This is a genomic window from Methanosarcina baltica, from assembly GCF_055394095.1.
Genome location: NZ_AP042463.1, coordinates 2,708,312 through 2,823,654 on the forward strand (window position 1 = coordinate 2,708,312; position 115,343 = coordinate 2,823,654).

The following is a 115,343-nucleotide window of genomic DNA, read 5'->3' on the forward strand; positions in this document are numbered from 1 at the left end:
ATTGGCATTCACAGAAGGATACTCAATTTATGAGAATCCAGCTTCAATGAGTATCAAGAAGCTCCGTTTGTGAGCTGCTCCTGAGTTTTTTACCAGACCATGGTTTCCGGTTATTCACTCAGGGGCTACAGGATGTTACTTGCTACTTTAGGAGGAAGTATATGGCCGAAGAACACAATGAAGAACTGAGGCATCTTGTTCGTATCATGAATACCGACCTGCAAGGTGCAAAGCCTGTGCAATATGCCCTTACCGGACTTCCCGGTGTAGGGAGACGCACAGCAAGGATAGTTGCAAAGAGCGCAGAAGTAAACCCCAATGCAGTACTTGGGTATCTGCCTGATGAGGACGTGTCAAAACTTGACGCTGCAATCGGGAACTTTGAAAACATCATGCCAATCTGGATGCTGAACAGGCAGAAAGATCCCGTCACAGGGAATAACATTCATCTGCTGGGCACAGATATCATCCTGACTTTCAGGGAAGATATCAACAACCTCAAGAAGGTCCGTGCTTACAGAGGTCTCAGGCACGAACGTGGCCTGAAGGTCAGAGGACAGAGGACTAAATCCACAGGTCGCCGCGGATCAACCGTTGGTGTGAGCAGGAAGAAATAATTCCCGGTTGAGGTGACATAATATGGCATATCCAGGTAAAAAGAAGAAAAGTTACGAAACTCCAAGGCACCCCTGGCAGGAAACCAGGATGGCTAATGAAGTTGTTCTTATCAAAGCATACGGGCTCAGGAACAAAAGAGAAGTATGGAAAGCCGCCAGTATGCTGAGGGTGTACAGGTCCGAAGCCAGGAATCTGCTCGCAAAGGTTGCAGAAGGCCAGCTTGAAGGGCACCTGAGTACCCAGGCTGATGAGATCCTTACAAAGCTCATTCGCTACGGGATTCTCAAATCAGACGCGGGAATTGATGGTATCCTTTCATTAAAGACCGAAAACATCCTGGAAAGGAGACTTCAGACCCAGGTCATGAGGCTCGGTCTTTCAAGAACCGTTCTCCAGGCCCGGCAGTTCATCACTCACGGGCACATTGCGGTGAGCGGAAGAAAAGCAACCATCCCCGGAATGCTTATCACAAAAGAAGATGAGATGAACATCGAGTATTACGGTCCGTCTCCCCTATCCACCGAATCTCACCCTGAGAGACCTGCTCAGATAGCAACTGTGCTTGCGGACAGTGGCACCACATTGAAGGCCGTTTCCGAAGCAAAGGCTAAAGCTGCAGACAGTCGCAGGCCCGACAGAGGTAGAGGAAGAGGAAAAGGTAAAGGCAAAGGTAAAGGGAGGAGATAAGCATGGCTGAAATGAAATGGGCTGTCGCTCACATCAAGTCCTCGTTTAACAATACGCATATCACAGTAACGGACATCACCGGGGCTGAAACAATCGCGAAGTCTTCCGGTGGAATGGTCGTCAAGGCTGCAAGGGACGAGAATTCTCCCTACACCGCCATGCAGATGGCTTCCCAGCTCGCAGACCAGCTCCAGGACAAGGGCATTAATGGAATCCACATAAGGGTAAGAGCCCCTGGTGGAAACAAGCAGAGAAGTCCTGGCCCCGGAGCTCAGGCTGCTATCAGGGCGTTTGCAAGGGCCGGCATCAGGATTGGCCGAATTGAAGACGTAACCCCTGTGCCCCACGATGGGACCCGTCCTAAGGGCGGAAGGCGTGTATAAGGACTAAGTCTAATTACAGTAGTACAGAAGAATGTAAAGCCCCGATTCATCGGGGCTTTTAAAACTAATCAAGGGAAATTAAGGTATATGACGATGGAAGTAGACATTCTGGAGTTATCGGATAGGTCTGCAAAGTTCGTGCTGTCCAATGTCCGCACGGCATTTGCAAACAGCATTCGGCGGGCAATGATCGCCGACGTTCCTACTCTTGCTATCGAATACGCGAACATTTACGACAACACATCCGTAATCTATGACGAACAGCTGGCTCTCCGTCTCTCCTTAATCCCACTTATTACGGATATTGAGTCGTACGTGCCGCAGGCCGAGTGCACCATCTGTGGAGGGGAAGGCTGTCCCGTTTGTGAGGTTTCCCTCACCCTTAGTGCGGAAGGCCCGAGGATGGTTCTTTCCGGAGACATGGTCTCTTCGGACCCGCAGATCCGGCCCGCAGATGTCAACATCCCTATAGTTGATCTGAAAAAGGGACAGAAGCTCGTCCTTGAAGCCATTGCCCACATGGGCTACGGCCGAGACAGCGTCAAATGGCAGGCCGGGGTTGCATGTGGTTACAAAAACATGCCGATCGTCACCATCGATAAATGTGATGCCTGTGGAAAGTGTGCGGCCGAGTGTCCCAAAGGTATTATCCATATTGAAGAAAATGGGGCCGTGGTCTCGGAAGAGGACATTATCAAGTGCACCATCTGCAGACTCTGTGAGAGGGCATGTGAAATCAACGCAATCAAAGTAAGTCACAACGAAAGCGCTTTTGTCTTCACCATGGAGTCCGATGGCTCCTACTCAGCCAGGGATCTCGTCTTCAATGCCGCAGAAGTGTTAAAAGGAAAAGCCGAAGAACTGGTTGGAATTCTCGACCAGCTCTGAAGCCCTTCTTTCGTTTTTTGTTTACGTAGAGGCCCAGAGTGGGAGGGTCTTCCTCTTTCATCTAAAGGAAGACCTGGGGCCAATTCCTTAACCTATTTTTGCAGCTCTTTTATTTTGATTCTGGAACATTTCTCCAGGAGAAAAACTGTGATTTTTCGGAACTCGTGCAAAATTATTGATGCGGGCCGATGGGTTTTGATTTTTCCCTATTAACATCTAAATAAAATCCATGTGGTTAAATCTGTTCACTCGAAATGTTTATATATATCTGATGCTATTCAAGGGAGTACAGCGCGCCACTGCAATGAGATAAAATCGATACGCGAGGGTTGCCCAGCCAGGTCAAAGGCGCTAGGTTGAGGGCCTAGTCTTGTAGGAGTCCGTGGGTTCGAATCCCACCTCTCGCACTAAATTTTTCTCTTAAAGTATCAATCTTTCAATTATGCAGACCTTTTAAAGTATTTCCAGTATTATCAATTAAGTTATATCGGTATTTATCTCGGTAAGCGAGGGTTGCCCAGCCAGGTCAAAGGCGCTAGGTTGAGGGCCTAGTCTTGTAGGAGTCCGTGGGTTCGAATCCCACCTCTCGCACTAAACTTTTTTGTTAATGTATCAATCTTTCAATTATGCAGATCTTTTAAAATATTTGTAGTGTTATTAATTCAGTTGTATCGGTATTTATTTCGATGAGCGAGGGTTGCCCAGCCAGGTCAAAGGCGCTAGGTTGAGGGCCTAGTCTTGTAGGAGTCCGTGGGTTCGAATCCCACCTCTCGCACTAAACTTTTCTCTTAAAGTATCAATCTTTCAATAATGTAGATCTTTTAATCTTTTTTTCCGTATTATTAATTGAGTTGTATCGGTATTTATCTATGTGAGCAAGGGTTGGGCAGTGTCCCGGATTTGCTGTAAATATTCCCCCTAATTTTTATGTACTGTCTGTGTTTTGGGTATCCTGATGTGGAATTCTTTTTTCAACTATTTTTTAAGATTTGTGATTTCACAGAAAATTCGGGACACTACCTTCTATGAAGTTCTCGAAAAATTGAATAAACTTTATATCAAAAGACGGGAATTTTTAACCGTCCGAAGTGGGGGAAAATAAACCGTCGTTGACAGTCGAAAAATTTGGTTAAAAACTAAATAGTTGCTCAGCGTATAAACCTTAACTTTTACTAATTTAAAATATTATTATCTATATATAATGGCATTTTTCCCCTTAAAGCAAGGAGCTTCCTGCCTGATGGGTCGTGAATTAGATGGTACCGAACAGTAGCAAAATTGACAAATCTTCCAAAATTTATGGCGCTTCCGTGATTGGTGAAAATTCAGTAGTTCTGGAAAACGTAATACTTGGCTATCCTGAACACGGGATCCTGATGAAAATAATAGAACAAAACATGGAAATCGAGGATTTTGAGTTTCCGGGGTGTAGCATAGGGGCCGGTTCTATCATAAGGCCAAATACCACAATTTTTTCTAATGTAATAACTGGAAAAAAATTTAAAACCGGACATAATGTAATGATCCGGGAAAATACAACTATCGGAAACAATGTGCTAATCGGGACCAACGTAATTATCGACGGAAACGTCACGATAGGGAACAACGTCAGCATCCAGGGCAATGTTTACATCCCGACAAATGTTGTGATTGAAGACAACGTCTTCATCGGGCCCTGCGCCGTTTTAACCAATGACAAATACCCGATCAGAAAAGGGTACGAGCTCAAAGGCCCGGTTTTAAGGAAAGGTGCATCCATCGGAGCAAACGCGACCATCCTGCCGGCTGTTGAGATCGGGGAAGGGGCGATGGTTGCGGGAGGAGCTCTTGTTACCAGAGACGTGCCCGCCTGGAAACTGGCTCTTGGAACGCCTGCCAGAATTCAGGATCTGCCTGAAGCCCTGAAACGGTTAAATACTATCTAAAATAATGTGGGTGCGGGTATTTTTCGGATATTTAGTGAACCAGATCTTTTAAACAATATGATTCAGCGCTTATCATTAGCAAAAAAGAGGCTTTGAGATCATAATGATTCCTATAGCAAAACCACAGCTTAATCAGGAAGAAATTGATGCCGTTACGGAAGTCCTGCGCTCAGGCATGATCGCCCAGGGTCCCGGAGTGGAAGAGTTCGAACGCGCTTTTGCGGAATATACGGGTTCGGAATACGCAGTTGCCGTAAACTCGGGCACCGCTGCTCTCCACACCGCCCTTCTAGCTCATGGAATCGGAAAGGGAGACGAGGTTATCACAAGCCCTTTCAGTTTCATCGCAACCGGGAACAGCATCCTCTACACCGGGGCAAAACCGGTTTTTGCGGATATTGAAGCGGACACGTACAACATAGACCCTGCGGATATTCAGGAAAAAATCAGTCCGAAGACCAGGGCAATCCTGCCGGTCCATCTCTACGGCCACCCCGCTGAAATGAAGGCTATCCTGGAACTTGCCGAAGACCACGGGCTTGCCCTGATAGAAGATGCCTGTCAGGCTCACGGGGCTTCTTATTTTGGAACGAAAGTGGGGGCTTTTGGGACAGGAACCTTCAGTTTTTACCCGACGAAAAACATGACGACCGGAGAAGGCGGAATGCTTACAACAGGGGACAAAGAGGTCGCGGAAAGAGCAAGGATGATCCGGGCCCACGGCTCAAAAGAGCGCTACCTGCACGAGATGGTCGGGTACAACCTGCGCATGACTGATATAGCTGCGGCAATCGGGCTTGTGCAGCTTAAAAAACTGTACGGCTTTAACGCGGCCAGGCAAAAGAATGCAAAGATTCTTTTCGAAGGCCTGAAAGACGTTGATGGCATAATACTTCCGATCGAGCGGGAAGGGTGTTCCCATGTCTTCCACCAGTACACGATCCGGGCTGAAAAACGAGATGAACTGGCAGCTTTCCTGAGGGAGCGCGAAATAGGGTCCGGGATACACTATCCCATACCAATCCATACCCAGCCCCTCTACAGGGAACTCGGGTATAAAGATAGTCTGCCCGTCTCCGAAACGGCGGCAGAAGAAGTCATCTCCCTGCCTGTACATCCGGGAGTATCCGAAGCCGATCTGGATAAGATTATAGCTGCCATCAAAGATTTTTACGCTAACGACTGACAATAGTCAGTAACCAAAAATCTTAAACTAATTTCAAACGAAAATTTAAACCACAGAAGTTTAGTCCGCTTGAGCGAGCAAAGCGAGCGAAACGGACCCCGTGCTCCCGAAACGGAACTCGGGAAGTGAAACTCGGGTAGTTGATAAATTTGATAAGGGTAGGAGTAGTAGGGACCGGGGCCATGGGCAAAAACCATGTCCGAATTTACAGTGAAATGGAAGGAGTGGAACTTGCAGGGATCTCGGACGTTGACCGGGAAAGGGTGGAGGCAATGGCTGCCGAATACGGTACAAATCCCTTTACGGACTATAAGGCAATGTTTGCCGAAGGGCTCGATGCGGTCAGTATTGTAGTGCCCACCAAACTGCATAAACAGGTGGTGCTCGATGCTCTCGAAGCAGGCCTGCACGTGCTCGTGGAAAAACCAATCGCCGATACGATTGAAAATGCGGAACTGATGATCGAAGCCGCGAAAAAGGCAGGAAAGGTCCTGATGGTCGGGCATATCGAGCGCTTTAACCCGGCGGTTATAAAACTCAAGGAAATTATTGACGAGGGCCTTTTAGGGAAAATTGTTTCCATATCAACGCGCAGGGTCGGCCCTTACAACCCGAGAATCAGGGATGTTGGTGTGATCCTGGACATCGGGGTTCATGACATTGATATCATATCCTACCTCTACGGCAGGAAGGTAAACAGCGTTTATGCAATCGCAGGGGCTGACATTCATTCCTTCGAGGACCATGCCTCAATCATCCTCCGCCTGGACCACGAGTTCGCAGGGGTTGTGGAGACGAACTGGCTGACTCCCCACAAGGTTAGAAAACTCACTGCAATAGGAGTAAAGGGCGTGGCTTACCTGGACTACATCGACCAGACTGTGGAACTCCACGACAGTGACTGGGTCCGGAAAGCCAAGGTGGAAAAGAGCGAACCTCTTATGAATGAACTGAAACATTTCATAAACTGCGCGGCTGAAGGAAAAGAACCGGGCACCACCGGGGAAGAAGGCAAACATGCCCTTGAGGCTGCAATGGCTGCAATCCGCTCTTATGAAGAAGAAAGGTTAATTGAAATCTAAATTTCATAATTAACTTTTAATGTCAGCAGGGTTTTATTACAATCTAATAAAACCCCTTAAGTAACATCCTGAAAAATTGTTTCAAAAAAGTGTGGTATGTATGAGCAAATTAGAAACACTCCTTGAAGAATGGGGCCCGATAAAAAAAATAGGAGTCCTGGGCATGGGATACGTGGGAATCCCGGCGGCGGTCCTGTTTGCGGACGCTGACTGTTTTGAGAAGGTACTGGGGTTCCAGCGCGACTCAAAGACTTCCGGCTACAAAATAGATATGTTGAACCGCGGGGAAAGCCCGCTTAAAGGGGAAGAGCCGGATCTTGAAGAACTGATTGGAAAGGTTGTGAAGGCAGGCAGGTTTGAGTGCACTTCCGATTTCTCAAGGATCTCGGAACTTGATGCCGTAACTCTTGCAATCCAGACCCCCTTTGCGGACCCGAAGGACCTGATCCCTGACTTCAGTGCCCTTATCGCCGGCATCCGAAACGTCGGGAAGTATCTAAAACCCGGAATGCTTGTGGTCCTTGAGTCAACCATTACCCCCGGCACAACGACAGGCATGGCAAAACAGATCCTTGAGGAAGAGTCCGGCCTGAAGGCGGGAGAGGACTTTGCCCTGGCCCACGCGCCTGAGCGGGTCATGGTGGGCAGGCTCCTCCGAAACATAAGAGAACACGACCGGATCGTTGGAGGAATTGACGAGACCAGCACGAAGCGGGCGCTTGAACTTTATTCTCCTGTACTCACGAAGGGAAAGCCTATCCCCATGTCCGCAACTGCGGCCGAGGTTACGAAGACTGCGGAAAACACTTTCAGAGATTTGCAGATTGCTGCGATCAACCAGCTTGCCCTTTACTGCGAGGCCATGGGCATTAATGTGTATGATGTCAGGGACGGGGTGGCCAGTTTAAAGGGTGAAGGGATTACGAGAGCCATCCTCTGGCCCGGGGCCGGCGTTGGTGGGCACTGCCTGACAAAGGATACCTACCACCTGGAAAGAGGTGTGAAAATTGGTGAGGGTGAACTGGATTATCCCGAAGGTGCGGATTCGATCTATGTGCTTGCGCGGAAGGTCAATGATTTTATGCCGGTGCATATGTACAATTTGACTGTTGCTGCGCTTGAAAGAGCTGGAAAGAAAATGGAAGGGTCGAAAATTGCGATGCTCGGCTGGGCTTTTATAAATGACTCGGATGATGCGAGGAACACGCCTTCTGAACCATTCAGGGATCTCTGTCTTGAGGCCGGGGCCGAGGTTTCCGTGCATGACCCTTATGTTGTGAATTATCCGGGTGTTGAGATTTCGGAGGATCTGGAAGAGGTTGTCCGGGGTGCGGATGCTGTTGTGATCTTTGCGGGGCATACGGTTTACTTTGATTTGAAGGCTGAACGGTTGAAGGAGCTTTGTGGGAAGGATAAGCCGGTTATTGTGGACGGGAGAAACGTTGTTGTGCCTGATGAATTTATAGAGGAAGGTTTTGTGTATAAGGGAATTGGAAGAGGGGATCAAAATGGGCATGAGGTAAAAGAGGATTAAAATACTCTTCTGTTCTCTTTTTTTATTTGATTTGATTTTTGGAATGTAAAATATTTTTTACCCTACAAATTTAGGCCACGAGACTCCAATTTGTTCTAATATGGTTTTAATTTCTTTCTGGATTTCATAATCCAGTTTTAGGAGAAGTAGCATGTACACAGTCCCCCCTATTACTACAGGTATAAGGGCTTGCCATATACTGGATATAGAAAGCACTGATCGATAAACCCCCACAAAGAGTCCCATAAAAAGAGAAGAAATTACTATGTTCCTGATGGATTGAGTTTGGATTCTCACATCAATGATTCGGTGCAGTACTCTGTAGGCAAGCACAGAATTCAGAATCATGGTAAAGAGTGTTGCAAGAGCTGCCCCAAGTATTCCCATAAGCGGGATTAAAAATACATCCAGTACGATATTTGCAGACGCTGCAACTGCAGTAACTTTAAAAGATTCCTTTGGATGATTCATGCCGTTGAGGTACATGGTTTGTAAGAACATGAATACATTTACAAGCTGTACTGCAAGCAACACATAGAGAGTTACTGCTCCTTTTGCGAATTCTTGACCATAAAATACATAGAGGAGTTTATCTCCAAATATAAGCCCTCCTACCAGAACCGGGATTGCCAAAAGTAAAGAATATGTAAAAGCTTTTGTAAGGGCATTTTCTGCCAGGTTCAATTTTTGATTTGCACTCCAGTTGCTTACTTTTGGATAAAGAACTGTTTTAATTGCAATTGTTGAAAAGCCAGCTATGGAAGTGAACTGGAAAGCAACTCGGTAGATTCCTACATCGGCAGTTTCAAGAAAATGTCCAATTATTAAAGTGTCTGCATACCTGTATACCAGGCTCCCACTTGAAGCCAAAAAGGTCCAGAATGAGAACGAGAATAAACTTTTTAAATGGGCCTTTTTGAATCCTACGATTCGCAGATCCAGAAAGTGGAACCCTACAAGAGTCCCTGCGATCATTCCAAAAACAAATCCTCCTGCAAGACCTGCTGCTCCGAATCCAAGAAAAACCGCAGCCACCTGAATAATTATTTTTCCTATACTGTTTAAAAATCCGCAGGTTTGATTAATTCCTACTTTTCCTGATCCATAGTTTCCATTTGAGACATTGCTCCAGAAAATCCCGATTATAAGAGCTGCGATCAGCCAGTTGAACATACCAGAAATATCGATCTCCTCAAGATAGGGCTTTAAGAGCAACAGGATCCCTACAGAAACAAAAAGCATTAGAAAACGGAGGGCGATCAGAGCAGAAAAATATTCATTTTTCTCGTTACCTTCACTGATGCGTTTGATTGCTGCTCCCCCAAAGCCCCCATCTATCACAAGGTTAAAGATATTAAAATATGCCAGAAACAGGAAATAGACTCCCAATACAGAAGCTCCAATAGAATGAGCGAAGTACATGGTGCTTGCAAAGCCAATTAAAGTTAGAGCTATTGTTGTGGACAGCGTTACGATGCTCTGGCGTCTTAGAGTTTCGATTTGCATAATCCTGGTGAAGAATGAACCAATGCTAATCATTTTCACGCCTTCGATGGTTTACATGGCATTAGCGGTTTTCCGTATTGGTTTTTTACGTAAACTAACATGGAGTTAACCTCCTTTTTTTGGAGTTATGCTTATTCGGACTTGTTGGAGTCAATTCCGGAATTTGGCTTCCTCTCGATCTGATACTGAAAGGTTTGTATGATGCAAGCACTGTCCCTACCTCTCAGGACTATTATAAACTGCATCCTTAGAGCCTGAAACTGAGGCGGCATTCCAGGGTAACTAAATTCTTTCGTATCGGCCGATCTTGTAAAACTCCTCAATTGGGGGTCTGGTCAACCAGGGCACATTACATTCCTGTCATTTTAGTGGCGGGTAGTTGATTTATTAATATTTTTTAGACTAACACCTTTTTTAATATTTTAGCTGGATTGCCTGCTATAATTAGATTACCTTCTGGGAAGGATTTTGTTACCACAGACCCAGCACCGACTATAGTATTGTCTCCAAGTTCAACTTTAGGGAGGATCATTGCATTCATCCCAATCCAGCAATTTTTTCCTATTGTTACGGGCCCGAATTTTCCATTTTTTGATAAATCATAAAAATCATGATTTGCAGTAATAATCCCTACATTATTAGAAATTAAGGTTCCTTTTCCAATTTTTATTGGATAATATGCCTGAAAGTAGGAACCATTCATTTGAAAGTTATTTAAGCCATCTATATGAAAATCGATGTTTTTTGGAATCGCAACTCTTGTTGTAGGGCTGCTGACAGGGAATGGAACCTTTGGGTTAATTTGTAGTATTTTCTGAAAAAATATCCCTCGTAGTATCCAATCAGCACGTAATTTTTTAGAGTTCAAATATTTCTTGTCATAAAACAATGGGAATACTAAATATAATATTTTTTTGATCATTTTAGCAATCATTTTTGTCACCAATTATGAGTTACGCAGTTGGCTCTCTACATACTATTTTTTAACAACACCATAAACCCTATATTCGGCAGGTTAACATTAAAATTTGATAATCTTTATTGATGGCGTTTTTAATACAATCCTCCTAATCAAAAATATTAATAATGGTTTACATATGTCCCAAATTACGATTCATATTTAAATAGGAGCACATGTATAGGATTGTATATGTTGGACTTTATTTTAGAAATATGGCAAAAAATGGTATCATGAGAAAGGATGTAGAATCTGCAAAGTACCTGCCGAAAGCAGGTTGCATCAAAATACAAGGGCAATAACCCAATATAATTCTGGGTTCTTCATCGTTCTCTGTGGGTAAGATGGAGTAATTAAAGACCGTGTTGGTTTTTGTAAGATATAGCCACTCAAAAAAGCGAGGAGTTTAATTCTAAAAACCAAACCTGTGTGAGTATAATTATGATACAGCTCATTGGCAAATTATAAGCGTTCATAAACGTTTAACAATTTTTTTTCCATATTTCCCCAATTATATTTAGTTTCAACAGCTATTTTTCCTTTAGAACCCATTTCTTCTGATTTCCTTGGATTTTCTAATAAATAGAGAATATTTTCAGAAATTTTTTCTATATCTTCAGGATCTATCAGCAACCCACATCCTGATTCTCTGACTATTTTTCCCATTGCAGGTAAATCACTTGCAAGCACCGGTTTTCCACATGCCATATATTCAAATAGTTTTAAGGGATAAGCTGTTTTTTTGAACCTTTTTGTTGGATACAAAAGTATTGAACCTATTTTTGAGATTTTAACATATTTCGGGATTTCTTTATGGGGGATGAATCCAAGATATTCAACGTTTTTGTCCATATTATTTTTTTGGATGTATTCAAAGCATTTGTTTTTGAATTGATTTGTTTCAAAATTGCCAATAAGGAGTAATTTTGTTGAAGGACGTTTTTTTGAAACTTTATTGATTGCCTCAATAAGGTTCATAATTCCTCTTTCTTCAGCCAACCCCCCTACATATATAATTATATCATCCTCTTTATATTTCCTTTCAATAGAATAATCCTCATTTTTTTTAAATACTTGTAATGATGGCAGGTTGATTATTGGGTGGACATTTTCATTAAAATGACTATATCTTTTTGCGATTCCTTCATCTGCTGTGATAATTGCATCAAAAGAGTGGCAGAATAAAGGTTCTATGAAATACAGAAGAAACATAAAAAATACTTTTCTCTGAAAACTCATGTCGGGCAATTTGTCAACATAATATTCATGAACATCATAAATAACTTTTCTCCTTTTCAAGAATTTTAGATATACAGCTGCAGGTAAAGATTCAGGTTCATGAAAGTGGTATACATCTGCATTTATGTCTATTGCATTATTCAGTAATTCACTTAATAATTGTAAGTATTGTTTTGGGTTTACTTTTTTATCAATTCCTATGATTTTTATGCCGTCTACTTCATCGATGATTTTTTCATCTGTGTGACCCAAAACACTCACATCATACCCTGCTTTTTTAAGACTGACTGCTTCCTTATAGAATATGCGGGCATCAAGAGGTTGATGATTTGTAGACATCATACAAATTTTATTCATTTTTCTCCCTGACCTTGATCTTCAACTTAAAAATTAATTTTTGGCATTTTGTGTTTCTATTACTTCTGGAGCCCAAGTTTGACAGATCTCTTTAATTAATAGAGTATTTTGTCACAAAAAACGCATTGTATAGGCACAATGTTCATTTAAATCTGCAATATTTCTCAATAAATCTAAATTACAATAAATAAATATGGTTGTATGGCAAAAACAGAAGCATGAAGCCCATCTATACATTTAAAAATGTATGCTTCTGTCAAATTAGGGCTGAAGTGCGGATGGTCAAGAATACCCCGCCCTTCAGAAGCTGCCCGATAATTACTACCAATAATAACGGAATTCTTTTCTTTTCGATTTAAAGGCTTTAAATGCCTTATTTTATACATGTTTTTGCCCTGAAATTGAATTATCGGACAGTCTGTTTAGGGTGGGGTGGCCGCATTTAATTTGATTTTGATAAACATATAATGCTCATATATCCTCGTATAATTTAAATAATCTTTTTTCCATATTTTCCCAGTTGTATTCTGTTTCAACTGCCTGTCTTCCGTTTTCTCCCATTTGTTTTGCATCTTCCGGGTGTTCTAAAAGCCAGATAATCGAATCGGCAATTTCCTGGATATTGTTTGGATCTACTGACAAACCACATTTTATTTCCGATATCAGTTTCGAATTATACTTGAAATTGCTCATTACGACTGCTTTTCCGGAGGCCATATACTCAAATAATTTCACGGGTATGGCCAGTTCATACCTTGGGTTTGGTTGAAGTAACCCGATGGCAACGGAAGCGTTTTTCATGTATTCTCCAACTTTGTCGTGAGAAACATGACCTGTAAAGGTTATATTCTCTTCCAGGTTATGACTGTGGTAATAATCCATCACTTCTTTTTTATATTCAGGATGAATAAAACCGCCCACAAAGGTCATTTTAGCACCTGGAATTTTTTCAAGTACTTTTTCAAAAGCCATTATTGTTTCAAGTGTGCCCCTGATTTTTGTCAGGCCGCCAACATAGATTACGTTATTTCTTGAATTTTCAATACTGGAGTCATTTTTTTCAAAAAATTCAAGTTTTGGATAATTGGAAAGAACACAGACATTTCTATTGATTTTTTTAAATATTTCTTTGAGAACTTCATCAACCGTTACGATGTAGTCTGCAAGAAACTTTGAAAGCGATTTTTCCCCAGTATCACATATAAAAAAAACTGGCACCCTCAGGAAATCAGGAAATATTCTATCTTCAGCTATCAAACTCGGATAATGTTCATGGGCATCATAAATCAGTTTTTTTCGCCTGATTACTTTTAACAAAGAACAGATAAAAAGAGATCCGGGTTCATGACAGTGGTAGACATCACAGTCCTGCTTCATCCCCTCGATAAAAACACGCAGCATGGTTAAGGGGTGCAAAACTTTTGATTCCGGCCGTTTTACAGTGACGATGTTTATCCCATCAACCTTTTGATTACTTTTTGAATCAAAGGGGGCCACCACTGTCACGGAGTGCCCTGCCTTTGCAAGGGATTTTGATTCTTTATGGAATATCCGTGAATCGAATGGAGGATGTACTGTGGTAAGCATACATATTTTCATGATTATTCCCGGAATTCTGTGCACTCTCAGGCAGATTCTATTTTATTTTCTCACAAAATAAAAGAGCATTCTTTATATTAGGAATTCCTATTTCAAAACTAGTCCATAATATTAATATTGATTGGTGTTTATTCACTCAATAAACAGGAAAAATTCAGCATGAACCAGTTATTTCTCTTAACCTGTATTGTTACAGCATTACCGGTCTTTGTATATCTGATATACATAAGCGTAGCTTTTACCTCCAGGCCAGAAAATATAAAACACCTGAAGTCTCTCCCAAAAGTCAGTATTGTAATCCCTGCCTACAACGAGGAGCTGGTACTCCCAACCCACATCGATAACCTGGCCGAAATATATCCGAAAGACAAACTGGAAATCATCATCTCCAACGATGGCTCCTCGGATAATACCGAAAAAGTAACCAGAGAAGCCCTCGAAAGAAACTCCGTAAACGGCAGGGTCATAACAAATCCCAGGAGCGGCGCAAATAAGGCCATAAACCGGGGAATCGCAGAGGCCTCCTCCGACATAATAGTAATCACAGGCGCTGATGGCCGCTTTGACAAAGATACCATACCCGACCTTGTAAGTGTCCTTTTGAGCAGGGATGACATCGGAGCGGTCTCCGGAGATATCGTGCCTCTTTCAAAAGGAGATACCCTATTTTCAAAATCCGAATCTGCATACCGTTCAATCTACGGGAAGATCTGTGTCTGGGAAAGCAATGTCCATTCGACCTACTGCTTAAACGGAGCCGTAGTAGCCTTTAAAAGAGATGCATCTCCCTCCCTCCATGCCCGAAAAGGGGCAGATGACGCAAGCAGGGGCCTTTCAATTATACGAAGCGGATACAAATGCAAGTACGTACCCTCGGCCAAATTTTACGAATACGTCCCCTTTGAGTTTAAGGAACAGAGAAAACAGAAGGTCAGGAGAGCCACAAGGCTCATGGAAGCGACCTTTATGAACTTGGATCTCATTTCTCCGAAGTACGGAAAATTTGGCCTGCTCGTTCTTCCCCTGAGATTTTTGATGTTCTTTGTCGTGCCTTCCGCATTTTTCCTGGCAGTTATACTCTGGACCCTGTACCTCGCATCAATTGACCTACTTTATGCGGCAGGCCTTCTCGGGCTTATTATCCTGGCAGTGCTCTCGGGAAGTCTCAAAACAAACATGGTCTCCTCCTTCATAATATACCAGGGCTATCTTTTTTTCGGACTATTAAATATGGGCAAGGATGTACACACCTGGGAACCAAACAAAAGGGAAAACAGTTAAGCTTAGAGGGAATGGATCTCAGATAAATTTTCAATAAGTATTATATGAGAGAATAGTAATTTATAATCAAGTTAACTTTATTCTCGATATGTTTTCAATTTTTATGAAATTAAATGATTATAACTAAAAGTAAAGCAAAGATATTATATATCGTTCATTATATTAATATTGTTATGACATTGAACTCAAAGAGTGTATCCCATGAGTGAAGAGAGCAAAAAACCAAACAATCTCCTCGGGAGTCTCCCCTACTTTGCAGGAGTCCTTATTTCCTTCTTTGTAGCTTTCTACATCCGGACTCTTCCTAAAGCGGGGGTTTTCCTTTCAAATGGCTTTGTAAGGTTCGGAGGAAACGACCCCTGGTATCATCTGAGAAACGTGGAATCGATCCTGCACAACTTCCCTCATATGCTCTGGTTTGACGCATACACCCATTATCCATACGGGACCAATCAGGTTTTTGCTCCCCTCTATGATATGTTTCTTGCAGCAGTCATCTGGGTGCTTGGAGCAGGAAACCCGGGCCAGGACCTGATCTATAAAGTCTGCGCCTACTGGCCGTCTTTTCTCGGGGCCCTTGTGTTAATCCCCACCTACTTTGTTGCAAAATGGATATTTGATGACAGGCGTATCGGACTGCTGGCCGTAATTATCCTCGCGGTCCAGCCGGGACAGTTTTTTTCAAGGGCAATAATCGGGTTCAATGACCACCACATTGCCGAAACCCTGCTCAGTACGGTTACCGCAATGTTTTTTGTGATGGCCCTAAAAAAGGCAAGCAGTTCCGGAATTTCATTTGAAAAAATAAAAAACAAGGATTTTGGAGTTTTAAAACCGGCCCTGCCTTACCTATTGCTTACGGGAATTTCCCTCGGAGCCTATGCCCTTGCCTGGAAAGGGGCACTCTTTTTCGCCTTCATCCTCGGAGTATACCTCACAGTCCAGCACATGTTTGACCATCTGAAAGGAAAATCAACCGAATACCTGGCAATATCCGGGATGATAGTCTTTGCAGTCGCCCTTTTGATGATAATGTTTACCCCTTACCTTGGGGGTACAAAGGGAATGTACATAAAAGGGCTTTTTGCAGGAATCCTCGCCTTCCCAGCCCTTACCGGAATCTCTTTCTACATGAATGAGAAGAAACTTCCTAAATTCTACTATCCCATCGTACTGCTGGTGCTCTTTGGGGCAGGGGTATTTCTCGCAAAACTTTTCTCTGCATCCGTGTACGGTCTTATATTAAGCGTGTTCAGCTATTTCATGCGTACGGGAGGAGCCCTCACAGTTGCCGAAGCGTCCCCCTTCTTTGGAAGAGTAGGAGACCCGCTCTGGGACAATTTTGCCCTTGGAGGATATGTGGTATTCCTGGGCCTGGCCGTCCTGGCATATGAAGCTTTCAAAAAGAACAGTCAGGAGAAGAACTTTCTCTTTATATGGACTTTGATGATCTTCTGGGCAATGCTCCAGCAGAACCGTTTTGCCTATTATTTTTCGGTAAACGTAGCTATCCTCTCGGCATACGTAGGGATGATGATCGCAGACTGGACAGGCCTTAAAACCCTTGGAGCTGACTTCAGGGCAAAGGTCAAAACCGCGGCAGAGATTCCGGATTTCATCCAGAAAAACATCAACACAAAAAAGATCCTTTCAATCCCGATCTTATTGATTATCGTACTGGCCCTTGTAATCCCAAGCTACGGCCTTGCTATGGGGTACACTCAGGGAACAGGTGGCCCCAACGGTCAGTGGATAGAGTCCCTGACCTGGATGCGCTACAACACTCCGGATCCTGGCCTTGATTTCTATGAAAGTTATGAAGCCCCTGCCGACGGTGAACTTTATCAGTATCCGGACACGGCCTATGGCGTCATGTCCTGGTGGGACTACGGCCACTGGATTGAAGTAATTGGTAGAAGAATTCCGAACGCAAATCCCTTCCAGCAGGGAGTAGGAGGGCGCAGAAACAGCCTTGAGGAAGAAAACCAGCCGGGTGCGGCCACTTTCTTCACGGCCCAGTCCGAAGAAGAGGCAACAGCCGTCCTCGAAGCAGTCCACCCTGATCCCGACAAGGCAGGCGCTCGTTATGTAATTTCCAACGGGAGAATGGCAACGGAAATATACATGGCAATGGCCGCCTGGACTCTGGATGAGGAGGGGTACGTACAGCAGGTATGGGTCGGAGACCACTACGAAACTATCTGGCCCCAGACCATGCGCTACTACAATTCCATGGAATCAAGGCTGCATATTCTGGACGGAAACGGGCTGAAACAGTATCGTATGGTCCATGAGTCCTGGGGAGCAGCCCGAAATGAAATATATTACAAGCAAATCTATAATGTTGTACACGGAGGGAACATCCCCGAGGTGGAGACCGGATTTGTCAAGATCTTCGAGTATGTGGAGGGAGCCAGAATAAAAGGCGTGGCATCTCCAGATGAAAAGGTTACGATAAGCACAACCATACTGACCAGTCAGGCCCGGACTTTCGAGTATTCCCAGTCAACAGGCGCTGACGCTTCAGGGAATTACGAATTTACCGTACCCTATTCAACCGAAGGCCCTATCTCCGGAGAAACCCAGTTTGATATAGCTCCCACAGGCCCTTACGTTGTGAGTTACGGGAACACGACAAAAGAAGTGAGAGTCAATGAAGAAGCCGTACTGAACGGCGAGGAGATAAAAATTTGAGCGCAACCCTATGCGTTCATTTTTTTATTTACTCTTCTTTTTTCCTTCTTCTAATCTCTTTTTCGTATTTCTCCTTTCGTTGTTTTTCTTTCCTGCCTCTCCTGTTCGTATCTGTTCTGCCTCTACGGTTTCGGTTTTGTCTTTGGCTTCGGATCTTATTCCGGTCCCTGTATCAGCTCCGATTTCGAGTCAGGGTGCCTGCTGCATCCGCTAGCTACAAATACCATTAAAAAAACTTAAATTTCAGGTGAAACAATGAAAAACCTGATAAAAGGCCGAATCTGGATTTTTGGGGATGACATCGACACCGATGTGATCATCCCTGGCAAGTATCTGAGGACCAAGGACATGCAGGTCTTCGCGGCTCATGCTCTGGAAGGAATCGACCCAGAGTTCTCGAAAAAAGTAAAGGAAGGGGACATCATAGTCGCAGGCAACAATTTCGGCTGCGGCTCCTCAAGAGAACAGGCCCCACTTGCCCTTAAATACGCAGGCGTGAGCTGTGTTGTTGCAAAGTCCTTTGCCCGGATCTTTTTCAGAAACGCAATCAATGTGGGGCTCCCTCTCATGGAAGCCAGTGTTGAGTGCGCGGAAGGGGACGAAATCGAAATCGACCTTATCGAAGGAAAGGTCAGGGCCGCCGATGGGAAAAACTTTAAGGGAAACAAACTCCCGGACTTCCTGCTTGAAATCCTGCAGGACGGGGGACTTGTGGCCCACAGGAAAAAGTTACAGGAGCAGCAGAAAGAGGCTTTAAGCAGCTAAGGGATGGGAAAAATAATACAAGTATTTTTGTTTACCATTCCTTAACCACGGAAAAGCACGGAAGGACATGGAAACCGGCCTGATGGCCGGTGAGTATTTTGGATCCCCGAGTTTCGCTTCGGGAGCACGAGGTCCTTTTCGGGAACTACGCCCCCTCAAGAGGACAAAAAAATGCCCGAGAAACCGTAATTATCGTCTTCCTGCATTCTTTTTCCGTGCTTTTCCGTGTCTTCCGTGGTTTGAATGCACACACACCAAACATCCCCTCACACAAAAACACAACATGTATGAGTATGAAGCAATTCCCAAAATAAAACTTGAAATTATATTTTCACCATTCCTAAACAACACCAGAACAACCTTAAATATCGTCTTCCGGCCTTTCTTTTTCCGTGTATTCCGTGTCTTCCGTGGTTTGAATGCACACACACCAAACACCCCCTCACACAAAAACACAACATGTATGAGTATGAAACAACTCCCAAAATAAAACCTGAAGTTATATTTTCATCATTCCTAAAGCGGTTAAAGCAAAAAGCAATTAAAGAAATTAAAGCAGTTAAAGCAGTTTTTGCTTCAACTCCAGAGCCAAAAAACGAATTGTCTCTGTGATAAACAACCCTAAAAATGGACGATCCTTATGATTTTTCCGGACGAATACAAATGTGTGGGGGTTTCAAAAGCCCTCCCTGAAGGTACAGAAGAACCCATATATTTTTTGACAGAGTACCTTGTCATCGAAAAAAATAGGCCTGATACAGGCAACACGGAATACTCCGTCTACCATGTGAAGAAAAGCGGGGATGGTCTTCTCCGCAAAGTCGAAGCTCTCGAACCGATAGCCACAGGAGAAGAGGTAGTAAAATACGATAAAGAGCTGAATATAAAAGACCGGGTCCTTCTTATCGAAACCGCCACAAAACTCTGCACCGGCAGGGTGAACACCGTCATCTTCACAGGCACGGACAAACACGTAACAATCGTCCACGAGCCGGACCCCTCAGGCATCCTTGAAATCGAGATCCTGGACATTGCACCCCCGGAACCCTCCTGGCTCACCCAGGTGGTGCGCAGGCTTGAAGTCAGTGGGATTTTTGGGGACCTCCAGGTAAGATTTACGGAAAATACTGTCAACCTGAGGCAGTTTGAGGGAGAAAACACAGTCTTTCCCTGCAGCTCCTCGGGACTTGAAGGAAAATGCCTGGACTCGGACGTGCTGACCGAAAACGGGCACCTCCTTGTGGGCTGTGAGATTTCGAAGTCCCTCTTCGAGATGCGCTTTCCTGACCTCGAATACACCTTTATGAACATCTGCCCCTTCAAGTCTGAAATCGTCGTGCCCACCGGCCCCTTTATCACCCGCTGTTGCAGGTCGGAGAAGTCGGGCTTTGTAAAGATCAACGGTTTTGAGGGAGTGATCGTGCACTGGGGAGCGTCTGAGTACCAGGTCTCGGAGGCTGTCCGGAAACTTGCGTTAAAGCTCAGGGAAGCGCAGTCCGAGTAATTCGGCAGGAGCAGTTCTCAGAATGCTTTTCCTGACAGACTTTCTGCTGGCGCTCGGCCTGGCCATGGACGCTTTTGCGGTCTCCATCTCAGGCGGGTCCACGGTAAAGCCGTTCCGCTTGAGCGACGCTTTTAAGATGGCAGTCTTTTTCGGGGGCTTTCAAGCCCTTATGCCGCTTATTGGCTGGCTTGCGGGAAACACGGTAAGCGACTTTGTCTCGGACTGGGCCCCCTGGATTGCTTTTGGGCTACTGGCCTTTATCGGAGGCAAGATGATCTACGAGGCCTTTTTCGGGGATGAGGAGGGAATTACTTCCCTAAGTTACTCCGTGCTTTTCCTGTTAGCCATCGCGACAAGCATAGACGCCCTGGCAGTCGGCGTCAGCTTTGCTTTTTTAAACACCCCTGTCCTTGTGCCGGTAATTATCATAGGCTGCGTGACCTTTATACTGTCTTTTTGCGGGGCATTTTTGGGTTACAGGCTGGGCCACTTCTTTGAACATGAGGTGGAAGTTCTCGGAGGGCTCATACTGATAGGGCTTGGAGGTAAAATCCTGGCCGAACATCTGCTCTGGTTTTGAGCTTCCGGGCCCAAAAAAGATACGTCAGTTTCATATACTCTCCCGTATTCACTTCCCGAAGAGGAGATAAAAATGAAGCTTGCTGTAATCGAAGGCGACGGAATAGGAAAGGAAGTGATCCCTGTGGCTGTGGAAGTCCTGGACGCTTTAGGGCTTGATATTGAAAAAGTGCCCCTTGAACTCGGTTACGCCCGCTGGGAGAGGACCGGAGACGCCATGACCGACGAGGATATGGACCTTATAAAAGAATGTGACGTGGTTCTTTTCGGAGCGATTACCACGGTCCCGGACCCGAACTATAAAAGTATTTTACTTACGATAAGGAAGGGGCTTGACCTCTATGCCAATGTGCGGCCCATAAAACCTCTGCCCGGGATCACCGGGGTGACAGGCCGGAGTGATTTTGATTTCGTGATCGTGCGGGAAAACACGGAAGGGCTTTACTCGGGGATCGAGGAACTGCACGAGGATGTAGCTTATACCCGGAGGGTTATTACCCGGAGAGGGTCCGAGAGAATCGCACATTATGCCTGTGAGCTTGCAAAAAAGCGGGATAACAGGCTGACCATTGTCCACAAGTCCAACGTCATAAAGGCCGATAAACTCTTCCTGGACGTTTGCAGGGAGACTGCTGAGGACTACGGGGTTGAGCACTCCGACATGCTCGTGGACGCGATGGCCTACAGCCTCATGAAACAGCCGGAAAAGTACGATGTGGTGGTCACAACAAATCTTTACGGAGACATCTTAAGTGACATGTCGGGAGCCCTTGTGGGAAGCATAGGGCTTTTGCCAAGCGCCAACATCGGAGAAAAGTACGCTTTCTTTGAGCCCGTACACGGGAGTGCACCGGATATTGCAGGGCAGGGCATTGCAAACCCGCTTGCTGCAATTCTTTGCGTAAAAATGCTGCTTGAATGGATGGGAGATTCCCGGGCTTCTCTGGTTGACGAGGCTGTGGGGCATGTGCTTCAAAATAAAATCATAACCCCGGACCTCGGAGGAAATGCCAGGACCACGGATGTGGGACATGCCGTGGCAGAATACATCCATTCTCGATGACTCTATTTTGAACCGTTTTAATGGAAGGGGTGTTATTCCCTTCCTGTTGATCTTTCTGTTATTCTGCTTAACCAGGAAGTAGAGAGTTGCTCTTCAAAGAGCTGAGTATTTAGATGATGATCTTTTGTAAGGAAGACCGACTTCCCCAGGTTTCTAGGTAAGGGATTCAGGGTTGTGTAGTTAACTTTTCAGTGTTTTTCGTGTTTAATAAAGCATTTTCAGAGCAGGTATTTTGATAGTTTCTAACAATTTCAAACTGTTCATAATACCGACTTCTTTTTACAAGTTCTTTAAAATAGTTATTCAAAATATTATCCCCTTTATATTTTTGGTTGTCTTTGTCTATCTGTATTCGATTGGCATTATTTTATTCAGTAGCCTGCCGGTTCACATCCTTAAATAGTACAGGGAATAATATAAGCATACTTTCAGCATTAAAGTCACAAAAAGAGTTATCAAAGGTAAATAAGCTTTAATATAGCTTCAATTACTTTATTAAGCATTAAAAATGCATTTAATACTTAATAAACCGATATAATCATTTTTTTCAAACAGGACAGGGGAAAGGCAGAATGGGATCTTTAAGCCTCTTTTTCCTTTTTTTGCTAAATTTTAAAATTGACCTGAAAATTAGCATAAAGAACCACGGATGGACACTGATTAAGGTCATCCGTGTTCATAAGAACGCAGCAGGAAACCCCTGAGGGTTTAACTCAGGGGTAGTTAGCAACAAGAGGTTTTAATTTTAGGTCAGGATTCCGGCCGGTCCGGACTTTTCCGGAAATTTGCATATCCCTGAAGCTTTCAAACTGTTCGTAGTAACGGGCCCTTTCGATCAATCCTTTAAAGAACTCTTCCATTGTTTACACCTCAATAGAATAAAGAATTTCAGGGTATATTAGGGCCCGCCAAGCTGAGTGAAAGTATTATTTTGTGAGAATGTTGAGAAATATTTGTGGAAATATTTGTGGAAATGTTGAAAATAAAGTAAAAAAAAGAAATTAGTGAAGGTCTGTAAAAATTTTTTTGGCAGGCCGGGTTTATTTCGGGGCCTGCTCCCCGCTTTTTGCCTTAGCCTTTGCGATTTCCGCAAGTTTTGCCCCGAGTTCCCTGCACTCTTTTAACTCGGCCTCATCCGGCCTGTGTTTGACCTGGAGGCCCGGTTCAAGGACTTCAACCCCCGCGTTTTTAAGTTCGGTTTCTATCGCTTTTACGGCCCCTCCGCCCCAACCATAGGAACCGAAGGCTGTGGCTGTCTTGTTTGTGGGGTGCAGCCCTTTTAAATAAGTAAGAAAGTCCCCCAGGGTTGGGAAGGGATTGTTATTCAGGGTGGGAGAGCCCACGGCAAAGGTTGCGGCCTCAAGCAGCTCTTTCATAATGTGGCTCCTGGTATTTTTTCTGAGGTGCAGGAGTTTAACCTCCACCCCCTCCTGGCGGCCCCCTTCCAGAACCTCCTTTGCCATGATTTCGGTGCTTTGCCACATGGTATCGTAGATTACCAGCACCTTTTCCTGAACCTCCCCCTTTGCCCAGGAGGCGTAGGCTGCAAGGACTTTTTCAATATCCCGTTTCCAGATTATCCCGTGGGAGGGCGCAATCTGCCGGAGGGGCAGGCCCATCTTCTCAAGCCTATCCAGGTGGCGCTGCACGGGGGCCCCGAAGGGCATGAGGATATTTGCGTAGTATTCGGTGGTTTCGGGCATAAGATCCCTAACCTCATAGTCATAGCGGGCTGAAGTTGCAATGTGCTGTCCGAAGGCGTCATTTGAAAAGAGGATTTCGTCTTCTTTTAAGTAAGTCTCCATGCTGTCGGGCCAGTGAAGCATGGTGGCTTCAAGGAAGAGCAGGGTCTTTCCTCCCAGCTTTAACTCGTCCCCCGTCCGCACGATTTCAAAGTCCCACGACTCACAGGAAGAACCATAGTAGCCTTCAGCTATGTCCCGACCCCTTTTCGTGATGAAGAGCTTTGGCTTTGCCCGGGTTCTGTGCAGAAACTCGACCAGGGCCCCGGAATGGTCCTTCTCCATATGGTTTATCACAAGGTAGTCCAGTTTTGAAGGGTCCATAATTTTTCGGATACGTGCGAGCATCTCCTCCGCATGTGAGGCTTTCACGGTGTCTATAAGAGCGGTCTTTTCGCCCACGACAAGATAGGAATTGTAGGTGGTCCCTTCCGGGGTAGCGTAGCCGTGAAAGTCCCGCCCGTTCCAGTCGATGGCCCCTACCCAGTAAACTCCTTCAGCAAGCGTTGTTTTACCTTTTATTTTTTCCTCGGGCTCTTCCTTCAGTACGGTTTTATTTTTTGTTTTTCCCCTTGCCTCATTTTCTGTTTCCCTACTCTCTGTTTTCCCACTCTCTGTTTTCCCATTATCCATTTCCCCACTCTTCATTTCCCCACCTTCTTCGACACCCGAGTTCCGCTTCGGGATCACAGGAAATCAAAGATTTCCTGGGAGTTGCGATGAAATCGCAACAGCACGGGGTCCGTTTCACTCGCTACGCTCGCTCAAGCAGACAAAAAAACGCCAGAGCAACCGTACTTGTCGTCTTCCTGCATTCTTTTTTCCGTGTGTTCCATGCCCGAGTTCCGCTTCGGGAGCACGGGGTCTGTTTCGCTCGTTTCACTCGCTCAAGCAGACTAAAATATTTTCGGTGTGTTCCGTGGTTTAAATGCACGCACCAAACATCTCCACCAGCGAAAAATCCTAAAAGTTCCGGAATTCTCAGGTCTGCATCCGGAATTCGGTCATACTTTCAAGGTAGTTATCGATCAGTTCATAGTGTTCCCTTTCGTACCCTGCCAGCATCTCAAAGAATTTTCTCCGGGATTCGTTCCCGGCCTGTTTTGCGAGTTCCGCGTAAAAATATTCACTTTTTCTTTCATGCCGCATGGCCGCGATGAGAACGCCGATGGTCCCTAGCTGGGTATCAGCCTGTTTAAACTCCGGAGTAAAAGACTGGGTCCCGGGAACTTTAGCTTCTTCATCCGGCAATTCCAGTTTTTCCCTGTAGGCTTTGAGGTAACCCAGGTGTTTGCTTTCTTCCTCTCCAAGGTAAGTATAAAGCTCCTTTAACTGGACATCATCTGTGGCCCCGGCTTTTTCCAGGTAAAAAGCCTTAGCATCCTTTTCCCGTTTACTCGCAAGGGCAATAGCTGCTTCAATTGTATCAAGTTTACTCACTTCTTCAATCACTTCTTTGAAAGTGTCTTCCATGCTCCAACCCTCCAATATAGTCTCTATCCAGGTGGACATTTTTCATATTTTTTAGGCATGTAGTGCGGCTTCCGGCCTTTCAAGCCCGACAATATCGTAGATCTCTAATGGATTTTGTAGCACCGTAATGTTTTCCATCTGTCCGAGTTTTTCGGAATTTGAAACGTCTACCTCCCTCATCCGGAGCTCAAAGGTTCTTCCGGTAGGAGATGCCGTTTTCACCGTTCCCCTCTTCTGGTCCACCGGCAGGATAAAGATCGGAGTCGAACCCTTGGCCGTCTGGGAAATCGCGTTTGTGACCAGGGTATCAGCAATCCCGGAAACGACCTTGGCGACAGAATTGGCTGTTGCCGGGGCGACCAGCAGAAAGTCGTAATACCCCATCTGAAGCGGGCCCGCGATAAACGGGGAATTGGGGCCGGCGTCCGTTTTGAAGTTGGGAAAGTCCTTCTGGATCCTGTCCCAGAGATGGTACCATTTCATCACGGTCTCTCCTTCCTTTGAGAGGAAGACCATGGTTTCAATGTTTGTCCTTTTCTTTATATCCGCCATGACCCCGTAGGTCTCAAGCATCTGGTCCCCGGAACCTGTGATGCCCCAGGCGATTCTTTTGATTTCCCTGCGCAATTTTTCAACCACAATTTACAACTCCTTGAATAAGTGTCAGATAAGCTTATTTTGACTTTCCGGACTCTGTTTCCTCGGGAAGGCCCGCGCGTTTTACGAGCAGGGTGGTTTCGATAAGTTTCCTGAGTGTTTTCCGAAGAGTCCTCATGCCCTCGGAGTCTTCGGAAACTCCCTCTGCTTTAAGATCCTTTGACCAGAAGGTAGCTCCGAAATTCGCCCCGAAGGACCCGCCTCCCACGGGGATCATTTCGTTGATTATGTAAAAATTCAGGATGGTCTGGATGGCGGGCTCCTGACCCCCTACCCGGTCCCCTCCGTTGGCAAGCCCCATCCCCACTTTGTTCAGGAAAACTTTTGGGTCCCGGGCGACCACGGCTCTACACCTGTCCAGCATCGTCTTGGTCTGGGCACTGACGTTTCCCTGGTAAACAGGGGTCCCGATGACCCAGGCATCGGCCCATATCATTTTTTCATAAAGTTCCGCCGCGATATCGTCTTTATGGACGCAGCCCTTTTTTTCCCGGACGCAGAAGTCACAGTGGATGCAAAACTCCAGTTTTTTTCCATTTGCGGAAAAATAATCGGTTTCTGCTCCGTATTTTTCCCTGGCAAGCTTTAAAGCCTCCCTGACCAGAAAATCGGTTGCTCCTTTCCTGGGGCTCCCTGAGATGCCCAAAATTTTCAAGCTATTGCTAGCAGATCCTTCCATAAAAACCTCAACCGGATACCCCGAAGTCTTTAGCTCAGGGTAGTTAACTTTCTTTTTTCCAGCTTTATCTAAAAATAAATGTAAAGTTAATTTCCCGTACCCCTCAAATTATCTTACGTGCCCCTTGATTATCTTACTTACTTCTACAATTATCTCCCGTACCCCTACATTATCTTACATGCCCCTTAATTTTTCTCAAAAGCATAAACACGCAGAGCACGCTCAGTATTTCAAAAGCCTCGAAGCCGGGAGTTGAAGCCTTTTTCTCCTCAGGATAGGTGGCCATATCGATCACGGGTACTTTATAGGTCCCCTCTTCGAAAAGGGCGTTTATGTGTTCCTGAGAGGCCGATCGGTAGTGGAGGGTTGCCGTTACACTTATCGGGTTTACGGCCCCCCCGGGCATAAGAAAGGAATGCTGCTCGAGCACGGAACTTTTAGGAGGAATCCTGTTGTCGGAAAGGATGCTTTCGGCTTCCCAGGCTTTAACTGTGGGCTGGCCTTCGGAATTGGCAAAGACTGTGTGGTACAGCGTCGTCCCGGAAGCAAGCTTTCCTTTTTCGTCCAGGCCTCCGGAATGGTAGAGTTCTTTGCCTCCTGCGTCCCGGACCGTCAGCTCAAGCCAGATTTCCCGGTCTTCCGTAACTCCTGTTGGGAGCATGTGTCCGGCCCCGGAGTTTGTGATCTCGACTTCCACGTCCACGGTCTCCCCGGCTTCCGCAGTTTCGGGAGCCAAAACGGCAAGGGTTGCGGCTTGCTCCAGGTACTCGATAGCTCTTTTCTCATGCCGGTTTTCCCCGAGCTCGTCCGTCACAAAGGCATTGGCGCCCACAAAGTAGTGGGTATAGACGTGTTCCCTGCCGGGACCGTTGGAGGCGACTTTTCCCGGGTTTGCCTCAAAGCCCACGATTCCCGGGGTCATGTGGCAGTCCTGGCACGACACTCCTTCTTCCGCATAGGGACTTTTCTCCCATTCCGTGTACGTGGCCGCAAGAGTCAGGTTATTGATCGGATGGTAGATGTTGTGGCACATCCCGCAGTAAGCGGATTCATCATAAAATTCATGACCCTCGATCCCGTGTGGCGGTGACACGTCCTCGCCAGCTCCCTTAAGAGGTGGTCCCCATTTTGTATTTCCGGGTTCCAGGACATAAGGGGCATTTCCGATACCCCCACTCTCGACCACAACGTGGCAGAAATCACACTGTACCCCTTCCATAGCGACCTCGCTCAGTCCCGAGCCGTCCATAGGAGGGATTTCTTCCGAAACTACTCCTATGGGTGTATGGCAGCGGGAGCAGAAAGTCCGGGGGAGTTCCTCAGTTTCCGCGGCTTCCCCGTATTCCTGCAGCATGGCCTGGTAAAAGAAATCCTCGTTTGAGTTCGAGTGCATGGACCCGTCCCATTGCCCGAAAATGTTTCCATGACAGGTCGAACAGAGGTTGGACTTTGAAAACTGGCCCGACCCAAAGTCTCCGGGCTCACTTTTCTCTGCTGTTACAAGGCCTCCCGTTAGCAAAAGCAGGACCGAAACAAGAGCTGTCAGGCAGGCCATCCCTTTCCGTATACCTTTATCTTTCGTCAAAATCCCCCCGGCGAAAAATTATAGTCCGAGCAATCGGTTTTTTCCGGACCGTACTTACCCTATATCCCCTGTAGAGTTGGCCGGCTTGGGATCTGGTCTATCTGCAATCTGGTGTATCGATTCCAAAATCAGAGAATAAACCACGGATAAACACAGATGGACACTGATGCTGCCTTCAATCCGTGTTTATTCGTGTCCATCCGTGGTTCTTTGCGTTGACCTACAGGCCTATTTTAAAGTCCACATTTATGGCAATAATTTGGAATCTCAGTACTGGAGTCAACCGGCCTGCAGTCCTACCAATCAGCAATTAGCTCAACTGTATTTCCATGAACTCTTCCCAGGCCCCATGGACATTGCAGTTTTCCAGAGCCTGCAGTTTGGCTTTTTTTCCTGCCAGGCTTTTATCGGTCTGCACCGTAAACGTGGCTTCAGCTTTTTTATTTCTCTTAGTTAGTTCGACTCTCTCAATTTTCTGACCGTTGAGGTAAAGTTCAATCCACTCAATGTAATGTTTTTCATCCATAACGTGGGGGATAAGTCCCACCTCAACAATCACATCAAAAGCTTCCCCTGCAGCGATAGATTTTGGAACATAGATTGCCGGAATATGCTTTTTCTCGCCTTCGGTCAGGTTTTTTGAGTCAACAGGTTTGTTAATTTTTTCTTTTATAGCAACTTCAGCCATTATCTGCCCACTCCCTTTTTACTGAAATCGTTTTCAAATCTCTGTTCAAGTAATATTTTTCGAAATTAATCCGGGTTCTTTTTTATAAGAACGCAGTAAAAAACCCCTGAATCTTTAGGAATGGCTGAAAAATAACTTCATATTTTCAGTCAGGAAATCATTTTATACCCATACAGGTTGTATTTTTGTTGATTGAGACATTTGGTGTGTGCATCCAAACCATGGAAAGTCACGGAAAAGCACGGGAAAATAATGCAGAAAGACGATATTTAAGGTTGTTCCGGCTTTTTTTAGTCTGCTTGAGCTCGCGAAGCGAGCGAAACGGACCCCGTGCTGTTGCACTTGCAGTGCAACTCCCAGTAAATCTTCGATTTACTGCGATCCCGAAGCGGAACTCGGGTGGTTAAGAAATGGTAAACAAAAATACTTGATATTATATTTGACCCATTCCTTAGTTCAGGGGTAGTTGACTTTCAACAAACTTTAGTTATTTTTACTTCAAAAGTTTCAGGGCATCCCTGCAAGCCGAAACTGCCGGAGCTCCCGAGGTTATGAAAATCACGTCCATTGTCTCCATGATTTCCTCTTTCGTGGCCCCGTTTTTAATGGCGCTTTTCATCTGGGATATGGCACAGGCCTCACATTGCTTGGACGCCACCACCGCAAGTGCAATCAGGATTTTCATCTTTGCCGGGAGGGCTCCATCAGTCAGGATCTTATGGTCACATCTCCTGTACTTCTGAAGGAATTCCGGGTCAAGTTCTCCCAGTGTTTCCAGGACGTGAGGGGTAAACCCCAATTTTTCACCTATACTGTCCACTATCTCTTTGTGTTCTTCCATTCTCTTTCCTCCACTCAACTCATTAAAAATCGATAATTAATAATTATTATAATATTATCCTATTTTTATATATAAATTATCCAGACCTCAAATTCTCCTGATCCGGAGGCCGGCCTGAAACAAGCATGCAGACCCCCCGGGCTTTTTGTCTCTGTATTAAACAGAAACCGTACTGAGCCTTTATTTTCCGGGCCCTCCATCAGTTAAAACATAGTGTATCAGTATGGATGGGGGTGTGGGTGTACCTGGCAAGAGCGGCTCAAGTACAGAAACCTGGGCCCAGGATCGTATCAACGCATTCCCGGCAGAGCATTCGGGAAAGCCCCTTTTTGAGCATTTTATGGGGCATCGGGTAACTCCCTTTCATGGGCATTTCCATGACCTTTACATGGTCCATGCAGAGTCCTTTCCCACAAACAATGCAGATGCTAACGGCTTCACTGTCCTTTCCTTCCTGCACACAATCATAGCATTTCAACATCCTGACCACCTCAACAGACCTCATCAAACATGCAGTTCTCCTTCAGGGCATCATGACACGATTTGCAGACGATTCGCTTGATGTGGTCGACGTCCGCTTTGAGCTCAATGGGATAGTCTCCCTCCCAGGCCGGAGTCTCCTCATGGATCAGGTGTTCCTGGCAGACCCCCATTCCGCATACGATACAGATCGCAAGCGCATCCGTATCCTTTCCTTCTTTGGCGCACATATAACATTTCATGTCCATTCCCCATGGTTTCCGGCCCGGGTTTTTCCAGCCCGGGCCCCCCAGTTTCAAAACAGTCCCTTCTACATTTTTAAAAAATTTTGTTTGTCTGCCTCACTTATTTTTCTTCAATGGGGACCATATCTTCCCCGCAACAGACAAGAGTCCCGCCTCCAACTTTTGTAACGGTCACTTCATTGCCGCAGATTTCACAGAGATATTTTTCTCCAACAGCCGATACTGCCATAAATTTCACCTCCTCTAAAATTATTATATAAATATATTTCCTGCAGCCTTCCGGAAACAGCTTCAAAGCATAGTTTTCCGGGCGGCTTTAGGCCATTCAATCTGTATTTTTCTGATTTCAATGGAAAATACACAAATTGCACATTCTATTTGGCAGAAGTACATATTATATATTATCAAGGACAATTTTTCAAAAAAGTACGTGGGCGGCATAACTTTTTGAAAATGTGGGCAGAGAATTAAGCTGAATTTTAAGCCATTTTATATTCCGGTCAAAACCGAAACCGCATGTATTATAAACAGAATTTATATATAATCAATTCAATCAAAACAATAATATATTACATGTTTAATGCAGTTAAATATATATAGATTATTAAATACAGTTATGTCAATTCCATACTCCAAATTATAATTAATGTCTTATTTGAAAAACGATATTGATTATAATCAGACAGTTATTCAACATAACTCTTTATTAAAATAAATTATTAGAATACAAATACTAAAGGAGCAATCAAAGATGAAGTTCGGAATCGAATTTGTACCTAGCGACCCGGTATTAAAGATCGCACACTATGCAAAACTCGCAGAACAGCAGGGATTTGACAACGTCTGGATCACTGACCACTACAACAACCGTGACGTGTACACCACCCTCACCGTGCTCGCTCTGAACACGAACAGCATCAAGATCGGGTCCGGAGTCACAAATTCCTACACAAGGAACGCTGCAATCACCGCATCAAGCATTGGTTCCGTTAACGAAATCTCCGGCGGAAGGGCCATTTTAGGTCTTGGGCCCGGGGACAAAGCAACCTTCGATGCCATGGGTGTCGAATGGGTCAAGCCCCTCGCAACCACCAGGGAAACCATCCAGGCAGTCAAAGGCTTCTTCGCAGGCGAAAAAGTTTCCATGGACGGCGACCAGGTCAAATTCGGCGGCGCAAAACTCGCTTTCAAGACCGGAGACATCCCAATCTACATGGGTGCCCAGGGCTCCAAGATGCTCGAACTTGCAGGTGAAGTCGCAGACGGTGTACTGATAAACGCTTCCCACCCCAAGGACTTCGAAGTCGCTGTAGAGCAGATCAAGAAGGGTGCAGCAAAGGCAGGTCGCGACCCCAAGGAAGTTGACGTTACAGCCTATGCATGTTTCTCAATTGACAAGGACCCCGCAAAAGCTGTCAACGCTGCAAAGGTAGTAGTTGCTTTCATTGTTGCAGGATCTCCTGACCTCGTCCTCGAACGCCACGGCATCGACGTAGCAGCCAAGGCCCAGATCGGAGAGGCAATCGCCAAGGGAGACTTCGGCGCTCTCATGGGCGGTCTTGTCACCGAACAGATGGTCGAAGCTTTCTCCATCTGCGGAACCCCCGATGACTGCGTAAAGAGAATCAAGGAACTTGAAGCCATCGGCGTAACCCAGGTCGTTGCAGGCTCCCCAATCGGACCTAACAAGGAAAAAGCAATAAAGCTTATAGGAAAAGAAATTATTGCCAAGCTCTAAGTTTTCCAAATTATTTTATTTGATAAAATAATTTGAAAATCTTTTAGCAACCATAACGGATTGCAATAATTCTTTAAAAAAATCATTTAAAAAATCATTTGAAGAGCGTTCTGGAAACATGTTTGAAAGTTTAAAAGCTCGAAAGTTTAAAAGCTCGAAAGTTTAAAAGCTCGAAAGTTTAAAAAAGCTTAAAAAACATGTTTCCGGAAACGTTTGAATATATTTTAAAAAACAGTTGCCTGTCAAGGCAGGATGTCAAGGCAGGAAATTCAAGGCACTGGAGGTTATTAATTGCCACCAAAAATTGCAGATATCATTGAGTACGACGTGTGCGCGGCCTGCGGTGCATGCGAGGCCGTATGTCCGATTGGAGCCGTAATCGTTAAGAGGGCGGCGGAAATCAGGGACCCGAATAACCCGGACCTTTACGAAAAAGGGGCCGCATTCCAGGCCTGTGAAGGTTGTCTTACCTGCAGCAGGGTCTGTCCGGTAGTTGATGGCTTCAAGGAAGACGAACTCGCAAATGTCCGGAAATTCTTTGCCGCAAAAGATGCAGCGTCAGTCGGCAGCCAGGACGGTGGAGTAACTTCCGCAATCGTAAAGGCTCTCTTTAAGAAGGGTGAAATCGACTGCGCCATCGGAATTTCCAGAAACGATGACTGGGAAACCGATCTTGTCATCATGACCAGCGCGGAAGATGTTGATAAGACCAGAGGGACCAAGTACACCTCGGACCCCTTACTCAGAGTCCTCAGGGAAGCCTTTGAAAAATACGAGCGGATCGCAGTTGTGGGCGTGCCCTGCCAGGTCCATGGGGCTCGTTTAATCCAGGAAAACTTCAACGAAAAGATCGTGATTATTATCGGGCTGCTCTGTATGGAGAGTTTCCATCATGATACCATGCTTGAGAAGGTCATCTCCGAGGTCCTGCAGGTCAATGCCAGTGATATCGTAAAGATGGAGTTTACCAAGGGCAAGTTCTGGGTCTACACCAGAGAAGGCGAAGTCCATAATGTCCCGATCAAGGACATTGCCCATTACGCCAGGAATCCCTGCCACAATTGCTGTGACTACACCTCGGCCTTTGCCGACATCTCGGTAGGATCCGTCGGAGCCCCGGACGGCTGGAACTCGGTCTTTATCAGGACGGATGCAGGCGAGAAATATTTCGATATGGTTAAAGAAGGGCTGGAGCTCATGGATGATCCCAAACCGGGTATGGACCTTGTCCAGAAACTCATCGGCCTGAAGCGCAAAGGCAACGTCGAGCATTATCTGGAAGTCTGTGAAAAGTTCTCCTTCCCCGGCGCGGGAATCCGTTGAATAAGAACTATTAAATAAGATCAGAGAGGTCAGGAGCCGGGATGACGCGCGCCTTTTACATCGGACGTTTTCAGCCGTACCATTTCGGACACCATAATGTGATCACGAGGATCGCAGAGGAAGTTGACGAACTGGTAATCGGGATTGGAAGTGCCCAGAAGAGCCACGAGCCCGGTGATCCGTTCACGGCCGGAGAACGGGTGCTGATGCTTAACAATGCTCTTGAGGAGCTCAGCATCCGCTGCTACGTAATCCCGATAGAAGATGTCAGGTACAACTCTATCTGGGTCCCCCACGTCGCCGCCCGGACTCCTCGCTTTGACGTCGTGTACTCTAACAATCCCCTTGTTCTCCAGCTCTTCAGAGAAGCCGGGTTTTGTGTGAAAGAGTCCCCCCTTTACATCAGGGACAAATATTCAGGGACCGAGATCCGGAAACGGATGGTCGAGGGAAAAAAGTGGAAACATCTGACCCCCCAGCCTGTGGTCGAGGTAATTGAGGAAATTGATGGGGTAACCCGCCTCAAAAACGTCACCGCAAACGACAACCTTTTTCTGTAACTTTTTTTCCTGTAATTTTTTTCCTGTGTTTTTCCCGTGGCCATTCCCAGGAGCAGGTCACAGGCGATTACGGAAATTTTTGTTTTTTCGGAAACACAATTCTCAGGAAACCGAATCGATCCAGTCTAAAGAACCGGGTTTATAGGCCTCCAGCTCCTGCTCTGACCCGCTCAGGAGATGGTCTATAATAATTTCCACATCTGTCGCGCTCTCTTCAGAAGTCCTGTCGGTGGTGTTGACTTCAAAGACCTTTTCGCACCACTCGAAAGCTTCCACAAGGATCACGTCCAGGGCTTCAGCCTCCGCGTTTTCATCAAGTTTCGCTTCAGAGTAGCCGCGTGTCGCAAGTCTTTTTTTCAGTTCCGGAGGGTAGGCCCGGAGCACGATAACAAGGTCAGCTATGTAATGGGCCATGTGGCTTTCAAGGATTATTACCCTGGAACCTGTGGTCCCACCGGTTTCTCCACCAGTGCCGCTTTTCTTACTTATGTTGTCTTCGCCTTCCCTGCCTTTTTCGCCTTCTTCGCCTTCCCCGCATTCGGCAAGAATTTTATCCAGATGGGCCCGGACAAGGTCCATGTCCGCAACAACAGCGTCCCGTTTTTCGTCAACTTCCGAATAAAGGTGTTCTTCCCGGATCATTTCATTGAGGTGAATGACCTTCCAGCCCCTCCTGTCGGAAAGTATTTTGCTGATCGAGGTTTTCCCGGTCCCGGGAGTGCCTGTAAGTCCTATTAGCATGGGCAGGAAAATAGAGTTTATGGCAGTTATAATTAATGCCGGGTATTTTTTCCTGTTTTTCACTGAAAAACGAGTCCTCAACGGCCGACGGAGGATGCCGGGCATTCCATAAATTAATTAAAAAAGAAGCTGCTGTAAAACTGCACATATATAATTAAAAAAGAAGCTGTTGCAATACCCCACAAAAGGTACTGATTTCTAACTAACAGGAATCCCTGTCAATTACCCGGCGCCTGAAAAGGCTTTCTGACAATTTCCTGAAATTTAATTTTTGGCCAGATCGGGTAATTGACAGATAGGGAATAAAGAATCAGGGAATTATTTTTTCTTATTTTGCTTTGCCAGTTTCTTTTTTGCGTCCTTGCTACCAGCAGCAGCCAGTTTTTCAAGTCCTGCGACTTTATCTTTGCGGGCTTGATCTTTTCTTCCTTTATCTTTTTTAGTCATTGCCATAACAAAATACCTTCGTAGAGTGTGCTTATTAAATATTTGATTAGAGGCCGGAGCAATGCAGGATTTCAACATCCACTGCCACAACGCACTCTTTTCTATTTTTGAAACTACTTATCAGTTTCCACTGTACCTAAAATTATTCAGCAGGTCTGCAAGGTTTTGCGGGCACATCTCACTAAAAATATTAACTCCTATTTCGCTTCGGAATGGCCCCTGATAAAATATGCAGAATTTATCTATCAGGGTGAGGTGGACTCCTCTGGCTCTTTGAGCATCTCATAGACCCGATTAATGTGCTCGGCCCGGGTTATTATGAGCAGTTCGTCTTCTTCTTCCAGGCGAGCTCCTCCATCTTTTTCCCCGCAGGTCAAAGTGAAGTCTTTTTTCCGGTAGAACCCGATGATTTCGGTGTTTTCCGGAAGCTGGAGCTCTAAAACCTTTTTTCCGGCCAGGTGTTCCCCCAGAATCACGCTTGTAAAACGGACGTCCGAGCGCATGAGGTTGCTCAGTTCAACGGTGTTTACCCCTCGCAGGGCATCTGCAATGACCGTGGAAGCGAGGTGAGGGGGGTTGATAAGGTAGTGGAAGCCGAGTTTTCTGCCGACAGCCGTGAACTTTTCGTCGTCGGTCTTGATGATTATCTTTTCAACGTTCGCCTCTCTGGCAATCAGCCCTATCAGGATATTGTCCTGGTCGTGCCCTGTACAGGCGACAACCGTATAGGCGTCTCCGATACCGGCTTTTTCCAGGATGTCGGGATGAGTGCCCTCGGCATGGATGACGGTGCAGTCCAGCTCCTCCGCAAGCTCCCTTGCAAGCCCTTCGTCCTTTTCTATCAGGATAACCTCATTTCCCTGCATGATCATACTTCGGGCGAGATGCAGCCCGAGTGGACTTGCTCCGACAATGATTATTCTCATGACTCAAACCCCCAAATCAAATCTCAAACTCCCAATCAAACTTCGCTCTGAATCCATTATTTCCGAATCCAGGTCTGTGGTAGTAGCAATATACATAACGGTATGATCTCGATCCTCCCGAGCAGCATGTCCGCACAGAGCACAAGCTTCAAAAACAGAGGCATGGCAGGATTCGTAACCCCAACCGAAAGCCCGGTTGTTGCCAGGGCGCTTGAGACCTCGAAAAGGGCGTCTGCGGCTCCGGTTCCGGCAAGCATGAAGATGAAGGCGGAGGAGATCAGCAGCCCGAAGTAAAGCAGCACGAAGGTTGTGAGGTTGTAAACCTCATTCGCTTCGATCACGTTTCCGTTAACCTTCAGGGGAGTGATGGCTTCTCTAGGCAGGAAAAAGCGGAAAAAAACCATTTTAATCAGGCTTATGACCACAATCAGACGAAAGATCTTGATCCCGCCCGCGGTTGAGCCCATGCTGCCTCCTATGCACATGAACACGCTCAGGAATACCTTGGAAGCGTCCGAAACCGGCCCGAGGTCCATGGTCGAAAAGCCCGTGGTCGTAAGGGCCGAGATCACCTGAAAAGCCGCAGCAGGAAGATACCCAAGCATCTCAGGGCCCGGGGCAAGGGTGAAGGCGAATAAAACTGTCCCTGCCACTACAAGCTTCAGAAGATACCTGATCTGCAGGTCTCCTCTCAGACCTCCGGGAGATTTCAAAAGCCCCGGGTAGAGGGAAAAACTGATCGCTCCCATAAGGCTGGAAAGTCCTATCATAAACGCGGGCAAAACCCCCGGATAGGCCGCGATGCTTTCGGATCTCGTCGAAAAGCCTCCCGTGGAAATTGTGGAAAGCGCATGGGAAAGAGCGTCAAACCCGTTCATCCCGCCCGCGAGCAGGAGCAGAAACGAAGCCAGAGTCAGCCCCAGGTAGACCCGGCCGAGCAGTCTGGCAGTTGCAATAACACCCGGCCTGACCCGGGCCTCGCCCAGGTTTACCCTGTAGAGCCGGAAAGCCGTAGTCCCTGGCCGTATGAGGACACCCAGCACAAGTACGATTATTCCTATCCCCCCAATCCACTGTAACCAGGAACGGGTAAAGAGAAAAAGAGGGCTCATTCCTGCCGGGGCCACGCTCAGGCCCGTGGTGGTAAGTCCCGAGACGCATTCGAAAAAGGCATCCGGATAGGGCATGTCCGTGGAAAGGGCCATGGGGACCGCGCTTATAAATGAGCAGAGGGGAAAGATCAGGGCCGCAAGGATTACGGCTTCCTTCAGCTCAAGCTCGTAATCCGGAAGAGACCTGTGAAGGAGAACTCCCACAACCGCCGTCAGGAGAACTGTCACCCCGTAAATGGAAACCGCAGCCGGTTCACCCAGGAGGAGGGCCGCCCCCATGGGCACCAGCAGGACCGCCGCAAAGGCCACGAGGATGTGCCCTGTGTACTTCAGGACGGCCAGGGGGTCCACGGGAGAGACAAGTTCGTACATAGGAGTTAATTGTAGTTTTTTCCTTAAAGGCTTATTTCAATTACAAATTTTTATACGAATGCTTATATTTTTTAAGATAGGAGACGATTGTTAAAGGGGATTATGATTGGGGTAATTACCGAAGTTGATATCAGAAAAACTAAGAACAGAATTACGATCAAAACCACGAAGCCTGTGATGGTTAGAACCTTACCCAGGGCAATCATCATGCAGGAGGGGAAAAAGCCTGGATTACTTTCCCAGCCTTACGCCTGAAATCCTGCTCACGCTCCTGGTCCTCGCAGGCACCATCCTCCTTTTTGTGGGCGAGGTCTTCAGGGTGGACATAATTGCGGGGCTTGTCATGCTGAGCCTGGCCTGGTTGGGACTTGTGACCCCGCTCCAGGCTTTTTCCGGTTTCGGGAGCAATGCAGTTATTTCAATTATCGGGGTCATGGTGCTCGGCAGGGGGATAGGAAAGACCGGGCTTATGAACAGGCTGGGCCGGAAATTTGTGGCCCTGGCAGGGTCCAGTGAAAAAAAGTTGCTCGGGGTGCTCTGCACCGCTGTGGGTTCACTTTCGGCTTTTATGCAGAATATAGGTTCGGTAGCCATCTTTTTGCCCGCCGTGCTCAGGATTTCTAAAAATACGGGGATTCCGGCCTCCCGCTTAATCATGCCCATGGGGTTTGCGGGAATTTTGGGGGGCACTCTTACTATGGTCGGGTCCGGGCCCCTGATTATCCTCAACGACCTCCTCAAGCAGGGAGGATTCGAACCTTTCGGGCTTTTCAGTGTGACCCCGGTAGGAGTCGCCCTGCTCCTGGCCGGAACCGGATATTTTCTGATTTTTGGAAAGTACGTGCTGCCTGAAAATACGGGGACTGAGAGTGGAGGAGGTGGGGGCAGTGGCAGTGGCATTGCTGGTTCGGGGGCCGGGGTCGAGGGAGACCCCTCCACTCCATCCGCTCATCCTCCCGCTCTTCCACCTCAGAAGCAGCTTGTTGAGACCTGGCAGCTCCCTTCCCGCATTGTTTGCTGCAATATTCCGGAGGGCAGCCCCCTTGCGGGCAAAACCCGGGAAGAGGCCGGGTTCTGGAAGGAGTACGGACTGCACCTGCTGGCCTTTGCCGAAGGAAAAGAAATCTCTCATGCCCCCTGGCGCTATACCCGGCTTTTTCCGGGGCAGGATCTTGCTCTGCTGGGCTGGCCTGAGGAGGTTGAGCGTTTTATTTCAGACAACAAACTCATTCCGATAAAGGCCTCTTCCATATGTACCGAACTTTCGGAAGGGGATGTGGCCGGGTTTGCCGAAATTATCATCCGCCCCAAAGCCTCCATTGTGGGAAAGGCTCTCCGGGAAATTGCCCTGCGCAAGACCTACGGGGTGGACCCTCTCCTTCTCCTGAGCGGGCCCGAGGAGGTTCGGGGTGACTTTTCCGACCGGCCACTACAGACCGGGGACACGGTGGTCGTGTACGGGCCCTGGGGTTCGATCAGGGCCCTGGGGGATGATCCGGATTTCGTGCTCCTGACTCCTGTTGAGGAGGAAAATAAGGAAGAGTCAAAGCTTCTTCAGGCTTCATTTTGCTTTATCGGGGCAATCCTTCTGGCTTTTTCGGGTTTTCCCCTCGCTGTGAGTCTGCTTTCCGGGGCTATGGGCATGGTCCTTTCCCGGGTGCTTTCTATTGAGGAGGCTTACAGGGCTGTTGACTGGAGGACGGTCCTCCTGCTCGGGGGCCTGATCCCTCTGGGGCTTGCCATGGAATCAAGCGGGGCGGCGGCATTTCTCGCAGGAAAGGTGATGGCGGTGGTCGGGGGGAGCCATCCCCTGGTAATCATGTTTGCGATTGCGGGCCTGACAACCCTCTTTTCCCTCTCCATGTCCAATGTTGCGGCAACAGTCCTGCTTGTGCCCCTGGTCCTGCTCATAGGAGAGTCCACAGGCCTCTCTCCCAGGGGGCTTGCCCTCCTTGTGGGAGTTTCGGCGTCCAACTCCTTCGTGCTGCCCACGCACCAGGTAAACGCCCTTCTGATGGGGCCCGGAGGGTACAGGAACGTGGACTATATGAGGGCCGGAGGGGGCATGACTCTGATCTTCCTTGTCATTGCGGTGGGGCTGATTTACCTTTATATGTAATTTTCATCTGTAATCTTCGTCTGTAAATCATTATCAGTAACTCTTCATCTGTAATCTTCATCTGTAAATCATTTTTATCCTAACAAAATGAATACAATCAAAGAAATTATCTGAAAACCGGGGGGTATTTTGTGATAATACAGCAATTTTTTGTGAGAGGCATAGCGCACAGTTCCTACATCCTGGCAGGAAAGGAAAGCTGTGCGGTCATTGACCCGCGCAGGGATACCGAAATCTACGTCGAGGCCGCCGGGGCCATGGGGGTAAAGATCACGCACATCCTTGAGACGCACCTGCACGCTGACTTTGTTTCCGGACATCTGGACCTTGCTAAAGAGACCGGGGCAAAAATCTACGTCCCGAAAGCCGGGAACTGCAAGTTTGAGCATGTGGGGCTTGTTGAGGGAGACAGCTTCGAAATCGAGGACATGGTAATAAGGATACTTGAAACTCCGGGCCATACGCCTGAACACATCTCCTATGTGGTCTCGGACACCTCCAGGGGTCCGGATCCTGTTGCTCTTTTCTGTGGAGACACCCTTTTTGTGGGAGACGTGGGAAGACCCGACCTGTTCCCGGGCCGGGCCGAAGAACTTGCGGCCAAACTCCATGACAGCCTTTACAATAAACTGCTTACCCTTCCCGATTCCTGCGAGGTCTACCCGGCCCATGGGGCAGGTTCGCTTTGCGGAAGAGCCATGGGGGCCAAACGGACAAGCACCATAGGCTACGAAAGAAAGTACAATTACGCCCTTCAAATCCCTGACCGGGCGGATTTCATAAAGGCCCTTACGACCTATATGCCCCCGGCCCCGGACCATTTCAGCCGTTGCAGTGCCGTGAACGGGGAAGGCCCGGCTTTCCTGAAGGAACTTTCTTCTCTCAGAGCAGTCCCGCCCCTGGAGTTTCTCGAACTTTCCGGAAGAGACGACACTCTTGTCCTGGATACCCGCTGCTATGAAGGCTTCGGGGGAGAACATGTGCCGGGCTCCTATAGCATCGATATAGCGGGTAACTTCGGGACCTTTGCGGGCTGGCTCCTGTCCCCTGATAAAAAGATCCTGCTTGTGAGCTATGACGAGGCCCATGCCCGGGAGGCCGCAGTCTGGCTGCACAGGGTCGGGCTTGATAAGATTATCGGCTATCTGAATGGAGAAACGTTTGCCTGGGTGACCGCAGGTCTTCCTGCAGAGCATGTCCCGCAGCTTTCCACTCCGGAACTTTATGCAAGGATCCGGGAAGAGAAACCTCTCGTGGTCGTGGATGTCCGGGCTCCTTCCGAGTACGAGAACTTCCATATTGAAAATGCCCTGAACATCCCGGTCCCGGACCTGCGGACCCGCTACTCCGAACTTGACCCTGAAGCCGATACTATTCTTATCTGTAGTACGGGGCACAGGTCAAGCATGGGAAGCAGCATCCTGAAACAGCATGGTTTTAAAAAGGTCTGTAATGCCGCGGGCGGGATGACGGGCTTTAACGCCGCAGGGTTTGGGCCTGAGTGCCAGATGTGCTCCCTTTCCTGGGCGGGTGACCTCAAAAAACGGACCTGAGCTGTTCTAGGAAGGGAAATTCAGACGGAAAAAAGCCGAAAAAGTAGAGAAAGTAGAGAAAGCAGAAAAAAATAGAAAATAAGATAAGAAAATCAGGAAACGGAGGTCAAAACCCTGGGAATCTTCACTATGGAAACGTGGTCGCCCCATGTGGTCGGGATCGGCATAGGTATTTTAAGCTGGCTTACCTTCCTGCTTTCCGATAAGGCTATAGGGACTTCAACCGCCTACGCCCGGACCGCAGGAATGATTGAGAAATTGTTTCGGGGGAAGAAGGTGGAGCAGATGGCCTACTTTAAAAAATTCCCCCCTGTTGTGGACTGGGAATGGATGCTCGTACTCGGGATTATTTTCGGTTCCTTCATCTCCGCTCGGCTTTCGAGTATTTTCCGCTTTGAGTGGGTCCCTTCCGTCTGGGGTGCGGCTTTTGGGCCTGACCCCTTCATCAGGGTGTTCGCGGCCCTTGTAGGGGGCTTTTTTATAGGTTTCGGGGCCAGGTGGGCCGGAGGCTGCACGAGCGGGCACGGGATTTCCGGGACTCTCCAGCTTACTCTGGGGAGCTGGATTTCGGTAATCTGTTTTTTCATAGGAGGAGTGGGAGCCGCTTTTTTGCTCTATTTCTCCGGGACCTGAAGGTTCGGTAAATTAGGAAATAAATTAGCAGGGAGGACCGGATGTTAGAAGGACTTCATTCAAGGAAAAAACTTCAACTGGGCCTGGGCTTTCTTTTCGGAATTATTTTCGGGTTCCTGCTCCAGAAAGGAGGAGTTTCTCATTACAATGTTATTATAGGGCAGCTCCTCCTTACCGATTTCACGGTGGTAAAGATCATGCTTTCGGCAACTGTCACCGGGATGCTGGGGGTATATTTCCTCAAAACCCTGGGGCTTGCAAAACTTCATCCTAAGGCCGGGGCTCTTGGCACGAACGTGATCGGAGGTCTCCTTTTCGGAATCGGCTTTGGAATTTTAGGCTACTGTCCGGGGACGATGGCAGGAGCAGTGGGAAACGGTTCTCTGGACGTGCTGGTGGGAGGGATTGCGGGCACCCTCCTCGGGGCAGGGGTCTTTGCCGAGCTGTATCCGAAACTGGAAGGTGGAATCCTCAACAGAGGATATTACGGGGACGCAACCCTGCCTGAAATCCTGGGGGTCAGCCAGTGGATAGTCGTGCTGCTCGCTGCGGCCCTGCTGACAGGAGTTCTGTGGGGGCTTGAAAGGGCCGGGTTGTGAAGATTATTTTGGAAAATCTACGTTTCTTACTATGCCCTTTTCCGGATATATTCTTTCTTTTTTATTGATTTTTTCAGATTTTTCATTTTTTTAAATTCTTACCCTTATTTTTTTCTTTTTCCCGTTTTTCTCTTATTTTTTTCAGTATCTGGCCTTTATTTTTTTATTAACCTTATATTTCTCAGGGAATTAGCGATATTGGCTTATTTTGCAGGGGAATTCCTCTTTTTAGCCTTCAATTGCCCTTTTTTCGCATTAAAAAACCCTTATGTTCCTTATTTTTACTTCTAATCTTTTCCCCTCATTTTTTGGAAATTCCTTACTTTTAATTTCATATCTTTTACATAGGCCTTCTAGCAGAGGGGTTTTTCCTCAGGATGCCTACATACAATGAAAAATTACCTTTTTTTTGAAAAAATAAAGCCAGAAATCGGGACATAAATGGAAAAAATGAATTATGAGGTGTAAACAAATAATAATGATTTTTAAAGCGATCCTGATTATGATTCCTCCTTTCCGGAGTTTTCATCTCTCGCACAGTGTCAAAAAACCTTTCACGGGGAGATAAATATTTATAATGAGTGTGTATTATTATAAACTAAAACGAAAATAGCAAAAAAGTGGGGGGAAATCGTATGAAAATAAGGGTCGTAAGTTCCAGAAAAGAAATTTTCACGCTGAATCCTAACGAGAGAATCGTACACCTTGCTTTCAGACCTTCGAACAAAGACATTTTTGCACTTGTTGAGACCTGTCCGAAGATCGAAGTAATCCAGCTTCCGAAATCATACAGGCGCACGGTTTCAAAGTCTATAGAGATGTTCCTGGAGATGCAGAGAATCCAGCTTATTGAAGGGGACGTATGGGGACACAGGAAAGACATCAACGAATATTATAGTATTCCTTCTTCGGTGATCGAAAAGATCAAGGAAATGAGATTAGAAGGTACACCGGCTGAGAGGATCGAAGAAAAGATCTCAAGGGAGAGCAAACTCAACCCTGCAATGATAGCCTATATCCTTTCCAAGGAAGGGGCAAGGGAAATCATTGCCTGAGGGCCGTGGACCTCAGACTTCCCTTTTTGACTTCGGGGAGCCCGTGATTCCGATAGATTGCAGAACGAGGGGCTGCAACTCGAGCTGGATGAGCGGGTTCTATAAATCATACATATCCAAATTTTTCTTTTACATCGGTCCTTTTTATTTTTCCGAAACTTTGTACTTTTTCCTGTACGTACAAAGGAGAAAAAAACGCTATGTTTTCCCCCTTCTAAAATCGGAATCAAAAGTGAGTTCCCTTCTGAAACACAGTTAGGACTTACGCAGTTGAATGAAAAAACATTAGCATGGGACATGGAACTATCTAAAGAGTAATTTTGTTGATATGGCCTCATGCACTTGGTTTTACAGCTCAAGTGCGTAACTACTAACAGTAATCTTTATAAAGGCTGAACCCAATTTTACTAGGTGCTAGTAAAAATTTTATAAAGATAGGGGTAAAGATGGATCCGTTTCTGCTCAATTTAATATTTCTTTCTGAAAAAAGGAAAGACCTGCTGCTTTTCCTCAAAAACAGCCCCAAAGGTATGGAGGAAATAAAAGAAGCCCTTTCCGTGACCCCCACTTCAATCCTTCCCCAGATTAAGAAACTGAAAGAAGAGCAGCTTGTATTCCAGAAAGACAAAAATTATGAACTTTCCGTTATCGGCAAGGTAATCGTTGAAAAGATGGAACCTCTTCTAAATACCTTTAAACTGTTCGAGGGGAATTTTGAGTACTGGTCGGAACGGGACCTCCAGGGAATCCCCATTTCTCTCCGAATGAGGCTGGGGGAACTCGGGAAATGTACCCTGATAAGACCTGACCTTAACTACATGTTTGAGCTTAACCGGGAATTTGTGGACCAGGTCTTCAAATCCGGCTATGTCTATGGTTTTTCCGCCTATTTCCATCCGGCGTTCACATCGTTATATGCGGAATTTGCGGAAAAAGGCCTTAAAATTTCTATCCTCCTGACCGAACCGGTGTTCCAGAGGTTCAAAACGGACTATAGGGAAGCCCTGGAAAATATGCTGAATCTTAAAAACATAAAAATGTTTGTCCTCCCCGAGGACATGAAAATTGCAGCCCTTACCGTAACGGATAGGTTCATGCTTATTTCCCTTTTCCCGAAAGCCAGGCTCTTTGACAGGGAGAGTCTGATGTGCTCCGAACCAAAAAGCCTTCAGTGGGGAAAAGAACTCTTCGACCACCTGCTTGAAGGTGCGGCCCAGGTCACAGAGGTCTGAAAGGCCAGCCAACCCTGTGCCTCTGCCCGCAGTCCGGACAGATCAATATTATTTCAAAAATGTCATTTTTTTTGGCAAAGGAGATGTGAAATCCTCTCCTGTATCCACAGTTCTCGCAGATGTGAAACTCTTCTTCAAGCTGCTTTTCAATGACACTTTCTGATATGTCGTTCATTTCCATGCCCTCTCCTCTTTGTTTTCAGAAACTACAGCTTACTGGTTTCCAGAACCCCTATTAGTTTTCTTTCGCAAAATATATTGTAACTATTCAGCCATACTTTGAACAAAGGCAATTTTTCCTCGTTTCGAGGAAAAATTGCATATAAAATAACTCTATCTCTTCAGTATCATGCTTACACGTGAAGAGATTCTTGAAATCTATGAAGAAGGCCCTGAAGCAGTCGTTGCTGTAATTCAGAGACTTGAGACTATCATAGAGAAACAGGCTTCTCAAATTGCTGAACTTGAGGAACGTGTAAGGGTTTTAGAGGCTCGTCTAAATCAAAACAGCCAAAACAGCAGTAAACCTCCTTCTACTGACGTTTTTGTGAATGAAAAACCTAAACCTAAGAGTAGCCGCACAAGAAGTGGGAAAAAACCTGGTGGTCAAAAAGGTCATTCTGGAAGTACTTTCGAAATGGTTGGGGATCCTGACCATATAATATTTCATTCCCCTCACTGCTGTGAAAATTGTGGTCATGATCTTGAAGATACTGAAGTTCGGGACTGTGAACGCAGGCAAGAAGCTGATATTCCTCCTGTGAACATCATATTTACCGAACATCGTGCTGAGTCCAAGAAATGCCCTCACTGTGGGAAAATAAACAAAGGTACTTTTCCAGACTCTATAAAATTCCCTATTCAATATGGACCTCGCCTTTTATCCTCTCTTGTATATTTAAGGAACTTTCAATTGATTCCTTATAAACGGATTTGTGATTTGTCAGAGGACTTTTATGGAATACGTATCAGCCCTGCTACCATAAAAAGAGCTGAAAAGGAATTATTCCAGAAATTGGAACCTTTCGAAAAAGCTGTTTTCGAACATCTACGGGTAGCCTATTCTGTACATTGTGATGAAACAGGAATGAGGGTTTTAGGGACAAAATGGTGGCTCCATGTTGTTTCAAACAGTCTGTGGACATACTATTTTGTACATCCAAAAAGAGGATCAGAGGCAATGAATGCTTTGGGTTTTCTTCCAGAATACAAGGGGGTAGTAGTTCATGATGGTTGGGCATCATACAACAAATATGGATGTGAACATGCTCTCTGCAATGCTCATCTTAAGAGGGACCTCACTGGAGTTGAAGAGAATTTTGAGCAGCAATGGGCTAAAAAAGTAAATGAACTTCTGAGTGAAGTAAAAAAATATACCGACGAATGCAGAGAAATGGAAATTCCAATAGATCCAATAAAAGTCAGGGCATTCGAGGAAATATACGATAAAATAATTAAAGAGGGAATTGAAGAAAATCCACCTCCTGACCTCTCAAAACAGGTTAAAAAAAGAGGAAGACCAGCACAAACAAAAGCAAAGAATCTCCTTGATAGGTTCATAAAATACAAGGATAGGATTCTGAAATTCCTCAATGACCTGAGAGTTCCATTTGATAATAATCAAGCAGAGCGAGACATCAGAATGATGAAGCTACAACAGAAGATTTCGGGAACTTTCCGAAGCATCGAAGGAGCGGTAGCTTTCTGCAGAATTCGGGGATACATATCCACTATTAGAAAGAATAGCTTGAATGTCATGGATGCTATTCGAGCGGCGCTCAATGGAGCGCCGCTATTATCCGATAGTTGCAACATTAGCTGAAACTATGCTTTTTTTATCAGTAGGCTGAATAGTTACAATATATTTATCAATTCATCCTTAAATAATACAGACTCTTTTATTCCTGCAGACTTTATTAATCGGTTCAGGAGGAAAAGCAATAACAATCTTGCACGAGCAGAAAGCCCCTTACGGCAGTCCGGTAAAAGTCCTGACTACTCTGGGTTTTTTGCTGATTCTGGCCATTTACATGTTTTCGATTTTCGGGCTTTATGGGTTTGGCCTGGAAAACGGGGAACAGCATATTATCGCGTTCGTAGTTCTGCTCTACGGCTTTTCTATGTGGGGCTTTTACGGCATGAAGTTTCAGCTTACCCGGCAGAAGGTTCTGGTTTATTTTCCGCCTTTCAGGTACGTAATCGAATATTCCGGGATAAGTTCCGTTGAAATCCTTGAAGGGATTCCCTGGTACACGGGCTGGGGGCTCAGGATTCACGGCAGAAAAATCCTTTTTGTGGGAAAACATGCCAGAGCGGTCCTTATCAAAAAAGAAGAAGGGTTTTTCCGGCAGGTCGTCCTGGTTCCGGAAAACCCCGAGGAGTTCGCAAGACAGCTCCGGAATGTAATGGGCTGATAACCTTGTTGCTAATCCTGGCTGCTGATCCTGGCCGACGATCTGTCAACTACCCGCGAATTCCAAAAATTTAAGTTTTGTGCTGTTTCAACCACCCCGCGATATCGACCCCCAGCCGCTTGCATTCCTTCAGGTCTTTATCCGTGGGTTTGTGGAGGATGCGGAGCACAGGGTCTATTACCTGCATTTCCAGGTCTCTCATTTTTTCCGCAATCATTATGGGTGCTTCTCCGCTCCAGCCGTAGGACCCGAAAGCTGCCCCCAGTTTTCCCTGCGGTTCTGCGGCTGATAGGGTTTCTTCCATGAACTTTTCCATGGGTGGCAGCATTTTGTAGTAGAAGGTCGAAGAGCCCACGGCTATCGCATCAGCTTCCTTCAGTTCTTCTGGTTTCACATCATAAAAACTCAGAGACTTTACATCAACATTTTTCGAATCAATCCCTTCGGCAATTGCATCAGCCATAGCTTTTGTGTTTCCCGAAGTACTCAGATAGACAACTATCGCTTTCAAAAAATTCCCCCTCTATTTCCCGGTAATTTCAAACAAATATTCAATGAGTTTTATATGTCTACTAATTTTTATGAATGTTCTGGACAACTCCTTTATCTCAAATAGCAGAAGATCCCTTCCTCGACAGTTCCGGCTTTGCCGGAACTGGCAGGGAGGGGTAGTTGACCAATTCTTTAGTTCCCCGGACCGTCAGGCCAGATCAGCTTCTATGCGAATAGGAGCGATATAATTCACCGCCTGAAGGGCAATGGTTTCCAGAAAGGTGCGGATATTCGGGGCGAATTCCTCCATGTTGTGGGAAGCCAGGTTCAGGCTGCCTATGATCTCTCCCTTATACTTGAGCGGGATTACCGCAACTCCCCGCAGGCCTTCTTCCCCAAGGGCTTCCCCCAGCAGTTTCTCAGAAAAAAAACTGAGTTTATAGCTGGGTTTTTCTCTCGTGATCTGTCTTGCTTCGGAAGATCCTGCCTCAAAGGTGGAAACCTTTTCTACGAATTCGGTGGAAAACCCCCTGTGAGCCACCAGGTTTATCTTGTCCACAAGTTCGTCAACCAGATAGATCCCTCCTGAATCTATTCCCTCTACCTGGAAACAGGCATTCAGGACCTCTTCAAGCATTGTCTGCAAACTCCAGGTCGAGCTCAGGGACGTGCCCAGGGCCCGCTCGATTTCAAGGAGCTGTTCGGCTTCCTTTCGGGCTGTAACGTCCACAACAATCCCCTGAAGGTGAGTGGCCTCGCCTTTCGGGTCTCGCTGGATAAAGGTCCTTTCATCGACCCAGCGCAGTTTTCCGTCCTTTGTAAAGAGCCGGTACTCCATCATGAAATCGTTATATCCTTCCTTTATGCAACGGGAAAGCTCTTTGATTACTCTTTCGAAGTCATCAGGGTGGAGAATCTCCCCATAAAGGACATTTTCTGAGAGAAAGTCCTGGCTCGTGTACCCGAACTGCACAATGTTTTCCGATACAAAGACCGCAGGCCACTTTTTTTCATTTTTCCACAAAAAGACCACTGCGGGACTGTTATTGATGACAGTGTTGAGCACTTCCACCTCTTCAAGGGCCTTTTTGAGAGCTTCTTCGTTTTCCTTTTTAGCTGTAACGTCCAGGATAATGCCCTGGTAGTGTGTGATTTCCCCCGTTGCATCTCGCTGAATAAAGGTCCGCTCACTAACCCAACGTGTGTTCCCGGCCTTTGCCAGGATCCTGTACTCAATATTGAAATCCACGGCCCCTTCTCGGGTCTGCCGGTCGAGCTCCTCTTCAACCCTTTTAAGGTCCTCGGGATGGATGATGTCCCCATAAAGCAGTCCCCCGCTCACAAAATCTTCTGCCGTGTACCCGAACTGGATCACGTTTTCGGACACGTACTCCACAGGCCACTTTTCTTCATATTTCCATAAAAAAACAATTACAGGGCTGTTATTGATGACGGTCTTCAGAGTTTTTTCTCTCTTCAGGGCATCTTCGAGAGCCCTTTCCTCCCTTTTACAGGTATCCAGAAGCTCTTCCTTTGAAAGTCCTTTATTTATCCGGCTGTTTTTTTCCAAATTACGGGAGTCCATATTTTTCACTCCTGGTAATAAACCGGCTCCTGAATGGGATGCCGATCAGCAGGCTTTTGTTTTCTGAATCTGTTCGCGGCGTATGTCCGTATATGGGACCTGCTCATTTCCCCGTGTAAATTTATCCCTTATGGAATATCTAATTTCTCAAATACAAATCAAAAAAAACTGATTGCGGGGAAAACCTGATAGCTTCTGCAATTTCCTTTAAGATTTCCGGGGCCGGGCCTCGATTTCCAGTCTCATCATCCTGATATGGATAGTCCCCCCTGCATCCGCAGGAAAGTCGGCAAGATACCTTTCGACAGCTTCCAGGATAAAGGTTTTACGCAGCTCTCTCTGTACTTTTTCAGTGAAGGGAAAACAGGTAGAGGCAATCCAGGAAAAAAACGCTTCTTCATTTTGAAAAACCATGTCTTTTGGGATATAAACTGAAACCAAAATAACCACTAATTTTTATAATATTTAACATAATGTATACTATTGATGGTTAAAAGGGCATTCAATATAAAAGAAGCAGCCGAATATTTAGGCGTTAACCCCGAAACACTAAGAAGGTGGGAAAGGGATGGGAAAATCAACCCCGAAAGAACCGAAGGCGGGCATAGGAGATATACTGAAGAATTATTAATAAAATATAAATTTAAACCAAGAAATGATAAATTAACAATTGGATATTGCAGAGTTTCGACATCAGGGCAGAAAGAGGATTTGGAAACCCAGGTCGATGCTGTTTCTAAATATTGTGTTGCAAACGGGTATCAATTTAGGGTAATAAATGATGTCGGTTCTGCTTTAAATTATAATAAAAAAGGCATCGAAGAACTAATTAAATTAATAGAACACAAAGACATTGAAAGGGTTGTTATACATTATAAGGATCGGTTAATAAGATTCGGATTTGAACTTTTTGAAGAATTATGCAAATCGAATGGAGTTAAAATCGAAATAATAAATCAAACTGAGGATAAAACGTATGAAGAGGAATTAATTGAGGACGTTCTTACAATAATCACAGTATTCTCAGCTAAATTATACGGAAGCCATAGCCATAAAAATAAACAGATAATGGAATCAAACACAAAAATGTTTAAATGACTGGTTATTATGTCAAACCGAGCTAAAGGAATGAGTCAAATATAATTTCAAGTATTTTTGTTTACCATTTCTTAACCACGGAACACACGGAAGGACACAGAAACCGGCCTGATGGCCGGTGAATACGCCGGGACTTTAAATACCCGAAGTTTCACTTCCCGAGTTTCGCTTCGGGAGCACGAGGTCCGTTTCGCTCGCTGTGCGAGCTCAAGCGGACTGAAAAACGCCAGAGCAACCTTAAATATCGTCTTCCTGCATTCTTTTTCCGTGTGTTCCGTGGTTTGGATGCACACACCAAATGTCTCAATCAACAAAAATACAACCTGTGTGGGTATAAAGTGATTTCCTGACTGAAAATATAAAGTTGTTTTTCAGCCATTCCTAAATATAAATATAATCATACTGTCACATATCTGAAATAGAAGAGAAATTGTTAAAATGAGTGAACGGGTTATACTGCTGGGATATGAAAATTGCTGGTATTCAATTGCTGGGAATGTGTGATCTTGTAAAATTGGCCCGTTCACCATTCACTTGCACATTTCTCCCTCATTTGAAGGTATATATAAATATTGAGTTTTTTTAATCATTTGTATCCTTTTTGTGCCAGATGATGCTAAGAAATTATCCTTAAAAGGTCTCTCTATGGCCGGGTTTATGAAAACCCCGGGTGGGAAAGGAGGAGGGTGGTCCCCGGAGGGCCTTCCGCGAGACCTTTACATGAGACCTGTTTTATACCATGAAGTTTTTTCCTAATCTATACATTTCAGATCATCAGGAGATTTATAATGAGAAGTGACATAGTCAAGAAAGGACTTGAGCGGGCCCCCAACCGTTCTCTTTTGAAAGCGACGGGGATTACGGATGCTGAGATGAAAAGGCCGTTTATTGCGGTTGTAAACTCCTGGAACGACATCATTCCCGGGCACATCCATCTGGATAAACTTGCCGAGGCTGTGAAGGCCGGGATCAGGAGCGCTGGAGGAGTGCCTTTCGAGTTCCACACCATTGGGGTCTGTGATGGGATTGCGATGGGACACGAGGGTATGAAATATTCCCTTCCCAGCAGGGAAGTTATCGAGGACACCATCGAGCTGATGGTCAGAGCCCACCAGTTTGACGGGATCGTACTGATGCCCGCCTGTGACAAGATCGTACCGGCCCATGTCATGGCGGCCGGAAGGCTTGATATCCCCGCAATTGTTGTTACCGGCGGCCCCATGCTTCCGGGCTACGTGAACGATGAGTACACGGACCTTATCTCTGTTTTCGAAGGGGTCGGAGCCCGACAGGCAGGCAAGATTTCCGAGGACGAACTCGCAAGGCTCGAAAACCTCTCCTGTGCGGGAGCAGGTTCCTGTGCCGGCATGTTTACGGCAAACACCATGGCCTGCATGACCGAGGCCCTGGGCCTGAGTCTGCCGGGTTGTGCAACAGCCCATGCGGTGGACGCAAAGAAGACCAGGATTGCCAAAGAGTCCGGAGAACGAATCGTCAGAATGGTCGAGGAAGACCTGACCCCTCGGAAAATCGTTACCAGAAAATCCTTTGATAACGCAATCATGGTTGACATGGCAGTCGGAGGCAGCACGAACACGACCCTGCACCTGCCGGCCCTTGCCCACGAGTTCGGGCTTGAACTACCCCTGGAGGCCTTTGACAAACTGAGCAGGACGACCCCCCACCTCATATCCCTCCGCCCCGGCGGCCCGAATTTCATGATAGACTTTGACCGGGCAGGTGGGGTCCAGGCCATTCTCCAGAGGCTTGCCTCAAAACTCCATGGGGAAGAGCTTACCGTTACCGGAAAGACTATCGAGGGAAACCTGGAAGAATTTGTAGTTATTAACCCGAAACTCAATGAGAAGATCATAGGCACCCTTGAAAACCCCAGGCACGTCGAAGGCGGAATCGCGGTCCTTAAAGGCAGCCTGGCTCCGGATGGCTCCGTTGTCAAGCAGGCGGCCGTGGATCCGAAAATGCTCGTCCACACCGGCCCTGCCCGCATCTTTGAAAGTGAAGAAGCTGCGATGGAAGGCATTATGGCAGGCCAGATCAAGCCCGGCGATGTGCTTGTTATCCGCTACGAAGGCCCGAAAGGAGGACCAGGCATGAGGGAAATGCTCTCCCCGACCGCTGCCCTTGCCGGCATGGGTATGATTGATTCCGTGGCCCTGATTACCGACGGCCGTTTCTCGGGCGGGACCCGTGGCCCCTGCATAGGGCACGTTTCCCCCGAAGCCATCGAAGGAGGCCCCATCGGGCTTGTCGAGGAAGGGGATCTGATAGAAATCGATATTCCCAACAGGATTCTGAACCTGAAGGTTTCGGAGTCGGAACTCGAAAAGAGAAAGGCCGCATTCGTTCCCCCGAAAAAGGAAGTTAGCGGCTACCTCGCCCGTTACCAGCGCGGGGTCCATTCCGCAAATACCGGCGGGATCGTGGACTGAAGAGTCTTTGCAGGGAAACAAAATACCTTAGAAAAGAGGGCTGGTTTTCGGTCCGGCCCTTTCCTACTCTTTTTTGAACCCGGTTGTTTGAAGCTGGAAACCAGGATTATCTGTTTTTTATAATCCTGTTTTTCTGAAATACAGGAAATATTTATAGGCCCCTGCGGCCATTTTTCATTGCAGCTTATTGTTATTCGTGGGAGGCCGGTTTATGGAAGTTATGGGAATATGCGCAATTTGTGGCAGGGCAGCCAAACTCTATACCTGTTCCTTATGCGGAATACTTGTATGTGAGCAGTGCATGGACCATAGAAAAGGCGTTTGTCTGCACTGCGCCCATGGAAAACGGGGAAGTGGAAGGGCCTTTTCTCCGGAAGAAGGAAAGTCAGATGAAACGGGGACTTTCAGGTAAGGAAAATTATGAAGAAAAAATACGAGGGGGCGGCTTTTTTTGAGAGGTAAGATCTAGAAAGAGATGGTCCTTTTTTTGAATCGATTTTAAGTCCCGGCGCTCTCAACGGCCGACAGAGGAGGCCGGGCGGTTCGAAATGAAAATGAAGACAGAGAACACACTAAAAAAGAGTGGGAAGCGAACGAAAACACATCACCATACCGCCTTTGTCAACTACCCCACGCTGAAGCAGTGGGGCTTGTATAAGCCCTGGTTGACCAGCCTAAGTCTTAATTGACTACGTTGAAAATGTCAGTGCGACAAGAAAGCTATAATATGAATTGCGGTAACGCTATCCCTTCCATTTGGGATAATCCTACTATGACATGCGTTGATGGTAACGTCAAGGTGTGAAGCTCATATGACAATATGGAGAAGTTTAGAAATCTAATCTAAACCATCTGTTAGGATAAGAATTCTAAGAAGAACGTAATGTGAACCATTGTAAGAATCGTGACCAACAACAAGCGAAATTAGATTGATACGCTTGAACCAAAATGGTAATGAAATCAGACCAATAAGGCTTGACATACTTATTGGGAAATGGACATATGATTTTCGGTTTAAAGATGGCTTCTAAGGTATTCACAATTATTCATTTTATAGAACTTGGTAAGCCCTATATGTTCCCCTCGGGGTAGGAATCCTGCAAAGGATGACAATGACATAGAGGGTAAAGGAAAGGAGTAGAAAGCGAATGACAATTTGTAATGAACTGTATAGGGGTTCAAAATTTGCCCTAATCCAAAAGGATGCAGACTTACTCCGTGGTATCAAAACGTAAGAATGAAGGTATGACCTATGAATGTAAGTCATTCAAATACGCTGATCGAGAAATCAATCCGCGAGAAGCTTACAAACAAAACACATGTTAATAGGCTGCAAGTCATGACTTACGAAAGCAGTTATTAACCAAATAACTGCTGCCCTAACGGGTTAAGAGATGCTTGAGCTGTATGAGGTGAAAGTCTCACGTACAGTTCTTAGGCGAGAAAGAGGGAGTAATCCCTCCGACTTAGCCGACTGATACCTGCAAATGCTTCCTCAGTTTACAGCTCTATCGTGTAGTATTAAAAGTCCTGGGAGGTAGGGACGGTGTACTACGCCTGACAAGCATTTCCAACATTGGCGAGGGGAGACAATTTAAATATTGCGTTACCTGCCACGGAAATTCGTTTCCAAAGCAGAGCGGAGAAATCCAAATATGGCATTTGTACTAAACAAGAACAAAGAGCCTTTAACTCCCTGCCATGAAGCAGTTGCAAGAAAACTGCTTAAAGCGGGAAAAGCGGTTATTCACAAAAAATATCCCTTTACAATCCGACTTAAAGAGCTGAAAGAGTCTAAGGACAATTCCGAATTTAGGCTCAAAATAGATTACGGAAGCCGTCATACTGGCCTTGCTATCCTGAACGGTTCAACGGTAGTCTGGACGGCCCAAATACATCACAGGACAGGAATTAAAACGAAACTTGATGACAGAAGAGCAATGAGGAGAACCCGAAGAAAGCGCAAAACCAGATACAGAAAACCGAGGTTCATGAACCGGAAAAGAAGGGAAGGCTGGCTGCCTCCATCCCTGCAAAGTCGTGTAGATAACATAGGAAATTGGGCCGATAGGCTCAGGAAACTATGCCCACTGACACATATTTCCTATGAAAACTGTAAGTTTGATACTCAACTCATGCAAAACCCTGAGATAAGTGGAATTGAGTATCAGCAGGGAGAGCTGCAAGGTTATGAGGTCCGGGAATACCTGCTTGAAAAATTCGGTAGAAAATGTGTGTACTGCGGAGCTGAAAACGTTCCTTTAGAAATTGAGCATATTATTCCTAAAAGTAGAGAAGGTTCAAACAGAGTTTCTAACCTGACCTTAGCTTGCAGAGAATGCAACCAGAAGAAAGGAAACAGAACGGCGGAAGAATTCGGACATCCGGAAGTACACGAACTGGTCAAAAAACCACTTAAAGATGCCGCGATTGTAACTGCTACCAGATGGAAGGTTTTTGAAGTGTTGAATAGAACGGGCCTTCCTGTAGAATGCGGTACAGGCGCAAGAACGAAAATGAACAGGATCAAAGCAGGAATTCAAAAGGATCACCATTTTGATGCTGTTTTTGTAGGCGAATCCACACCAGAAAAAATCAAGTTTGCAACAAAGAGCGTACTGCACATCAAAGCAAAGGGAAGAGGGCAGTACAAAAGAACAAATCTCGATAAGTACGGTTTTCCACGGTCATACTTGCCCCGGCAAAAAACCTTTTTCGGATTTCAAACTGGCGATACAATCAAAGCTGTTGTAACTGGAGGGAAGTACAAAGGGATCTGGTTTGGCTCCGTTGCTTGTAGGAAATCAGGCAGTTTTGACATTAAAAACAAGGAAGGAAAAAGAATTGCACAAGGAATTAATAAAAAATACTTCAAAGTGGTACAGAGAGGAGATGGCTACGAATATTCGGCAGAGGAGTACGGCATTCCTCCCGGCGCTAAAGCAACCGGGCTTCCTGCCTGTTGATCCGTGATCATCCTTTACCCAACTCAAAAAAACCGGACTGGACTTTTGAGATCTGTTTTTTTCAATGTCAGTTACGAAAAGGCCGGCCTGTGGCCGGTGAATATGCCGGAATTTGAAAAATAATATGATTTAAACCCCGGCCCGGTATCATGCAAACTGAATAACATTGTAAAAAATGTATATTGTAGCCATTACCAGCCGTGGATCTCGCCTTCGGGCTCATTTTCGGCCTGATAAAAGCTGAACCCCTTCTTTTCAGTATCTTCAACACCCGAGTTCCGCTTCGGGAGCACGGTATCCGTTTCACTCGCTTCGCTCGCTCAAGCGGATTAAAAATAATCTCAGCGGCCGGTGAGTACGCTGGAATTTGAAAAATAATCGAATTCAAACCCCGGTCCGGTATCATATCATTTGAACAATATTATAAATAATGTATTTTGTAGCCATTACCAACCGTGGATCTCGCCTTCAGGCTCATTTTCGGCCTGATAAAAGCTGAACCCCTTCTTTTCAGTATCTTCCACAAACACGAATTTTTCCTCTATTCCCACTTTTGCAAAAGCGAGGGCATCGTCTCCGTCCCTTACGGCTGGCAGGATGTCCACATCAACGTGGTCCCGGATCTCGCTCGCGGGCAGGAAAGCCGTTATTATGAACCAGTCAATGTCCCCTACATAGTCCTTGCCAACGTAACGACTCTGGTCAGGAGGGATTTTGGTCGCTTTCTGATGCATCTCGGTCCCGTCAGCCCGGTAAGCCACGAAACGGATTATGTGATGGGTCTTATTCTTAATTATCGCCACTATGCTATGAAAAGTCCTAATTAGTATCACAAACTATTATGAATTTGTGATATAAACTGTTCTTTGTATAGTGGATTAACACTAACAGGGTGAAGCACAACACCCTCTATCCCCTCTGCAAAGGCATTAGGGATTGCTTTTCTAATCATATTATATGCTGCATTGACATCAGCGTTAAGAAGAACTCCCGTGGCACTTCGGAAAAGCCCTCTTTTGACCCGTTTTCCGAGATATTCTTCATGGTGTTCCATTAGCTCATTATCAAGGAAAGAGCATTTGCTTGTATAGGATTCTTCGATCCGTTCAACCGAAATTCCAACCTCTCCAGCCTTGTACTCGACCATTGAAATAAGGGTACTGTGGGGAATCTGAGCAAAATTCTGATTATTTTTCTTGCCCATGTTGGTTTTCTGTTTCCAGAAAGGGTTGCTTCCGATAATGATATTCTCCACGTTCATTTCCAGAGCATAGTTGATTATTGCCCTGCTCAGTTTGTGGAGTACGTCTTTAATCCGTGAGTTTCGTTTATGGGTAAGTACTTCTACACCCTTTCCGGTCTTTATCCCATGTTTCTCATAAGTGCTCTGGAGCTTTGCTTTCTGCTTGTTGTAAAACTGGTTTACTGACTTGGCAACCCCGCCCTTAACAATAATTGGGTTTCCACCAAAATTGTTTGCAATAGTTGCAAGGTTGACAACTCCAAGATCAATTCCCAGGACTCGACCGGAAGTAAGAGGTATGGGATCTTCGATTTCCTTTTCAAAAACAATTTCACAGGTGTATCCTGCGTGTTTTGGAATGATCCTGACTTCTCTCAAATTAGTATCATCAGGAAGTCTTGTCTGGATGGATAACGGAACTACTTTGGGAAACTTGAGCACCCCGTCTTTGATACTGACCTGCTGATTTGTAAAAATTAACAGGTATTCCCCGTTTTTTTCCAGGTACTTTGGAGGCTTTGGTTTGCCTGTGAAAAGTTCAGGATTCTTTTTGTAAGATTTTAAAGCTTCGAAAAAAGATTTCCAGTTACGGTCAAGTACTTTCAGAGTCTGTTGAGCAGATTTAGCAGGAAGCTCTTTGTAAGGCTCAGAGGCCTTCACAAGCCCATAAAGTTTATTGTACCTGATCCATTTTCCGTTATTGAAGAACTCCTGTCTGATAATATAATCAGAGAAATTGTACAGGTTTTTGGACTTATGGCACAAATCCCCTATTTCCCTGGAATGAAACTGGATTTGCTCAACACGTTTAATTATCAATTTGGCTCGACCTCGATTTCTAACCTTTTTTCTTTTCTTTTGCTATAATGTTTCACAGAATAATAATGAAGCATTGAAATTATTTCGTCAAATATTTCTGATGCTTAATGTATTTCTTGATACCTTTAGCAGATTGAGCACTTTTTTTGCATTTATGGTGGATATTATATAATATAATCTGGATACTTATTAGATCTATCTCACATTTCGAACCCTAACACTCTTGTACCAATATATTGCACAAAAAGGTCATTTTGTTGATATGGAGTCAATAAAATGACCTGATATCGTGTAGTATTTACCCATATTGGCAGGGGTTCGAAATGTCCATCTATTGGGTGCTTTTACGTACTATACCACTCCCACAATTTAGAAAATTTGCCTATTTAGGAATAATTCTGATTTTAAGATGAACTGTAATGATATTTTTATTCAAATGAGTAAATACTTATGGAAGCAAAGTTTCTGAGAATTTTTTCTTACAAATATTTCGGGAAAATCCCGGCAATTTCAGGAAAATACTGGGAAAACTCAATATTTCAAAAAAAGAGCAGGGACAAAGCCCCGTAAAAAGTTGAAACCTATATTAGTTTAAGTCGCTTCAGACCAGGAAATTAATGGGATGCTCGTCCGCAGGCTCGATCCCCAGGTCTGCGACAGCTTCCGCGATCATGATGTCGCTCATGGCGGCCATGGGGAAGATGTAGGGCGCGTTTTCTATGGGGCCGTAGAGAATGAAGTCCCCGGCTGCTGCCTGCTGCAGGCATGTGGAGCCTATGTCGCAGATTTTGTAGAGAAGGGGGTCTTTTTCTTTTTTCTTCTGAAGCCAGCTCCAGGCCGAAGGGGCGTTGTGGATGCCGGAACCTGTTGGGTGTCCCCATTTAGCTTTTGCCGTGATGGTCATCCGGAGGGCAACACCCGCCCCGTTTCCCATGGGGGTGATGCTCGGGTCAATCAGTTTATTGACAATCCCGCATTCCTCTGCAATCGACAGGAGGCCCCGGTCAAGCAGGCTGCCTCCGTCTTCAAGCATTGACATCCTTCCCTGAAGGGAAGAGTCCATGGCGTTAAAACCGAGGATAATGGAACTGTCAATGTCGGACTCGGCCAGGGCCTCAATCTCGCTTTCGCTAATGCTCATGTTGATTGAGTTATAGACCGCCCTGTCTGCAAGTCCTATTTCACTCACGTAGCGGGCCGCATGTGCGCGCACCGGGCCTTCGGAAGAATCGATCAGGAAAGGCGCGTCCGACAGCTCTGAAACAAAATCGATGTAGCGGCAGATGCTTTCGGGGGTAGTCCCGTAGATATGGACCATATGGGGGTTCTTTGTCTCCTCAGATGCGCTTTCCTGCATGTTGAGGATCCTTTCGGCCGCCTGTCTGTCAAAGAGGCCTTTTGCCGCATCCTCTACAATGCCGTGTCTGTTATAGAAGATGGTCCCCGCAAGCACGGTTGGAAGCTCTCCCGGCTGGCCGCCGACCTTTACCCCCGCAATGTTTACGATTTCCTGCTCATTCTGGAACCTGAACATTTTTATACCTCGATTGGACCGTAATTATTTTCATAATTATTTCAATATTTATTAATATAATTATTATCTTTACAATGATTTTAAATATTTCCTGAAAAGCACAGGCCCGGTTCAGAGGTCACATGCAGAGCATATAAGCCCTGAGGCCGCATCCATCACAAACTCTTCGGAAATCAGGATATCCCCATTTACGGGGCCTTCAACTGAGAACTGGCTCTGTCTCTTTCTGGGGGCACAGATCACCACCGGCTCCTCCGGATACGGGGCTCCGATTGCTCTGTACTCTTCCACGATCTTTTTGATTTCCTCAAGCTCGATAAGCCCTATCCGGTCAAGCATGGTGACCTGGCGCTGGAAACGCTCCACACCCTCCCCTGAAACATTTTCGATAAAGGGGATTGCGCCTTCGGAAGCAATGATTCGGCCCTGCGCGTCGATTCCGTTTGCGTGGATTGCAAGGAGGGAGTGACCTGCCAGGTGGCCCCGTGACTCGTTTCCGCAGACCAGGACATACCTGATATTTGAGTTTGAAATAACGTTTACGATTAGCTTTTCCACGCCGAGGTTTTCGGTCTTTGAACTGCCCCAGATAGCGGCTTCGGGGTAGGCATCAAAGTTGCTCGCGAGAGTTACAACCGCGATTCGGGAGGCCGGGTTTCCCACGGTATAATCGCCTTTTACAACCGGCCAGTTTTCTGAAACTGTATTCAATCTATCGCCTCCAATCTATCGCCTCTCATCAATCCTGCCCCTCATCAATCTATCGCCCTTCATCAATCCTGCCCCTTATCAATTTATTAACCCTTTTCTTTCCTTTTTCATGTGGGAAAGTGCACTTGCAAGCATAATGGCTTTCGTGAAATGCCCGCCTACCCTTGAGGTGTCCACAAAAACGTGATCTTCCATAAGGACCGGGGCCCCGAGCCCGTCCCCGCCTCCGAGGAAGGCAATGGTCCGAAAAATGAGGTTTCCTGAAATTCCGTCCGGGGCCATGATGAAGTTAGCCTCCTTTATGGCATCTTCTATAAGGATGGTATGGTGCTTTGCCCGGATGCCCTGCTCCGTGAGCCTCCTGCTAATAAACTCCCCGTCGGCCAGGGTCCGGTCAACCCTTTCGTCCCGGCCCACATCTCCGAACCTGCCCCCGGAGAGCACCCCTACAATGGGTTCGACCCCGAACCTCCGGATATGCTCGGCCCCGAGGGTTACAAGTTTGAGCTTGTCCCCGAGAGAGTTGCCTTCATCGATTCCCACGGGCGCAAGGAAAAAGGGAGTGCCGTCCGCAGTAAGCAGCAGGGTGAGCCTGTAGATCTTTTCCAGGCCAAGGGCCTCTTTCAGGTTAGAAAGTGTCCCCGACGCTTTTGCCGTGCCCCGGATTGCCGCATCGACCTCGCCTGACACAAGGAGCTCTATAAGGGTTTTTTCGGGTTCTCTGCTGTCCACTACCTCAAGCTCGGTCCCGATTTTCTTAATTTCCTCAAGGTCGCCTACAAGGACGACTCTCGCAAAGCCTTCGTCCTGAGCTTTTTTTGCGCTTTCAAGTAACTTGGGGGTAGGGGAACGAATTCCCATAGCTACCTTTGCCCGGTTTGCCAGGGCCCGTTCTTCGATTGCTTTGAGCAGTCCGTACATGGCGTTGTCATTCATGTCGATCAGAAATTTTGGAAATATTTCCGGTAGTTCTAAGGAAAAGCAACGCAAACATTAATTAATTTTCCCTTTTTTATTGGTATGGTTGTAAATGACGGAATCTATTGAATGGGCTGAAAAATACCGCCCCCGGACCCTCAAAAACATTGTGGGGAATAAAAAGGCATTGCAGGATTTCAGGATGTGGGCCGAGGCCTGGCGTTCGGGAGATATACCTGAAAAAAGAGCTGTAATCCTCCATGGGCCCGCAGGTGTTGGCAAGACCTCTTCTGCTCATGCCCTTGCCCGGGACCTGGACTGGGATGCAATTGAACTTAACGCAAGTGACCAGCGGACTGCAAAGGTTATTGAAAAGATTGCGGGGTCCGCGGCTTCCATGGACAGCCTTTACGGAAACAGGCGGCTTATTATTCTCGATGAGGCGGACAATATCCACGGCAGTTCGGACCGGGGGGGGATGCGGGCAGTCTCCGGGATTATCAAAAACACGGGTCAGCCGATGGTGCTGATTGCAAATGACGTGTACGGGCTTACCCCCACGATCCGGAACCTCTGTTTGGAAATCAAATTTACCTCCATACAGAGCCGTTCCATTATCCCCACGCTCAGGCAGATTTGTGAGGTGGAGGAAATCTACTGTAGCCCTGAAGCAGTCCAGAAAATCGCGGAAAGTGCGGGAGGAGATATAAGGAGCGCCGTAAATGACCTTCAGGCTGCAGCAAGCGGGAAGACGGCCCTTGAGGTGGAAGATGTCCGGACCGCAGAGAGGGATGTGAAGGACAACATCTTCAAAGCCATGCAGAAGATTTTCAAGAGCACGGACCCGAAAAATGCTCTTGAATCTGTCTCCGGGATTGACGAAAACCCCGAGGAACTCGTGCAATGGATCGATGAAAACCTCCCCCAGCAGTATGCCGGAGAAGACCTGACAGACATCAGGACAGGGTATGAATACCTTGCAAAAGCGGATCGTTTTCTGGGCCGGGTCAAAAAACGCCAGAACTACGGGATGTGGAGGTATGCAAACACGCTGATGGTCCGCGGGACTGTGGCCGCAAAGTCCAGGGCTTACCCCGGCTTTATAAGATACCAGCCCCCCTCAATCTGGAGGAAAATGGGCCAGACCCGGTCGCAGCGGAACATGCGGGACAATGTCGCGACAAAGATCGGAGAACACTGCTTTGAGTCCATGCATAACTCAAGAACCGAGCTTCTGGGGACCTATTCCCGGATGGCAGGGGACGATGCTTACGCGGTTGACATAACGGCAGGCCTTGGGCTTGAACTGGAAGAGCTCATGTACTTGACCGGAAGCAAGAAATTGAGCAAAAAAGTCCAGAAAATCTATGATTCGGCCCAGGAACTCCTGAGTGAAAAAGGAGAAAAAGAAGAAATCGGGTTCTTCAAAACCCCGAAAAAAGCCTTAAAAAGCCAGAAAACCCCGGAAGGCCAGAAAACTCTGGAAAGTTTGCTGGAAAAAACCCATGCCGGGGACCAGAGCAAAGCCCCGCCGGTCCTTAGTCCTCCTGTCCTTAGCCCTGGGGTTCTTAGTCCTCCGGTCCTTAGTCCGGGATCTGAAAGCATAGTGACGGGTCAGGCCGGTGAACTGAAGAAAAATGAGGGCCCTGGAGTCGAGCAAAATCACGTAGAGAATAAAGCTGACGGGTATGAGAGGCCTGTGGGGGTTTCCGATAAAATGAAAAAAACCGGGAAACCTGAAAAGAAGATCCAGAAAACTCTTTTTGATTTCTAAGTTTTGCTTCCTCTCCATAAATAATTTTTGAGAAATGCTTCCGGCAATTCTTGGAGCTAAAAACTCAGGGGTTTTCGGCTGCATTTTTATAAAATGACAGGTTTCTCCTTCCCGATGAAAATCCTGATCGCAGAATTCGCTGTCGGGACGGACGCCGACAGGTTTCTGATCCCCGAGGGGGCCGCAATGCTCGAGACCCTTGCACAGAGTTTCGAAAGGTCTGGGCATGAGGTGTTCTACCCGACGGCCGGCACGAAAGTTGACAGCGGAAATCCCCTTGAGTCCTCTGCGGAGAGCTTCCTGGCCGTAATCGAGAAGCAGGCAAAGGAATGCGATGCCGGGCTTTTGATCGCTCCTGATGAGATGCTCCCTGAGCTTAACGGGCTCCTGGAGGAATACACGGAAAACCTGGGCTGTTCTCCGGAATCGGCGGCTTGCTGCGCGGATAAACTGAAGTGCACGGAACTGCTCATAAAAGCCGGTATAGCGGCCCCGAAAATCGTTGAAAGGCCGGAGGCGGGAAAACGCTATATTCTCAAGCCCCGATCTGGCTGCGGGGCCGAAAACACCTGCCTTGTGGAAGAATTCGAGGAAAAGGAGGGGTTTATCGCCTGTGAGTATATCGAGGGCATGCACCTGAGTGTGAGCCTGATTGCCGGGGAAAAATCCCTGCCTCTTACCGTAAACAGGCAGTTTATCGAATTCATCCCGCAGGCCGGAGAAAGTGACGAAAATATAGTATGTGAAGAAAGTAGAGAAAGGGATGAATGTAGAGAATGCAGAAAATGTGAAATAAGTGGAAATAACTCCGGAAAAGGCGTTTCCTTCATAAAGTACAACGGAAGCCTCACTCCTTTTGAAACCCCCAGACGAGATGAACTTATTGAAACCGCCCTTGCCGCAGCAAAAGTGCTGAAGTGTTCGGGCTACATAGGGGTTGACATCGTACTTGCGGACCGGCCCTATGTGGTGGATGTAAACCCTCGGCCTACGGCTTCCCTTTTCGGGATTAGCAGGGTCATGAAAGAAGAAATCGGGGAGCTCCTGCTCCAAAACCGCTTCGGGACGCTGCCTGATTCCGTAACGCTTGAAGGGGAATACAGGTTTTCAAAAGACCGGTTAGGGGAACTTTTCGGGTCAAAAGGAAGCGTCTTTGAAACGAAACGAACCGGAATGAAAAAAAACAGTTAAAAAAGGTATCAAATATGTCATCAAGGATTATAGGGCTCGATATCGGAGGCGCAAACACTAAACTTGCTTCTGCGGACGGAAAACTCATAGAATTGCACTACCTGCCTCTCTGGAAAAACACAGAACTCCCGGAGGTCCTCAGGGAAATCGCAGAGCGTTTGCAGCCTGAAAAGGTTGCCGCGGTCATGACCGGGGAACTTGCCGACTGCTTTGAGGATAAGGATGAAGGCATCCGCTTTATCATGGAAGCCGTGGAAGCTGCTTTCGGAAAGGAAAAGGTCTCATACGTCAATAGCAGGGGCAGGTTCCTCAAAGCCGGAGAAGCCTTCCGGGACCTCGCCGCGGCTAACTGGGCGGCCTCCGCGCGGTTGATCGGGGCCGAGATGGGAGACTGCGTCTTTGTGGACGTGGGCAGCACCACAAGCGACATCATTCCTATTCTCGACGGAGAACACAGAGCCGGACTCACCGATTTCTCAAGGCTTCTTCGGAGTGAACTCGTGTATGCGGGGACCCTCCGGACAAATATTGCGGCTCTTCTGGAAAGTGTCGAGCTTGAAGCTGGCGGGTGCAGGACCTCGTCCGAACTTTTCGCAACGACTGCGGACGCCTACCTCCTTCTGGGGGACATCACGGAAGAGCAGTTCACCTGCGAGACCGCGGACGGGGCGGGCAGGAGCAAAACCGAAGCCATGAGGAGACTCGCCCGGGTTGTCTGTGCGGATCTTTCTGAAATTTCGGAGAGTGAACTACTGAAACTCGCCCGGCAGGTAAAGGAAAAACAAATCTCCAGGCTCAGGACTGCGATTTCCGAAGTTGCGACCAGACACGGGCTTGAAAAAGTCGTAACTGCGGGACTTGGGGAATTTATGGTTCGGGAAGCGGCCGAAAGCTTGGGCTTTGAGTGCGTTTCTGTGGCCGAACGCTGGGGTGAGGACATTTCGAAGGTCTTTCCGGCCTATGCGGCGGCCCGGATGCTGGAGCTTGAGTAAAGAACGAGTCAAATATTATATACTCACCCAGTTTTAAAATTCGGAATTTTGAAGTTCTCTGTCCATAATCACTATCAAGAGAACTTTTTATCCAGGGACACACCGAAGGACACGGAAACCGGCCTTCAGCACCCGAGTTTCGCTTCGGGATCACAGGAAATCGAAGATTTCCTGGGAGTTGCGATGAAATCGCAACAGCACGAGGTCCGTTTCGCTCGCTTCGCTCACTCAAGCGGACTGAAAAACGTTAGAGCAACCTTAAATATCGTCTTCCTGCCGTCTTTTTCCGTGTGTTCCGTGTGTTCCGTGGTTTGAATGTCCACACCAAACGTCTTCACCAACAAAAACACAACCTGTATTGGTATAGAGCAATTCCCGATATAACCTGCATTCCGCATTTTTAGGCGCATAAATGCTTGATGTAGAATTATGCGCTTAAATTTAAGCACATCATTCTTTTGGTTGTATTTTAAAATCGGCATCTAATGAGACCATGAATTTGTAAAAATGCTCCTATGCGCTTAAAATTTTGGAACCAAGGATATAATTTATGAAATTATATTTTTAGCATTCATAAAACCGGGCCCGTATGAGAGGTGGGACAGGGCAGAAAAAAGAGGCAAGGAATATACAAAAGAGGTGCATGATTAAAATGAAAGCGGTTGTTAAAATCGGGGGCAGCCTCATAGAGGAGGCCCCGGAAATCGTTAAAATGCTGCTTGAGCACTTCGGCCATGTAGGGATTCCCTCCGGAAAAAGCCCGGTTGAATGTGAAAAAGTTTCCAAAGAAAAGGTATCTGATTTTTTTTTCCCTAAAGAAGAAGTTTCAGTCCTGATCGTCCCCGGAGGCGGGATGTTTGCGGATGCCGTGAGAGCTGCGGACGAAAAGTTCGGGATAGGAAACGAGGCCTCTCACTGGATGGCCGTGCTAGCTATGGAACAGTACGCCTACTACCTTATGGAAAAAAGCGGGGCTGAGGGCGCGGAATCCCCTGAAAACCCGGCGGGCGGAGTCAGGGTGCTGCTCCCTTACAGGGTCCTGAAAAAAGAAGACCCTCTTCCTCATTCCTGGGACGTGACCTCGGATAGCATTGCGGCCTGGGTTGCCCGCAGGACGGGCGCGAAACTGGTGAAAGTTACGGATGTGGATGGGGTTTTCCGGGACGGAAAACTCCTTAAAGAGGTTTCCGCAGCCGAACTTGCCCTGATGGAGGTAAGCTGTACGGACCCTGCCCTACCAGCCTTTCTTCTGGAAAACCATATGGATTGTGTGATCGTAAACGGGAAATTCCCTGAAAGGGTGCTTGGAGCGCTTTCCGGAAAGCCTGTCCGGGGTACTGTGGCAAAGGGGAATATTTAAATCGGATATGGTATATGAGTAGTGCAAAAGGAGCAGGCCGTTTCCAGAAAAAGTGTTTTCACTTTAAGGCTTGTTTCTGCTTTAAAGCTTGACACTTCAGGGTGCCGAAGAGGCAGGAAGCCTGAGCACCTTTATTCGTTACAGGCCTTCATTCATTGCAGATTTTACTATTAGAAACAAATTTAATCGGAGTATAAAATGTCAACCAAAGTCGAATACTGTACCTCATGTGGGATCCGCCTTGTAGAGAAAGGCTATGTAAGATTCCCCTGCCCGAACTGTGGAAAGGAAATTGGGAGATGCACAAGCTGCAGGCAGCAGGGCAACTTATACACATGTTCCGCATGTGGGTACCAGGGGCCATAAGCTCGCGAATTTCTAATAAAGCGAAATAAATAAAATACAGAGGAATAAAGTATGGGTGAAGTAGCGGTAAAAATGAAAATCATGCCCTCAGACGTGGAAACCGACCTCGGCGAACTCAAAGACAAGCTTAGAGCAGCCGTTACGGAAGGTTCCGAAGTCTATGGGGAAATCATCGAAGAACCTGTTGCATTCGGCCTCAAGGCCCTCATCGTCACCGTAATCGTCGGGGACCAGGAAGGCGGGACCGAAGCTGTCGAAGAAGCTTTCGCAAAAGTCGAGGGTGCCGAAAGTATCCAGATCCTGGAACTCGGCCGCCTTTAACTTTATAAAATAAGTTCTTGCTCGGACGCTGTTCCAGCAACACTTATTTATACTTCTTTCTCTATTTTTTCATTCGAGGGCTCGTAGATCAGGGGTAGATCGTTACGTTCGCAACGTAAAGGCCGCGGGTTCAAATCCCGCCGAGTCCACTACTGCTTTTTTTTATGATACTGGCGAAAGTTTGATTTTGAAGGTTTTCTTTTCTATTTCTAAATTTTTAGAGGATATTCCGGGTCATATATAAACTAATTATTTTGAATTGTATTCTCACTTTATCCGACCCAGTGTACATATAACGGGCAAAATATATAATATGTTTAATTATTCGTACAACAGCGAACATTTATATATCGAGAATACAACTTATGTAAAGATATTATGACAGGACCTGGAAATCAAACGGAATTTTTCTATACTGAAAAAGGCCTTGTTGCTGTAGACAGTCCTGTAAAATTGAAAATATTGAATTTGCTTAAAGAGGACTCCAGGTCCTTTGATGAAATAGTCAGGCATACCTCAAAGGCCAAGTCCACGATTTCCGTTCATCTCAATAAACTCAGGGCCAGGGAACTTGTGGAGGAGCAGGTAGACCCTGCTGACCGGCGCCGGAAAAACTATTATCTTACCTGCCAGTACATGGGCTGTTCCCGCAAACCCGCTCTTGAAAACTACAACATGGTTCTGGAGCAGATATCCCTGGTCCGGAACCAGGACCATTTCTTGTTTATGAAATCCCTTTTTCACGCCCTTTGCTTTGGCTGTGAAGCTTACGGGCTTGACAACGCCCCGATCATGAAAAAAATAGGAAACGATATAGGGGACAAACTGGCTTTGAAATTCAGGGCTGAGGACCCTGAAGGGCTTCTCAGAGAAATGGCCTCTTTTTTTGAACTGCAGGGGAAGGGAATCCTTGTAAAAAAAGACCCCTTAAGCGTAGTGGTCAAAGACTCCTTTAAAGAAGGATCGATGCTGAGTATCGGAAAAACCCTCTGTTCTTTTGAAGAAGGGCTTATAGAAGGCATCCTTGAGGGAAAACTCGGAAAAGAGTTCAGGGTAAAAGAGACCGAATGTTACGGGACCGGCCATGGGCACTGCCTGTTCACCATAACTGAATGAAATTTTTAATGCAGAATCATATGGAAATAATATATTATATTTTTCGCATTACATTATACTTATTATTTTTAAGTGGTCGATTTTCCTGTGGACTACCCCCAGATAAAACCTTCGTCTCCGGGCTCGGGTCCTTAAGAGGTAGCTGACACAGTTTTTCTCTTTTTTACCTAATTTACTCAGATTTTCCTATTACAACGCCGATTTGCGATTTAAGAAGCGGTCCTATTGCCGCTACAATTCCCGGCCCGTCCGTGGTTTCCCGGCACACGACGGCGTGCTCAAGCAGCCCCAGCCGTTCAATCTCGTAAATATCCCTTCCGTGCCTGGTTTTCTTTATAGCGCTTTTGAGTTCCGAGCGGGTGGCGGAGTTTACGATGACTCTGTCCGTCCCGGACTTTTTCCAGGCCCAGAAACGGTCGAGCAGTTCCTTACTGAAACGGCCCACGACTTCCGTCTTATTTTCAAGGATCACCACTTCCACCGGGAGGAAGGGGATTATTCCGAACCTTGATGCAATCTGCTCCGGTGTCCCTCCTCCAAGGCTTTTCAGTCCCTGGGCCCCGATTTTTACCGGACAGCCTATATCAACCAGGATGGCGTCTTTTTCCACGGCCCGGACAAAGCCTTTGTAAAGCTTTCCTGCTTCTGCTTTTTTCACAGGGCTGCCGTATGTGGTATTTAAAAAGTTTAACGAAACTTCTTCATCCTCTCCCTCAAGCTTAAGCTCTGCCCAGCCTTCCGGAGATACCGAAATTTCACATTCTACTTCAAGGTCTTTTAAGTCGTTATTGATCAGGGCTTTAAGGGACCTGATTGCTCGTTCCCGGTTCCCGTATATGGGCTGAAATATTACTATCGTTCTCATGTTCTTCCTGTTAGGTTTTACTTTCCTGTAATCGGGCCCTCCGGGCTCAGGGCCTGAGGCACGATTCAAGGAACTTTAAGGTTTCGTCAAGGGCATCCTTTACTGTTTCATCGATGAAGGGGGGGAACCCCCCCCCGCCTTCTTCTTTGCCCTCGGCTTCTTCGATCTGGTCCCGGAGTTTCTTAATATCCCGGCTGAAGGGGCCAAGTTTTCGGGAGATTGAATCCTGGCTCTCTTTCCTTTCCATAGCTTCTCTGTAGATATTTTCAATCCTGTTATGGAGGGCCTGGATTTTTTCAAAGATCCCGGCATTTAAAGGGTCCAGTTCTTTTACGTTTTCGATATTTTCAGTATTTTCGGTATTTTTTGTATATTCGGTGTTTTCGATATCTCTGGTATCTTCGGTGTTTTCGATATCTTCGATACCTTCGGGATTCCGGAACTTTTCCCCGGCTGGGCCTGACTCCCGGAGAAGGTCCCGGAATTCCTTAAGGGAAATCTCTACTCTCTTTCCGTACTCCGTAAGTTCAACGAATTTTATCCGTCCTTCATATGTGAATCTGATGAGTCCACACTCTTCCATTTTAGAGAGTATCCTTGTGGTATGGGCAAAGGTGGAATCTATTTCCTTTGAAATAACGGAGGCATAGGTTTTTTCCGTAAAACCTACAAAAAGCAGAGCAAGAGCTGGTTTTTCCTGCAAAAATAATTTTTCTGCATCTTCTTCGGACATGCTATCACACTTGACTTTTTTGTGGAATCTTGAAACTTTTATCCGAGGGCCCGGATTATTTCTTTTATTTCTGCAACGGATGCGTCGGTCTTGAAAGACGTCCCGCTAAAGTGGGTCCTTGAGGCTTTAAAGCCTTTTATTTTAAGGGAGGCGATTAAAAGGTCAATTCCGCTTGCCGAAACTCCCAGTTGCTTGCAGATGACGTGCTGGTCGTAAAACATGGGGATATCGAGTTCGTCCCTGCAGAAACTTATGATCTTTGAGGCCTTTTCCTTTGTGCTCAGGGGCCTCTCTTCCAGTTCTATGAGCACCTCGTCGCAAAATTCCTTTTCTCGCAGGGGGCCAAGCCACAGGGGGCCTGCAATTTCGGTAAGTCCTCCACAGGAAGGGCATTCCGGCTTTATATGGACAGCAAGCCCCCGGACTGTTTCTCTCCCCCCGCAATGCGGGCAGTAGGAAAGGAAGCCCATGCACTTAAGGGTTCTGTCTGCCTGTTTGGCCCCGTTTCGGATTTCAAGGTAGCCGCGGACGTAGTGGCGGGTGGAGTGGGAAAGGAGAGGGACCATTGCTTTATCATGCTTTGCAATCTCCCTGGCACAGGCCCCGAGCATGACCCTGAGCCCCATTTCACTGTGAAACTCCCTGTTAAGCGGGACCGCCGCATACTTCCTGATCCCGGAATTCAGGTGGGCCCCGCAGAGAGGTGCGGTATCGGTTGCCGTAACCGAAAGCAGGTTAAGAGCTGAAACGGATGCCGCGTCCAGAAATGGGGACGGCGTCCCAAAAGGGTCAATGTCTACAATATTGAACTTCGACTCATGGAGCAGCACGTTTGCGTTTCTCCGGGACGCTTCCACTTTTTCCGAAAGCCCGGTAAGTTCTATATTTTTGTTTATCAGCTCGAAAGCCTCCGGGCTCCAGTCGTTCAGGGTTGCGTGGACCCCTACCTCCTTTGCGACCCTGAGCCCCCGTATCCCGGATGCGGAAAAGGCATCCAGGTAGCGTATATCTTCAATTGCCATGTCCCTCTTTGCAAGCAGCCTTTTTACAAAAGCAGCCGTTGCCGCAACGTTTATGTCGCGGTTGAGTTCCATCGCGGGGTTATAAAAGACAGGAGCCGCAGAGGGGGGAAAATTAGAGTCCTCAAGAGGAATCGGGACCAGAAGTTTTGTCGTACCCTCTACGATTGTTTTACAGTTCATCTAAATGGCTGTTATTCTTCTATGTCTTATTTTACCATAATGGTCATTTTCATTCCGGACTGGCCGATGATGCTGAAGTTATACGCACCGGTTTCATTAAATATATAGGTAAAGGGTCTCCCGTATTCCAGGGTCCTGTTTTCGAAAAGGTTTTCCTCGCTTACAAGGGTAAAGAGCCTTCTGGGTTCTTGAAAATTTCTCCAGGCAACCGTATCCCCTGTTTTTATTTCAAGTCTGGAAGGCCTCATCAGGTGTTTCTCAAGCCTTATCAGATAAGTCTCAGGCTTGCTTTCATCAGGCTCCAGAATTTCAAGCTTTTTTTCTGAAGATTCAGGTTCTTCAACATCACTCAAATTTTCTGAAGTATTGAGTCCTTTTGTTTCGACCGTTGTTTCTAGCGCTATTTCAGCCTCTTTTTCCCCCTCAGATGTTTCTGGTTCTTCCGGAACTGCTTTTGCGTCGGATGCTCTTGTTTCCTCCTTTATTTCCATTTCTTCCGGTTTTTCTTCAGAAGAAAGGCATCCGGAAAACAGCACTGATACAAGTAGCAGAAGCAGGACTAAGTTCTTTGTACTCATTCTTAATTCCCCCTCCTTATATGCAATTCTTATGAATAATAAAATACCTATTAATATTTTTTGAATATGTTTGAAAAATGATTAATTGATTTCTAAAAGACATTAGAAAAGCTCTCCCTGGTGACTACTATGAAGTAAACCATGATAACCAGACTTAACCCTGAAAAATAGCAGTTCTCTCTGCCAGGAAATTGTTTTTTAAAAATAGAGAAAGTCCGGCCCTGGAGGCCCGAAGCTTCCGGTCAAAACCCGGTTCAAAATGTTTTTTTAGCAAGTTACTCTTTGAATTCGATGTACCTATTACGAGAGCGTCGTAAAAGTCAGGAGTCTCTAATTAATCACATACAGTAATCGAATATATATTTCATAAATCGGCATCATGTGGACTTATTGATTTTAGTCTCCATGATGAAATCGGCCGAATTCGGGGCAATTCTGGACTTTTACGACAGTATCATTACGCTTCGATCACACTAACATTCAGAGTCATTTTTGGCTGGCCTATTATGCTGAAATTATATATGCCTGTTTCATTGAATACATGAGTGAAAGGTTTTCCGTACTCAAGATTCTTGTTTTCGAAAAGTTCTTCTTCACTAACAAGAGTAAAAATTCTTCTGGGTTCCTGGGAATTTCTCCAGACGACTATATCACCTGTTTTTATTTCCACTTCCGAAGGTCTCATAAGATATTTTTCAAGCCTTATCAGATAGGTTTTTGGCTCACTTTTCTCAGAAATTTCCACTTCTTCAGGAACTTCTACCTCTTCAGATGTTTCCACTTCTTCAGGAGTTTCTATTTCAATCGGGGTTTCCACTTCTTCAGGAGTTTCTATCTCAGTTGGGATTTCCACTTCTTCAGAAGTCGGTTCTTCGTCCCCTATACACCCCGCAAACAATACCGAAATTAACAAGAAAAGTACGACAAGTATCTTTAGCTTCATATATATAATTCCCACCTGCTTATTCATAATTCGATATATCAGGAAATAACCGTAACAGAACCCGTATTTGTCAAATTTCCATTCCTAAATGTATATGAGGAAATATTTATATTTTTTACCCATATTTTCTTATTTTTATCCTTTCCTTAAGAAATAGACCTTTCTTATTCTTAGATATAACATACTCCAATTATATAATATAATGTTAAATTATAACTATCAGGCATTTAGCATAAGTCAGGCTCCCCTATATTTTTCCGTTAGTTCTTCAGATATTGTTCAGATAATAACTCCATAGAACAAGGGCCAGAAGCCCCACGGAGGCGAGCAGCCCGAACCTTTTTTTTGCCAGGGAATATAGTTCCCCCGACCCGGAAATCTTTGTAAGGAGTATCTTATTTAAGGTGCTTATGAGGCTTGCAAGCACGGCCGTGTTCGCGGCGGTCGTATAGGAAATGCTCCCGTTTACTGCAAGGAGGGCAACCGATACGATAACTCCGGAACTGCTCACAAAGGCCCCAAGGGCGGTTGCGTAGACCCCGGCTGTCCCTGCCACCTGGTTTGCAGAGTTTCCCAGGATAAGGATCAGGGTAAAGGCCAGCCCGAACTTGAAGGCCGGGCCGAGGGAAAAGGGGGACTGGATCGAAAGCCCCTCCTCTCCCGTGAGGCAGAGTTTTTTGTTTCCCTTCAGTACTATTAAGATAGAGATGAGTATGACCGCTAACTGGGGGGGCAGCATCAGAAAGGTGGTCTTGCCGCTCGGGTCCACAATAAAGGCAACCAGGAGGTTTCTGAGGAGCATTGCGGTATTGCAGAGCAGGATTCCCTTAAAGACGGGGGCGGTCATAGCTTCACTTTTCTTTGAAATCCCGGCCAGGGCCCCCGTGGTGGCTTCACTGTTCACAAACCCACCCAGGGTTCCCGAATAAGAGAGTCCCCGGGAAGCCCCGAATTTTCTCAGGAGCACGTAACTCGAAAAACTGACTAGGGATACGAGGACCACTATCATGAGGCCGGATTTCAGGTTGACCAGCCCGAAGAATTTATTGTCTGGCATTACGGGGTAGAGAATGAAAGCAACGGCAAGAAACTGCGTTGCGTTCAAAAGTTCCTCTCTGGAAAGGTTTTCTGCAAACCTGTGCATGGGCTGTTTTTCCAGGAGGAGGAAAGCCAGCAGGATGGCACAGACAATCGCAAAAAGGCAGTAGTCGTAGCCTACGAGTACCCCCAGCAGAAAGGTCAGGAAAAGAGATATCGGGCTGGTTACTCCTATGCGCTGGAAGAGAAATATTTTTGAATACGCTATGATACATGAGATTGCCGCAAAAAAAAGGGCCGTTATGTAAAGCAATTCAGGCCCGTTAGAAAGGGCCACAAAGGCGGAAAGCATGCCTGTTACGCAGGTTATTGCGAAAGTCCTGACTCCCGCAAAGATATCATGTGCCTGGCTCCGATGTTCCCTTTCAATTCCTATAAGTATCCCTATAAGGAATGAAATTGCCAATTTTTTAAAAAAATCCAGAATTACTGGGTCAAAACCAAATTCCTGTACGATATCCGTGATAATACCTCAGATGGTTATATGTAACAGTTTAAGTATTTAAATTATTTTAATACTTCGATTCCCATTTTTGGACTTTGTACTGAAAAAGTAAAAAGAGGACAATAAAAAGGATGAAAATGTAAATAAAAAAAGAGATGGGATTAAAAAATAATGGGGATATCCGGGCCCGTGGCTTAGACTTCTATCAGTTCTACTTCAATGGGCTTTCCGTCTTTCTTTTCGGCAAGGGTAATCAGGGCGCAGGCCCCCTTACTGGCTTCCCCTGGGTTCACGATCACGGCTTTTCCTGCTTTTTCGATACCTTTTGCCTCATGGATGTGCCCGCAGATGATAAGATCCACTCTGTCCGCAAACTTCCTTATGGCGGCACTTCCCACATGCCCGCAGGAAATTTCGTCACAGGCTCCCTGAGGAGGAGCATGGGTCAGGAGTACTATGGGTCCACATTCCTCTGATTTTTCCGCCGAGCAGACCAGACCCTCAAGGGTTTCTTCGATTTCCTCTTCCGGGAGCTCAAAGGGGGTTTCAAAGGGAGTGGGGTTTGAGCCTCCAAGTCCTATAAAGCGGACGTTCCCGAGGTTTTCAGCCCGAGCGTGCAGGTTCGTAGCCTTTGATTCATCGAGCGTTTTCAGGATGCTTTTGAGGTCGCAGTTCCCGGGAATCGCGAACACCGGTTTATCAAATTTGTCAAACATCTCAAAAAGTTCTTTAACCTGCTCGTCAGGCCCGAAATTGGTCAGGTCCCCTGCTATGACAACGAGATCAAAGTCTCCGGCTTTTTCAAGCATCGATTTGATTTTTGAATATTTTCCGTGGAGGTCGGAAATAGCGAGTATCTTCATTTTGTCCCACCTGAGTAATGCCCTGTATCTGATTCTTATTTTCGGGTCCTGTATCTGGTTCTTATACTCATACAGGATTATAAATCCGAATTATATTGGATTATTGCCTTTCATTTTGACGCGAAAATTCCGAATTTTGCTGATGGCAGTTCTCTGTTTAATTCTTGCTGTGTTTTTGTATGAGGAGGTGTTTTGTGTGTGCATTCAAACCACGGAACACACGGAATACACGGAAAAAGAAGGCCGGAAGACGGCAAGTACGGTTGCCCTGTCGTTTTGTTCACAGTAAATTCTGAATCGATGATTTAAAATCCCGGCGTACTCACCGGCCGCAGGCCGGTTTCCGTGTCTTTCCGTGTGTTCTGTGGTTGAAAGTCCTCTTGATAGTGATTCTAAATAGAAATCTTTAAAATTCCGAATTTTAAAGCTGGGTGAGTATATTTCCGGATTCTGTATCTGATTCTTATTTCTGGATTCTGTATCTAATTCTTATTTCTGGGTCCTGTATCTGATTATAATTTTCAAGTCATAATCCGTGTCCATGAACATGCACACATCTTTTATATCCCTTCCGTAAATATAATGCCTCCATGCGTGATATTGTAATCATAGGGCACAAAGCCAAAACGAGCAGTGATTTTTCCTTAAATGACCTTCCGGGAGCCGCGGGCCGGATGGACATTCTCTGCCGCTGCGTAAGTTCAGCTCTATTCCTCTCTTTCGGGATGAGGCGGGACGTAAACGTGCACCTTCTGTTGCTGGGGGAACCTGACCCCGAAAAAATCATCCGTTTTGAGGGCCAGTATTTGAGGTACCTCAACCCGGACGAAAGAAGCAGTGGCTCTCTCATAAACAAGGCCCTCATGAAAGAGGCTTCTGATATCTATGTCCGTTCTACCCCAGGGGTATGGATCCGCAGGGGAACCCTCAAAACCCTCCTGGACCAGTTTGAGGGCCGTTCCATTTATTACCTCAGGGAAGATGGAGAAGACATCCGGGAGGTCGTAGAAACCTTTTCCGATCCCGTGTTTGTCCTGGGAGACCATACCGGGGTTACGGAAGAAGAGGAAGCGGAACTCCTGGAGGCCGGGGCAAAAATTATATCCGTGGGCCCTATATCACTTCATTCCAACCACTGCATAACCCTCATCAACAATGAAATGGATCGGGTTGAAAACATTAATGCAGGCACAGGCGAGCAAGATTTAAAAACCGATACGGTAAACGAATAAGCTTATACCGCAGGTATACATTCAGTGGCATATTCGGAATTCACTAATTCAGACACTCACTTCTTAGTTATCAACCCTTATACATTCATTTCAGAGCATTCATGTTCGTTTTACAGAATTCACAAAAAGGGAGCAACCGATGGACATCATTGAAATTTCCAGAAAAATATTAGAGGAAGGTCCGATCTGCGACAATTGCCTGGGCCGGCAGTTCGCAAAGTTATCCACAGGGCTCACTAACCGGGAGCGGGGGCAGGCTGTCAAACTCACGCTTGCTCTGGAAGGGGACCGGCTCTACAAAAGCGAAAACGACGATTCCCTCCTGCAGGACCTTGTCCCATGCAGTGTTTTTGCAAGAAAGGTTCTCAGGCTTCAGGAAGAGGACGAACAGTGCTGGGTCTGCCTTGACCTCTTTAAAAAACTCGATTTCTGGGCCGAAAAAGCTGCCCGGATTCTTGAGGGCCTTGAGTACTCGACTTTCCTTGTGGGCACGAAGGTGAGCGGGCTTCTCAGTGAAAACGAGGAGATTCTCTGGGCCGAGAGCGGGACCACCCATGCCGAGCAGTTAAAAACTGAGGTAAACCGGGAGGTCGGAAAGAGGATTGCCGAGAAGGTGGGAAAAGATGTCGCTTTCGAGAACCCCGATATCATGATAACCCTTGACCTGGCAAAGGAAACGCTGGACCTTCAGGTCCGTTCTGTCTATATCTACGGCAGGTACAGGAAAATTGTAAGGGGTATTCCCCAGACCCGCTGGCCCTGCCGCAAATGCCATGGGAAAGGCTGTGAGAGTTGCAACTTTACGGGCAAACAGTACTCTGAGTCCGTGGATGAGCTTATGAAGGCCCCCGTGGTCGAGGCTTTTGAGGCTGTAGATACGGCTTTCCACGGTGCGGGCAGGGAAGATATCGATGCTCTGATGCTGGGCACGGGCAGGCCTTTCGTGGTGGAGGCAAAGAGTCCAAAACGGCGGAACTTTGATCTTGCGCAACTAATGCGGGAGATAAATGAAAACGCAGCTGGAAAGGTAGAGGTCAGGGATTTCAAATTCGTTTCAAAGGGTGTTATTGAAACCCTTAAAAGTTCGAAGGCGGATAAAGCTTATAAGCTTAAAGTTACATTTAAAGAGCCTGTTTCAGAGGAAAAGCTTAAATCCTGCCTTGATACTCTTAGCGGTGCTGAGATTGCCCAGCAGACCCCCCAGAGGGTGATGCACAGAAGGGCTGATCTTGTCAGAGACAGGCGTGTGCACAGGATGGAACTCGATGAGTTTTCAGAGGCTGGAGCCCATATCACCGTGCATTGCGCAGGCGGGCTCTACGTGAAAGAGCTGGTCTCCGGGGATGAAGGAAGGACAGAACCAAGCCTCACCGGACTCTTAGGAATCCCTGCAACGGTCGAGGAACTTGACGTTATCGATGTCGATGTTGAAATCTGATGTCCTGAACTGGCCCGGTCATGTTGACCGGTTCTTTTAACCGGTTCCGGGATCTTTCCAAAGCGGATGGCGATTTGTAAAGTTAAGACTCTGCAATGGAACAAAGTTTAAATTGGATCTATTTCATTTATCGGAATTTCATTTAAATGTCAACTACCCCTCCCTAAAACCTTCGCCTAATGGCTCAGGTTTTTGAGGAAGGGGCTTGCTTCGGTAAGCCCTAGTTGGATAGCCTTTCGTTATACTGGTCATGATATTCGAGGATACTCCACACGTTCTCGGAGATTTCGATTTGGATTAAACATCCCTGAGAGGTAGGGGAAGTGTTCAGGTCATTAACAAGCCAGTATAACAGTGGCGATGTGGACCCACTCCTGCAAAGGAGGACAGAACATAAGGTCACTGTCAAACAACATTAAAGTCCCCTGTTAAACAAAAAATGGGGGCCTTAGTCTCGACGCATTCATTTCCCACCTGTCAGTTCCTCCAAAGTCGGAACTGTCGAGGAAGGAGTCTTCTGCTGTCTGAGATAAATTACTAATAAAAAACTCAAGTATTTGAGCATTCTAACGGAGGAAAAAGCGATGACAAATTCACATGGTGAGAGACGCTGCACAAGGTACAAGTTACAGAAAACAGTTCGTGAGAGAGGTATTTCCCCTGTTGTCAGGTCAATCCAGGAATTCGAAGAAGGGCAAATGGTCCACATTGACATCGACCCGAGCATCCAGAAAGGCATGCCTAACGCCAAGTTCCAGGGTTCTACCGGAAAAGTAATCAGCCAGCGCGGACGCGCATACCTGCTTAAGGTGAGAGACGGAAACGCAATGAAAGAAGTTATTTCCCTGCCCGGCCACCTCAAACCACAGAAATACAACTAATTCAACAAATTAAAATGTCAGGCAATCTGAATGTCGGGTCTTAAAAGCTCGACGTTTGGATTTCAGTCCTGCCGGTTTTCAGCCTGTATAGTCTCTTCGTTCTGACCGGCCTCTGGGTATATTTTATATCATAACTTTTCTATTCCGGAGTCCCGGCAAAGAATAGTTTCCAGAGAGGATGCACTATGGAGAGAACATAATGGAAACAGGTTTGAATTCCATCTTTTTGGATTTATAATTTTAATATTGAGCTGAGCAGTGCTTTGATATTTTACTGGCCGATGGATTAATTGGTCTTCAGGGTAACGTACGAATACCAGAGCAATAATCTCGAATTGGTCGGCCATTGATCCAGCACTCATCGAATATAATCTGCTCAATGTCCGTACCGGTTGATATGGCTGCCCCCTATTGACCCTGCCCTATTAATAACCAGGTCCATTTATATTCGGTTAAGGATTTTGTTTACCCTAAATTGACTCCTCGTGTTTTAACAGCATATCGATTTCCAATTTTGTAGTTGACGGAAAATATGATATAAATAACACGTTTGTAATCATTCGTATCTTAACCGATGACCAATGTAACCAGGTCTGGTTTGTAGCTCGACGATTTAATATATCAGACTTTTTGCCCTGGCCGTATCTAACGGTAAATATTTGAAAACAGCGATGACCTTTAAAAAATGTTTTATAGTTGTTTGAAAACATCTATAATTATATATTCTTTATCGGACATATACTTGAATATTGTCAAAGAAAAGTAATTCCAAACATATTCAAGGTTTTCAATATACGCTGAAAGGCGGGGCATGAAGACGAAATATGATCCGGACAGGATGGAAGAGGGTACGGGCAGTTTGTATAATTAAACTGAATTCTATCTTTTAATTAGAAAAGAGTGTATTCCAATGATAGTAAAGAATGTCCTGAGTGAAGAATTACTAACACTTGCCGAAGTCAAGGAATTGCTGACCGAAATAATGGAGGAACGCAGAGAGAGGGACCTGGAGGTTGGATACGAATTCAGAAAATCCCTTCACCACGCAGACCTCTTTGCAAAGACCGGGGGGGAAAAATCCCGGGAACTGGTAAATAGACTGCTTGAACTGGAGAAAATGAGGCCTGTTATTGCAGTTCGGATCACAGATCTCACGCCCCGGTCCCGCGATGAACTCAGAGCAATTTATACGAAGGAAAAGTACACCCTGAGTAATGAGGAACTGGATCAGATTCTGGAATACGTAGCTGAAGCAATAGATTAAACTACAGCTTTAACGAGCAGGCGGGAAGTGGGGGCATCCCTTTCCTGAGCCTTCAGGCTAAAATTTTAGCCACGGGATTAGTTCACATTAGCTTTGGCTTAAATTAGCCAATTAAATTAGCCATAGGGGTTTGAGATTCATTAAGGTCGGAACCACTTGAAGGTCAATTACCTCTACCTAAAACCTTTGGTTTTAGAGTAAGGGGTTTGCTTCGGTAAGCCCTGGTTGAATAGCCTTTAGCTATGCTGGTCATGATATTCGTAGATACTCCACATGTTCACGGAGATTTCGACCTGGATTAAACATCCCTGAGAGGTTAGAGGGGTATTCAGGTCATTGACAGGCCAGCATAACATTGGCAATGTGGTCCCACTCCTGAAAAGGAGACCAATACTGAAAATGTATTTGTCAAAAAAGCAACAGAAGAAGCGGCAAGAATCTTGACGTATTCATTCCCTCACTGCTATTTCCGGAAAACCGGAAATTCGAGGACGGGGACTCCCCCTTATGCTAATGGATATAAAATAATCCTTAAGGTGAAATCCTTCTGGATTTTCAATCATTAATGTAGTTCGATGGATTAATTGGATGGGTGTTGATGAAAGCAGATAGATCACAGACTGGAATTCCTCATGCGGGCAGGTCTAATAACGAAAAGTATTCTTCGGGCAGACACCCGACAGGCAAAAATCATCCTGATAGAGAGTCTCGCTCATCCAGAAAACCAGGAGGCGGCACGGTAGAAAGAGAGGAATACGTCTGGGTGCTTGATTATCTCCCCTACGGGAAATCCATAGATACTATGTCCTTAATTCAAAAAAAGCCGCTTGTTCAGGCAGTGGGTGATAAAAAATTCACACTCATGGAACTTGTCCCCAAAAACGGGGTAGTCCCTGAAATCCAGTCTAGGGTTTACATAGGTACCAATGACCGGGATGTCATAGACCATGTAAAGCAGCGGATCGGTTATGAGGACCTGACCCATGGGGCAAACCTCGAACTTCCCTTTATTTTGGAGGCCTGCGTCCGGTACCATGAAGAAAGGCTTGTGAAGTTTTTCAATGAGGCTCACTCCATCACCACCCGCCTGCACATGCTTGACCTCCTGCCCGGAATCGGGAAAAAGCTCATGTGGGCCGTCATCGATGAACGTAAGAAAGGGGAATTCACGAGTTTCCAGAATATCCACGAAAGGATCCCGTCCCTGCATGATCCCGCAAAGCTTATCTCCCACAGGATCGAGGAAGAGCTCAAGGACGATTTCATTAAGTACAGGCTCTTTACCCTTCCTCCGCGCCAGCAGAGACACGATTGAGTGAAGAAACCTTCGGGACTTTGCAGAACTTTGAATAGTATCAATTCAGTCTCAATCAACTTTCAATCCCGTTACTTTTTTAAAATTTAATTTTTTATTAACTTACTTTTTTAGGAGGCTTGTATCTTGGTCCGCTCAATTCTTAAGAAATACCGTATAAAGGGAGGCACTTTTGACCAGCACTTCCTTATCGACACCGGCTACCTTGACCGGATAGTGGCTGCGGCCGAACTGGGGCCGGAGGACACTGTCCTTGAAATAGGGGCCGGGATAGGGAACCTGACCGAAAGGCTGGCCAGACACGCAAAAAAAGTGATCGCAATCGAACTCGACCCCAGGCTGGTCGAGGTCCTGCAAGATCGTTTCGGGGATGTTGAGAACATCAAAATCATCCACGGGGACGTCCTGAAAGTAGATTTCCCGGAATTTGACAAGGTGGTCTCGAACCTTCCATATTCCATCTCTTCGGAAATCACCTTCAAGCTGTTTCGCCACCCCTTCAAAATGGGGGTCCTCATGTACCAGTACGAGTTCGCAAAGCGCATGGTCTCTCCCCCCAACTGCAAGGACTATTCCCGCCTGACTGTGAATACCTCTTACTTTGCCGAGGCCTCCATCCTCATGAATGTCCCCAAAGAGGTCTTCCAGCCCGTCCCGGAAGTGAACTCCGCTGTAATAAAGCTCGTCCCCCGTCCCTCTCCCTTTGAGGTCAGAGACGAGACTTTCTTTCTGGACTTCGTGACTGCTGTCTTCAGTCAGCGCCGAAAGAAACTCAGAAACGCCATCCTGAACACGAACCACCTCCTCAGGATCCCGGACGTTAAGGAAGTCGTAAGCCAGCTCCCGGCTGAGTTCCTTAGCAAAAGGCCCGAGAACCTCGAACCCGGAGAACTTGCCGAGGTGGCGAACCGGATATTAGAATTAAAAGCAAAATCCCGGCCAGAACCTGAATTCGAATCCTGAACCTGACCCCGGTCCTTTTGAGAAATTATGGTAGAAATTAAGTATAAAAACGTGACGGTGAAGCTCGGCCCCGAAGACCTGGTCTACGAGCCCGCAGAAGACTCTTTTTTGTTGGCCGACGCAGCTCTCGAAGAATTCAGAGAACGCGGAAAAGTCGGGCCAGGAATGCGTGTCCTGGAGGTAGGGGCCGGTTCCGGTTTTGTCTCGGCCGTTCTCAGGGCCGGCAACCCTTCCGTCCGGGTGCTTGCGACTGAGATTAACCCACATGCCGCTCGCTGTGCGAAAGAGAATGGGGTAGAAGTTATAAGGGCCGATATGTTCAAAGGTCTTAAGTCAGGGGGTACGGGCGGGCTTTTTGACCTGATTCTCTTCAATCCGCCCTACCTTCCCACCTCTGGAGAGGAGAGGGTTTCCGGCTGGCTGAATTACGCTTTTGACGGGGGGGTCAGCGGGCGGGAGACCCTGGACCGGTTTTTAGATGAGGTCAGGGATTATCTCAGGCCGGGCGGGAAAGTTCTCGTGCTGATCTCTTCGATTACGGGGGTAAAGGAAGTGAAGGAGAAGATGGAAGGCATGGGGTTTGAGGTCGATATCGTGGGGAGGAAAAAGGTTTCTTTTGAGGAGTTGATGGTTATCAGGGGCCGGGTTTTGTGACCTGATTTTTTTTCGTAAATTTAATCATTCGTTTTTTTTGAGTATTTTATGAATTTCCCTCTAATTTTTCTATTTTTTCAGGCCCCGACCAGATCCCGGATAAATATTTGAAACCCAAACGTCAATATTCATATTGAAGGGCTCTATTATTATTCGGACTTTTATAAATTAGGAGGAGATTTTATGGACACGGAAATGAGTCATAAAAGGGTACAAAAACAGGAAGAAATGGTTCTATCGCTCTGTATCTGCCAGGAATGCCCTTCCTGGGTGGAATGTGGTGAAAAAGGGGGATATTGTTTCGGGACTATCGGAGAGAGCACATGTATCACTGAAGAAAAAGGTTGTATCTGCTCTGACTGTCCGGTAACCAACAAATCCGGACTTGAATTCAGGTATTACTGCACGCGGGGCTCTGCTAAAGAACAGGAAAAATAATTAAATTATTAATATATATCTCGGAAGGGGGTGATGCAGGCCACCCCTTCCTTAAGCAGATCATAAATTTTTAAGGAGGATGCGACAGGTTCAGGTAAATCAAAGAAAACCGAAAAGTTCCTGAACCTGCTAATTTCGAAACCTGAAAAACCCAGAACCTGGCTCAGAATACAAGACCGAGGTCTTCGAGTTTCTTCCTTGCGCCGTCGTAGACCTGGACGTACTCGTCGGTTGGTGTGACGGTCATAACGTCATAGCATTCCTGGAAGGTCTTTCCTTCAGGGGCTTTTGCGTAGTCCTTCTCGTAGAGGCCGACGAGCTTGTTGAGGATACCGTTTACTTCGGTGATATCCATGCCTGCGGTTGCTCTTGCGACTTCTCCCATCATCCTGGCTTCCATACCTGTGGTCTTGTCAGTAACAACACCTTTTGCGGCTGCGACTCCGGAGAGGATTTCACGGCCTGAGGCTGTGTCAGTCATGGACTGGGCGGAGGCTTCGAGGAGGCACATCTCGGTACATGGACCAGCGCATGGGTAGTACTGGTTTCCGGAGAGGATGTCTGTGAACTCGGAGATTGTTGCACATGCCCAGCCTGCGATTGTCAGGGTTTCCCTGGTGTTGGTTGAACCCCAGCGGATGTGGACAGGCCCGTCAAGGTGCCAGCTTGCGCTGCTCATGACGAAGGCGTTGATGTGGGTTGCGATGTCCACTATGGCCGTCTCTTCAATGCCGCCGGCGTATCCGCCGAAGATTGGCATCTGTTCGTCCATGATGATGTCGCTGTTCCCCTTGTAGTGGGCGATAACTGCGATTGCATCGAGGTCGATCTTCAGTTCATTTAACTGAGAGACTTCGTGGCTGTCGGAGGAGATCTGGCCGCCGTAGCAGTCAGAGGCAATGTTTCCCTGAGCGGAGAGGGAAGTCTCGGGGCCCTATATGCCCATACCGGGGCGGCCTGCAAGGGCTGCTGCCTGCTTGATGAGCCTGGTTTCGGTCTTGGCTGCAAGGACTTCGTAGGGGCTTCCCGGAATTGGGGGCTTGCCACGAACGGAGGTCATGACCCCGTCCACAATGGTGTCTACTTCCTTTTCAAGGGCGTAGCTCATGTGGACTGGCATGAAGACTTCTTCGGAGATAGGGGACCCGGTAGGACCGCCCTGGATGATTGGCTTTCTCTTATCGCCAATGCTTCTCTTCTTGAACTTTACTGAGTCCCTGCCGGTTCCTAACTGGAATTCCGTCTTGATGTTGTTGAGGGCATCCCAGATCTCTTCTTCGGTGTACTTGACGATCCTGTGGGTGTCGGTACAGTAGATACCGCAATCAAGGAGCATCTCGAATCCGGCCTTGAAGAGATTCTCCATCATGCCTTTGTCGGTAGGGATGATCTCGTTCTTGAAGTCAATCCCGTACTTCTGCTTGAGTTCCATGGACTTCATGGGGATTGTCATGAGATCCCAGTCGTCCTGGGTGCACTTCTCGCCTTTTTTCGCACGGTCATAGAATTCGTAGCAGTCAAATGAGTTGGTGAACGTCATATCAATATCTCCTGTGTCTACGATTATTCCATGATCTTAAGTGCTACCTTTGCGGCTTCTGCAGCGTTTTCTGCGGTTGCGTCTGCGCCGATTTCTTCGATCCAGCCGTCGGATACGGGTGCGCCTCCGAACATGCACTTTACACTGTCTCGGAGGTTTTCTTCCTTGAGCAGGTCCATGAGGTCCTTCTGGCCGAGCATGGAGGTGGTCATGAGAGCTGAACCGACAAGGATAATCTTTTCTCCCTTGTGCTTTGCAACTTCTTCAACGACAGTCTCGTTGAGGACGTCAGTGCCGAGGTCGATGATGTCAAAGCCATTTGCGCCGATCATGGTGGTGACAAGGCGGTGGCCGATGTCGTGAATGTCTCCTTCTGCAACGAAGGTAATTGCGGTTCCGGTTTCGTCTCCTTCAACCCTGTTCTTTGCAAGTTCAGGGGTGAGGATTTCCATTGCGCCTTTCATTGCCTTTGCGGACATCATGATTTGAGGCAGGAATATCTCTGCGGCTTCGAACTTGTCCCCGATGATCTTCATCCCAACGGAGAGACCTTTTGAGATAATATCAAGTGCTGAAATCCCGTCAGCAAGAGCTTCATTTGTTAATTCCACACAGCCAGATATGTTCTGGTTTACGATTGAATCACGAAGCTTGTCGAAAATTTCTTCATTTGCCATTTTTGAATCATCCTCTTTCTTTTACATTTTCAGGTATTTACATCTTAAATTATATCTCACTCATCCAACGGAATCTTTCTACCTGTCTAATAATATATATATATTTCGCAAAAACTTTCAGTATTTTTAAAACAAGTTTATTCCCAAATAAACAATATATGAAATCCTCAGAAATCCAGGATTTTTTGAATCTGTTAATGAAAAAAGAAAAATGAAAAACCTTTCAATCTTTTGCAGCAGGAGTTCTCTTCCTTAACATTCCGGTTTTACCAGGAATGATAGGTGGAGGTAGTTGACTTTTGCTGTACTTTTTTCAGAGCGTCATTTTCAAGCAATTAAACTTTTTAATGCAAACAAAATTACAGGCATCACATGGTATTTTAATATCTATATAAAATTCAATGTAATTGAATAATATCATAATAATTAATATTTCACGGCGTTTATGTTAAGTATCGAGAAGTCGTAAAAAAGGTTGTAGGTTGAAAGTTAATGGGTTTTCTTTCAATCTCAGGGTTGGATCATCGATAGGAACCGATGGCGCGAAACAGAGGTTCCTGTCATCTACTTCTTAGTTATGTTTTGATGTCTACTTTTTTACATGGTTTTACACCTATATAGCACTTTTGATATTTTTGTCAATTTTATATCATTTTTTGGAACTGTGTGGAAAAAGCTCTTTTCTATGTGGTTTTTTCGAAAAGGCCTCACTTCGTGCGTACAGAACATAGAGTGTGACAGGAAATTATATCATTAATTGCGGAAACGCTATCCTCTCCATTTGTGGTAATCCTACCAGGATGTGCGTTATTTTCCTGATTCTCGTTCTCTTTCCACTCTTTTCAGGGTTCATATAATTAAAATGTAATGGTAACACTAATAACCCCATAATTTCATAAAGTAATCCTGGAAACAGAAGCCTGAATTAAGTATAACCAGAGGTCAACTACCCCTGAGCTAAAGACTCAGGGGTTTCCTGCTGCGTTCTTATGAATTCTTAGAGGAAATTCCAGATAAGTTAAAGGAAGGACACAAGAAAATGATTTCATTAAGTGAAGTAGACTCTGTTGATACAGGCCTTAGCTCGGTGGAGGAAAGGGACGAAAGCCGGGTATTTCAGGCCCTTGATTCTCTGAACGGAATTGCGGCCGAATTTCTTGAAGCAAATGAAGAAGCAGACGCGGAAAGGGTGGTCCACTGTATCGAAAAAATCGCGGTGGCGGCCGCGGCCGCGGAAATGGAACTTGTTGCGATCAATTCCACGTTGTCTTTCGGAAACCTTGCAAAGGCTGCGACTGAAAAAGGTTTTGAACCGGTGGTCAAAAAATGCGTTCTGGCAATAGGGGAAGTCGGGAAAACGGCAGCAGAACATGAGCTTGAGGCAGGCTCAAAGGTTGCGGTCACGACCCTCATGGAGCTCTGGAAAAACCCTGCCCTGCGAAAGGAAAGGGACGAAACGATCACCACGGCTCTCTTCCTGAAGGAAATCGGGGTGGTTTCGGCTCGAAAAGGCCAGGAAGAAGCCGTCAGCAATGCCTCCATCTTCCTGGGGGAAATCGGGATACAGGCTATAAAAATGGGCCTGGAAAGTGAAACCTTAAGTATCCTCGTACTTCTCGAAGAAATAGGTGACGAAGCATCCAAAGCCTACCTGGACGAGGGCCTGAGCAAAGCCGCTCTTGCGGTGGAGGAAATAGGTAAACTTTCGATTAAGAAAAAGCTGGAACCTGCAATGCTCCAGAGCCTGAGGGCGCTTGAAGCCTTCCGGGCTCAGGCCGAAGAAAAAGTCCTTACTAACTCCGATATAGTGACTGATGTTGCTCTTGAGACCTTTAAACCCTTCCAGGGGCTCGACAGCAGCGAAAACATTGATAAGATTCGGGAAATAAAGGAATTGCATGAAAAACTTGCATCCGAACTGGAGGCATGAGGGACCGGTTCCGTTACCTCTTATTTTTTCATACAAACAGATTACAGAAAAAACATAAGATTAATATTATAGTTCAAACATAAAGTATATGTGTATGCAATGCATATATTAAAAATATATAAATATAGCAGGTGTGTGGAAATCCGGAATAAAGGAAAAATATCTTATTAAAGGGAAAGCCGGGCTTTGGCCCATAAAATACAGATAAAATAAAATAATTAATAATAGGAAATTCCTTCGTTTTTAACGGAGTGACGATATTCAATGGATGAAGAATCTGACGATCCTGCTGATAGTTATAGTTTGTTTAAAAAGTATTGTTTGAAAACCGTTCATGTATTCCTTGCCGTTGTCCAGTTTTCATTTTTTATCTTTATGATAATCAAATTCGCAAATAGCTCCCCGGAAACCGGCCTGCTGTTTATGTTACTGGCATACAGCTCTGCATACATATACTATAAAATTGACCAAAAATATCACGTTGAGAATTTCTCAACGTAATCCTTTTTTCTCTTTTCGAAATCAATATCTCGGTTTCCAATCCCTGGGCCGACTTTATGTGTTATAAGGCATATACCAAATTCTTATAATGTAGGGTCATCTGTATTGATAAATGGGCCCTGGTAGAGAAAAACCATGGTCCGATCGTTTGAGAGTAAATACTTTTTATGCTTATGAAGGGGCGCTCTTTGGAATGAAATTATTTTTTATCTTTGGCCTTCTCCTCTTTGTTTTAGGAACTGCTGCGGCAGCTGAAGACCTGCCGCTGGAAGAGGGCACAAACGAAAGTGAACTTGAAGCTTTTGAGCTGCTCGGGATCTGTGAAACAGGCTCCATTGTCAACAGTATCGCACTTTCCGAATATGGGGAATACGCTGTGACGGGCAGCTTTGACCACAATGTTTCTTTCTTTGACAGGCAGGGAGAGAAACTCTGGGAATACGGGACGGGCGATCTCGTATATACAGTTTCCATGTCATCGGACGCTTCCCGCATTGCTGCCGGGAGTAACGACAATAGTGTTTACTTCTTCAACCATGGAGGGGAACTGCTCTGGGATTACGAAACAGGCGGCAATATTAACAGCGTGGCCGTTTCTTCCGACGGTTTCTACATTGCGGCCGGGAGTGACGATAAGCATGTCTACTTCTTTAACCGGGAAGGGGACCTGCTCTGGAATTTTACCTGCAGGGATGCGGTCCGGAGCGTTGCGGTTTCGAGAGACGGTTCTTACGTGACCTCCGGGGATTCCGGCCATTTCGTATATCTCCTCAACGGAGAGGGGGTAAGGCAGTGGGAGAAAAAGACGGGCAGTGTAATCAATACAGTATGCATGACCCCGAGGGCTTCCTATATCGCATCGGGAGGCTCCAATTACAACGTTTACCTTTTTGACCGGGAAGGGGAGTTTTCCTGGATCCATAAACCGGAATACTGGATCAGCAGTGTTTCTTTGAGTTCCGATGGCTTTTACCTGGCATCCGGCAGTTTTGATAACAAAGTCTACCTTTTCAACAGGACCGGGGGAATACTCTGGGATTACGATACCGAAGATACCGTATATAATGTGGCCGTGGCCCCCGACACCTCCTATATTGCAGCCGGAAACTGGAACGGTAGCCTTTATGTGCTCGGACTGGAAGGTCAGGAACTCTGGCACAAGGGGCTCTGGCAGAACGAAACCGGGGAATGCATTAACAGCATCTCGGTTTCCCTGGACAGTTCTACACTTGCGGCCGGAGGAAACGGCGGAAAGGTCTATCTTTTTGGCCGAAACCGGACCGCTTTTTCGGTCCTGCTTGAAGACGATTCGTTTTTACCCCCAAAACCCGTTGAAAAGGAGCCTGAAATGCCGATAATCCAGGCAGTGGAGATAAACGAAGTCGGGGCAGAGACCGGCGGCGTTGAAAATAAAGTAGAGGTTTCATCTTCAGTGGGAGAAGGGGCTGAAAACAACCGGGAAGGAAAAGATGTGCTTTCTCTTTCGACCGGAGACCGCATAAATATCCTTAAAGACCTTCTGAAACCTTTCATAGTCCCACTGTTTGTGCTGGGGCTGCTTTCCGTATCGGTTGTGTTCCTATTGAGGAGACGGAATGCCCGTAAATGGGATGCAGTTTCGGAAATTGCCGTTTCCGGAACTGAGGAATCCTGAAAAATATTTAAAGTCGCAATAGAAAAAAAATCATTAAAGTCTTGCCGGAGCAAAAAATGTTTCTATTTCCGTTTCCGGTTTTATAATTTTTTGAGGAAAGGCCCCGATTTTCATGAAAATCGTTATCGAAACCCCTAAATACAGCTTTTTTAAGTACAATAAAACTGAAAGCGGCTACAAAATAGCCTTTTTTTCCCCTATTCCCACTATTTTCAATTACGGCTTCATTGAGGGCACAAAAGGCCCGGATGGGATGGAAGAAGATGTAATAGTACTGTCTCCTCGCCTCCCTCAGGGAAAGGTTCTCGAAAGGGATCATTTTGACGGTCTGGTTAAATTTTGGGACGACTCCTGCCGGGACGATAAAAAGATCGTTTATATAAGTGGTTTTCGGTCCCCTGCCCTGCTTTCCGCCTATTTCAGAACGTATGCCCTCTTCAAGGTATTTCTCTATCTTCTTAGCAGGAAAAAGCTGACTGAATGCAGGTTTGAAGGTATCATTTTTGAAAAAAAGTGAATCTCAAAAAAATAAAAAAATGAAGGTGGGTGATAAACGAAGAAAAAACTGTATTTGTGTCAAATTGTATGTGTGTCAAACTTATGTGTGTGCTATTTCCGGCTCTTCTACCTCTACTTTTCCTTCAAGTTCGATTATTTCTGCGATAGGTGCGTTTTGTTTTACCGATTCGATGCCTTTTAGACAGTTTTCTTTATTTTTGTAAGCCTGGCCTATAGCAATAATCTGGCCGTTTCTCGCTTTCAACCTGAAGCGGTATCCCCCACTTATATCATGGTATATTTCAAACTTAGGTATACTATCCCCCCGCCAATCTATACATTAATTCGAAACTTCAAAAACCAGGGGTTTTAGTAGCAATATCTCCCCGGTTTCAATATATGATTTTCATCCATTAATATATTTATCATTTTAAAAATTATAATTATATATTTTACATCATCTATAATGTTTACCGGGCTCTACCAGACCTCAAAAAAGATAATAAGAAACTTAAAAGTGAATTTTTCCACTCTCTGGAGCTATTTTATATATTTTCACTTTCAAAGCTTAGTTTATGTCCGAAAGTAAGCTTAAGAACACGATCACAAGGAGTTTTGAAATTCAGGATTACAGGCTTGAGGGTACGGAACTTTCCGGATTCTGGGCCGACCTGGTAAGCAAGGAAGAGCTTACGGTCGAGATTAACTACAGGCCGGAACAGAAAGTGGCCTTTTCTCCGGAGGAAGTGGAAGCTGTCAGCCAAAAAATCTGCCGGAAATGCGACTTTTTCCAGGCCGAGGTCCCCGAGAACATAAAGTGTGAGGCCACTTTTAGAAACTTTGGGGATCAGGTATATGCAGCACAGCAGGAACCTTTTATCCCGAAGGCCGGAGAACTCGACGAAATCAAGGTCATGTACCGTTTCTACGTTGCTTATCATGTCTAAAAAAAGGTGCGGGGTTTTCCCGGATTCCTTTTTTAAATTTCTTTTTTGAGTTTTTGATACAGCCCTCTGTCTGATAAGAATGCTTTTTATAATTGGGCTAGCGCTGGAATCTTTTTTTTGCAGTCATGACCGGCTTTCTACTACACGCCGAGTTCTTCCGGGCCGCTTAATCTCCTTCTTACGATCCGATAAGGGAATGTGAGCTTCTAAGGAAATGCATGGCTGCCGGTTGGATCTTGAATCTTAAAGTTCAGTGGCTCATTATATTGAAAATTTCAGAATTTTGGGGTAAGAAAAGGGGGTATAAAGTTGCCACCGTGGAAAGTTTAGTGATTATAATAAAAGCATTTCCGTAATGTTTAAATTCTCTTTTAAAGACTTACATAAAATGAATTCTACAGCGTTATTATTAGATATTAACTCTTATAGGCTAATTGATTGGTTTAATATCTTTGGATCTCTTACGGCTTTCATGTTATCTTTTTTAAAGATAAGAGAATACTATCAAGATCAAATAAAGTTAAAAATTGATATAAAATCAGCATATTTCACCACAGCGCCTTTAAGTGACTATGGTGGTGTAGGTGGTACAAAAGTTGATTTTCTAATAGATATAAGAAATAAAGGCAAACAACCAACAACTATTTCAAGAATTGATTTTTACTCAGATGACTCACGTTTTACTAACTTAAAATTAAATAATTTGACAACCCGTCATTCTTCTTTTGAACCTATCAGAGTTGAAGCAAATGATAGAATTGAACAAGACATATTCATAAAAAAAGAATTGATATATTTAGAAAATTGCAAAGATTTAAACTGTACTCTGAAATTTGAAACCAGTCACAAAACTATTACAAAAAGGTTGACTGTGCCTAAAAAAAATGACTTGTGATCTTGTTCTTACAATCTTAGGACTTACGCAGTTGAACAAAAAACCAGTAGCATGAAGCATCAAACTGTCTAAAGCACAATATTCATGACAAGCTCTCATGTGCTTGTTTTTTCATCTAAAGTGCGTAACTCATAAATCTGACTGGCTCGTGCTCGATTTTTTCATTCTTTGTGGCAGTTGTCAGGCGTTGATGCCTCAAGGGCAGCAGCCGCTTCCATCTACTACAATCCCCCTTTCTTTCTTCGCCTTTCACTTTGGCAGACTCCCGGATTAAAAAAAGCAACTATTGAAAAGTAGGCCAGGGTCCCGAGGACTGAAGCCGCAGAAGGTTATTTTTGATTAATATCAACGAATCTAGGGAAAAGTATTCAAGAGTTCCTGTATCAAAAACTAACAGTCAGAAATAATTAACCCCCATTGATTTGAACTGAATTGATTGATACGCTTTTATTTATTTTCAGCCTCATGCAGCTGATTTTAAGAGGTTTTCTACAGAGCTTAATAATCTATATTAATTTTGAAAGAATGTCGAGAGGGCAAGGATGAATGGGTTTATTGTTTCCATACAATCTTTAGCAGATTGAATAAAAGATTTAAACACTTTTGTATATTCATGCGTTCCTTTTGTTCTTTCTAATTCATCAATTTGACTTATTAAATTTTGCTTTTCCTCTTTGCTACAATTAAGATCAATATTTTCCCTTAGTTTCTCAAAGACGTTAGTTTCATTAATTGAATCAATGATTACGTTTGTGGAAGAGTCAGGTGAATTTATATTAATCCGTGAATTATTCCCTTCTACATTATATATTGTAGAGTTTTTTACTTCTTTTTTTACTTTTGTTTCTTTTTCTACTTTTACTTGATAGTGAGCCTTAAAACTACCAATAGGGCCTTTATAACCCCTGTCAATTACAAGATATTTTTCTTTTAAACCATTAGGAAGTATTCTTTTAATTTGATCTTCTTCTTCAATAGGTATTGACACATCGTCAATAAGTATAGTGTTCGTTTGAACAAGGGCACGAATATTTCTAAATAGTTCTCCGTTTTTTTTGATTAAAGTAACTTCATCATTCATAAAATGCGTAAAACTCATAGAAATTCCTCACCTTACTTATAGTATAGGATACTCTGCATATAATCTTGTTGTGTAATTACAGAAACTTATACTTTGATTTGGTAAAAATGATGAAATAAGGCGATAGAAAAGAATGCGGGATTGAGGTAAGAGCGTGTCTTAAAATTCAATTTGATTATACAATTGGGATAGGACTCATGTATTTGGACAGAAAAACGGTAGAATTGAACCGTTAAATGTCTAAAGTGTAAATTTTAACCACGATGTCTAATGCATTTGACTTTATGCATCGAGTGAATAAGTACGATGTAATTAATTTGCTAAGTGGACTTCAGATCAACAATGCGTACTATCCAAATGTAGAAATTGCTTGAATTTTAAGACAGCCTCTAAGAGAATAGAGAGAAGAAGAGTTTTAGATCTCATTAATGTAATTAAACGTTATAACTGTAGGAAAAATATTTTATGATAGATGTGATTGGATATATAATCGGAATAACAGGGGTAGCTTTAGCTGTATATTCTATTATCAAACAGCAAAAACTTGAACAAAGAATTAAAGAAAAGGAGAAATTAAAAGTATTTTCGAAAAAAATTCAAACAAGTTTAATCCCCCGAATTGATAGAATTATTGATACTATTAATAACCCAACAACTAATGAAGATTTATTGGATCAACTAAAAGGTCTAAGCCAAGATATTGTTTCTGAGGCCTTCGATGAAAAAAAAGATACTATTAGGATTAATACTCAGCTTTCAAAGAAGAGCTATTTTTGCCTTGATTTGCCACAAAAATCAGTGGCAAGGAAGATCCGTTAAAAAAAATATTTGTAAGGCCTAAGTTCTAAATTACATTTAAAAAGCCTATTGTATCTGTTTTTTGAAGAAATATCTTTATATACGTAGAACCTAAATTTATATCATGGTTTTTTTAAAACAGAAAATAATCAACGGTAAAAAATACTGGTATATTATTAAAACTGGCAGAATTGATGGAAAAGTGAAAACTATATTTCAGATATATTTAGGCAATGCCGAAAAAATATTTGAAATGAAAAAACAGAGTGAATCATTGCCCTACATGAAACTGAAATCTTTTGAGTACGGCAAACTTGCCGCACTTCTTCATGTGAATGAAGAGCTTGGATTCGTTGACATAGTGAACAAGCACACTATGAAAAAATCAATCGATGGTTTAAGTGTCGGAGAGTATCTTTTACTTGATATAGTGGGGAAATCTCATGGAGTTTTAAGTGAAAACGGTATTGGGGAATGGTTCAAAAAATCGGCCTTATCTTTTAAGTGGAAATTCCCTCATAAATTAAATTGTCAGAATTTTTTGAATCATATGAATTACATTGATTCCGACACAATGAAAAATATTGAAGACGATTTGTGCCGAGTTCTCATCGAAAAAGGACTAACCCCTTCAGTACTGTTTGTGGATGAATCAAACTGGTTCACTTATGCTACCAATTATGATGAAAAAAGTGAATTGCTTCATAAAGGGTATAACAAAAAGCATCGTAAAGACAAAAATCAGGTATCTGTAGCGCTGGCTGCTAATGATTACAACTTACCTTTTATTCACGAGACATATCCAGGAAATGTGCATGATTCAGAGGAATTTTCAGGTCTGGTTGACAAAATAGTAAACCGTCTAACCGAATTGAATATTTGTTCGGAAGACCTTGTTCTTGTTTTTGATAAGGGAAACAATTCAAAGGACAACATTGAAAAAGCAACTTCAAAGATGAATTTTGTAGGGGCTGTAAAAGCAAATCAGGCAGATGATCTTCTTGAAGTGCCATTATCTAAATATCAATTTTTATATGAAAGCTCAGAAGGCCACAAAATTTATGGCTATCGGACAAAGCATCAGTTTTACGGGACAGAATTTACAACAGTAATTACTTTCAATGAAGGAACTCACAAACTTCAAAAAAGAACTTGTGAGTCAAATATGTCAAAAATAACTGAGAATCTGGAAGACCTACAGAGGAGACTGGAAAGCAACAGAGGAAAAGCAAGAAACAGGAGCAGTGTAGAAAAAGAGGTTGCAGACATTATTATCAAAAAATACAGAAGTATGGTGAAATATGAAATTACTGATGCTCCTGAAGGTAAGAAAAAACCTCAGTTAAAGTTCTGGATTGACGAAGAGAATAAAAATAAGCGCGAAAATTCATTAGGAAAAAATATACTATTTACAGATAAGCACCGTTGGCACACTAAAAAAATTGTGCAAACATACAACAATAAAGGCGCTATAGAGGATGATTTTAAGCTATTGAATGATCACCTGCTTGTCCCTGTGGGACCGGTGTACCACCACAAAGATGAAAATATCAAAGTTCACGTATTTCTGTCTATAATTGGCTTACTTTTCTACAGATATTTAGCCTGGGAGACAAAGAGATATGGTCTTTCTATGAGAAGACTAATTGAAAATTTGTCCGAAATTAGGCTGGCAGTTATCCAGGATAAAGAATCAAATAAGTGTAATATTATTCTGGAAGAGATGAGTACAAAGCAAGCATCATTATTTTCTTTCTTGAACTTGGGTAATTACCTGCCACCCCAATAAAAACGTCATCAGTAGGATTATTCATTCCTTAGGCCCACACAAACAAAGCCGCTTGATAACGGAAAAACATGCATCTTTGAAAGTAAAGTAATACTGAAACTAGAATCAAATTAAAAGAACTATCCGAAAGTACAAAAGAAAAAGATCATGAAAAAACAAGAACCATTTCAAATGAAAACAAAGAATATATAATCAAATGCCTTAAAGAAGGTAAATGTAATTATATCTGTATAGATTCCTTTGTTCCTAATGGAAACATTTCGTATTCAATAGATAATGACATTTTATTAGGTATCAAATACATACTTCTCAATTTAGATGAATTGGAAAAAGAGTTCGGCAGTATAGTGGAAGAATTTAAACCGGGTTTATTTGGAAATTTAAGAGGTTGTAGTGTAAATATATTTAAATCAATAGTGGATCATGCTATTGATTCAAAGGTAATCTACCTTGATATTACAACGTTTGATAAGTCGAGTAATATTGGATTGTGGATATATAATGAGGTTCTAGGGTTGGATGTATTAACATCGCATTTAACTGAACTGGTAGAATTTGATGAATCTCTCAAGAATTTAAGTGAAAAACTTGTAATGATGAGTTACACATAATTATTTGTTCCCCTTTGCCAGAAAGAAAGGTTTGATCTGGTTATACTCTTTTTGCCAGCCCGGCCCGGCTGGATCTTGAGGCTCAAGGGGAAAGGGGTGGGTTTCGGGGGATTGAGCTATTGCGGCGGCTCTTTATGTTGGAGACTTCAGACAATCCTTCAGGTAAAGAGTGTTTAAATACCTGCGAGATTAACTTGGTTATAAAAATAGGTAATTTGCGAGGTGGTATTTTGACGGATTCTTCTAAAAAAGATCAAACGGAAAGAAATTTTGCTATTTTTACACTTGAGACTAAACATTCTGAAAAATCTAAACCTCCAACTCCACAACCTAAACCAATAAATAATAAATCTAAAAACCATGACTAACGAAATTATAGAAGCTGTTGTATTCCTGATCCCTGGATTTTTATTTTTTGAATGTTTTAGAAAATTTTCAGTTATTGAGACGGAATTATCTGATAGACAGTATTATTTAATCTGCTTATTTCTCAGTTTTTCAATACATACAGCGTATTTTTTTCATTTAGGGATAGCATCTGTTCAAGAATTGGGAAGTAATCTGTTTGAAATTGAAACCATTTTTAAACTATTTCTGATTTGCATTCTACTTGGAATTTTTAGTGGATTTGTGGGGAGATATGTTATTTATCCCCATCATAAGCCTATTTCACAAGATGTTTGGAATACTTCCCTGAAAAAGCAGAGTAAAGATGGAGCTCCTTACGTAACTGTCATTACTTCGGATAGTTCTGAGTTTGAAGGAAAGTTACTATGGTTTTCACACAGGAAACATGAGCCCAGAGAATTAGTTCTTGAAGAACCCACTCAAATAATACGGGATAAGGATATGAAAGCAGTTTCTGAGATAAAACGTGGGACTGAAATTCTTTTTACGCAAGGAGATATTAAAAGAATAACATTTAATGACGATACAAGAAAATAGGTGGTCCATTTGTATTCGGTTGACATTATTTTTAATAATCAGAACGGGGCTTTAAACTCCTTTTTCTCATCTTTTGCGGTGGCCGGATTAACCTGCACCCGGCGACCAAAAACACAAGCAAAAGGAACATTGTACATTAGAATATGAAAACATCAACCATGGAGCACTGGATTACCTAAAATTGTAGTCTTGATGCATTCATCCCCTGAGCTGAAGACTCAGGGGTTTTCTACTGCGTTCTTATAATTTGAGCCCCAATTTTATCTACCATGACAGATTCCAGGCCCGTTCCAGAATGCAGTACAATCGACATTGCACCCACGATTTCAAAACTGCTGGCCATCCCCATGGTAGTTCCCACGGGAAGGCCCCTGTCCTCCGTGGAAACTTTAGCTGAAAAACACGGCTGCAAAAGAGTTGTAATCCTGATTATAGACAGCCTTGGGTATTCGCTCTATGAAAAATTTGCCCCTATAATGGAAAACACCCAAAAACTTGCCGAAAAAGGTCTCCTTTTCAAATGCAGGTCTCCGGCAACCCACACGTCCCCGGCCATTGCCTCTATCTTTACGGGTTACCGGCCTGAAGAACACAAAATATACTCGACCGGGGACATCTACACGGAACGGGGCAAAGATCCGGAAAACCCCAAACTCAGGAGCATCCTGGAATGGACGGCAAGAGCCGGAAGGAAGGCCGCGGTCGTAATCGAGGCTGAGGGGGCAGAGACTTTCAGGGGCATGATTATGGATATTTACGGGGTCCCCAATTCCGAAGACATCCTGGCTTATGACCGGGAAATCGCAGAGGCTGCGGTCCGGGCTCTTGGGAAGGAGCCAGAACTTCTGGCGGTGCACCTTCGGGCCCTTGACCGTTACTCCCATAGGGCGGAGAGCTGGGACGAATTGAAAATAGCTGCCAGGGCTGTTGACGAAAACGTCAGGAAAATAGTTACCGGGGCCGGGAAAGGGACGCTGTTTTTCCTCTGCGGAGACCACGCAATCCACGGAAGTGAAAAATGGTTGAAAAAGGCCACGGAAGAAGAACAAAAAAACCACCGGGACAATTTTGTGGCCCTGATCGTCAGTTATTTCTGAGAGTTTCTCTTTTCTTCTTTCTTTTCCATTTTCCTCCATATTTTTGTTTTCTACTCTCTACCCTTCTAAAATTAAATTATTCAATCAGCATCTTCTACAGCACAATTATATATAACATGGTCAATAAAATCGATTCATTTCAGAGCATTCAAACTAAAAACTTTCATAAAGGTGCACGGGTATTCTAACAGGCTGTGCCCCGGGCATTTGCAAAAATCAAAGCGGGAGAATATACTACATGCAGGAAAAAATTAAAGAAATCGCAAGCCGTGTCCATGAACTTAGGGAATTGTCCGATATTTCGGTTGAAGAAATGGCGAAAAGTATGGAAATTCCAGCCGCAACATACCGGAAATACGAGGAAGGGACCGAGGACATCCCGGCCAGTATCCTTTTTGAAATAGCTCATGAGTTGCAGGTGGACATGGGAACTCTCCTTACAGGAGAAGAGCCGAGGATGAACATCTTTACCGTAACCAGGGCCGATAAAGGGGTCAGTGTTGAGAGGAGAAAGCAGTACAAGTACCAGAACCTGTCCGAGAAGTTTATTCATAAAAAAGCGGAATTTTTCATCGTAAGCGTTGATCCAAGGACTGACGGAAGCAAACCTTCCACAAACTTCCACCACGGACAGGAATTTAACTACGTGCTTGAAGGGAGCCTAAAGGTTTACATCCATGACAACGAAATCGTTCTTGAAGCAGGCGATTCCATTTTCTTTGATTCTGGATACGAACACGCCATGGAAGCCCTTGGGGGCAAACCTGCCAGGTTCCTGGCATCGATTATGTGAACCGAAAAAGGGATGAAGAAAGGCCTTTTTTTATATGAAAAAGTTCTTTAAATTCACTCTTTCAAACTTTTCACCAATTCATTTATCCTATCACTTTAACCGAACTTTTTAAATATAGCACATCAAAACGGGTGTAAAACATGTCCTCTTTGCTGAGCCAATTTGTTTCGAAAACCGATTTTGAGTCCTACGAGGACTTTCATGAAAACTTCAAAATACTTGTCCCGGAAAACTTCAATTTTGCCTATGATGTCGTGGACAGGTATGCGGAAACCTGCCCTGAAAAACGGGCCCTTGTCTGGTGTGACGACCTCGGAAATGAAAAAATCTTCACTTTCAAGGATCTGAAATACTACAGCGACAAAGCCGCCAATCTCTTTTCCAAACACGGGATAGGAAAAGGCGACTACGTCATGCTTACCCTCAAGAGCAGGTACGAGTTCTGGTTCTGTATCCTGGGCCTCCATAAACTCGGAGCCATTGCCGTTCCCGCAACCCACATGCTCATGGCCCGGGACATTACTTACAGGATTGAAAAAGCGGAACTGAAAATGATCGTCTGCATAGCCGAGGACGGTGTCCCAAAACGTGTGGATGAGGCTCATGCCGAATCCGGGGAATCCGGCCTCTCGCTCGTCAAGGCCGTGGTCGGAGCCGCGGGAGAAGGCTGGGTTGACTTCAGGAAGGAACTCGAAGAGGCTTCCTCTGAGTTCAAACGGCCAACAGGAGATTTTGCAACCTGCAACGAAGATATTTCCCTGGCCTACTTCTCCTCAGGAACCGCGGGTTTCCCGAAGATGGTGGAACACGACTTTACATACCCTCTCGGACACATCCTGACCGCAAGCTACTGGCAGAACGTGGAAGATGAAGGGCTACACTATACGGTTGCGGACAGTGGCTGGGGCAAATGCGTTTGGGGCAAAATCTACGGGCAGTGGATTGCCGGATGTGCGGTCTTTGTCTATGACTACGACAGGTTCGATGCCAAACAAATGCTTGGAAATGCTTCGAAGTATGGGGTTACCACCTTCTGCGCCCCTCCGACCGTGTACCGTTTCCTTATCAAGGAAGACCTTTCGCAGTACGACTTCAGTTCTCTCACCTACGCTGTTGTGGCGGGTGAGCCTCTTAACCCTGAAGTTTTCAACCGTTTCCTGGAATTCACGGGGCTCAAGCTCATGGAAGGCTTCGGGCAGACCGAAACCGTTGTGGTCATTGCCACCTACCCCTGGATGGAGCCAAAGCCGGGATCCATCGGAAAACCCTCGCCAGGGTTTAAGGTCGAAATCATGGACAGGGACGGTAAGATCTGTGACGTCGGGGAAGAAGGCGAAATCGTAATCAACACGAAAGCCGGAAAACCAGCCGGGCTTTTTGCCCGGTACGGGAAAGACTCTGAAAAGACCGCTGCGGCCTGGTATGATGGTTATTACCACACAGGAGACATGGCCTGGAAGGACGAAGACGGCTACCTCTGGTTCGTGGGAAGAGGCGACGATATCATCAAGACCTCGGGCTATAAGGTCGGGCCCTTTGAGGTTGAAAGCGCTTTGATCCAGCACCCGGCAGTGCTTGAATGTGCCATTACCGGAGCTCCGGACCCTGTAAGGGGACAGGTCATCAAGGCCACAATCGTGCTTACAAAGGACTACACCGCCGGGGATAAACTTAAAAAAGAGCTGCAAAATCACGTCAAGAAGGTCACGGCTCCCTACAAGTACCCGAGGATCGTGGAATTTGTGGACGAACTTCCAAAAACGATCAGCGGGAAGATTCGCAGGGTGGAAATCCGCGACCAGGACAGGGAACAGGCCTGATTTTCCCAAAAAACGCTAAAACGCTGAAAAATAACAAGGATTATAAAACAGTTCACTATCATTAGAATGTAAGATATCGGCCTGAGCTTTCAGGCCGAAAATGCGGGGACCAAATGGAATGGTATCAATAGAGTTAATAGAGTCAATAGAATCAAATAGATTTCCTGTTCCCGCAGGCTTTTTATATTTTCCAAAATTGCTAGGGCAGGTTTGACCGAAAATTCTGTCACGGTAATTTATTATAGATAAGTTAATTATGGATAACTTAAGCGAAAACCTGATTTAGTACCCGAAAACGGCATGATAAGGACATACTGAAAGGTACAAAGTGGACATAAGAATAAGAGGATTTGACATGTCAAAAACTGATAAAAAGGAAGCATATCCTGTAATCAATATCCTTGAATGCAAGGCCTGCGGGCGCTGCCTTCTTGCCTGCCCGAAAGGCGTACTTTCGATGAGTGAGGAACTCAACGACCGGGGCTACCATTACGTGGAATACAAAGGAGAAGGCTGCACCGGCTGTGCGAGCTGTTACTACACCTGCCCCGAACCCCTGGCTATCGAAATTCACATTCCCCTGAAAGAAGGCAACGAAGAAAACGAAGTAAATGAAGAAAACGAGGTGGAGGCCGAATAAGGCCCAAGGGAGGTAAAAAATATGGCTACACAACTCGTTAAAGGAAATTCCGCAGTTATCATCGGGGCCCTCTATGCCGGCTGCGACTGCTTCTTTGGCTACCCGATCACCCCCGCAAGTGAGATACTGCACGACGCATCCAAATATTTCCCGAAACTCGGGAGAAAATTCGTCCAGGCCGAGTCCGAAGAGGCCGCAATAAACATGGTCTTCGGTGGAGCTTCTACCGGACACAGGGTCATGAGCTCTTCCTCCGGACCAGGGATCAGCCTGATGCAGGAAGGAGTCTCCTACCTCGCAGGCGCTGAGCTTCCCTGCGTAATCGTGGACATCATGCGGGCAGGCCCAGGGCTCGGGAATATCGGGCCCGAACAGGGAGACTACAACCAGGTCGTCAAGGGCGGTGGGCACGGGAACTACAAAACCATAGTGCTTGCCCCGAACTCCGTGCAGGAAATGTGTGACTTTACCATGAAGGCCTTTGATCTTGCTTTCAGGTACAGGAACCCGGTTGTGGTCCTGGCTGACGGGGTACTCGGACAGATGATCGAGTCCCTGGAGTTCCCTGATAAAGCGTTAGTCCCTGAAATTGATACATCCTGGGCAGTCAACGGCACGGCAGAAACCCGGCCGAACCTTGTGACCTCTATCTTCCTGGACTTCAACGAACTCGGGCAGTTCAATGAAAAACTGCAGACCAAGTATGAATTGATTAAGGAAAATGAAGTCGATTACGAGGAATACCTGATCGAAGACGCTTCTATTGTCCTTGTCTCCTACGGGATCAGCAGCAGGATCTGCAGAAACGCCGTGGACCAGGCCAGAAAGGAAGGTTTCAAGGTCGGACTCTTCAGGCCAAAGACCCTTTTCCCCTTCCCCGAGGCCGAACTGAAAGCCCTTGCCGAAAAAGGCTGCACCTTCGTCTCTGTGGAAATGAGCAACGGACAGATGATAGACGATATCAGGCTTGCGACCGGCTGCTTAAGGCCTGTTGAACTGGTGAATAAAATGGGTGGAAACCTGATCACCCTTGACCAGGTTATGGCCAAAATCAGAGAAATTGCAGGGGAGGCATGAACATGGCAAAAATAATTGATGGAGAAAAGGTAATTGGAAAGCCTGATGCCCTCTATGCCGAATACGTAAGAAAGGGTGGAGCTGCCCCCACGGCTACCCACTACTGTCCTGGGTGCGGGCACGGGATCCTGCACAAGCTCATCGCCGAGGCAATCGATGACCTGGAAATTCAGGACAGGACCGTTATGATAAGCCCTGTTGGCTGTGCGGTCTTTGCTTACTACTACTTTGATGCAGGAAACATCCAGGTGGCCCACGGAAGAGCTCCCGCGGTCGGGACCGGAGTCTCAAGAGCCGAGGAAAACGCGGTCGTTATCTCCTACCAGGGAGACGGGGACCTGGCTTCAATCGGGCTTAACGAGACTATCCAGGCCGCAAACAGGGGAGAAAAACTCGCGGTATTTTTCGTGAACAACACCGTCTACGGGATGACCGGCGGTCAGATGGCTCCAACAACTCTTGTGGGCGAAAAGACCGTCACCTGCCCCGAGGGCCGGGACCCCCGCTATGCCGGATATCCGCTCCACATGTGCGAACTCCTGAATAACCTCAAGGCCCCGGTCTTTATTGAAAGGGTCTCCCTTTCGGACATCTCCCATATCAGGAAAGCCAGAAAGGCTGTTCGGAAGGCCATGGAAATCCAGAGAGACGGCAAAGGCTATGCTTTTGTGGAAGTGCTCGCCCCCTGCCCGACTAACCTGAAAATGGATGCCAAGCAGGCTGCGGCTTTCATTAATGAGGAAATGGAAAAGGAGTTTCCGCTTAAAAACTTCAGGAACAATTCCGCAGAGGCCGAAGCCCTCCAGAGAGGAGTCAGCGACTTTTCAAAAGAGGCCCTGGATAAACTCTTCGGGATCGAAGCCAGCGAGGAAGAAAAAGCTGCAAGGACGGACTTTACCCAGGTCCAGATAAAGATCGCGGGCTTTGGTGGGCAGGGTGTGCTTAGCCTGGGCCTGATCCTGGCTCAGGCCGGAGTGAAGGCAAAGCTCAACGCTTCCTGGTATCCCTCCTACGGGCCGGAACAGCGCGGCGGGACCTCGAACTGTTCTGTCGTGATTTCAGGGGAAGCCATTGGTTCTCCCGTTGTCTATTCTCCGGACATCTTGATTGCCATGAACCGGCCTTCCCTTGAAAAGTTCATAGGGTCCGTCAGGAAAGGTGGCCTGGCTCTCTACGACAGCACAATCGGGGAATTCGAAGCCCCGGAAGGCGTCAGAGCAGTCGCAATCCCGGCGGCCGAAAAAGCCAAGGAAGCAGGTACGGAAAAAGCCGCCAACTCCTTCATGCTCGGGGTCCTTATGGGGCTCGGGGTTACAGGCCTATCCGAAGAAGCCTTCAAAGAGGCCCTGGCCGAGAACTTCGCAGGAAAACCGAAGGTTATTGACTTTAACCAGAAGGTCCTGGAAGATGCGGCAAAATGGGCTGAGGAAAATCTGTAATTTTTTCTTTGAGAAGGTCTTTCAGGTAAGTCTATAAGTTCATTATCTGGCAGGTAAACAGCCCAAAAGCTATTTGCCTGCAAGCTCTTTTTTGAATCTATTCTCGATTCCGGTGCTCTCAACGGCAGACGCAGGAGGCCGGGCTTTTCAAAATAAAAACAAAGACAGAACACACGCTAAAAACAGTGGGGCCGAACGAAGGAAAAAGTGTATCTATTCAGGGTAAGGGTGGCACATTTTCAATCGCCGCATGAAGTGAACTTATAGTAGGTATATTATTCTTTATTAGTGTAGATATGTATCCCCTAATTCTAAAGAAAACATCTGCTCCATGGGGTTTCCTAAAATCTCCCGATATTTTTTGCTGAACTGTTATCATTCTGAGATCTCTTTCTGCTTGGTTGTTACTGAAAGGAACTCTTAGATCCGTAGCAAACCTCAAGATTTCTTTTTCATACTTTGAAAGTCTATCAAGGAGATTTTTTGCATCGCTCTGCGCTTTTCTTCCTCTTTTAACCCCATTGTCTTTCGAGATTTCAGGTGGAGGATTGTCCTCAAATCCTTTCATTAGTATTGACTGATACTTTTCTTTAAAGGTCTTGAGCGTATCTTCATCTATTTGTATGCCCTGTTTTCTGGCAAAGTCTGCGCATTTTTTAATTTCATATAGGAGATCAGACATCTCCTCAGCCCACACTTGCTTGAATATGTTATAAATGTCTTTAAGTTCTCTTTGAATGTGGACATTACATGCCGCATGTTCACATTTGTATTTAAAATAGGGTTTCCAGAAATCGTGGACTATAATTCCTCTATATTTAGGCAACACTCCCATTTTATTCATTGCTTTTGATCCTCGACTCCTATTATGGAAATAGTATGTATATTTTTTTGTAGAGATTAAATGGCAGTATTCCCCTTGACCACCAACGTCGATTCCAGTTTCATCACCATGGATGACATTTTCTTTTATCAGTTGCTTCTTGATGTGGTTTGTAGCACCTTTCAACTTGTGAAATAACTTATTTTCTGCCCTAATTATTGTACCAACGCTTATATCAAATCCAAAGGCATCTTTAAATAATTTCTTGATTCGGTCATAGGGAATCAATTGGTAGTTTCGGAGGTAAATTGCAATTGTTAAAACCATATTGCCATATTGGACAGGTTTTGTAATTGATTTCGGAAAAGCAGCTTTGTTTTTGCGGTTACAATAAGGACATTTTTTGATCTCAGCACGATGTTCGGTCACTTTACGCCTTACAATTATTTCAAATTCTTGTCTCTTCTCGTAATTTATAACTTCAATCTTCTCAATGTTACAACCACAATGTTCACATTTATGTAGCTTATAAATGATTGTTTTATCAGGATTTTTAATCATCCTTAATGTAGAACCAGGATGCCCTTTTTGGCCGCCAGGACGTCTAAAACTTCCTTTTTGTGAACCTTTTGATTGAGGTATTTTATCAGTAGAATTGTTAGTAGAGGGAAGTCGATTTCTTTTTTGGTTTTGGTTATTCTTTTTTAGGCGAGATTCTAACTCATTAAGTCTTTCTCGAAGTTCGGTGTTTTCGGATTCAAGATTTTCATATCGAGATTCAAGCTCTTCGTGTCGAGATCCAAGATCTTCATACCGAGATTCAAGCTCTTCGTGTCGAGATCCAAGATCTTCATACCGAGATCCAAGATCTTCATACCGAGACTCAAGATCCTCAATATATGAAACAATGGATTCAGGGTCTGAACGGCATTGAGTAAGAATCTCTTCACATTTCATAAACCTCATTCCAAAATCCGATGATTTTTATATTAATCTATATGAAAAAAGTAATTGTTGAGTTTATACGAAATATAAGTTAGAAACAGAGGTAGCTGAATAGATACGAAAAAGTATTATCACACTGCTTTTTTTGACCTGTTGTTTCTCAATTCAAAAAACAAGTATGTGCATTTGAGTGCGCTATTTTCCATTGTTAAGGAATGAGTCAAATATAATATCAAGTATTTTTGTTTACCATTCATTAACCATGGAACACACGGAAGGACATGGAAACCGGCCTTCGGCACCCGAGTTCCGCTTCGGGAGCACGGGGTCCTTTTCGGGAGCTACGCTCCCTCAAAAGGACGAAAAACGCCAGAGCAACCGTATTTGTCGTCTTCCGGTCGTTCTTTTTCCGTGTGTTCCGTGGTTTGAATTCACACACCAAAATATAGGGCTATTCCCAAACTGAATATATGAAGTTATATTTTTACCATTCCTAAAATTGCTTTCCCTTTTTCAACATCAGCATAAATATCTTAAAAGTGTCTATTAATTTTAATAAGTAATTTATACTCTGTGCAATATTTGATTACTAAAGTTAATAAGATTGTTTTATCTCGTCTACGGATGTTTTCTCAAGAATAATTTTGAAGAGAGGCTTATGAATACAGTTTGTATCTACAAAAGGAGTTATTTGAACATGAAATGCTGGAAAATAATGGTTTTAGCGCTTCTTGTACTGTGCCTTGCGGGCATGTCGGAAGCGGGACCAAACGAAATATTTTCAGAAAATGGAATAGTTCTGGACTACACGGAAGGTGGACATTACGATACCGATTTCGGTGCTAACTTTATGTCGGAATGGTGGTACCAGAACGGGGATATGAGACTTGTTTCTGAGGACGGGGAACAGAAAAACATGGCTTTTTTGTTGTAATGACGCATCAGGAGTCTCCGATCATGTTAAATGATCCGGAATCCGGAGTACAGCGTTCACACATGGCAACCTTTTACGGACTTTATCCCTATGGGGAGACGGCTTCTCATAATTTTACACAGATTCTTGTAAACCGGTCTGATATTGAAAATTATGTCACATTTCATGTACCTTATCTTGATTTCAATTACCCTGAAGGTCTGGGGAGCTTTTACGGTTCAAGTTCCAAGCACTACCGGTTGGACTACGACTTCGATAATATGCAATTGAATCTGGTTTTCAAACCCCTTGCTGAGAAAACGGTGGATAGTTGCAATGAACCCGTAAATTTTACAACTTATGAAAGCTCCTATGGAAACCTTTACGGTACCGTGGAGCTTGACGGGAAAAAATACAGGGTTACACAGGCTGATGGATATTTTGATCATATGATTCCTTATACCGTTGACATGCCCTCATGGGAAATGGAAATGCATGGATGGACCTGGTCGGAACTTACGACGGATAATTACCAGACCGTGCTCTATGCTGTGAGGGGACTTGAAGATGGTTACTCTAACTATACTTACAGGCATCTGACCCTGTTGGATAAAAATACAGGTGAAGTGATCGCAGAATACTCCGGGGATGAGCTGGATGTAGTTGAAAGTGACTGGACGGAATTGACGGTAAATGGAGTGCCTGTAATCCGGCCTTCAACGCTTGAAGTATCAGCACCTGACCTGCACATCAATGTAAAAGCTCAAAGTGTGGTCCAGTTTGATGAATCTTCATATTTTGGTGGGCAGCCTGTGTCATTTGTTGACTTCATGGCATTCCAACCCCGTACAGCTTCTATCGAAGTCGGAGGAAATATTGAAGAGGGAAGCGCATTTTACGAGTACATGGTCACGGATTGGGGAGCGCTTTACTCCTGTCAATAATCACTGGAAAAAAACGGAGAATAAGTGCTGTAAGTCCTATAACTTTCAATTTTTTTTTCGTAACTATTCAGCCTACTGATAAAAAAAGCATAGTTTCAGCTAATGTTGCAACTATCGGATAATAGCGGCGCTCCATTGAGCGCCGCTCGAATAGCATCCATGACATTCAAGCTATTCTTTCTAATAGTGGATATGTATCCCCGAATTCTGCAGAAAGCTACCGCTCCTTCGATGCTTCGGAAAGTTCCCGAAATCTTCTGTTGTAGCTTCATCATTCTGATGTCTCGCTCTGCTTGATTATTATCAAATGGAACTCTCAGGTCATTGAGGAATTTCAGAATCCTATCCTTGTATTTTATGAACCTATCAAGGAGATTCTTTGCTTTTGTTTGTGCTGGTCTTCCTCTTTTTTTAACCTGTTTTGAGAGGTCAGGAGGTGGATTTTCTTCAATTCCCTCTTTAATTATTTTATCGTATATTTCCTCGAATGCCCTGACTTTTATTGGATCTATTGGAATTTCCATTTCTCTGCATTCGTCGGTATATTTTTTTACTTCACTCAGAAGTTCATTTACTTTTTTAGCCCATTGCTGCTCAAAATTCTCTTCAACTCCAGTGAGGTCCCTCTTAAGATGAGCATTGCAGAGAGCATGTTCACATCCATATTTGTTGTATGATGCCCAACCATCATGAACTACTACCCCCTTGTATTCTGGAAGAAAACCCAAAGCATTCATTGCCTCTGATCCTCTTTTTGGATGTACAAAATAGTATGTCCACAGACTGTTTGAAACAACATGGAGCCACCATTTTGTCCCTAAAACCCTCATTCCTGTTTCATCACAATGTACAGAATAGGCTACCCGTAGATGTTCGAAAACAGCTTTTTCGAAAGGTTCCAATTTCTGGAATAATTCCTTTTCAGCTCTTTTTATGGTAGCAGGGCTGATACGTATTCCATAAAAGTCCTCTGACAAATCACAAATCCGTTTATAAGGAATCAATTGAAAGTTCCTTAAATATACAAGAGAGGATAAAAGGCGAGGTCCATATTGAATAGGGAATTTTATAGAGTCTGGAAAAGTACCTTTGTTTATTTTCCCACAGTGAGGGCATTTCTTGGACTCAGCACGATGTTCGGTAAATATGATGTTCACAGGAGGAATATCAGCTTCTTGCCTGCGTTCACAGTCCCGAACTTCAGTATCTTCAAGATCATGACCACAATTTTCACAGCAGTGAGGGGAATGAAATATTATATGGTCAGGATCCCCAACCATTTCGAAAGTACTTCCAGAATGACCTTTTTGACCACCAGGTTTTTTCCCACTTCTTGTGCGGCTACTCTTAGGTTTAGGTTTTTCATTCACAAAAACGTCAGTAGAAGGAGGTTTACTGCTGTTTTGGCTGTTTTGATTTAGACGAGCCTCTAAAACCCTTACACGTTCCTCAAGTTCAGCAATTTGAGAAGCCTGTTTCTCTATGATAGTCTCAAGTCTCTGAATTACAGCAACGACTGCTTCAGGGCCTTCTTCATAGATTTCAAGAATCTCTTCACGTGTAAGCATGATACTGAAGAGATAGAGTTATTTTATATGCAATTTTTCCTCGAAACGAGGAAAAATTGCCTTTGTTCAAAGTATGGCTGAATAGTTACAAAATCATGTGCTTATATTTTAAGCACATGGTTCAATATCATGAGGTCGTTATGCGCCAAAAAATGCGGAATGCAGGATTTGATTTTCTTTAATTTTTTTAATTTACTTTATTTTTTGCTATAGTTTCCGTCCAAAAAAGTATATATTATTTCATAAATTTAAGATTTAAGTCGTGATAAAGTTCCATTTAACTTTCATGCGGTAAGTCCCCTTTCTCGACAGTCAGAAGCTGGTAGGTGGGGTTGTTGACTTGCAGCTAGTGTCGCGTCAATCCTCATGGGTTAAATAATTCTGAATAGATGTAATCGATTATATACGACATTTTACTGCTGACACGACACTAGTTATATCCAACATACAAACATAATTAAAGAACATAAGTTAGAAACAACTCTAACTTATTCTTTAAATGCACATTTCGAACCCCTATTAAGATAGGTAAATAATGCACGATTTCAGGTCGTTTTATTGACTCCATATCAGCAAAATGACTTTTTTGTGCAATATATTGGTACAAGAGTGTTAGGGAGGCTGTATCAAAACTCGACTCAATTCTACAATTGGATAATGATTATTGTGGGCTTTAAATATATGCAGAGAATTATTCTATAATTCTGGAATAGTTTTACCTTATAGTAGAATATTTTGCCCCAATTGTATAATCGGATTTAGTTTTGAGACAGCTTGTAGGGTTCAATTTTTTGTTCGAGACCTGAATATTCAGGCTTTTCCCTTTCTCCTTCCATTCAGGCTTTTCTTTTTCTTTTTCCGTTCAAGCCCTCTTTTTCCATCCAGAGATCTTTCATGGTTTCTCTGATTTCTTTTATTTTTTCTATGCTGGCCTCTTCGTTGATGGTGTCTATTTCATTGAAGGATTCCAGGGCCACTTTAGCCGCAATCGAGGCGTTGTTCAGGTAGCGTCCCCGGGCTTCGGTCATTATGGTCTGGAGGGCTGAGGCTGCCTGGAGGACCGCGCTTTCCATTCTTTCCTCTTCTGCGGCTTTTCCGATTTCTTCCAGGGACGAACTGATTTCCCTGGCCGGGTTTTCAAAGTTTTGTTCGAGGGCTTCGAGGGCTATTTCTTCGAGCATGAGTTCGGCCCCTATGACGGCGTCTTCGAGGTCCTGTTTTGCGGCGGTGACTCCGTTTTCTCCGAGGCAGGATATGCAGGTTGCTGTGTCTTCGTCACGGGTCGGGACTTTTACCTTTGCGACTGATTTTCCAATTTCCCCGAGTCCAATTGCAACGGCTATGGTTTCTCTTTTCAGGTCTCTGAGAGCTGCCGTGTTTCCTATTCCTCCCAGGATGGACGCTGCGATCTTTGAGGCCATCTCCATCTTTTTTTCGGCTGCTTCCTTTCCTATGCTCCCGAAGGAGAGCAGGATGCTTACCGTGGTATCCTCCATCTGTTGCCCCATGGAGTTGTCCAGAAAGGTTTCAAGGGCCTTGAGAGCAAGGACGGTTGCCATCTCCATTTTCTGCCGGGCCGCAGCTTTTCCTATTTCGCTTATGAAGGCTATCGTACGCTTTGCTTCGTTTACCTGATTTCCGGCAAAAAAACCCGAGCCCCGTTCTGTCAGAAAGTCCAGGGCCCGGACCGCTCCCTCTTCAAAATCCTCCTCAATCGAGGAAAGCCCCAGCATCAATACCTTGTTTTCTTCCAATACCCTGTTTTCGTTATCTGATGGCATAACTCTCACCTCTCCTTTTTATAAGACCTCAGCAGAAAACCCCCGGGCATTTAGCCGGGAGGCAGTTGACCCTGAATATCAGGGTTGCGCTTTACCTGCTGGTATTATTCAACCAGTCGTCCGTTTGAAAAGTGATAGATATATTAAAGAATCAGAAAAACAAGGATTGTAAGCACTTCTTTAAAATCTATCTTTTTCAAAAGACTGATATTCAATAAAGGCCCCCCAGCTTTTATCTTTTATTTTCCCTGATCTCCTTTATATTATATCATTAATTTATTATACCCTGTATTTATTATTTTAGTTAGGGCATAATTTTGTATCCTTTCGGCAGACAGTTGATCTATTTCGGAAATCTCGAAATTCCGGGGGTCTTTTTTCCCCGGGTTTTTGAAACTGGCCGGCCGGTCAGCCGGCAGCCGGTTCCTGAATGGTTTCCTGTTTTCGGGGAATCGTCAACTACCCTCCACTAAAGTGACGGGCATGTAATGTGCCCTGGTTGACCAGCCTTAGTCTTAATTGACTACGTTGGAGTTGTTATGATACCTACAAATGCTTCCTCAGTTTGTAGCTCTATCGTGTAGTATTAAAAGTCCTGAGAGGTAGGGGCGGTGTGCTACACATGACAAGCATATCCAACATTGGCGAGGGGAGACAGTTTCAAAAACTGCGTTACCTGCTACGGAAATTCGTTTCCAAAGCAGAGTGGAGAAATCCAGTATGATATTCGTACTGAACAGAAACAAAGAACCGTTAAGTCCCTGCCACGAAGCGGTTGCCAGAAAACTACTCAAATCAGGAAAAGCGGTTATCCACAAAAAATATCCCTTTACAATTAGACTCAAAGAACTAAAAGAGTCTAAAGATCAGTCAGAACTTCGGCTGAAAATAGATTACGGAAGCCGCCATACAGGTCTTGCCATACTGAACGGTTCAAAGGTTATCTGGACAGCACAGTTGCATCACAAAACCGGCATAAAGAAGAGTCTCGATAGCAGAAGGGCAATGCGAAGAACCCGGAGAAATAGAAAAACCCGTTATCGAAAACCGAGATTTATGAACCGGAAAAGGCGGGAAGGCTGGCTGCCTCCGTCTCTGCAAAGCCGTGTAGATAATATAGAAAATTGGGTAAAAAAACTCAGGAAACTATGTCCCTTGACACATATTTCCTATGAAAACTGCAAATTTGATACTCAGCTTATGCAAAACTCTGAAATCAGCGGAATCGAGTATCAACAGGGCGAGCTTCAGGGGTACGAGGTCAGGGAATACCTGCTTGAAAAGTTCGGTAGAAAATGTGTTTACTGTGGAGCCGAAAACGTTCCGTTAGAAATTGAACACATTGTCCCAAGAAGTAGAGAGGGATCAGATCGAATTTCCAACCTGACCTTAGCTTGCAGAAAATGCAACCAGGAAAAAGGAAGTAAAACCGCAGAAGAATTTGGGCATCCGGAAGTTTATACTTTAGTCAAAAAACCGCTTAAAGAAGTTGCAATTATAAACACTACCCGATGGAAAGTGTTCGAGACATTGACTAAAACAGGACTTCCTGTAGAATGTGGTACCGGTGCAAGGACAAAAATGAACCGAATAAAAATGGAATTACCAAAAGATCATCATTTCGATGCTATTTGTGTAGGTCAATCCACACCCAAAACAATCAATTTTGCCACTAACAGTGTTCTGCACATAAAGGCAAAAGGAAGAGGTTCTTTTTGCAGAACAAATCTCGATAAATACGGATTTCCAAGAGCATATTTAAGCAGACAAAAAAGTTTTTTCGGATTTCAAACCGGAGATGTTGTTAAAGCTGTAGTTCCGAAAGGGAAGTACACAGGAACATGGTCTGGGGCGGTTGCCTGTAGAAAATCCGGGTATTTTGACTTGAAAAACAAAGAGGGAAAAAGAATTGCACAGGGTATAAATCACAAATATTGCAAGGTATTGAATCGAATGGATGGGTATGAATATTCGGTGGAACATCTGAAGTGGACGGCATTCCTCTCATGACTGAAGTCACGAGCATCCTGCCTGATTTATCGTTATGAGTTACGCACTTGAGATGTAAAATCAAGCACATAAGAGCTTATCAATAATATTGTGCTTTAAACAGTTTGGTGCTTCATGCTACTGGTTTTTTGTTCAACTGCGCAAGTCCTAATCGTGAAAATAAATTTACTGCCTTTGTCGGGTTTTGACTCCACCCGGATTTTTGCCCCCATGCATTTCAACATAGCTCCTCATTTGTATTCGGTTAAGGATTTTGTTTACCCTAAATTGACTACTCGTGTTCTAACAGCATATCGATTTCCAATTTTGTAGTTGACAGAAAGTATGATGAAAATAACACTTTTGTAACAATTCGTATCTTAACCGATGACCAATGGTGTGCATTCAAACCACGGAATACACGGAATACACGGAATACACGGAAAAAGACGGCAGGAATACGATATTTAAGGTTTTTCTGGTGTTTTTTAGTACTCTTGAGGGAGCGTAGCTCCCGAAAAAGATCCCATGCTCCCTAAAAGGCCGTTTACTGCACAAACCGGATGGTTTCCCGGTTTTCCTGAGTATCCATGAAGCAGCCCGGCTCACCAGCCTGAAAGTGGCTCATAACTTTAAAATAATAATAAGTATAAATTGAAAAGGGGATATTGAATTTATATATTTTAACATGATTCTATATGAAAAACGTTAAAAGGAAGGCCCTGCGTGATCAAATCCATACTTGACAATGACCTTTACAAATTTACTATGCAGATGGCGGTGCTTGAACTCTTTCCTGATACCCATGCAGAATACCGTTTTACCAATCGGGGAAAACAACGCTTCACTGAAAGTTTTGTCGAAGAGCTGAAAAGGGCCATAGAAGAGGACATCCCGAAACTGGTCCTTACGGAGGAAGAGTACCTCTGGCTCCGGGAAAAATGTCCATTTTTCAAGCCCATGTATCTTGAATATCTCAGGAACTACCGGTTCAGGCCCGAAGAAGTATGTGTGGTCCTGAATGAGGATATGAACCTGGACATACGGATCAAAGGGCCCTGGCACAGCACGATCCTCTGGGAAATCGTCCTCATGGCCATGGTTTCCGAGCTGTATTTCAGCAAGGTCGAAACCGGGTGGAAGGTAAATTGCAGAAAGCTCCCCTCCGGACCTGAACCGGCTGCTGATTCCTCCTACGAAAACCTCCTGCTAGCCTATGAGGAAAAAGTCCTTGAGATGGGAAAAGCCCTTGACGGGAAAAAGTGCAGCTTTTCGGAATTCGGGACTCGCAGGAGAAGGAGTTTCGAGGTTCACGACCGGGTAATAAAAACCCTCAATGGACTTTCGGCTCTCGCAGGTACAAGCAACGTCTACCTTGCAAAAAAATATGGGTTGACCCCCATCGGAACTGTGGGGCACGAATGGATCATGGGAATTTCGGCCCTGCTGGGACTCCGGAAAGCCAACTATTTTGCCTTTGAAATCTGGGAAAAGGTTTACGGGGGAGACCTCGGGATTGCCCTTTCCGATACCTTTGGCTCAAAGGCCTTTTTCAAGGATTTTACCCTCAAACTCGCAAAACTTTACGATGGGGTTCGCCATGATAGCGGGGACCCTCTTGTCTTTGTGGAAAGGGTGGTTGAACATTATACTAAAATGGGCATTGATCCTATGAAAAAGGTAGTCGTTTTCAGCGATGCTCTGCACGCCAGAGACGCAATCAGGCTAAAAGAGTACTGCGAAGGCAAAATCAACTGTAGCTTTGGGATAGGGACAAGTCTGACCAATAATTCCGAGTTCTTCCACGAAAGCCCACCCCTCAACATGGTTATCAAACTGCATGAAATCAACGGCATCCCGGTCGTAAAACTGAGCGACTCCGGGGAAAAAGAAACCGGGGATAGGGACGCATTAAGGGTCGCAAACTACGTGTTCGGAAGAAAAGGCCTGGATGAGTGAACTACCCCCACCTGTCAGCCTTCGGCTGTCGTTTTAAACCATAGGTTTAACAGGAGTTTCTAATCTTCGATTAGAAACATCGAGGAAGGAGTCTTCTGCTGTCTGAGATAAGTTTTTTTCTATTTTCTTTATTTTTCCCTTTTCTCTAATTTTCCCTTTTTTTTCATTTTCTCTAATTTTCTCTAATTTTCTCTAGTTTTTACTTTCTCATGTTCTTTTCTCTTTTTTTTATATCTTATTTTATTTTCCTTTTTTATTCTTGTATTTTTTTGAAAAAACGATAGCCGAAGAAATATACACTCGCATAGCAAAACTAATAAGCTCACAGTCCCATATCTAATATAAACTATCTTAAGCACCGTGGGGGGGCCGGATAATATTTTACTGCTTGATGAAACCGAAGCTTTTGAATTCGGGATGGCTGCGGCTCATGAAAAAGATGAGGCCGGGATATTGCAGGCCCTTGAGTACCTGACTGATATTGCATTGAAATACGTCAGGGAAAAACAGGGAAAAGACGCAGTGAGAATAATCAAGTATATAAGAGATATTGGAAAATCTGCGGTCCTGCACCGACTTGAACCCGAAGCTATGAATGCGGTCATGAGCTATTCTCCGCTTGCAAGGCTGGCATACAGAGTGGAGATGGAAGATGTCCTTGTAGGGATCGCCCTGGCCGTGGGGGAGATTGGCAAAACCGCAGCCTCGGAAAAACTTGAGCTTACTGCAAAAGTTGCAGCTTCCTGCCTTGGGGAAATGGGAAACACGGCAGCTTTCCG

Annotated in this window: 109 protein-coding genes, 4 tRNA genes and 2 pseudogenes (1 of these 115 cut by a window edge); 73 read left to right on the plus strand and 42 right to left on the minus strand. The window is 45.2% G+C overall.

The genetic code is table 11. The annotated features are described in order from the left end of the window. The first annotated feature begins 161 nt into the window (after positions 1 to 161). The 11 genes from ACZ5QV_RS11930 to ACZ5QV_RS11980 all read left to right on the plus strand — a co-directional run bounded on the left by ACZ5QV_RS11930 (position 162) and on the right by ACZ5QV_RS11980 (position 8,303). Positions 162 to 617, plus strand: coding sequence for a 30S ribosomal protein S13 (locus ACZ5QV_RS11930; protein WP_464600012.1), 456 nt, complete (start codon positions 162 to 164; stop codon positions 615 to 617). Positions 618 to 639: 22 nt separating this feature from the next. Continuing rightward, entirely contained in the window at positions 640 to 1,305 is a 666-nt protein-coding gene (locus ACZ5QV_RS11935; protein WP_464600013.1) for a 30S ribosomal protein S4, read from the plus strand. A 2-nt stretch (positions 1,306 to 1,307) separates the two neighbouring features. Further along, on the plus strand, positions 1,308 to 1,688 hold the full coding sequence (locus ACZ5QV_RS11940; RefSeq protein ID WP_464600014.1) for a 30S ribosomal protein S11: 381 nt from the start codon (positions 1,308 to 1,310) through the stop codon (positions 1,686 to 1,688). A gap of 87 nt (positions 1,689 to 1,775) precedes the next feature. Then, positions 1,776 to 2,576: a DNA-directed RNA polymerase subunit D gene (locus tag ACZ5QV_RS11945; protein WP_464600015.1), complete on the plus strand. Its 801-nt coding sequence runs from the start codon at positions 1,776 to 1,778 to the stop codon at positions 2,574 to 2,576. Positions 2,577 to 2,898: 322 nt separating this feature from the next. Continuing rightward, positions 2,899 to 2,983 (plus strand) — tRNA-Leu (locus ACZ5QV_RS11950). Between the two features lie 99 nt (positions 2,984 to 3,082). Beyond that, positions 3,083 to 3,167, plus strand: a tRNA-Leu gene (locus ACZ5QV_RS11955). Positions 3,168 to 3,266: 99 nt separating this feature from the next. Then, a tRNA-Leu gene (locus ACZ5QV_RS11960) sits at positions 3,267 to 3,351 on the plus strand. 481 nt (positions 3,352 to 3,832) lie between these two features. Continuing rightward, entirely contained in the window at positions 3,833 to 4,501 is a 669-nt protein-coding gene (locus ACZ5QV_RS11965) for an acyltransferase (RefSeq protein ID WP_464600016.1), read from the plus strand. 103 nt (positions 4,502 to 4,604) lie between these two features. Beyond that, a complete protein-coding gene (locus ACZ5QV_RS11970) occupies positions 4,605 to 5,687 on the plus strand; it encodes a DegT/DnrJ/EryC1/StrS family aminotransferase (protein WP_464600017.1) in 1,083 nt (360 codons plus the stop codon). A 149-nt stretch (positions 5,688 to 5,836) separates the two neighbouring features. Further along, complete coding sequence (locus ACZ5QV_RS11975) at positions 5,837 to 6,769, plus strand: UDP-N-acetylglucosamine 3-dehydrogenase (RefSeq protein WP_464600018.1); 933 nt, start codon at positions 5,837 to 5,839, stop codon at positions 6,767 to 6,769. A gap of 100 nt (positions 6,770 to 6,869) precedes the next feature. Next, on the plus strand, positions 6,870 to 8,303 hold the full coding sequence (locus ACZ5QV_RS11980) for a nucleotide sugar dehydrogenase (RefSeq protein ID WP_464600019.1): 1,434 nt from the start codon (positions 6,870 to 6,872) through the stop codon (positions 8,301 to 8,303). Positions 8,304 to 8,360: 57 nt separating this feature from the next. Here ACZ5QV_RS11980 and ACZ5QV_RS11985 read toward each other — a convergent pair whose 3' ends face one another. The 4 genes from ACZ5QV_RS11985 to ACZ5QV_RS12000 form a co-directional block, all read right to left on the minus strand. Next, positions 8,361 to 9,842: a flippase gene (locus tag ACZ5QV_RS11985; protein WP_464600020.1), complete on the minus strand. Its 1,482-nt coding sequence runs from the start codon at positions 9,840 to 9,842 to the stop codon at positions 8,361 to 8,363. A 364-nt stretch (positions 9,843 to 10,206) separates the two neighbouring features. Next, the gene (locus ACZ5QV_RS11990) at positions 10,207 to 10,743 is read right to left on the minus strand and encodes an acyltransferase (protein WP_464600021.1); all 537 of its coding nucleotides are present in this window, start codon (positions 10,741 to 10,743) and stop codon (positions 10,207 to 10,209) included. A gap of 486 nt (positions 10,744 to 11,229) precedes the next feature. After that, positions 11,230 to 12,348, minus strand: a complete 1,119-nt coding sequence (locus tag ACZ5QV_RS11995; protein ID WP_464600022.1) for a glycosyltransferase family 4 protein — start codon at positions 12,346 to 12,348, stop codon at positions 11,230 to 11,232. A gap of 486 nt (positions 12,349 to 12,834) precedes the next feature. Further along, complete coding sequence (locus ACZ5QV_RS12000; RefSeq protein ID WP_464600023.1) at positions 12,835 to 13,962, minus strand: glycosyltransferase family 4 protein; 1,128 nt, start codon at positions 13,960 to 13,962, stop codon at positions 12,835 to 12,837. A gap of 159 nt (positions 13,963 to 14,121) precedes the next feature. Here ACZ5QV_RS12000 and ACZ5QV_RS12005 point away from each other — a divergent pair, with 159 nt between their 5' ends. The 7 genes from ACZ5QV_RS12005 to ACZ5QV_RS12035 all read left to right on the plus strand — a co-directional run bounded on the left by ACZ5QV_RS12005 (position 14,122) and on the right by ACZ5QV_RS12035 (position 21,848). After that, complete coding sequence (locus tag ACZ5QV_RS12005; protein WP_464600024.1) at positions 14,122 to 15,243, plus strand: glycosyltransferase; 1,122 nt, start codon at positions 14,122 to 14,124, stop codon at positions 15,241 to 15,243. A gap of 201 nt (positions 15,244 to 15,444) precedes the next feature. Next, complete coding sequence (locus ACZ5QV_RS12010) at positions 15,445 to 17,937, plus strand: oligosaccharyl transferase, archaeosortase A system-associated (RefSeq protein WP_464600025.1); 2,493 nt, start codon at positions 15,445 to 15,447, stop codon at positions 17,935 to 17,937. 255 nt (positions 17,938 to 18,192) lie between these two features. Continuing rightward, a complete protein-coding gene (locus ACZ5QV_RS12015) occupies positions 18,193 to 18,702 on the plus strand; it encodes a LeuD/DmdB family oxidoreductase small subunit (RefSeq protein ID WP_464600026.1) in 510 nt (169 codons plus the stop codon). A 459-nt stretch (positions 18,703 to 19,161) separates the two neighbouring features. After that, a complete protein-coding gene (locus ACZ5QV_RS12020; protein WP_464600027.1) occupies positions 19,162 to 19,314 on the plus strand; it encodes a hypothetical protein in 153 nt (50 codons plus the stop codon). A 28-nt stretch (positions 19,315 to 19,342) separates the two neighbouring features. Further along, a complete protein-coding gene (locus ACZ5QV_RS12025; protein WP_464600028.1) occupies positions 19,343 to 20,206 on the plus strand; it encodes a DUF7714 family protein in 864 nt (287 codons plus the stop codon). Positions 20,207 to 20,228: 22 nt separating this feature from the next. Further along, on the plus strand, positions 20,229 to 20,786 hold the full coding sequence (locus ACZ5QV_RS12030; RefSeq protein ID WP_464600029.1) for a manganese efflux pump MntP: 558 nt from the start codon (positions 20,229 to 20,231) through the stop codon (positions 20,784 to 20,786). A gap of 72 nt (positions 20,787 to 20,858) precedes the next feature. Further along, complete coding sequence (locus ACZ5QV_RS12035) at positions 20,859 to 21,848, plus strand: isocitrate/isopropylmalate dehydrogenase family protein (RefSeq protein ID WP_464600030.1); 990 nt, start codon at positions 20,859 to 20,861, stop codon at positions 21,846 to 21,848. A 713-nt stretch (positions 21,849 to 22,561) separates the two neighbouring features. Here ACZ5QV_RS12035 and ACZ5QV_RS12040 read toward each other — a convergent pair. The 11 genes from ACZ5QV_RS12040 to ACZ5QV_RS12090 form a co-directional block, all read right to left on the minus strand. After that, the gene (locus ACZ5QV_RS12040) at positions 22,562 to 22,708 is read right to left on the minus strand and encodes a hypothetical protein (RefSeq protein WP_464600031.1); all 147 of its coding nucleotides are present in this window, start codon (positions 22,706 to 22,708) and stop codon (positions 22,562 to 22,564) included. A gap of 180 nt (positions 22,709 to 22,888) precedes the next feature. Next, on the minus strand, positions 22,889 to 24,238 hold the full coding sequence (locus ACZ5QV_RS12045; RefSeq protein WP_464600032.1) for an FprA family A-type flavoprotein: 1,350 nt from the start codon (positions 24,236 to 24,238) through the stop codon (positions 22,889 to 22,891). A 333-nt stretch (positions 24,239 to 24,571) separates the two neighbouring features. After that, complete coding sequence (locus tag ACZ5QV_RS12050) at positions 24,572 to 25,063, minus strand: ferritin family protein (RefSeq protein ID WP_464600033.1); 492 nt, start codon at positions 25,061 to 25,063, stop codon at positions 24,572 to 24,574. Positions 25,064 to 25,114: 51 nt separating this feature from the next. Then, positions 25,115 to 25,702, minus strand: coding sequence for an archaeoflavoprotein AfpA (gene afpA / locus ACZ5QV_RS12055; RefSeq protein WP_464600034.1), 588 nt, complete (start codon positions 25,700 to 25,702; stop codon positions 25,115 to 25,117). Positions 25,703 to 25,736: 34 nt separating this feature from the next. Beyond that, entirely contained in the window at positions 25,737 to 26,399 is a 663-nt protein-coding gene (locus ACZ5QV_RS12060; RefSeq protein ID WP_464600035.1) for a flavodoxin family protein, read from the minus strand. Between the two features lie 169 nt (positions 26,400 to 26,568). Beyond that, the gene (locus tag ACZ5QV_RS12065; protein WP_464600036.1) at positions 26,569 to 27,984 is read right to left on the minus strand and encodes a multiheme c-type cytochrome; all 1,416 of its coding nucleotides are present in this window, start codon (positions 27,982 to 27,984) and stop codon (positions 26,569 to 26,571) included. Positions 27,985 to 28,294: 310 nt separating this feature from the next. Further along, entirely contained in the window at positions 28,295 to 28,672 is a 378-nt protein-coding gene (locus tag ACZ5QV_RS12070; RefSeq protein ID WP_464600037.1) for a desulfoferrodoxin family protein, read from the minus strand. Positions 28,673 to 29,165: 493 nt separating this feature from the next. After that, positions 29,166 to 29,513 carry a carboxymuconolactone decarboxylase family protein gene (locus ACZ5QV_RS12075; protein ID WP_464600038.1) on the minus strand — a complete coding sequence of 116 codons (348 nt, stop codon included), beginning with the start codon at positions 29,511 to 29,513 and terminating at the stop codon, positions 29,166 to 29,168. Between the two features lie 259 nt (positions 29,514 to 29,772). Then, entirely contained in the window at positions 29,773 to 30,018 is a 246-nt protein-coding gene (locus ACZ5QV_RS12080) for a DUF2180 family protein (RefSeq protein WP_464600039.1), read from the minus strand. Beyond that, the gene (locus tag ACZ5QV_RS12085; RefSeq protein ID WP_464600040.1) at positions 30,005 to 30,235 is read right to left on the minus strand and encodes a DUF2180 family protein; all 231 of its coding nucleotides are present in this window, start codon (positions 30,233 to 30,235) and stop codon (positions 30,005 to 30,007) included. Before ACZ5QV_RS12085 ends, ACZ5QV_RS12080 begins: the two co-directional genes overlap by 14 nt. A 103-nt stretch (positions 30,236 to 30,338) precedes the next feature. Then, entirely contained in the window at positions 30,339 to 30,467 is a 129-nt protein-coding gene (locus ACZ5QV_RS12090; protein WP_464600041.1) for a desulfoferrodoxin FeS4 iron-binding domain-containing protein, read from the minus strand. Positions 30,468 to 30,989: 522 nt separating this feature from the next. Here ACZ5QV_RS12090 and mer point away from each other — a divergent pair. From mer to ACZ5QV_RS12105, 3 genes are all read left to right on the plus strand, one after another. Then, positions 30,990 to 31,976: a 5,10-methylenetetrahydromethanopterin reductase gene (mer, locus tag ACZ5QV_RS12095; RefSeq protein ID WP_464600042.1), complete on the plus strand. Its 987-nt coding sequence runs from the start codon at positions 30,990 to 30,992 to the stop codon at positions 31,974 to 31,976. A gap of 291 nt (positions 31,977 to 32,267) precedes the next feature. Further along, positions 32,268 to 33,299, plus strand: coding sequence for a F420H2 dehydrogenase subunit FpoF (fpoF, locus tag ACZ5QV_RS12100; RefSeq protein ID WP_464600043.1), 1,032 nt, complete (start codon positions 32,268 to 32,270; stop codon positions 33,297 to 33,299). A 41-nt stretch (positions 33,300 to 33,340) separates the two neighbouring features. After that, positions 33,341 to 33,859: a nicotinamide-nucleotide adenylyltransferase gene (locus tag ACZ5QV_RS12105; RefSeq protein ID WP_464600044.1), complete on the plus strand. Its 519-nt coding sequence runs from the start codon at positions 33,341 to 33,343 to the stop codon at positions 33,857 to 33,859. 102 nt (positions 33,860 to 33,961) lie between these two features. Here ACZ5QV_RS12105 and ACZ5QV_RS12110 read toward each other — a convergent pair whose 3' ends face one another. From ACZ5QV_RS12110 to ACZ5QV_RS12125, 4 genes are all read right to left on the minus strand, one after another. Beyond that, the gene (locus ACZ5QV_RS12110) at positions 33,962 to 34,600 is read right to left on the minus strand and encodes an adenylate kinase family protein (RefSeq protein ID WP_464602105.1); all 639 of its coding nucleotides are present in this window, start codon (positions 34,598 to 34,600) and stop codon (positions 33,962 to 33,964) included. A 318-nt stretch (positions 34,601 to 34,918) separates the two neighbouring features. Continuing rightward, positions 34,919 to 35,053 (minus strand): hypothetical protein, encoded by a 135-nt coding sequence (locus ACZ5QV_RS12115; protein ID WP_464600045.1) that lies wholly within the window; start codon positions 35,051 to 35,053, stop codon positions 34,919 to 34,921. A 239-nt stretch (positions 35,054 to 35,292) separates the two neighbouring features. Beyond that, the gene (locus ACZ5QV_RS12120; RefSeq protein WP_464600046.1) at positions 35,293 to 35,973 is read right to left on the minus strand and encodes a potassium channel family protein; all 681 of its coding nucleotides are present in this window, start codon (positions 35,971 to 35,973) and stop codon (positions 35,293 to 35,295) included. 56 nt (positions 35,974 to 36,029) lie between these two features. Next, complete coding sequence (locus ACZ5QV_RS12125) at positions 36,030 to 37,457, minus strand: TrkH family potassium uptake protein (protein ID WP_464600047.1); 1,428 nt, start codon at positions 37,455 to 37,457, stop codon at positions 36,030 to 36,032. Positions 37,458 to 37,559: 102 nt separating this feature from the next. Between ACZ5QV_RS12125 and ACZ5QV_RS12130 the strand changes: the two genes are divergently transcribed. From ACZ5QV_RS12130 to ACZ5QV_RS12160, 7 genes and pseudogenes are all read left to right on the plus strand, one after another. Further along, on the plus strand, positions 37,560 to 37,712 hold the full coding sequence (locus tag ACZ5QV_RS12130; RefSeq protein WP_464600048.1) for a hypothetical protein: 153 nt from the start codon (positions 37,560 to 37,562) through the stop codon (positions 37,710 to 37,712). Between the two features lie 46 nt (positions 37,713 to 37,758). Further along, on the plus strand, positions 37,759 to 39,576 hold the full coding sequence (locus tag ACZ5QV_RS12135) for an SLC13 family permease (RefSeq protein WP_464600049.1): 1,818 nt from the start codon (positions 37,759 to 37,761) through the stop codon (positions 39,574 to 39,576). A gap of 131 nt (positions 39,577 to 39,707) precedes the next feature. Beyond that, entirely contained in the window at positions 39,708 to 41,129 is a 1,422-nt protein-coding gene (locus ACZ5QV_RS12140; protein WP_464600050.1) for a rhodanese-like domain-containing protein, read from the plus strand. Positions 41,130 to 41,240: 111 nt separating this feature from the next. Further along, positions 41,241 to 41,762, plus strand: a pseudogene (locus ACZ5QV_RS12145) (YeeE/YedE thiosulfate transporter family protein); the annotation flags it as partial. A 41-nt stretch (positions 41,763 to 41,803) separates the two neighbouring features. Next, positions 41,804 to 42,361 (plus strand): YeeE/YedE thiosulfate transporter family protein, encoded by a 558-nt coding sequence (locus tag ACZ5QV_RS12150; protein WP_464600051.1) that lies wholly within the window; start codon positions 41,804 to 41,806, stop codon positions 42,359 to 42,361. A gap of 635 nt (positions 42,362 to 42,996) precedes the next feature. After that, complete coding sequence (locus ACZ5QV_RS12155; RefSeq protein ID WP_464600052.1) at positions 42,997 to 43,416, plus strand: DUF1699 family protein; 420 nt, start codon at positions 42,997 to 42,999, stop codon at positions 43,414 to 43,416. Positions 43,417 to 43,862: 446 nt separating this feature from the next. Then, positions 43,863 to 44,648 carry a helix-turn-helix transcriptional regulator gene (locus ACZ5QV_RS12160; protein ID WP_464600053.1) on the plus strand — a complete coding sequence of 262 codons (786 nt, stop codon included), beginning with the start codon at positions 43,863 to 43,865 and terminating at the stop codon, positions 44,646 to 44,648. On the opposite strand, the gene ACZ5QV_RS12165 is transcribed toward ACZ5QV_RS12160, so the two are convergent. Further along, on the minus strand, positions 44,635 to 44,823 hold the full coding sequence (locus tag ACZ5QV_RS12165) for a hypothetical protein (protein WP_464600054.1): 189 nt from the start codon (positions 44,821 to 44,823) through the stop codon (positions 44,635 to 44,637). The two genes, ACZ5QV_RS12160 and ACZ5QV_RS12165, sit on opposite strands and share 14 nt — an antisense overlap. 174 nt (positions 44,824 to 44,997) lie before the next feature. Here ACZ5QV_RS12165 and tnpC (ACZ5QV_RS12170) point away from each other — a divergent pair, with 174 nt between their 5' ends. Beyond that, positions 44,998 to 46,470, plus strand: a complete 1,473-nt coding sequence (gene tnpC / locus ACZ5QV_RS12170) for an IS66 family transposase (RefSeq protein WP_464599339.1) — start codon at positions 44,998 to 45,000, stop codon at positions 46,468 to 46,470. Positions 46,471 to 46,597: 127 nt separating this feature from the next. Then, positions 46,598 to 47,062, plus strand: a complete 465-nt coding sequence (locus tag ACZ5QV_RS12175; protein ID WP_464600055.1) for a hypothetical protein — start codon at positions 46,598 to 46,600, stop codon at positions 47,060 to 47,062. A 70-nt stretch (positions 47,063 to 47,132) separates the two neighbouring features. Here the strand turns inward: ACZ5QV_RS12175 and ACZ5QV_RS12180 are convergent, their stop codons facing one another. From ACZ5QV_RS12180 to ACZ5QV_RS12190, 3 genes are all read right to left on the minus strand, one after another. Next, positions 47,133 to 47,573, minus strand: a complete 441-nt coding sequence (locus tag ACZ5QV_RS12180; protein WP_464600056.1) for a flavodoxin domain-containing protein — start codon at positions 47,571 to 47,573, stop codon at positions 47,133 to 47,135. Positions 47,574 to 47,762: 189 nt separating this feature from the next. Further along, entirely contained in the window at positions 47,763 to 49,139 is a 1,377-nt protein-coding gene (locus ACZ5QV_RS12185; RefSeq protein WP_464600057.1) for a PAS domain-containing protein, read from the minus strand. A gap of 207 nt (positions 49,140 to 49,346) precedes the next feature. Then, the gene (locus ACZ5QV_RS12190) at positions 49,347 to 49,580 is read right to left on the minus strand and encodes a hypothetical protein (RefSeq protein ID WP_464600058.1); all 234 of its coding nucleotides are present in this window, start codon (positions 49,578 to 49,580) and stop codon (positions 49,347 to 49,349) included. Between the two features lie 45 nt (positions 49,581 to 49,625). On the opposite strand from ACZ5QV_RS12190, the gene ACZ5QV_RS12195 reads away from it, so the two are divergent. The 5 genes from ACZ5QV_RS12195 to iscB (ACZ5QV_RS12215) all read left to right on the plus strand — a co-directional run bounded on the left by ACZ5QV_RS12195 (position 49,626) and on the right by iscB (ACZ5QV_RS12215) (position 55,653). After that, positions 49,626 to 50,237, plus strand: coding sequence for an IS607 family transposase (locus ACZ5QV_RS12195; protein ID WP_464600059.1), 612 nt, complete (start codon positions 49,626 to 49,628; stop codon positions 50,235 to 50,237). Between the two features lie 111 nt (positions 50,238 to 50,348). After that, complete coding sequence (locus ACZ5QV_RS12200) at positions 50,349 to 50,579, plus strand: hypothetical protein (protein WP_464600060.1); 231 nt, start codon at positions 50,349 to 50,351, stop codon at positions 50,577 to 50,579. A 446-nt stretch (positions 50,580 to 51,025) separates the two neighbouring features. Continuing rightward, positions 51,026 to 52,687 (plus strand): dihydroxy-acid dehydratase, encoded by a 1,662-nt coding sequence (gene ilvD / locus ACZ5QV_RS12205; protein WP_464600061.1) that lies wholly within the window; start codon positions 51,026 to 51,028, stop codon positions 52,685 to 52,687. 211 nt (positions 52,688 to 52,898) lie between these two features. Beyond that, complete coding sequence (locus ACZ5QV_RS12210; RefSeq protein WP_464600062.1) at positions 52,899 to 53,099, plus strand: hypothetical protein; 201 nt, start codon at positions 52,899 to 52,901, stop codon at positions 53,097 to 53,099. Positions 53,100 to 54,342: 1,243 nt separating this feature from the next. Then, a complete protein-coding gene (gene iscB, locus ACZ5QV_RS12215) occupies positions 54,343 to 55,653 on the plus strand; it encodes an RNA-guided endonuclease IscB (RefSeq protein ID WP_464600063.1) in 1,311 nt (436 codons plus the stop codon). 446 nt (positions 55,654 to 56,099) lie between these two features. Here the strand turns inward: iscB (ACZ5QV_RS12215) and ACZ5QV_RS12220 are convergent, their stop codons facing one another. The 5 genes from ACZ5QV_RS12220 to mtxX all read right to left on the minus strand — a co-directional run bounded on the left by ACZ5QV_RS12220 (position 56,100) and on the right by mtxX (position 60,896). After that, a complete protein-coding gene (locus ACZ5QV_RS12220) occupies positions 56,100 to 56,456 on the minus strand; it encodes a hypothetical protein (protein ID WP_464600064.1) in 357 nt (118 codons plus the stop codon). A 26-nt stretch (positions 56,457 to 56,482) separates the two neighbouring features. Beyond that, on the minus strand, positions 56,483 to 57,715 hold the full coding sequence (locus ACZ5QV_RS12225) for an RNA-guided endonuclease InsQ/TnpB family protein (RefSeq protein ID WP_464600065.1): 1,233 nt from the start codon (positions 57,713 to 57,715) through the stop codon (positions 56,483 to 56,485). Between the two features lie 601 nt (positions 57,716 to 58,316). Beyond that, on the minus strand, positions 58,317 to 59,249 hold the full coding sequence (gene mtrH, locus ACZ5QV_RS12230) for a tetrahydromethanopterin S-methyltransferase subunit H (protein ID WP_464600066.1): 933 nt from the start codon (positions 59,247 to 59,249) through the stop codon (positions 58,317 to 58,319). A 111-nt stretch (positions 59,250 to 59,360) separates the two neighbouring features. Continuing rightward, complete coding sequence (locus ACZ5QV_RS12235) at positions 59,361 to 59,960, minus strand: tetrahydromethanopterin S-methyltransferase subunit A (protein ID WP_464600067.1); 600 nt, start codon at positions 59,958 to 59,960, stop codon at positions 59,361 to 59,363. 78 nt (positions 59,961 to 60,038) lie between these two features. After that, complete coding sequence (gene mtxX / locus ACZ5QV_RS12240) at positions 60,039 to 60,896, minus strand: methanogenesis marker protein Mmp4/MtxX (protein ID WP_464600068.1); 858 nt, start codon at positions 60,894 to 60,896, stop codon at positions 60,039 to 60,041. A 94-nt stretch (positions 60,897 to 60,990) separates the two neighbouring features. Here mtxX and ACZ5QV_RS12245 point away from each other — a divergent pair, with 94 nt between their 5' ends. The 8 genes from ACZ5QV_RS12245 to ACZ5QV_RS12280 all read left to right on the plus strand — a co-directional run bounded on the left by ACZ5QV_RS12245 (position 60,991) and on the right by ACZ5QV_RS12280 (position 67,998). Beyond that, positions 60,991 to 62,652, plus strand: a complete 1,662-nt coding sequence (locus ACZ5QV_RS12245) for a replication factor C large subunit (RefSeq protein ID WP_464600069.1) — start codon at positions 60,991 to 60,993, stop codon at positions 62,650 to 62,652. Between the two features lie 93 nt (positions 62,653 to 62,745). Further along, entirely contained in the window at positions 62,746 to 63,843 is a 1,098-nt protein-coding gene (locus ACZ5QV_RS12250; protein WP_464600070.1) for an ATP-grasp domain-containing protein, read from the plus strand. Positions 63,844 to 63,857: 14 nt separating this feature from the next. Further along, positions 63,858 to 64,835, plus strand: coding sequence for a hydantoinase/oxoprolinase family protein (locus ACZ5QV_RS12255; protein ID WP_464600071.1), 978 nt, complete (start codon positions 63,858 to 63,860; stop codon positions 64,833 to 64,835). A gap of 643 nt (positions 64,836 to 65,478) precedes the next feature. After that, the gene (locus ACZ5QV_RS12260) at positions 65,479 to 66,195 is read left to right on the plus strand and encodes an amino acid kinase family protein (protein WP_464600072.1); all 717 of its coding nucleotides are present in this window, start codon (positions 65,479 to 65,481) and stop codon (positions 66,193 to 66,195) included. A 198-nt stretch (positions 66,196 to 66,393) separates the two neighbouring features. Further along, a complete protein-coding gene (locus ACZ5QV_RS12265; protein WP_464600073.1) occupies positions 66,394 to 66,561 on the plus strand; it encodes a zinc finger domain-containing protein in 168 nt (55 codons plus the stop codon). A gap of 51 nt (positions 66,562 to 66,612) precedes the next feature. Beyond that, on the plus strand, positions 66,613 to 66,882 hold the full coding sequence (locus ACZ5QV_RS12270) for an elongation factor 1-beta (protein ID WP_464600074.1): 270 nt from the start codon (positions 66,613 to 66,615) through the stop codon (positions 66,880 to 66,882). A gap of 77 nt (positions 66,883 to 66,959) precedes the next feature. Next, positions 66,960 to 67,031: transfer RNA gene (locus tag ACZ5QV_RS12275), tRNA-Ala, on the plus strand. Between the two features lie 229 nt (positions 67,032 to 67,260). Next, positions 67,261 to 67,998, plus strand: a complete 738-nt coding sequence (locus tag ACZ5QV_RS12280) for a V4R domain-containing protein (protein WP_464600075.1) — start codon at positions 67,261 to 67,263, stop codon at positions 67,996 to 67,998. Positions 67,999 to 68,170: 172 nt separating this feature from the next. Here the strand turns inward: ACZ5QV_RS12280 and ACZ5QV_RS12285 are convergent, their stop codons facing one another. From ACZ5QV_RS12285 to ACZ5QV_RS12315, 7 genes are all read right to left on the minus strand, one after another. After that, the gene (locus ACZ5QV_RS12285; protein WP_464600076.1) at positions 68,171 to 68,863 is read right to left on the minus strand and encodes a DUF2110 family protein; all 693 of its coding nucleotides are present in this window, start codon (positions 68,861 to 68,863) and stop codon (positions 68,171 to 68,173) included. A 46-nt stretch (positions 68,864 to 68,909) separates the two neighbouring features. Then, positions 68,910 to 69,596, minus strand: a complete 687-nt coding sequence (locus ACZ5QV_RS12290) for a MarR family transcriptional regulator (protein ID WP_464600077.1) — start codon at positions 69,594 to 69,596, stop codon at positions 68,910 to 68,912. A 38-nt stretch (positions 69,597 to 69,634) separates the two neighbouring features. Next, positions 69,635 to 70,798 (minus strand): tRNA (guanine(10)-N(2))-dimethyltransferase, encoded by a 1,164-nt coding sequence (locus ACZ5QV_RS12295; protein ID WP_464600078.1) that lies wholly within the window; start codon positions 70,796 to 70,798, stop codon positions 69,635 to 69,637. 26 nt (positions 70,799 to 70,824) lie between these two features. Next, the gene (locus ACZ5QV_RS12300) at positions 70,825 to 71,376 is read right to left on the minus strand and encodes a cupredoxin domain-containing protein (protein ID WP_464600079.1); all 552 of its coding nucleotides are present in this window, start codon (positions 71,374 to 71,376) and stop codon (positions 70,825 to 70,827) included. A 457-nt stretch (positions 71,377 to 71,833) separates the two neighbouring features. Next, positions 71,834 to 72,346, minus strand: a complete 513-nt coding sequence (locus ACZ5QV_RS12305) for a cupredoxin domain-containing protein (protein WP_464600080.1) — start codon at positions 72,344 to 72,346, stop codon at positions 71,834 to 71,836. A gap of 241 nt (positions 72,347 to 72,587) precedes the next feature. After that, positions 72,588 to 73,823 carry an MgtC/SapB family protein gene (locus ACZ5QV_RS12310; RefSeq protein ID WP_464600081.1) on the minus strand — a complete coding sequence of 412 codons (1,236 nt, stop codon included), beginning with the start codon at positions 73,821 to 73,823 and terminating at the stop codon, positions 72,588 to 72,590. Positions 73,824 to 74,056: 233 nt separating this feature from the next. Then, positions 74,057 to 74,725, minus strand: coding sequence for a metallophosphoesterase (locus ACZ5QV_RS12315; RefSeq protein WP_464600082.1), 669 nt, complete (start codon positions 74,723 to 74,725; stop codon positions 74,057 to 74,059). 590 nt (positions 74,726 to 75,315) lie between these two features. Between ACZ5QV_RS12315 and trmY the strand changes: the two genes are divergently transcribed. The 8 genes from trmY to ACZ5QV_RS12355 all read left to right on the plus strand — a co-directional run bounded on the left by trmY (position 75,316) and on the right by ACZ5QV_RS12355 (position 82,910). Beyond that, positions 75,316 to 75,957, plus strand: coding sequence for a tRNA (pseudouridine(54)-N(1))-methyltransferase TrmY (trmY, locus tag ACZ5QV_RS12320; RefSeq protein ID WP_464600083.1), 642 nt, complete (start codon positions 75,316 to 75,318; stop codon positions 75,955 to 75,957). Positions 75,958 to 76,096: 139 nt separating this feature from the next. Continuing rightward, positions 76,097 to 77,395 carry a tRNA pseudouridine(54/55) synthase Pus10 gene (locus tag ACZ5QV_RS12325; RefSeq protein WP_464600084.1) on the plus strand — a complete coding sequence of 433 codons (1,299 nt, stop codon included), beginning with the start codon at positions 76,097 to 76,099 and terminating at the stop codon, positions 77,393 to 77,395. A gap of 584 nt (positions 77,396 to 77,979) precedes the next feature. Then, positions 77,980 to 78,276, plus strand: coding sequence for a 50S ribosomal protein L21e (locus ACZ5QV_RS12330; RefSeq protein ID WP_464600085.1), 297 nt, complete (start codon positions 77,980 to 77,982; stop codon positions 78,274 to 78,276). 910 nt (positions 78,277 to 79,186) lie between these two features. After that, entirely contained in the window at positions 79,187 to 79,540 is a 354-nt protein-coding gene (locus ACZ5QV_RS12335; protein WP_464600086.1) for an RNA polymerase Rpb4 family protein, read from the plus strand. Between the two features lie 598 nt (positions 79,541 to 80,138). After that, positions 80,139 to 80,855, plus strand: a complete 717-nt coding sequence (locus ACZ5QV_RS12340) for a DUF655 domain-containing protein (protein ID WP_464600087.1) — start codon at positions 80,139 to 80,141, stop codon at positions 80,853 to 80,855. A gap of 126 nt (positions 80,856 to 80,981) precedes the next feature. Continuing rightward, positions 80,982 to 81,818 (plus strand): 16S rRNA (adenine(1518)-N(6)/adenine(1519)-N(6))-dimethyltransferase RsmA, encoded by an 837-nt coding sequence (rsmA, locus tag ACZ5QV_RS12345; RefSeq protein WP_464600088.1) that lies wholly within the window; start codon positions 80,982 to 80,984, stop codon positions 81,816 to 81,818. 27 nt (positions 81,819 to 81,845) lie between these two features. After that, complete coding sequence (locus ACZ5QV_RS12350) at positions 81,846 to 82,472, plus strand: HemK2/MTQ2 family protein methyltransferase (protein WP_464600089.1); 627 nt, start codon at positions 81,846 to 81,848, stop codon at positions 82,470 to 82,472. A 183-nt stretch (positions 82,473 to 82,655) separates the two neighbouring features. Then, entirely contained in the window at positions 82,656 to 82,910 is a 255-nt protein-coding gene (locus ACZ5QV_RS12355) for a DUF2769 domain-containing protein (protein ID WP_464600090.1), read from the plus strand. A gap of 163 nt (positions 82,911 to 83,073) precedes the next feature. Here the strand turns inward: ACZ5QV_RS12355 and ACZ5QV_RS12360 are convergent. Both ACZ5QV_RS12360 and ACZ5QV_RS12365 read right to left on the minus strand, forming a co-directional pair. After that, positions 83,074 to 84,450 (minus strand): annotated as a pseudogene (locus ACZ5QV_RS12360) (monomethylamine:corrinoid methyltransferase). Between the two features lie 23 nt (positions 84,451 to 84,473). Next, the gene (locus ACZ5QV_RS12365; protein ID WP_464600091.1) at positions 84,474 to 85,127 is read right to left on the minus strand and encodes a methyltransferase cognate corrinoid protein; all 654 of its coding nucleotides are present in this window, start codon (positions 85,125 to 85,127) and stop codon (positions 84,474 to 84,476) included. Between the two features lie 1,039 nt (positions 85,128 to 86,166). Between ACZ5QV_RS12365 and ACZ5QV_RS12370 the strand changes: the two genes are divergently transcribed. The 4 genes from ACZ5QV_RS12370 (at position 86,167) to ACZ5QV_RS12385 (ending at position 89,729) form a co-directional block, all read left to right on the plus strand. Continuing rightward, the gene (locus tag ACZ5QV_RS12370) at positions 86,167 to 87,057 is read left to right on the plus strand and encodes a hypothetical protein (RefSeq protein ID WP_464600092.1); all 891 of its coding nucleotides are present in this window, start codon (positions 86,167 to 86,169) and stop codon (positions 87,055 to 87,057) included. Between the two features lie 264 nt (positions 87,058 to 87,321). Continuing rightward, complete coding sequence (locus ACZ5QV_RS12375; protein ID WP_464600093.1) at positions 87,322 to 87,558, plus strand: hypothetical protein; 237 nt, start codon at positions 87,322 to 87,324, stop codon at positions 87,556 to 87,558. Between the two features lie 193 nt (positions 87,559 to 87,751). After that, positions 87,752 to 89,212, plus strand: a complete 1,461-nt coding sequence (locus ACZ5QV_RS12380; RefSeq protein ID WP_464600094.1) for a WD40 repeat domain-containing protein — start codon at positions 87,752 to 87,754, stop codon at positions 89,210 to 89,212. A 112-nt stretch (positions 89,213 to 89,324) separates the two neighbouring features. Further along, a complete protein-coding gene (locus tag ACZ5QV_RS12385; protein WP_464600095.1) occupies positions 89,325 to 89,729 on the plus strand; it encodes an inorganic diphosphatase in 405 nt (134 codons plus the stop codon). Between the two features lie 81 nt (positions 89,730 to 89,810). Here the strand turns inward: ACZ5QV_RS12385 and ACZ5QV_RS12390 are convergent, their stop codons facing one another. Further along, complete coding sequence (locus ACZ5QV_RS12390) at positions 89,811 to 90,047, minus strand: YegP family protein (protein WP_464602106.1); 237 nt, start codon at positions 90,045 to 90,047, stop codon at positions 89,811 to 89,813. A 238-nt stretch (positions 90,048 to 90,285) separates the two neighbouring features. Between ACZ5QV_RS12390 and ACZ5QV_RS12395 the strand changes: the two genes are divergently transcribed. Together ACZ5QV_RS12395 and ACZ5QV_RS12400 are read left to right on the plus strand one after the other, a co-directional pair. Beyond that, complete coding sequence (locus tag ACZ5QV_RS12395; protein WP_464600096.1) at positions 90,286 to 90,657, plus strand: hypothetical protein; 372 nt, start codon at positions 90,286 to 90,288, stop codon at positions 90,655 to 90,657. 388 nt (positions 90,658 to 91,045) lie between these two features. Continuing rightward, positions 91,046 to 91,552, plus strand: coding sequence for a hypothetical protein (locus tag ACZ5QV_RS12400; RefSeq protein WP_464600097.1), 507 nt, complete (start codon positions 91,046 to 91,048; stop codon positions 91,550 to 91,552). A gap of 511 nt (positions 91,553 to 92,063) precedes the next feature. On the opposite strand, the gene ACZ5QV_RS12405 is transcribed toward ACZ5QV_RS12400, so the two are convergent. Beyond that, positions 92,064 to 92,651, minus strand: a complete 588-nt coding sequence (locus ACZ5QV_RS12405) for a hypothetical protein (protein WP_464600098.1) — start codon at positions 92,649 to 92,651, stop codon at positions 92,064 to 92,066. A gap of 447 nt (positions 92,652 to 93,098) precedes the next feature. Between ACZ5QV_RS12405 and ACZ5QV_RS12410 the strand changes: the two genes are divergently transcribed. The 11 genes from ACZ5QV_RS12410 to ACZ5QV_RS12460 all read left to right on the plus strand — a co-directional run bounded on the left by ACZ5QV_RS12410 (position 93,099) and on the right by ACZ5QV_RS12460 (position 103,642). Further along, complete coding sequence (locus ACZ5QV_RS12410) at positions 93,099 to 93,452, plus strand: hypothetical protein (protein ID WP_464600099.1); 354 nt, start codon at positions 93,099 to 93,101, stop codon at positions 93,450 to 93,452. A 103-nt stretch (positions 93,453 to 93,555) separates the two neighbouring features. Next, positions 93,556 to 95,220: an IS1634 family transposase gene (locus ACZ5QV_RS12415; protein ID WP_464599431.1), complete on the plus strand. Its 1,665-nt coding sequence runs from the start codon at positions 93,556 to 93,558 to the stop codon at positions 95,218 to 95,220. A 323-nt stretch (positions 95,221 to 95,543) separates the two neighbouring features. Beyond that, entirely contained in the window at positions 95,544 to 95,831 is a 288-nt protein-coding gene (locus ACZ5QV_RS12420; RefSeq protein ID WP_464600100.1) for a hypothetical protein, read from the plus strand. A gap of 134 nt (positions 95,832 to 95,965) precedes the next feature. Next, positions 95,966 to 96,199, plus strand: coding sequence for a hypothetical protein (locus ACZ5QV_RS12425; protein WP_464600101.1), 234 nt, complete (start codon positions 95,966 to 95,968; stop codon positions 96,197 to 96,199). After that, positions 96,192 to 96,776: a DUF6338 family protein gene (locus ACZ5QV_RS12430; RefSeq protein ID WP_464600102.1), complete on the plus strand. Its 585-nt coding sequence runs from the start codon at positions 96,192 to 96,194 to the stop codon at positions 96,774 to 96,776. Before ACZ5QV_RS12425 ends, ACZ5QV_RS12430 begins: the two co-directional genes overlap by 8 nt. Before the next feature lie 269 nt (positions 96,777 to 97,045). Further along, positions 97,046 to 97,873 (plus strand): alkaline phosphatase family protein, encoded by an 828-nt coding sequence (locus ACZ5QV_RS12435; RefSeq protein ID WP_464600103.1) that lies wholly within the window; start codon positions 97,046 to 97,048, stop codon positions 97,871 to 97,873. Positions 97,874 to 98,111: 238 nt separating this feature from the next. Further along, positions 98,112 to 98,666, plus strand: a complete 555-nt coding sequence (locus ACZ5QV_RS12440; RefSeq protein ID WP_464600104.1) for a helix-turn-helix domain-containing protein — start codon at positions 98,112 to 98,114, stop codon at positions 98,664 to 98,666. Between the two features lie 140 nt (positions 98,667 to 98,806). Beyond that, the gene (locus tag ACZ5QV_RS12445) at positions 98,807 to 100,486 is read left to right on the plus strand and encodes an AMP-binding protein (protein ID WP_464600105.1); all 1,680 of its coding nucleotides are present in this window, start codon (positions 98,807 to 98,809) and stop codon (positions 100,484 to 100,486) included. Positions 100,487 to 100,841: 355 nt separating this feature from the next. Beyond that, complete coding sequence (locus ACZ5QV_RS12450) at positions 100,842 to 101,126, plus strand: 4Fe-4S dicluster domain-containing protein (RefSeq protein ID WP_464600106.1); 285 nt, start codon at positions 100,842 to 100,844, stop codon at positions 101,124 to 101,126. Positions 101,127 to 101,147: 21 nt separating this feature from the next. Further along, positions 101,148 to 102,203 carry a 3-methyl-2-oxobutanoate dehydrogenase subunit VorB gene (locus ACZ5QV_RS12455; RefSeq protein ID WP_464600107.1) on the plus strand — a complete coding sequence of 352 codons (1,056 nt, stop codon included), beginning with the start codon at positions 101,148 to 101,150 and terminating at the stop codon, positions 102,201 to 102,203. A 2-nt stretch (positions 102,204 to 102,205) separates the two neighbouring features. After that, positions 102,206 to 103,642, plus strand: a complete 1,437-nt coding sequence (locus ACZ5QV_RS12460) for a 2-oxoacid:acceptor oxidoreductase family protein (RefSeq protein WP_464600108.1) — start codon at positions 102,206 to 102,208, stop codon at positions 103,640 to 103,642. A gap of 217 nt (positions 103,643 to 103,859) precedes the next feature. Here the strand turns inward: ACZ5QV_RS12460 and tnpC (ACZ5QV_RS12465) are convergent, their stop codons facing one another. Next, complete coding sequence (tnpC, locus tag ACZ5QV_RS12465) at positions 103,860 to 105,422, minus strand: IS66 family transposase (protein WP_464599444.1); 1,563 nt, start codon at positions 105,420 to 105,422, stop codon at positions 103,860 to 103,862. Between the two features lie 685 nt (positions 105,423 to 106,107). On the opposite strand from tnpC (ACZ5QV_RS12465), the gene ACZ5QV_RS12470 reads away from it, so the two are divergent. Both ACZ5QV_RS12470 and ACZ5QV_RS12475 read left to right on the plus strand, forming a co-directional pair. Next, positions 106,108 to 106,344, plus strand: coding sequence for a hypothetical protein (locus tag ACZ5QV_RS12470; RefSeq protein ID WP_464600109.1), 237 nt, complete (start codon positions 106,108 to 106,110; stop codon positions 106,342 to 106,344). 23 nt (positions 106,345 to 106,367) lie between these two features. Beyond that, entirely contained in the window at positions 106,368 to 107,267 is a 900-nt protein-coding gene (locus ACZ5QV_RS12475; RefSeq protein WP_464600110.1) for a hypothetical protein, read from the plus strand. Positions 107,268 to 107,362: 95 nt separating this feature from the next. Here the strand turns inward: ACZ5QV_RS12475 and tnpC (ACZ5QV_RS12480) are convergent, their stop codons facing one another. Both tnpC (ACZ5QV_RS12480) and ACZ5QV_RS12485 read right to left on the minus strand, forming a co-directional pair. Then, positions 107,363 to 108,835: an IS66 family transposase gene (gene tnpC, locus ACZ5QV_RS12480; RefSeq protein ID WP_464599339.1), complete on the minus strand. Its 1,473-nt coding sequence runs from the start codon at positions 108,833 to 108,835 to the stop codon at positions 107,363 to 107,365. Between the two features lie 836 nt (positions 108,836 to 109,671). Then, a complete protein-coding gene (locus ACZ5QV_RS12485) occupies positions 109,672 to 110,616 on the minus strand; it encodes a hypothetical protein (RefSeq protein WP_464600111.1) in 945 nt (314 codons plus the stop codon). Between the two features lie 720 nt (positions 110,617 to 111,336). Between ACZ5QV_RS12485 and iscB (ACZ5QV_RS12490) the strand changes: the two genes are divergently transcribed. From iscB (ACZ5QV_RS12490) to ACZ5QV_RS12500, 3 genes are all read left to right on the plus strand, one after another. After that, complete coding sequence (iscB, locus tag ACZ5QV_RS12490) at positions 111,337 to 112,626, plus strand: RNA-guided endonuclease IscB (protein WP_464600112.1); 1,290 nt, start codon at positions 111,337 to 111,339, stop codon at positions 112,624 to 112,626. Between the two features lie 705 nt (positions 112,627 to 113,331). Next, positions 113,332 to 114,564 carry a nicotinate phosphoribosyltransferase gene (gene pncB / locus ACZ5QV_RS12495; RefSeq protein WP_464600113.1) on the plus strand — a complete coding sequence of 411 codons (1,233 nt, stop codon included), beginning with the start codon at positions 113,332 to 113,334 and terminating at the stop codon, positions 114,562 to 114,564. A gap of 360 nt (positions 114,565 to 114,924) precedes the next feature. Beyond that, a protein-coding gene (locus tag ACZ5QV_RS12500) for a hypothetical protein (protein WP_464600114.1) crosses the window boundary here: on the plus strand, positions 114,925 to 115,343 show its beginning. 472 nt of this gene lie beyond the right edge of the window; the window shows 419 of its 891 coding nt (coding positions 1-419); its start codon is at positions 114,925 to 114,927; its stop codon lies beyond the right edge, outside the window.

Excerpts from the sequence above, each read along its gene's own strand:
- ACZ5QV_RS12300 (WP_464600079.1), bottom strand. The coding sequence starts at position 71,376 with ATGAGTACAAAGAACTTAGTCCTGCTTCTGCTACTTGTATCAGTGCTG.
- ACZ5QV_RS12090 (WP_464600041.1), bottom strand. The coding sequence starts at position 30,467 with ATGGCAGTATCGGCTGTTGGAGAAAAATATCTCTGTGAAATCTGCGGC.
- ACZ5QV_RS12020 (WP_464600027.1), top strand. The coding sequence starts at position 19,162 with ATGTATGAGTATGAAACAACTCCCAAAATAAAACCTGAAGTTATATTT.
- ACZ5QV_RS12080 (WP_464600039.1), bottom strand. The coding sequence starts at position 30,018 with ATGAGGTCTGTTGAGGTGGTCAGGATGTTGAAATGCTATGATTGTGTG.
- ACZ5QV_RS12050 (WP_464600033.1), bottom strand. The coding sequence starts at position 25,063 with ATGGAAGACACTTTCAAAGAAGTGATTGAAGAAGTGAGTAAACTTGAT.
- ACZ5QV_RS12200 (WP_464600060.1), top strand. The coding sequence starts at position 50,349 with ATGGCCGGTGAATACGCCGGGACTTTAAATACCCGAAGTTTCACTTCC.
- mtrH (WP_464600066.1), bottom strand. The coding sequence starts at position 59,249 with ATGTTCAGGTTCCAGAATGAGCAGGAAATCGTAAACATTGCGGGGGTA.
- ACZ5QV_RS11935 (WP_464600013.1), top strand. The coding sequence starts at position 640 with ATGGCATATCCAGGTAAAAAGAAGAAAAGTTACGAAACTCCAAGGCAC.
- ACZ5QV_RS12245 (WP_464600069.1), top strand. The coding sequence starts at position 60,991 with ATGACGGAATCTATTGAATGGGCTGAAAAATACCGCCCCCGGACCCTC.
- ACZ5QV_RS12325 (WP_464600084.1), top strand. The coding sequence starts at position 76,097 with ATGGACATCATTGAAATTTCCAGAAAAATATTAGAGGAAGGTCCGATC.
- mer (WP_464600042.1), top strand. The coding sequence starts at position 30,990 with ATGAAGTTCGGAATCGAATTTGTACCTAGCGACCCGGTATTAAAGATC.
- ACZ5QV_RS12440 (WP_464600104.1), top strand. The coding sequence starts at position 98,112 with ATGCAGGAAAAAATTAAAGAAATCGCAAGCCGTGTCCATGAACTTAGG.
- tnpC (WP_464599444.1), bottom strand. The coding sequence starts at position 105,422 with ATGAAATGTGAAGAGATTCTTACTCAATGCCGTTCAGACCCTGAATCC.
- ACZ5QV_RS12385 (WP_464600095.1), top strand. The coding sequence starts at position 89,325 with ATGAAAATCGTTATCGAAACCCCTAAATACAGCTTTTTTAAGTACAAT.
- ACZ5QV_RS11930 (WP_464600012.1), top strand. The coding sequence starts at position 162 with ATGGCCGAAGAACACAATGAAGAACTGAGGCATCTTGTTCGTATCATG.
- ACZ5QV_RS12430 (WP_464600102.1), top strand. The coding sequence starts at position 96,192 with ATGACTAACGAAATTATAGAAGCTGTTGTATTCCTGATCCCTGGATTT.
- ACZ5QV_RS12000 (WP_464600023.1), bottom strand. The coding sequence starts at position 13,962 with ATGAAAATATGTATGCTTACCACAGTACATCCTCCATTCGATTCACGG.
- ACZ5QV_RS12315 (WP_464600082.1), bottom strand. The coding sequence starts at position 74,725 with ATGAAGATACTCGCTATTTCCGACCTCCACGGAAAATATTCAAAAATC.
- ACZ5QV_RS12185 (WP_464600057.1), bottom strand. The coding sequence starts at position 49,139 with ATGGACTCCCGTAATTTGGAAAAAAACAGCCGGATAAATAAAGGACTT.
- tnpC (WP_464599339.1), bottom strand. The coding sequence starts at position 108,835 with ATGCTTACACGTGAAGAGATTCTTGAAATCTATGAAGAAGGCCCTGAA.
- ACZ5QV_RS12435 (WP_464600103.1), top strand. The coding sequence starts at position 97,046 with ATGACAGATTCCAGGCCCGTTCCAGAATGCAGTACAATCGACATTGCA.
- ACZ5QV_RS11940 (WP_464600014.1), top strand. The coding sequence starts at position 1,308 with ATGGCTGAAATGAAATGGGCTGTCGCTCACATCAAGTCCTCGTTTAAC.
- mtxX (WP_464600068.1), bottom strand. The coding sequence starts at position 60,896 with ATGAATGACAACGCCATGTACGGACTGCTCAAAGCAATCGAAGAACGG.
- ACZ5QV_RS12130 (WP_464600048.1), top strand. The coding sequence starts at position 37,560 with ATGATTGGGGTAATTACCGAAGTTGATATCAGAAAAACTAAGAACAGA.
- ACZ5QV_RS12075 (WP_464600038.1), bottom strand. The coding sequence starts at position 29,513 with ATGGAAGAACACAAAGAGATAGTGGACAGTATAGGTGAAAAATTGGGG.
- trmY (WP_464600083.1), top strand. The coding sequence starts at position 75,316 with ATGCGTGATATTGTAATCATAGGGCACAAAGCCAAAACGAGCAGTGAT.
- ACZ5QV_RS12110 (WP_464602105.1), bottom strand. The coding sequence starts at position 34,600 with ATGCTAATAGGACTTACAGGCACTCCCGGGACCGGGAAAACCTCGATC.
- ACZ5QV_RS12290 (WP_464600077.1), bottom strand. The coding sequence starts at position 69,596 with ATGTCCGAAGAAGATGCAGAAAAATTATTTTTGCAGGAAAAACCAGCT.
- ACZ5QV_RS12350 (WP_464600089.1), top strand. The coding sequence starts at position 81,846 with ATGGTAGAAATTAAGTATAAAAACGTGACGGTGAAGCTCGGCCCCGAA.
- iscB (WP_464600063.1), top strand. The coding sequence starts at position 54,343 with ATGGCATTTGTACTAAACAAGAACAAAGAGCCTTTAACTCCCTGCCAT.
- ACZ5QV_RS12265 (WP_464600073.1), top strand. The coding sequence starts at position 66,394 with ATGTCAACCAAAGTCGAATACTGTACCTCATGTGGGATCCGCCTTGTA.
- ACZ5QV_RS12155 (WP_464600052.1), top strand. The coding sequence starts at position 42,997 with ATGAAAATAAGGGTCGTAAGTTCCAGAAAAGAAATTTTCACGCTGAAT.
- ACZ5QV_RS12005 (WP_464600024.1), top strand. The coding sequence starts at position 14,122 with ATGAACCAGTTATTTCTCTTAACCTGTATTGTTACAGCATTACCGGTC.
- ACZ5QV_RS12035 (WP_464600030.1), top strand. The coding sequence starts at position 20,859 with ATGAAGCTTGCTGTAATCGAAGGCGACGGAATAGGAAAGGAAGTGATC.
- ACZ5QV_RS11965 (WP_464600016.1), top strand. The coding sequence starts at position 3,833 with ATGGTACCGAACAGTAGCAAAATTGACAAATCTTCCAAAATTTATGGC.
- ACZ5QV_RS12160 (WP_464600053.1), top strand. The coding sequence starts at position 43,863 with ATGGATCCGTTTCTGCTCAATTTAATATTTCTTTCTGAAAAAAGGAAA.
- ACZ5QV_RS12060 (WP_464600035.1), bottom strand. The coding sequence starts at position 26,399 with ATGGAAGGATCTGCTAGCAATAGCTTGAAAATTTTGGGCATCTCAGGG.
- ACZ5QV_RS12015 (WP_464600026.1), top strand. The coding sequence starts at position 18,193 with ATGAAAAACCTGATAAAAGGCCGAATCTGGATTTTTGGGGATGACATC.
- ACZ5QV_RS11990 (WP_464600021.1), bottom strand. The coding sequence starts at position 10,743 with ATGATTGCTAAAATGATCAAAAAAATATTATATTTAGTATTCCCATTG.
- ACZ5QV_RS12410 (WP_464600099.1), top strand. The coding sequence starts at position 93,099 with ATGATAGATGTGATTGGATATATAATCGGAATAACAGGGGTAGCTTTA.
- ACZ5QV_RS12305 (WP_464600080.1), bottom strand. The coding sequence starts at position 72,346 with ATGAATAAGCAGGTGGGAATTATATATATGAAGCTAAAGATACTTGTC.
- ACZ5QV_RS12295 (WP_464600078.1), bottom strand. The coding sequence starts at position 70,798 with ATGAACTGTAAAACAATCGTAGAGGGTACGACAAAACTTCTGGTCCCG.
- ACZ5QV_RS12460 (WP_464600108.1), top strand. The coding sequence starts at position 102,206 with ATGGCAAAAATAATTGATGGAGAAAAGGTAATTGGAAAGCCTGATGCC.
- ACZ5QV_RS12030 (WP_464600029.1), top strand. The coding sequence starts at position 20,229 with ATGCTTTTCCTGACAGACTTTCTGCTGGCGCTCGGCCTGGCCATGGAC.
- ACZ5QV_RS12475 (WP_464600110.1), top strand. The coding sequence starts at position 106,368 with ATGTTAAATGATCCGGAATCCGGAGTACAGCGTTCACACATGGCAACC.
- ACZ5QV_RS12330 (WP_464600085.1), top strand. The coding sequence starts at position 77,980 with ATGACAAATTCACATGGTGAGAGACGCTGCACAAGGTACAAGTTACAG.
- ACZ5QV_RS12405 (WP_464600098.1), bottom strand. The coding sequence starts at position 92,651 with ATGAGTTTTACGCATTTTATGAATGATGAAGTTACTTTAATCAAAAAA.
- ACZ5QV_RS12415 (WP_464599431.1), top strand. The coding sequence starts at position 93,556 with ATGGTTTTTTTAAAACAGAAAATAATCAACGGTAAAAAATACTGGTAT.
- ACZ5QV_RS12380 (WP_464600094.1), top strand. The coding sequence starts at position 87,752 with ATGAAATTATTTTTTATCTTTGGCCTTCTCCTCTTTGTTTTAGGAACT.
- ACZ5QV_RS12335 (WP_464600086.1), top strand. The coding sequence starts at position 79,187 with ATGATAGTAAAGAATGTCCTGAGTGAAGAATTACTAACACTTGCCGAA.
- ACZ5QV_RS12115 (WP_464600045.1), bottom strand. The coding sequence starts at position 35,053 with ATGGCAATGACTAAAAAAGATAAAGGAAGAAAAGATCAAGCCCGCAAA.
- ACZ5QV_RS11980 (WP_464600019.1), top strand. The coding sequence starts at position 6,870 with ATGAGCAAATTAGAAACACTCCTTGAAGAATGGGGCCCGATAAAAAAA.
- ACZ5QV_RS12455 (WP_464600107.1), top strand. The coding sequence starts at position 101,148 with ATGGCTACACAACTCGTTAAAGGAAATTCCGCAGTTATCATCGGGGCC.
- ACZ5QV_RS12045 (WP_464600032.1), bottom strand. The coding sequence starts at position 24,238 with ATGAAGAGTGGGGAAATGGATAATGGGAAAACAGAGAGTGGGAAAACA.
- ACZ5QV_RS12010 (WP_464600025.1), top strand. The coding sequence starts at position 15,445 with ATGAGTGAAGAGAGCAAAAAACCAAACAATCTCCTCGGGAGTCTCCCC.
- ACZ5QV_RS12250 (WP_464600070.1), top strand. The coding sequence starts at position 62,746 with ATGACAGGTTTCTCCTTCCCGATGAAAATCCTGATCGCAGAATTCGCT.
- ACZ5QV_RS12425 (WP_464600101.1), top strand. The coding sequence starts at position 95,966 with ATGTTGGAGACTTCAGACAATCCTTCAGGTAAAGAGTGTTTAAATACC.
- ACZ5QV_RS11970 (WP_464600017.1), top strand. The coding sequence starts at position 4,605 with ATGATTCCTATAGCAAAACCACAGCTTAATCAGGAAGAAATTGATGCC.
- ACZ5QV_RS12375 (WP_464600093.1), top strand. The coding sequence starts at position 87,322 with ATGGATGAAGAATCTGACGATCCTGCTGATAGTTATAGTTTGTTTAAA.
- ilvD (WP_464600061.1), top strand. The coding sequence starts at position 51,026 with ATGAGAAGTGACATAGTCAAGAAAGGACTTGAGCGGGCCCCCAACCGT.
- ACZ5QV_RS11995 (WP_464600022.1), bottom strand. The coding sequence starts at position 12,348 with ATGATGTCTACAAATCATCAACCTCTTGATGCCCGCATATTCTATAAG.
- ACZ5QV_RS12025 (WP_464600028.1), top strand. The coding sequence starts at position 19,343 with ATGATTTTTCCGGACGAATACAAATGTGTGGGGGTTTCAAAAGCCCTC.
- ACZ5QV_RS12270 (WP_464600074.1), top strand. The coding sequence starts at position 66,613 with ATGGGTGAAGTAGCGGTAAAAATGAAAATCATGCCCTCAGACGTGGAA.
- ACZ5QV_RS12210 (WP_464600062.1), top strand. The coding sequence starts at position 52,899 with ATGGAAGTTATGGGAATATGCGCAATTTGTGGCAGGGCAGCCAAACTC.
- ACZ5QV_RS12085 (WP_464600040.1), bottom strand. The coding sequence starts at position 30,235 with ATGAAATGTTATATGTGCGCCAAAGAAGGAAAGGATACGGATGCGCTT.
- ACZ5QV_RS11985 (WP_464600020.1), bottom strand. The coding sequence starts at position 9,842 with ATGATTAGCATTGGTTCATTCTTCACCAGGATTATGCAAATCGAAACT.
- ACZ5QV_RS12340 (WP_464600087.1), top strand. The coding sequence starts at position 80,139 with ATGAAAGCAGATAGATCACAGACTGGAATTCCTCATGCGGGCAGGTCT.
- ACZ5QV_RS12150 (WP_464600051.1), top strand. The coding sequence starts at position 41,804 with ATGTTAGAAGGACTTCATTCAAGGAAAAAACTTCAACTGGGCCTGGGC.
- ACZ5QV_RS12255 (WP_464600071.1), top strand. The coding sequence starts at position 63,858 with ATGTCATCAAGGATTATAGGGCTCGATATCGGAGGCGCAAACACTAAA.
- ACZ5QV_RS12285 (WP_464600076.1), bottom strand. The coding sequence starts at position 68,863 with ATGAGAACGATAGTAATATTTCAGCCCATATACGGGAACCGGGAACGA.
- ACZ5QV_RS12355 (WP_464600090.1), top strand. The coding sequence starts at position 82,656 with ATGGACACGGAAATGAGTCATAAAAGGGTACAAAAACAGGAAGAAATG.
- ACZ5QV_RS12195 (WP_464600059.1), top strand. The coding sequence starts at position 49,626 with ATGGTTAAAAGGGCATTCAATATAAAAGAAGCAGCCGAATATTTAGGC.
- ACZ5QV_RS12450 (WP_464600106.1), top strand. The coding sequence starts at position 100,842 with ATGTCAAAAACTGATAAAAAGGAAGCATATCCTGTAATCAATATCCTT.
- ACZ5QV_RS12370 (WP_464600092.1), top strand. The coding sequence starts at position 86,167 with ATGATTTCATTAAGTGAAGTAGACTCTGTTGATACAGGCCTTAGCTCG.
- ACZ5QV_RS12125 (WP_464600047.1), bottom strand. The coding sequence starts at position 37,457 with ATGTACGAACTTGTCTCTCCCGTGGACCCCCTGGCCGTCCTGAAGTAC.
- tnpC (WP_464599339.1), top strand. The coding sequence starts at position 44,998 with ATGCTTACACGTGAAGAGATTCTTGAAATCTATGAAGAAGGCCCTGAA.
- ACZ5QV_RS12040 (WP_464600031.1), bottom strand. The coding sequence starts at position 22,708 with ATGGAAGAGTTCTTTAAAGGATTGATCGAAAGGGCCCGTTACTACGAA.
- ACZ5QV_RS12280 (WP_464600075.1), top strand. The coding sequence starts at position 67,261 with ATGACAGGACCTGGAAATCAAACGGAATTTTTCTATACTGAAAAAGGC.
- ACZ5QV_RS12400 (WP_464600097.1), top strand. The coding sequence starts at position 91,046 with ATGAATTCTACAGCGTTATTATTAGATATTAACTCTTATAGGCTAATT.
- ACZ5QV_RS12365 (WP_464600091.1), bottom strand. The coding sequence starts at position 85,127 with ATGGCAAATGAAGAAATTTTCGACAAGCTTCGTGATTCAATCGTAAAC.
- ACZ5QV_RS12470 (WP_464600109.1), top strand. The coding sequence starts at position 106,108 with ATGAAATGCTGGAAAATAATGGTTTTAGCGCTTCTTGTACTGTGCCTT.
- ACZ5QV_RS12120 (WP_464600046.1), bottom strand. The coding sequence starts at position 35,973 with ATGAGAATAATCATTGTCGGAGCAAGTCCACTCGGGCTGCATCTCGCC.
- ACZ5QV_RS11945 (WP_464600015.1), top strand. The coding sequence starts at position 1,776 with ATGACGATGGAAGTAGACATTCTGGAGTTATCGGATAGGTCTGCAAAG.
- ACZ5QV_RS12485 (WP_464600111.1), bottom strand. The coding sequence starts at position 110,616 with ATGCCATCAGATAACGAAAACAGGGTATTGGAAGAAAACAAGGTATTG.
- ACZ5QV_RS12105 (WP_464600044.1), top strand. The coding sequence starts at position 33,341 with ATGACGCGCGCCTTTTACATCGGACGTTTTCAGCCGTACCATTTCGGA.
- iscB (WP_464600112.1), top strand. The coding sequence starts at position 111,337 with ATGATATTCGTACTGAACAGAAACAAAGAACCGTTAAGTCCCTGCCAC.
- ACZ5QV_RS12445 (WP_464600105.1), top strand. The coding sequence starts at position 98,807 with ATGTCCTCTTTGCTGAGCCAATTTGTTTCGAAAACCGATTTTGAGTCC.
- ACZ5QV_RS12395 (WP_464600096.1), top strand. The coding sequence starts at position 90,286 with ATGTCCGAAAGTAAGCTTAAGAACACGATCACAAGGAGTTTTGAAATT.
- ACZ5QV_RS12070 (WP_464600037.1), bottom strand. The coding sequence starts at position 28,672 with ATGGCTGAAGTTGCTATAAAAGAAAAAATTAACAAACCTGTTGACTCA.
- ACZ5QV_RS12165 (WP_464600054.1), bottom strand. The coding sequence starts at position 44,823 with ATGAACGACATATCAGAAAGTGTCATTGAAAAGCAGCTTGAAGAAGAG.
- ACZ5QV_RS12260 (WP_464600072.1), top strand. The coding sequence starts at position 65,479 with ATGATTAAAATGAAAGCGGTTGTTAAAATCGGGGGCAGCCTCATAGAG.